The organism is Delftia sp. WSY_10, from assembly GCF_043104705.1.
Classification (GTDB): Bacteria; Pseudomonadota; Gammaproteobacteria; order Burkholderiales; family Burkholderiaceae_C; genus Comamonas; species Comamonas tsuruhatensis.
Genome location: NZ_JBICKY010000012.1, coordinates 507,772 through 619,950 on the forward strand (window position 1 = coordinate 507,772; position 112,179 = coordinate 619,950).

The window sequence follows — 112,179 nt, forward strand, 5'->3', positions numbered from 1 at the left end:
GGGTCAGGTCGGTGGTGCCGCCGCCCACATCCACCACCAGCACCAGGCGGCAGTGCGCCAGCTCGGCCGCCAGGCGTTCGCCCTGCAGCACCAGCCAGTCGTGGAAGGCGGCCTTGGGTTCCTCCAGCAATTGCACCGCAGGCAGACCGGCCAGCCGCGCGGCCTCCAGCGTCAGTGCGCGCGCGCCTTCGTCGAATGAGGCCGGCACGGTCAGCACGACCAGCTGGTCCCTCAGCGGCGCGCCGGGGTGCGTGCGGTCCCAGGCCTGCCGGACATGGTCCAGGTAACTGGCCGAGGCCTGCAGCGGCGACAGCCGGGCCACCTCTTCGGGCGCGCCCCAGGGCAGGATGGCCGCCGTGCGGTCCACGCCCGCGTGCGACAGCCAGCTCTTGGCACTGGCCACCAGGCGCGACGGCACGGCCGCGCCCAGATCACGCGCCCAGCGGCCATTGACGGCGGGCGCTTGCGCATCGGCGCCCAGTGCCGCCCAGGGCTGCTGCCAGGCATCGCCGAGCTCGCCGGGCGCCGCCTGGTAGCGCGCAGAAGGCAGCAGCACCTGGGCAGCGACCTCGCCAGCCGAGACACGCTGCGCCACGGGCAGCAAGGCGATGTCGGCCGCCGTGCCGCCCACGGGCACATGCGCCACCACGGTGTGGCTGGTGCCCAGGTCGATGCCCACGATGTGGGCGGCGTCGGGAGCGAAGGGGGTGGCGGAGGCGGGGGCGGCAGTATCAGGCATATCGGCAGTCATACAGGGCACGGTGCGCGGCCCGGACCGGGCCTGCCGCCGGGGCGGGCTACGCTACATCGGCCCGCACGTCGAACTCCACCTTCCAGCGTTCGTCACCACCCACGGGCACGGCGTTGAGTTCCAGCGTGCCGATGTCGGTCACGCGCGCATGCAGGGTGACGGGCACGATCTCGCCGGGCGCACGGCCTTCGGCGGGCAGGTGAGCCTCGATTTCCTGCAGCTCGACCAGTTCCTCGGGTCCCCAGAAGTCCAGCACGGTGCCGACCTGGTCGGCGCGGCGCACGGAGGAACCGAAGAAGCGCAGGCGCACGGGCTCGCCCACGACCAGGCCGAATTCCTGCGTGTCCAGCGCCACCTCGGTGCCCTCTTCCATACCGAAGGGCGCCAGGCACAGGGCCGAGATGGGCGGCTCCATGCCGGGGATGGCGGGCATGTTGCTTTCCACGCCCACGTAATAGCTCTGCGCCGTGCCGCCACGGATGCGCACGCCACGGCCCGCAGCCGCCACATGGCCGAAGTAGGCGGCGCCGCGCGCCACGGCCAGGTCGAGGTTGGCGCCGTCCAGCAGGCGCGCGGGTTGCGCGCCTTCGCCGGCCAGCCAGCCGTTGACGACTTCCAGGATGCGCTGCTCGATCTGCGGCGCCTTGAGCACGCCGCCGTTGAACAGGATGGCCGAGGGATGCAGGAAGGACGCGCCCTCGGGCTGCGTGCCCTGGAGGCCTTCGATCTGCTCGGTGGCGCCGGCCTGGCGCGAGAGGAAGGCCGCCAGGTGGCGCGTGACGGCCGCGTCCTGCGCATAGGGCAGGCCCAGCTGGGTCAGCGCGGCGCGCGCGCGGGTCTGGGGCTTGTCGGAGACGGCTGCGCGCGGGAAGAAGCCTTCCACCAGCATCTGCAGCACCTCGTCACGCGTGACCTCGGTGCGGATGCTGCCGCCGATGAGCTTGCTGCCCCGGCTGGGCACGACCACGGGCACGGACTGCAGCGTGGCATCGGCCAGCAGTTGCTCCTTGGCCTGGCGGCAGCCATGGGCCAGGGCACGGGTCTGCCAGGCGTCGAGCTGCTTGCCCTCCTGGGCCAGCTTGCGGGCCACGCCGTAGGCCAGGGCCAGGTCCATGTTGTCGCCGCCCAGCAGGATGTGCTCGCCCACGGCCACGCGCTGCAGCTCCAGGCCGCCGTCCTTTTCCAGCACGGCAATCAGCGACAGGTCGGTGGTGCCGCCGCCCACGTCCACGACGAGGATGATCTCGCCGCTTTGTACCTGCTTGCGCCACTGGCCGCCGCTGGCCTGGATCCAGCTGTACAGCGCAGCCTGGGGTTCCTCCAGCAGCGTGAGCTTCTGGAAGCCCGCCGCGCGGCAGGCCTCGGCCGTCAGCTCGCGCGCGGCCGGGTCGAACGAGGCGGGAATGGTCACCGTCACGTCCTGGGCATCGAACGGCGCCTCGGGATGGGCCTGTTCCCAGGCCCAGCGCAGGTGCGACAGGTAGCGGATGGAGGCGGTCAGCGGCGAGACGCGGTGCACCTCCTCGGGCGCATCGGCCGGCAGCAGGGGCGAGCGGCGGTCCACGCCCGGATGGCACAGCCAGCTCTTGGCGCTGGAGACCAGCCGTATCGGCGTGGCCGCGCCGCGCGATCGCGCGAACTCGCCCACCACGAAGTCCTGGCTGGCGCCCCAGGGCAGGGCCATGTCGGCCGCAGTCAGCTCGCTTTCATGCGGCAGGTAGAGGAAGGACGGCAGCAGCGGGCGTGCCTCCACGCTGGAGGGGCCGGTGAGCTGGGGAATGTCCAGCACGCCCTGCTCCACCTTCTCGCCATCGCTGGCCTGGCGGTCCACATAGGAGAGCGCGCAATGCGTGGTGCCCAGGTCGATGCCGATGCTGTAGCGCGCCTGGGAGGATTGACGGGACTGGTCCATGCTCACAGCTCCACCTCGGCCTGGGCCACGATGGCGGCAGCCTTGTGATCGGTGAGCTGGGGCAGGCGGACATCGTCCACGCGCCAGCCACGGTGGCCCAGCGTGCCCGTGAAGGGTGCCTGGCCGACCACGTTGCCCGTCAGGCGCACGGCGGCGGCATCAAAGCCTGCGGCCAGCGTGACGCGGCTGCCTTCGGCCTCCGTCCGCACGGGGGCGATGCTGAAATGCTCGCGCAGCACCTTGCGGCAGCCTTCGTGCACCACGCGGGCGGCGGCGCCGATCTCGGCGTCGGCGTAGCCGGCCACGTCTTCCTGCACGAAGTCCACGAAGCGCGCCTCGCGCTGCAGCAGGCCCAGCAGCTGCAGGGCGGCGGTGCCAGCGGGTGCGGCCGGCTCCACGACGGTCTTTTCGACGATCTTCTCGACCGGCACCTCGACACGCTTTTCAACCACTTTCTCGACCACCTTTTCGACAGGCACCTCGACGCGGACCTCGACGATCCGGTCCACGGGCACCTCCACGCGCACCTCCTTGGGTGCGGGCGGCGGCACGTCGGCGGCCAGCGGCTCGCCGTCGCGCAGCCGGGACACATCGGCGGCCAGGCGGCCGTTGCCGAGGATGGCGAAGAAACTGCCGATCGCGATGGCGATGCGGCTCAGGAACGAGGGGGGAGTCTTGGAATTCATGGGCTTCTCTTGGCGAGAGGACCCTGCCGGGCCGATCGCCGCGCAGCAGGGCAACCGGGCGCCGATGGTCCTCCACCGGGCGCCCGCAGGGTCCGTGATGTTACCCAAAGCAACGAAGCCCCGTCCTGTACACGCCCCCATGCCCCCGTGCGCAAATGGCCTGGCGGCATAATCGCGGCTGCTCATCCCCCTGTCCATGGCCCATACACGCCTTTTCCGCCACGCCCCGACCCGCTGCACCGCCTTGCGCGCGCAGCGGCCGCAGCGCGTGCACGGCGTGCCCACGGCCTTCATCAGCCTGTGCGGCTTCACGGCCCTGCTTTCCGCCGCCGTGCGGAAAGCCTGAGGTCCAACCCCAGCTTCCCGCACGGCCCCCGCAGCGAATCCGCATGCAAACGCATGCCAGGAGCTGCCGGCCCACGCCCGCATCGCCCTGGCCTGCACGCCTTTCAGGCTGCGCCGCCGCATGGCACAGCCGCTGTGACCCAGGAGCTGACGATGGACATGGAACTCTCCCAAAACTTTCTGCGCGCCAAAAGCCCTTGCGCGGCGGGCTTTCGCTGGTTCGTGCGCAACCGCCATGACGGCAACGACTACCAGCGCGTGCTCGACGCCCTGGTGGGCGATGGCCGCGTCGAGGACGCGCGCTGGCTCATGAACCAGTTCGGCCCCACCGATGCCGTGCTGGAGGTCGATCACCTGGAGGCCGATGCCCTGGTGTTCTCGGGCAGCGTCGTCGTGCATGGCGAGCTGCGCGTGCCCGGCCTGCTGGCCGTGGGCCGCACGCTGCAGGCCGGCGCCGGCATCCACGCGGGCCGCATCGAGGCCGGCCAGGACCTGCACAGCGGCGGCGCCATCTTCTGCAGCGGCCCGCTGCAGGCCGGCGGCCTGGTCAAGGCCGCCTGGAGCGTGGACGTGCACGAGGAACTGCGCGCCGAAGACGTGCGCGCCGGCTGGGAGCTGCGCTGCGGCGCCGACCTGCGCCTGGGCGGAGGGGCCCAGGCCGGCCAGGACATCGAGGTGCAGGGCGCCATCCGCTGCGGCAAGGGCCTGCGCGCGGGCGGCAGCATCCGCGCCAGCGGCCTGATCGAGCTGGGCCACGGCCTGTACGCTGGCGCCGACGTGGAAGGCGGCAGCCACATCGAGGTGGACTGGGGCATGCGCGCGCTGGGCGACATCCGTGCGGCCTGCAGCATCCGCGCGGGCGAGACCCTGCATGCCGAAGGCGAGATCGCGGCCGGCCCCGGCTACGGCATCTATGCGGGCATGAACGTGCAGCAGGATGCCTGGCCGTCCTGTGCCTGGGTGCATGCGGCGCAGCGGCCGCCCGCCCTCCTCAGCGGCTGGTGGGAAGAGGCCGCGGCACCGGCCTGATGCCCGCAGGGACACGCCGGCCTGCGCCCCCGCAGCGCAGCGCCGCGATGCAAAATACCCGCTTCGCCGCCGACCGGGCGGCTCCAAGGAATCCCACATCGTGTTCACCGGCATCATCCAGGCCGTGGCAAGCATTGCCGCGCTGCGCGACCAGAACGGCCTGCGCACCTTCACCCTCGACTTTCCCGAAGGCTTCTGCCAGGACCTGGCCATCGGCGCCAGCGTCTCCACCGACGGCGTGTGCCTGACGGTGACGGAGATCCTCTCGCCCACGCGCGCCACCTTCGACGTGATGCTGCAAAGCCTGAACATCACCACGCTGGGCGGCTATGCCGTGGGCGGGCGCATCAATGTGGAGCGCGCGGCAAAGGACGGCGCCGAGATCGGCGGCCATCCGCTGTCGGGCCACGTGGACTTCACCTCGCCCGTGCTGGAAGTGGCCTCCAGCGACACCAACCACCGCATCCGCTTCGGCATTCCCGAGGGCTTTCGCCACTACGTGTTCGCCAAGGGCTACATCGCCATCAACGGCGCCAGCCTCACGGTGTCCGAGGTGGACCGCCAGGCCGGCTGGTTCGAGGTCTGGCTGATCCCCGAGACGCGCCGCATGACCGTGTTCGAGTCCAAGGGCGTGGGCGACCTGCTCAATGTGGAGATCGACCGCAGCACCCAGGTCGTGGTGGACACGGTGCGCGAGACCGTGCAGCAAAGCCTGGGCCGCCTGCAGCCCGTGCTAGAAGCCCTGCTCAAGGAAAAAGGCCTGAGCCTGGACGATTTCATAGACGTCCCAAAACTAGGCACCCCCTGAGTCGCTACGCGCCTTCCCCCTCTCTCGCTTCGCGGGAGGGGGACGACACCCTCGGTGCGGGGCGGCCCTTCCTCGGTGTCCCTGAGTTGGGTCGTGCCAGTCTCACAAGCTACGGATCTTGCGCAGTGCAAAAAGGGACAAATACCGTCCAGTTGCTCAACGCCCTGCCGCCAGCGGCGGACTGAAACGCCGCAGGCGCAGCGCGTTGCTGAGCACGAAGACGCTGGACAGCGCCATGGCCCCGGCCGCGAACACGGGCGACAGCAGCGTGCCGTTGACGGGGTACAGCAGGCCAGCGGCCACGGGGATCAGGGCCACGTTGTAGGCAAAGGCCCAGAACAGGTTCTGGCGGATGTTGGCCATGGTGGCCTTGGACAGCGCAATCGCATTGGGCACGCTGCCCAGGTCGCCCAACATCAGCACCACGTCGGCCGCCTCGATGGCGATGTCCGTGCCCGTGCCGATGGCCAGGCCCACATCGGCCTCGGCCAGGGCCGGCGCGTCGTTGATGCCGTCGCCCACATAGGCCAGCGTGCCGTGCTCGGCCTTCAGGCGCTTGACGGCATCGACCTTGCCGCCGGGCAGCACCTCGGCCACCACCTCGTCGATGCCCAGCTGGCGCGCAATGGCCTCGGCCGTGCGGCGGTTGTCTCCGGTGATCATGGCCACCTTCAGGCCCAGGGCGTGCAGCGCGGCAATGGCGGCCGGCGTGCTGTCCTTGATGGGATCGGCCACGGCGATCATGGCTGCCAGGCGACCGTCCACCGCGGCATACAGCGGCGTCTTGCCTTCGTCGCCCAGGCGCGCGGCCCCGTCTGCCAGCGTGTCCACCTGCAGGCCCAATTCGCGCATGAAGCGGTCGGCACCGATCTCCACGCGCACGCCGTCCACCTGGGCGCGCACGCCAAAGCCTGTCACCGATTCAAAGCGATCAACAGCACCCAGCGGCAAATCCTCGGCCTTGGCAGCATCCACGATGGCGCGCGCAATCGGGTGCTCGGAGCGGTCCTCCACGGCCGCCACCAGCGCCAGCACGCGGCTGCGCTCGCCCTCGAAGCCCGGGGCCAGCACCAGGTCGGTCAGCTCGGGGCGGCCGCGCGTCAGCGTGCCGGTCTTGTCCACGGCCACCACGCGGGCGTCTTTCAAGGTCTGCAGCGCCTCGCCCTTGCGCAGCAGCACGCCCATCTGCGCGGCCCGGCCCGTGCCCACCATGATGGAAGTGGGCGTGGCCAGGCCCATGGCGCAGGGGCAGGCGATGATGAGCACGGCCACGGCATTGACCAGCGCAAAGCTCAGTGCGGGCGACGGCCCCCAGGCCAGCCAGGCGCCGAAGGTCAGCAGGGCCACGGCCATCACGGCCGGCACGAACCACATGGTGACCTGGTCCACCAGCGCCTGTATGGGCAGCTTGGAGCCCTGGGCCTGCTCGACCATGCGGATGATCTGCGCCAGCAGCGTGTCCGCGCCCACCTTGGTGGCGCGAAAGGCCAGCGCGCCGTTCTGGTTCACCGTGCCGCCGACCAGTTCGGCACCCGGGGTTTTCTCGACCGGCACGGGCTCGCCGCTGATCATGGATTCATCGACGAAGCTGCTGCCCTCGATGACCTCGCCATCGACGGGAATGCGCTCGCCGGGCCGCACCTCGATGGTGTCGCCCGCACGCACGGCGGCGATGTCCACCTCCTGCACGGCGCCATCCCGGCGCACGCGCGCCGTCTTGGCCTGCAGGCGCACCAGGCGGCGGATGGCTTCGGAGGTATTGCCCTTGGCGCGCGCCTCCATGAAGCGGCCCAGCAGGATCAGCGCCACGATCACGGCCGCCGCCTCGTAATACACATTCACCGTGCCGGCCGGCAGCCACTGCGGCACGAAGGTGGCCACCAGCGAATAGGCAAACGCCGCCGAAGTGCCCACGGCCACCAGCGAATTCATGTCGGGCGCGCCGCGCAGCAGCGCGGGAATGCCCTTCTGGAAAAAACGCAGGCCCGGCCCGAACAGCACGATGGCCGACAGCACGCACTGCAGATACCAGCTGTTCTGGGTGCCGATGGCCTGCCCCACCCAGTGGTGGAAGGCCGGCACCATGTGGCCGCCCATCTCCAGCACGAACACCGGCAGCGCAAACACCGTGGCCACGATCAGCGAGCGTTTGAGCGAGGCCCGCTCGCGCGCCTGGCGCTGCTCCGTGCCGTCTTCGGCCGGCGACTGCGCTGCGCCGCCTTCACTGGCCGGGTTCGCGCTGGCGCCCAGCGGACGCGCCTCGTACCCGGCCTTGTGCACAGCTGCCACAAGGGCCGCCACATCTGCGCTGCCAGCCAGCGTCACCACTGCACGTTCGGTGGCCAGGTTCACGCTGGCCGATTGCACGCCCTCCACCTTTTTCAGCGCCCGCTCCACGCGGCCCACGCAGGAGGCGCAGGTCATGCCCTCCACTTCCAGTTCCACGCTGGACTGGGGCACCTCGTAGCCGGCCTTCTCGATGGCTGCAATGGCGGCGGGCAGATCGGCCGCGCCCTCGAAGCGGATGCTGGCCTTTTCGGTGGCCAGGTTGACCACGGCTTCCTGCACGCCCGGCAGCTTCTTGAGCGCGCGTTCCACACGCCCCACGCAGGAGGCGCAGGTCATGCCCTGAACGGGCAGGTCTATGGCCATGCCGGCCTTGGTCGATGCATTCATTGCCTGACTCCTTTGTTCTCGCATGCGGGCACTTTAGAGATTGCCACCATGTCAAGGTCAAGCCCCCTGCAGGGCGCTTTCATCGCCATGTCATCTGCCTTGCCCAGCATCGGCGGCCGTGACAAACCGATACAGAGAGAACCCGTTCATGTCCTTGACCTCCCATCGCCCCGCCCTGCGCCCGCTGGCCGTGGCCCTGGCTGCCTCCGCCCTGATCGCCGGTTGCGGCGGCTCCGGCAACGACACGCCCGCAGGCCAGCCGCTGGAGCTGCGCATTCTGCACATCAACGACCACCACTCCACGCTGGAGTCCAAGAGCAAGACCCTGCAGCTGGACGCCGGCACGGGCAAGGCCGAAGCCGTGGCCGTGGACGCCGCAGGCTTTGCGCGCGTGACCCAGGCCATCGAGGAGCTGGCCACGCAGTCGCCCAACGTGCTCAAGCTGCATGCCGGCGACGCGCTCACCGGCACGCTGTACTTCAACCGCGCAGGCGCCGACGGCGAGGCCGATGCCGCACTCATGAACACCGTCTGCTTTGACGCCTTCACGCTGGGCAACCACGAGTTCGACAAGGGCGACAGCGGCCTCAAGTCCTTCCTGGACCGCCTGCGCGCCGGCACCTGCAAGACGCCCGTGCTCAGCGCCAACGTGCGCTTTGGCGCCAACTCGGCCCTGAACGCGGCCAAGGCTCCGGGCTATGTGAACCCCTCCACCGTGGTGGAGCGAGGCGGCCAGAAGATTGGCATCGTCGGCCTGACCATTGCGGGCAAGACCAAGGCATCGTCCAGCCCCGATACCGACACCACCTTCGAGGACGAGGCCACCGCAGCCCAGCGCGAAATCGACGCGCTGCGCGCCAAGGGCATCAACAAGATCATCGTCATGAGCCACGTGGGCTATGAGTACGACCGCCAGATCGTGCCCAAGCTCAGCGGCGTGGACGTGGTCGTGGGCGGCGACTCGCACACCCTGCTCGGCCCCGACGTGCTCAACACCACCGGCGTGGGCACACCGGGCGGCGCCTACCCCACGCGCCTGGCCGACAGGGACGGCAGCCCCGTCTGCGTGGTCCAGGCCTGGGAGTACGCCCAGGTCGTCGGCGACCTCAAGGTCCAGTTCGACGCCGACGGCCGCGTCACCCAGTGCACGGGCACGCCCCATGTGCTGATCGGCGACAGCTTCACCATCGCCGGCAAGGCCGCCACCGATGCGCAAAAGACGGCCCTCAAGGCCAGCGCCGCCGCTACCGGCGTGCTGCGCGTGACCACGCCCTCGGCCAAGGCCACCGCCGCGCTGCAGCCCTTCAAGGACAAGGTTGCCCAGTTCAACCTCAAGCAGGTCGCCACCGTGCCCCAGGAACTGTGCTCGCGCCGCGTGCCCGGCGGCGTCGGCACCATGAACTACAGCCAGTCCAGCGCCGCCTGCAATGCCGAAGGCAGCGTCAGCGTGCGCGGCGGCGACATCCAGCAGCTCGTGGCCCAGGCCTACCTGGAAGAAGCCAACCGCCACTACGGCGGCGCCGACATCACCCTGCAAAGCGGCGGCGGCGTGCGCATCCCGCTGCTGGGCCAGGTCACGGCCGCCCAGGTCATCCAGGTCCTGCCCTTCGGCAACAAGCTGTTCCGCCTGGACATCACCGGCACGGAAGTCAAGGGCATGCTCGAGGACGGCCTGCAGGCCGTGTACGGCCCCAGCGGCACGACCGGCCCCTACCCCTACACGGGCGGCCTGCGCTTTGACGTGAATGCGGCAGCGGCCGCCGGCCAGCGCGTGTCGGGCATCGAGGTGTATGACAACGCGAGCAAGACGTGGAAGCCGCTGGATACGGCACGCACGTACAAGCTGTTCGTGCTGAGCTTCAATGCCACGGGTGGCGACGGCTACAAGACGCTGGCGGCCGTGCCTGATGCGCGCCGTCTGGACATTGGCGTGCTCGATTCCGATGTGTTCTTCAACTACATCGAAAGGCAGCCTGTGGATGCGGTGTCTGGTCTGCCGCTGCTGTCGCGGCTGCCGGCGGATCTGTACAGCACGCGTAGTTTTCAGGGTGGGCGCTGATTAGTTCACGCTCTTTTTTGAGACCCTGCCGGGGGGTTGTTTTTCGAGGCCGGGTCTCGGCCCGGCGGCCGACCTACTTTCCTTTGTTTCGCCAAAGGAAAGTAGGCAAAGCAAAGGCGACCCTGATGTCCGCGACCCCTCCGCTTCGCTGCGGGGCAACCTGCGTCGTGGCGGTTGCGGGGTTCGCTGCGGAACTCGCTTTGCGCTTCGCGCGCCGCTCAGACAACCGCAGCGAGTCAGATCACGAAGCAGTCCTGTCCTTCGGCAGGACTGCAACCCCGCAACCACCACGCCGCAGGCGCTGACATACGGGGAGTTTGCCCGGGCCGTCGCTTCGCTCGGCCTCTATGAGAAAACAGCCGAGCGCAGCGGTGGCGCGTCGGCTGTTTGCATTTCTGGCCTTTGGCATTTTGCTGTTGGCTGTTGGCTGTTGGCTGTTGGCTACCCCAGCTTCCCCCCCTTCTGCCCAACGCAGGTCGCCCGCAGCGAAGCGAAGGGTCGTGGGCAGTTCGGGGCGCGCTTCTTTGCCTACTTTCTTATGGCCGGCACTCCGGTCGCGCGATAAGAAAGTGGGTCGCCTGCCGGGGCGAGACCCGGCCTCTGCCGCAAAAGGCACAACACAATCAAAAACAGGTCAAACAGAAATCAGCCAATCCGAGCAATCACAGCCCCCAGCACCTGCGCCTTCCCCGCCTCAGCCACCAAAGCCACCACCCCGCTGCGATGCGCAGTCACCTGCATCTCCATCTTCATGGCCTCCATGACGGCAATCACATCGCCTTCCTGGACGGTGTCGCCATCGGCCACCTTCCACGCATGCAGATTTCCTGCAATGGGTGAGGTGACGGCAGCGGGGTCCACGGCAGATTCGGCAGCCGGCGCGGCAGACACACCGCCGCCAGCCGATGCCAGCCCCTGCAGCAGCACCGCAGGCAGGCCCAGCGACACCCGTCGCCCGTCGATCTCGACCGCGCAGCGCACCAGGCTGGCGTCGGGCAGCGGCTCGGCGCGCACGGCGGCGGCCAGGGGTTCGGCGAAGTCGGATTCGATCCAGCGCGTGTGGACCTTGAAGCCGTCGCTGCCCACGAAGTCGGCATGGCCGATGACGGCGCGGTGGAAGGGCAGGACGGAGGACAGGCCTTCGATGCGGAACTCGGCCAGCGCGCGGCGGGCACGGGCCAGGGCCTGTTCGCGCGTGGCGCCGCTGACGATGAGCTTGGCCATCAGCGAGTCGAAGCTGCCGGGCACGACCGAGCCGGTCTGCACGCCCGTGTCCAGGCGCACGCCGGGGCCCGAGGGCGGGTCGAACCGCACCACGGGGCCGGGCGTGGGCAGGAAGCCCCGGCCCACGTCTTCGGCGTTGATGCGGAATTCGATGGAGTGGCCCAGCGGCGCCGGGGTTTCGGTGATGGACAGGGGCAGGCCGTCGGCCACGCGCAGCTGCTCGATCACCAGGTCCACGCCCGTGGTCTGCTCGGTCACGGGGTGCTCGACCTGCAGGCGCGTGTTGACTTCGAGGAAGGAGATGGCGCCGCTCTGGCTCAGCAGGAATTCCACCGTGCCCGCGCTGACGTAGCCGGCCGCCGCGCAGATGTCGCGTGCGGAGCTGTGGATGCGGGCGCGCTGATCGTCGCTGAGGAAGGGCGCCGGGGCCTCTTCCACCAGCTTCTGGTTGCGCCGCTGCAGCGAGCAGTCGCGCGTGCCCAGCACGACCACGTTGCCGTGGGTGTCGGCCAGCACCTGGGCCTCGATGTGGCGTGGGCGGTCCAGGAATTGCTCGACGAAGCATTCGCCGCGGCCGAAGGCGGTGACGGCCTCGCGCACGGCCGAGTGAAAGAGCTCCTCGACCTCGTCCATGCGCCACGCGATCTTCATGCCGCGCCCGCCGCCGCCGAAGGCGGCCTTGATGATGATGGGCAGGCCGTGCTGCTGGGCAAAGGCCAGCACTTCGCCGGCATCCTTGACGGGGTCGGGCGTGCCGGCCACCAGGGGAGCGCCGACCTGCAGGGCGATCTTGCGCGCCTCGACCTTGTCGCCCAGCTTGGCGATGGTCTCGGGCGTGGGGCCGATCCAGCGCAGGCCCGCATCCAGCACGGCGCGCGCGAAGGCTTCGCTTTCGGACAGGAAGCCGTAGCCGGGGTGCACGGCGTCGGCGCCGCTCTTGTGCGCGATGGCGATGAGCTTGGCGATGTTCAGGTAGGTGTCGGCCGGGCGCTCGCCGTCCAGGCCATAGGCCTCGTCGGCCATGCGCACGTGCAGGGCGTCGATGTCGGCATCGGCGTAGACGGCCACGGATTTCACGCCGTAGTCGGCGCAGGCGCGGGCGATGCGGACGGCGATCTCGCCACGGTTGGCAATCAGGACTTTTTTCATCGCAATACCTTCAATTGTTCTGCAGGCGCTGGGCGCCTTGCGCGCCGGGGGAATATTCCTCGAAGGCGCGGATGGGGTTGAAGCGGATCCAGGCGCCCACGGGAATCTGGCCGGCCAGATCGAGGTGGTGCGGCGCCACGCAGCCGATGACAGGGTAGCCGCCCGTCAGCGGATGGTCGGCCAGGAACAGCACGGGCTGGCCGCTGGGGGGTACCTGGATGGCGCCCAGCGGCGTGCCTTCGCTGGGCAGCTCGCCGGCCACGGCGCGCTCCAGGGGCTGCTCGCCCGCCACGCGCAGGCCCACGCGGTTGGACTGCGGCGTGACCTGCCAGCGCTGCGCGGCCAGCAGGGCCACGGCATCGGGCGTGAACCAGTCGGTGCGCGGGCCCAGTTCCACGTCCAGCACCACGTCCTGCCCGGCGGTGGGCAGGGACTCGGGCGGCAGCTCGGGTGCGGACACGGCCGTGCGGTCCGCAGCCCGCACGGGCAGGATCTGGCCCACGGCCAGGGCGGCTGGGCCGACATTCGCCAGGGTGTCGGTGCAGGCGCTGCCCAGCACGGGCGTGACGGCAAAGCCGCCGCGCACGGCCACATAGCAGCGCGCGCCGGCCACGGGCTGGGCAATGGTCAGCAGGTCGCCATCGGCCAGGGCCACGGCCTGGTAGCGCGGCACGCTCCAGCGCTGGCCGGATCCGGTGTTCACGGTCAGGGGCGCATCGGCGCCCGTGATGGCGACCACGGTCTCGCCCTGGCTTTGCAGCGACAGGCCACCGCCCACGGTCTCCAGCACGGCCAGGTCGCTGGCATTGCCGACCAGGCGGTTGGCGGCCTTGAAGGCTGCCTGGTCCATGGCGCCCGAGGCCGAGACGCCCTGCCCGGCCTGGCCCAGGCGGCCCCGGTCCTGGAACAGCGTCATCAGGCCCGTCGCCTTGACGCGCAGCGCGTTGCCTTCATGCGGCGCGGCCTGTGCCACGGCGGGCGCGGGCGCGTCATCCACCTGGGCCATGCCGGCCGCATCGACAAAGCGCACGCGGTAGCCGGGCTGCAGCAGCGCAGGCAGCTCGCGCGCCAGGTCCCACATGCGCGCCGAGGTCCGGCCTATCAGTTGCCAGCCGCCCGGGCTGGCCTGGGGATAGACGGCGCTGAACGTGCCGCCCAGCGCCACCGAGCCGGCCGGCACGCGCGTGCGCGGCGTGGTGCGGCGCGGCACGTTGAAGATCGGATCGCCCCCGCTGAGGTAGGCAAAGCCGGGCGCGAAGCCCGTGAAGGCCACGGCGTACTCGCTGCCCGTGTGGCGGCGCACGACTTCCTCGGGCGTGATGCCCAGCAGCTGCGCCACATCGGCCAGGTCCTCGCCGTCGTAGTGCACGGGGATTTCGACCAGCACATCGCTGCGCTCGGCGCGCTGGCTCAGGTCACGCGCGGCGATGCGGCGCACCAGCTCGGCCACGCCCACCTGGGCGGGGGTGAACTGCACAAGCACGGTGCGCGCGGCCGGCACCAGCTCCTGCACGCCGGCGATGGGCTCGCGCTGCAGCGAGCCCAGCAGGGCCAGGGTTTCATCCAGGTCGGCCAGCTCCACCAGCAGGGCCTGGCGGTTGACAGGTAGAAAGCGCATGGCCACTCCTCAACCCGCGAAGGAGGAAATGCGCACGCCCTCCTGCTCGAAACGCTCGCGCAGATGGCGTGCGATGGCCACGGCTCCCGGGCTGTCGCCATGCACGCAGATGGAGTCGGCGGCAATGCGCACGGAGCTGCCGTCCACGGCCGCGACCACCCCTTCGCGCACCAGCATGAGCATGCGCGCGGCGATCTGGTCCACGTCGTGCAGCACGGCGCCCGGATCGCGGCGCGAGACCAGGGTGCCCTCGGGCGTGTAGCCCCGGTCGGCAAAGGCCTCGGCCACCACGGTCAGGCCTGCGTCGCGCGCCCAGTCGATCAGGGGCGAGCCGGCCAGCGCCACCAGCACCAGGCTGGGGTCGATGGCGCGCATGGCCGTGATCACGTCGGTGGCCTGGCGCCTGTCGTGGGCGATGGTGTTGTAGAGCGCGCCGTGCGGCTTGACGTAGCGCACCTCGGTGCCGGCCACGCGGGCCAGGCCCTGCAGCGCGCCGATCTGGTAGATGACGCCGGCCACCAGGTCGGCGCTGGCCACGTCCATGTTGCGCCGGCCGAAGCCGACCAGGTCGGGATAGGACACATGGGCGCCGACGATGGCGCCTCGCGCGCGGGCGGCCTTGAGCGTCTCCAGGATGCCTGCCGGGTCGCCGGCATGGAATCCGCAGGCCACGTTGGCGCTGCTGACGATATCGAGCATGGCGGCATCGTCGCCCATGCGCCATCCGCCCAGGCTCTCGCCAAGATCACTGTTCAGGTCAATTTTCATCGTTCTCTCCTCACCGGACTCGGTGCACGGGGTTCAGTGCAGCTGGCCGGCGTTTTCCTTCAGATCCTGGGACACGGTCAGGGCCGTGCGGATGGTCTCGCGCACGGCAGCCACCTGGTCGGCCAGCGACATGCTGGGCATGCCCGGCTTGCGCGCTGCCTGCTCAGGCAGGGCCGGCACATGGATGAAGCCGCCCCGCGCACCCGGCGCAGCCTTGCCCTGGGCCAGCCAGTGCATGAGCGCGAAAAACACGTGGTTGCAGACAAAGGTGCCCGCCGTGTTGGACACGGAAGACGGAATGCCCCGCGCACGCAGGTTGTGCACCACGGCCTTGATGGGCAGCGTGGAAAAGTACGCGGCGGGCGCGCCCGGGATCACCACCTGGTCCACGGGCTGGCGCGCCGCATGGTCGGGAATGCGGGCGTCGTCGATATTGATGGCCACGCGCTCGGGCGTGAACTCGCTGCGGCCGCCGGCCAGGCCCAGGCTGATGACCAGCACCGGCTGCAGCTGCGCAAGCGCCTCCTGCAGCTGGCGCAGCGATTCGCCGAACACGCAGCGCAGCTGCAGGCCGTGGACGGTGGCGCCCTCCACGATCTCGCCATGCAGGGCACGCGCCACTTCCCACGAGGGATTGACAGGGTCCTGCTCGAACGGCTCGAAGCCGGTCACCAGGATGCGCGGGGAAGTGGAATCGGTCATGGCAACAGTCCGTCCTTTAACGGAACATCAGGAAATACATGAGGAAGACGTTGGCCGTCAGCAGGGCCAGGGCCGTGGGCACCTGGGCGCGGATCACGGCATTCTTGTCGATCTCCAGCAGCGCGGCGGGCACCAGGTTGAAGTTGGCCGCCATGGGCGTCAGCAGGGTGCCGCAGTAGCCCGAGAGCATGCCGATGGCCGCCATCACGGCCGGGTCGCCATGGTAGACGCCCACCAGAATGGGCACGCCCACGCCGCCCGTCATCACCGGGAAGGCCGCGAAGCCATTGCCCATCACCACCGTGAACAGCGCCATGCCGAGCACGTAGACGGCCACGGCCACGAAGCGGATGTCCATGTTGATATAGGTGGTGGTCACATAGGCCACGGCCTTGCCCACGCCGGCGTCCGAGAACACCAGGCCCAGCATGCCCAGCATCTGGGGCAGCACCAGGGCCCAGCCCAGCGCATCGGTCAGGCGGCGCGATTCGCGCATGCCCTGGGCCGGCGTCTCGCGGGTCAGCCAGCAGGCCAGGCCCAGCGCCAGCACGCAGCCCACGCCCAGGCTCACCAGCGTGGTGGCCTTGGGGTCCAGCAGGGGCGTTCCGCCGAAGACCAGGTGCGAGGCGCTCAGCGTGCCCACCATGGTGATCAGCGGAATCGCCAGTGCCGGCACGAACAGCTTGTTGCCCAGGCGCTTGGCGCTGGCCAGGTATTCGGCATCGCTGCGCGGCGCGTGGCGGCCGCTGCCCACGCCGCCGAAGCCGGCGATCAGCGCCATGGCAACGGCGATCACGCCCACCACCATGGGGGGCAGCTCATGACCCACCAGGAACACGGCCGCATACAGCGCCCAGAACAGGCCGCTGGACCAGCGCTTGGGATTGCTGGCATCGCGCAGCGTCATCACGGCCGTGACGGCCAGGACGAAGCCGACCAGGTAGTACAGGTGTTGGATGGTCAGCGTCATTTCAGGCTCCCTTGGCTTGGGTGGCGTTGGCATTGGCCGCGTCGGCTTCGACACCGGCCTTGTACTGGGCCAGTTCGCGCTCCAGCATGCGGTCCAGGCGGCGCAGGCGCCAGGCATGGATCACGAAGGCGCAGATGGCCGTGGGAATGCCCCACAGCGCGACGTGGATGGGCTCGACCTCGATGCCGGCTTCCTTCAGGAAGGTGGTCATCAGCACGATGGCGCCGAAGGCCACGAAGATGTCCTCGCCGAAGAACAGGCCCACGTTGTCCGTGGCGGCCGAGTAGGCGCGCAGCTTGTCGCGCACCTTGGCGGGCAGGATGCCGAAGCGCGACTGGGTCGCACCTTCGGCCATGGGCGCCAGCAGCGGGCGCACCATCTGCGGATGCCCGCCCAGGCTGGTCAGGCCCACGGCGGCCGTCAGCTGGCGCGCCGCCAGGTAGACGATGAGCAGGCGGCCAGCGGTGGCCGACTTGATGGAGCTGATCCAGTTCTGCGCATGCTGGCGCAGGCCATGGCGCTCCAGCAGGCCGATCACGGCCAGCGGCAGCAGGATGATCAGCGGCAGGTTGCGCGTCTTGATGAAGCCCGTGCCGATGGTGGCCAGCACCTTGTCGACGGGAAAGCCCGCCGCCAGTGCCGTGCCGATGGCCGTGACGATCACGACCAGCATGGGATTGAAGCGCAGCACGAAGCCCGCAACGATGATGGCCACCCCGATAAGCGGCCAGAGATTGACGTCAGTCAGCATGTTGATTCCCCCTTCACACCCCCGGTGCGCGACGGCCGTCGAGCCACCCCGCATGCCCAACCCGGTGGCAAGGAGTGCGCTGCCGACCTGGTTTTGTTCAACAAAACTAGTAATTTGTCTTACAGAAACGAATTGTGATTAAGACAATCAACGCATACTGATAGTACAAACCCGCATACACCTGCCTACGCAATGTGCACTGACAGGGTTCTTGCCAAATTCAAGAAAACTATCGATGATTGAATAACGATAGAAGACATGAATGCAACAATGCCCCTGCGCCGGTATCGCCTGCGGCAAGGCCGCCTCCTACAATGGGCCGCGCTACCAGCGCTGGGCGCATGCGCGGCAGGCGTCGTGAATGGCCCTTCCTGCTCCCAACCCACCTTGCCCGAGCCCTGAATCCATGCGACGCCGTCAGATTGTTTCCCTGGTTCCCCGCGCTGCGGCCATCGCAGCGGTCCCGGCCCTGGCGCCGGCCTTCGTGCGCAATGCCTTTGCCGACGAGGCCGGCCTGTCCGCCAAGGCCATCACCATCGGCTCCACGGTGTCCCTGAGCGGCCCGCTGGCCGCATACGGCACCGACATCAAGCTGGGCACGGAAGCGGCCATGGCGCAGATCAATGCCCGCGGCGGAATTCACGGCCGCACGCTGCAGCTGCAGATCGTGGACGATGGCTATGTGCCCCAGCGCTCGGCCGACAACGTGCGGCAGATGCTGTCCAAGGGCACGGCCTTCGCCCTGCTGTCGTGCAACGGCACGCCCAACAATGCGGCCATCATTCCGCTGATCGAAGAGGCTGGCGTTCCCTACGTGGCGCCGATCACGGGCGCCTCGTCGCTGCGCAAGGGCGCGCGCAACGTCTTCCATGTCCGGGCCAGCTACACCAATGAGGTCCACCGACTGATACAGCGGCTTGCAGGCATGGGCCTCAAGGGCATCGGCATCGTCTACCTGGACAACGCCTACGGCCGGGAAATACTGGAAGACGCCACACGCGCACTGGAAGCCGGGAAGATGGCCCCCTCCGTACAGGCGGCCATTGCCACCGATGGCAAGAACCTGGCCGAAGTGTTGAACAAAGTGCATGCGGCCCGTCCGTCCGCCGTGTTGCTGGCCACGGCCGGCACGGTGTCGGTCGCGCTGGTGCGCGGCCTGCGCAAAAGCGTGCCCGGCGTGCTGCTCACGGGCCTGAGCGTGACCTTGCCCAACGACAGCCTCAAGCCGCTGGGCGACGATGCCCGGGGCCTTGCCATGACCATGGTCGTCCCCGCGCCCCATCAGGCCCGGCTGCAACTGGTGCGCGACTACCAATCGGCCCTGCGCGCCCACGGCCAGCAGGAGTTCTCCATGGGCTCGCTGGAAGCCTATGTGAATGCACGCGTGCTGGCCGAGGGCCTGGAACGCGCCGGCCGCGACCCCACCCAGGCCAGGCTGCGCTCAGCGCTGGCCGGCATGCGCAACTGGGACATGGGCGGCTTTGTGATCGACTACAGCGGCCAGCCGCCGCATGTGGGCTCCAGCTTCATCGACCTGGGCGTGCTGGGCAACGCGGGGCGCTTCATCGGTTGATGCCGGTGGCGGCTTGCGGGCCGGGCCGCGATGGTCTCTTTCTCTCGCCGCACCAAGGAGTTCTCGCCATGCCTGCCGAACGCCACCGCCTTGTGCCCTGCGCTTCCCACCGCGGTGTGCCACGCCGCCTGCTCATCCTGGCCGCCGCTGCCCTGCCCGGCCTTGCGCCAGCGCAGAAATGGCCGGCGCAGCCCGTGCGCATCATCGTTCCCTACACGGCCGGTGGCGGCTCGGACAACATCGCCCGCGCGCTGGGCACGGAACTGTCGCGTGAACTGGGCCAGCCCGTGGTCGTGGACAACAGGCCCGGGGCCTCGGCCATGCTGGGCGCAGAAATGGTGGCGCGGGCCGCGCCTGACGGCTACACGCTGCTGATGGCCGACATGCCGCACACCATCACGCCCAGCCTGTACAAGACGCCCTACGACGCGCTCAAGGACTTCACGCCCGTGGCCCTGATCGGATCATCGCCGCTGGTGCTGGCCGTCAACCCGAATTTCAAGGCGCAGAGCGTGAAGCAATTCGTGGCCCTGGCCAAAGCGCAGCCGGGCCGGCTCAACCTTGCATCGGGCGGCACGGGCACGGCCACGCATCTGGCGGGTGAGCTGTTCAAGCAGCAGACCGGCACCTTCATCACCCACATCCCCTACAAGGGCTCGGGGCAGGCCATTGCCGATGTGGTTGCCGGGCATACCGAGAGCATGTTCGCCTCGGCACCCACCGTGATCCCGCATATCCGAAGCGGTGCGCTGCGCGCCCTGGCCACCACCAGCGCCCAACGCTCGCCGGCCCTCCCCCAGGTTCCCACGCTGGGCGAAAGCGGCGTGCGCGGCCTGACCGTGCTGCACTGGTTCGGCCTGCTGGGGCCTGCCGGTTTGCCCTCCGGCATCCAGACCACGCTGCACGATGCCGTGGCCCGCGCCATGGCCACGCCCACGCTGCAGGCCAAGCTGCAGTCCCTGGGGCTGGAGCTGACGCCCCGCACTGCGGCAGAGTTCGGCGCCCAGATGGAGACCGACGCGGCGCGTTGGGCGCGCGTCGTCAAGGAACGCAATATCAAGGCCGACTAATGTCCAGCCTGCACCCTCTTCCCGACGCCATCGACCTGCGCAGCGATACCGTCACGCGCCCCACGCCGCAGATGCTCGAAGCCATGGCCCGCGCCCCGCTGGGCGATGACGGCCTGGACGGCGACCCGACCGTGCGCGCGCTCGAGGAGACCGCAGCCCAGCGCTTCGGCAAGGCTGCGGGCCTGTTCGTGGTCAGCGGCACCATGGGCAATCTGGTGGCCGTGCTCGCCCATGGCCGCATGCCCGGCGAGGTGCTGGCCGAGGCCGGCAGCCATCTGCTGAACGCCGAGCGCGCCGCCGCGGGCCTGACCGGCATGCACTACCACAGCCTGGCCGGCGACGGCGGCCTGATCGCCCTGCCCGCGCTGGAGGCGGCGCTGGACACCGCCATCTCCGCACGCTGCCCCAGCGCAGTGGTGGCCGTGGAGAACACGCACAATGCGCGGGGCGGCACCGTCGCCGGGCCCCAGGCGCTGGCCGCCGTGCATGCGCTGGCCTGCCGCCATGGCGTGCCCGTGCACACCGATGGCGCGCGCCTGTTCAATGCCGCCGTGGCCCTGGGCCTGTCCTGCCGCGAGATGGCTGCGCACACGGACTCGGTCACCGTCTGCCTGTCCAAGGGGCTGTCCGCGCCCGTGGGCTCGGTGCTCATGGGGCCGGCCGACTTCATCGCGCGGGCGCGCACCATACGGCGCATGCTCGGCGGCACCCTGCGCCAGGCCGGCGTGATTGCGGCGGCAGGGCTGGTGGCGCTGGAGCACATGGTCGAGCGCCTGGCCGACGACCATGCGCGCGCCTGCCGCCTGCACCAGGGCCTGCGCGCCATCGACCCGGCTTGGTGCGCGGCCGAACTGCCGCAGACCAACATCGTCCAGGTTCGCGTTGACACCAGCGCGGCCGAAGCGCGCCTGTGGCAAGCACGCCTGGCCCAGGCCGGCGTGCTGGTGCGCACGGGCAGCGCCGGCCTGCTGCGCCTGGTCACGCACCGCCATATCGACGATGCCGCCGTGGACAGCACGCTGCAGGCCTTCGCCAGGCTGCAACACCCCACCTGAGCACTGCACGAAACCGGCGACCGGCCCGGCGCTGGCTACACTGCGCTCTGGCCCTTGCATCCCGACCACCATGACCCGCAGCACCGACATCCTCAACCTGACCGACCGCGTGACCGAGCAGCTGCGCAGCAAGCTCATCGATGGTGCCTGGGAGCCCGGGCAGAAGCTGTCGGAAGCCTCGCTCAGCGAAAGCCTGCAGATCTCGCGCAACACGCTGCGCGAGGCCTTCCGGCTGCTGACCAAGGAGGGGCTGCTGGTGCACGAGCCCAACAAGGGCGTGTCGGTGGCGGCGCCCAGCATCGCCTCCATCATCGACATCTACCGCGTGCGCCGCATGGTGGAGTGCCAGGCCCTGGCCCAGGCCTATCCCATGCACCCGGCGCGCAGCCTGATGCGCGAAGCCGTGGAAGCGGCCCAGCGCCACCGCGAGGCCCAGGACTGGTCCGGCGTGGGCACGGCCAACATGAGTTTCCACAAGGCCGTGGTGCAGCTGGCCGACAGCGAGCGCCTGGACACCATGTTCGAGCACCTGCTGGCCGAGCTGCGCCTGGCCTTCGGCCTGCTGCGCGATCCGCACTTCCTGCATGCGCCCTATGTGGACATGAATGCGCGCATCCTGCAGCAGTTCGAGGACGGCAAGCCGGCCGAGGCCGCTGCCGCGCTCAATGAATACCTGGTGCATTCGGAGCGGCTGATCCTGGCCGCCTATGCCCGACGCCTGGCTGAAAAAGGCATCAAGGTGTGAAAACAATAGACACCCCCTGAGGCGCTTACGCGCCTTCCCCCTCTCTACTCGCTTCGCGAGGGAGGGGGACGACACCCTCGGGGCGGGGCGGCCCTTCCTCGGTGTCCCCGGCTTTGGGCAGCGCCGGTTTCATAGGCAGTGTTCAGTGCACAACACTGGCTCGCATTCAACGCCGTGCGTCCAGGCTCCAGCGCGCCACGGGCGCCAGCATCAGTTGCACGAATCCGCCGGCAATCGCCAGGTTCTTCAGGAACTGCACCAGCTGGCCCTTGTCGCCGAACTGGTTGTGGAACATCAGCGCCGACATGACGCTGAACACGGCCATCACGGCCGCGGCCTCGCGGGTTCGCCAGCCCAGCAGCAGGGCCGTGGCCACGCCCAGCTCCACCACCAGCGCCATGGCATACGACAGCATGGGCAGCGGCAGGCCCGCCTTGGCGATATAGGCCATGGTGCCCTCCGGCCCCATCAGCTTGCCGATGCCGCTGTAGATGAACAGCAGGCTCAGCAGCACCCGGGCCAGCAGCGGCGCGAAGTCGGCCCAGGGCGATGCGGCGGCATGGGCAGTGGAATGCGTGGCGGCGCGCATCGTCGGCTCAGCCCGGGACACGGCCGGAACCCTGGCCTTCGGCCGCCTTCACCGAGCCGCCCAGGCGCTGCACTTCGGCCAGGTACTCGGGGCCGCTGCGCATGCGCTGGTACTGGGCCAGGCGCTGCTGGTAGTCGGCATCCCAGTGGTTCACATCGAACTCGCGGTAGACGTTGAGGCCGGCGCGGTTCCACAGGGCCAGGTCGGCCTGCACTTCGGCGCGCGACAGCGCGGGGCCGGAGCTGGCGGGCTCGGCGCCGAACCAGGTTTCTGCAGATACCGTGGCGGCCGAGGCCATGCCCGACCACAAGGCGGAGGAAAGGGCGGCAGAAAGGGCGGTGATGGCGAAGAGGGTCTTTGCGTGCTTCATGGCGAATCCTTTGTCAAATCCTGCAGCGCGTGATTGCGTTCTGCATGGCTGCAGTCTCGTCTTCGCCCGCCTGCACGTCAGTGCCTAAACGCACAGCTTTGCGCAAACTCTCCGGCTCCCGCGCTCACTGTCCACGCTCATCGTCCACGCCCACCATCCACCCTCAGGGCCACTGCAGGCCGGGCCGTGCCACATGCAGGGCCGGCAAGGGCTCGGAGCGCCCGCGCACCTGCACCTGCCGGACTTCACCCAGGCCATCGGCCGCGCCCGCGCGGCGCGCCACCTCCAGCGACAGCACCAGCCGCGCCTGGGCGCTCTTGGTGTACTCCTGCAGGCGGCTGGCCGTGTTGACCACCTCGCCCACAGCCGTGAAGGTGGTGGTGTGCTCGAAGCCCACGCGCCCCACGGCGGCGCGCCCCGCGTGCAGCCCCATGCCGAAATCCACCGGCTGGCCGAACTGCGCCTCGAAGCTCGCGCTCCACTCCTGCATGCGCCGGTCGATGAGGGCGCTGGCCTGCACGGCCTGGCGGCAGGCCGTGTCCAGGTCGGTATCCAGGCCGAAGATGGCCATCACGCTGTCGCCGATGAACTGGTTGGCCATGCCGCCGCTGTCGTGCACGGCCTGGCCCACGCGCTCGAAATACTGGTCCAGCACCCAGGACAGGTCCACGGGCCATTGCCGCTCGGCCAGGCCGGACCAGCGGCGCAGGTCCACGAACAGGATGGCCACCTCGCGCACTTCGCGGACCTCGCGCTGCTCATCGCCCCGCCCGGCCTGGGCGGCTGCCGGCGAGCGGAACAGCGGCGCCACCTGCACATCGCCCGTGGGCCGCAGCTGGCAGGCCAGCCGCACGTCCTGCGGCGCGCCCACGCGCTCCAGCGTGAGGCGCTCGTCCCGCCCCGGCGCAGGCAGGTGGGCCGCCGGGCCGGACACGCGCACGCGGCAGGTGGAGCAGCGCGCCCTGCCGCCGCACAGCGACAAATGGGCAATGCCATGCTCGCGGCTGGCTTCGAGCACGCTCATGCCCTGGGGCACCTGCACCGTGCGGCCCGGATAGTGCAGCAGCACCTGGCGGGCGCCGCGCAGGCGCATGCGCCGCCACAGCCAGGGGCCGGCCAGCAGCGCGGCCAGGCAGGCCAGCCAGCCCTGGCGCAGCCCGGTCGTCAGCGCGCGCAGCCACTGCGATGCCTCGGGCGAGGGGCCGGCCGGCGCTGGCACACCGGCCGCCGCGATCTCGCGCGCCATGGAGACGATGCCCAGCGCCGCCAGCACGGGCAGCAGCACGGCGGCCGTGAGCAGCAGCGGCTGCCAGCGCCGCCACCAGCCGCGTGCACGCAGGGCCATGTGCAGGCCCATGCAGCCATGGGTCCAGGCGGCCGCCATCAGCAGCAGCTGGATGGCCATGCTGGACGGATTCCAGGAAGAACGCACGATGCGCGCATACGAGGGGTCCACGCCCCAGGCCTCCTGCGCCAGCCGCGTGGCCGGCACGTGCAGGGCCAGCAGCAGCGGCAGGCCCAGGCCCAGCAGCAGCCGCACGGCCTCCAGCGCCGGCATGCGCAGGCTGCGCCGCCGCGCGAGCGCCTGCAGCGCCAGCCCCATGTGCACGGCCAGCGCGCCGTAGAGCAGCAGGCTGCCGGGCAGGGATCGCCACACGCCGTGGATCACCTCGCGCACGGCCTCGGCCGTGGCCAGCGAGACCAGGCCCAGGGCATGGTTGGACAGGTGCAGCGCCGCATAGGTCCACAGCACCAGGCCGGTGGACCAGTGGAGACTGCGCAGGGACGGAGGAAGGACACGGGCCATGGACACGGATGATGCGCCCGACGGCAGGACAAGACAGGAACAATGGCGGCTTGAAGGAACTTGGGACAGCGCAGCCCGATCCAGAATCTTTGTACATTCCGCCCGCTATTGGTTCCATGGCCCACCCTACCCCGCCTTCCAGCTTCGCCCTGCGCGGCATCACCCTGTTCGAGGGCCTGGGCACCGCCAGCCTGGACCGCATCGCCGCCGACTGCGAATGGCGCCCGCTGCAGGCCCGCCAGCCCGTGTTCAGCCGCTGCTCCACGGGCAGCGACGTGTTCTTCCTGGTCAGCGGGCGCGTGCGCATCACCACCTATTCGCCGAGCGGGCGCGAGGTCAGCTTCCGCGACTACGGGCCCGGCGAGCACTTCGGCGACCTGGCGGCCATTGACGGCCAGGCCCGCTCCACCGATGTGGTCACCCTGGAATCCTCGCTGCTGGCCAGCCTCTCGCGCCAGGACTTCCTGGCCCTGCTGGCGCGCGAGCCTGCCATCGCCTTGCGCATGATGGAGGGCCTGGCCGGCCTGGTGCGCCGGCTGACCGACCGCGTCATGGAGCTGAGCACCCTGGGCGTGCCCACGCGCCTGCACAGGGAGCTGCTGCGCCTGGCCCGGGAGGCGGGCGTCTCGCCCGAGCACACGGCCCTCATCAGCCCCGTGCCTTCGCACTCGGTGCTGGCCAGCAAGATCAGCACCAACCGCGAGCAGGTCACGCGCGAGCTGGGAGCCCTCACCCGGCGCGGCCTGCTGCGCAAGGAGGGGCGCCAGGCGCTGCTGGTGACCGACGTGAACGCACTGCAGGCGCTGATAGCGCAGGAAAGCTAGGCGGGCTCCATTCGCCAGCCCTGCGGCGACCACACCAGGCGGTCGGTCAGCCCGATGGCCTGCAGAAAATCCTCGTCATGCGAGACCACGACCAGCGTGCCGGCGTAGCCGCGCAGCATGGCCTCCAGCGCCTGCAGGGAAGGCAGGTCCAGGTGGTTGCAGGGCTCGTCCAGCAGGAGCAGGGGCGCGGGCGGCTCGGCATGCAGCGCGCAGGCCAGGGCGGCCTTGAGCTGCTCGCCGCCGCTGAGCCGCCCCGCGGGCTGCTCCACCTGTCGGGCCGCCAGTCCGAGCCAGGCCAGGCGCGTGCGCAGCACATCCACGGGGGTGCCGGGGCAGGCGTCCTGCAACTGCTCCATCACCGTGCGCCCGGGCTGCAACAGGGACAGGCGCTGGTCCAGGTAGGCACAGGCCTGCATGCGGCGCACCTCGCCCGCCTGGGGCGCAAGGCGGCCTGACAGCACATCGAGCAGGCGCGTCTTGCCGCAGCCGTTGGGACCGGTCACGGCCAGGCGCTGGCCGCCGTACAGAGACAGGTTCAGGCGCGGCCCCGTGGACAACGAAAACGGCAGCAGCACATCGTCCAGCAGCGCCACCACGTCGCAGGCAGCGCCTACCGGTGGCGGCGCCTGCATGCGGATGCCGGCCTGCAGATCGATCTGGCGCGCCGCCTCGCGCACGCGCTGGTCCAGCGCCTCGCGCGTGTCCGCCTGCTGGCGGCGCAGGCGGCCGGCCGACGCCTGGCTGCGCTCCTTTTGCCGGTCCAGCAGAATGCGCGCCTGGTTGGCCTCCTGGCCATGGCGGCGGCCGCGCGCCTCGCGGCGCTGCTGGCGCTCCTGCTGCTCGCGCAGCTGCTGCGTTTCGCGGCGCCGCTCCAGCTTGCGCTGCTCCAGCAGTTGCACCGCCGAGGCCATCTCGCGCGCCTTGGCTTCGGCATAGAAGGCGTAGCCGCCGCCGTAGCTGCGAAGCCCCTGCGGCGACAGCTCCACGATGCGTTCCATGCCCTGCAGCAGACTGCGGTCATGGCTGACCACGACCAGGCCACCGGGCCAGCGCTGCAGCTGCGCGGCCAGGGCCTGGCGGCTTTCGCGGTCCAGGTGGTTGCTGGGCTCGTCCAGCACCAGATGGTCGGCGCCCGACAGCAGCGCGCCCGCCAGGGCCGCGCGCATGGCCTCGCCGCCGCTGAGGGCGTGGCCCGGCGTATCGGCACGCAGATGGCCCAGGCCCGCCAGCTCCAGCTGGGCCTGCAGGCGCTGGCGCAGGTCCCAGCGGTCGGCCAGCAGCTCGAAGTCGCGGGGCTCGCAACTGCCGCCCTCGATGCGCGCCAGCGCCTCCAGCGCGGGCTGCAGCCCGGCCAGCGCCGCCACCGAAGGCTGGTCGTGCCAGTCCGTGCGCTGGGCCAGGTACAGCACCTGCCCCGAGCGCAGGCAGCGGCCCTGCGAGGGCGCATCCAGCCCGGCCAGGATGCGCGCCAGCCGCGACTTGCCCACGCCGTTGCGCCCCACCAGGCCGGTGCGGCGGTGGTCAAGGGTTTCGGAAAGATCGGAGAAAAGGGGGCTGCCATCGGGCAGCACGCAGGAAACGCCGTCGAGCGTGATCGTGGTATTCGTCATATCGCGGTTCATGGATGCCAACGCAGTTCCTTGCCGCTTTGCATGCATTGCGCGTGCGGTGGGCAGGGTCGGGAAAAGCGGGCCGCTGGGACAGCGGCAGCATCAATGGCGCATGGGACGAATACCTCCTGCAATGGCGAACGAAGCCGCCATTATAGAAATCATGGGACGGACGTGCTGGCCGTGCCGGAGGGGGCGCCATCGGCGCCGTCGGGGCCAAGGGGGCCGGCATGCGCACCGGCGTTTGCACGCGGCGGCTCGGTTCCGGTGGGCCCGGCCTGCCGCTTAGGGGCTGCAGGCGCCGATGGAGCGCAAGGGTTCGAAGACTGTGCCGGCGGGCAGCCCTGAAAGCACAGGGCGTTGAGCGCGATCCATAGGGGCATGGTTCAGGTTCCGGGGTCGGCAGCAGGCGGCGGCCGGCGCGCACTGCCGCGCGGCCCGGCGATGCGCCGCTGCCATTCAAGGACGAAGACGAAGAAGACGGGCACGAAGAACACCGCCAGCACCGTGCCGCTGACCATGCCGCCGAACACGCCCGTGCCGATGGCGTGCTGGGTCTCGGCGCTGGCGCCCGATGCCAGCATCAGCGGCACCACGCCCAGCGCAAAGGCCAGCGAGGTCATGAGGATGGGCCGCAGCCGCAGGCGCGCGGCCTTGATGGCGGCCTCGCGCAGATCCTGGCCTTCCTCGCGCAGTTGCTTGGCGAACTCCACGATCAGGATGGCGTTCTTGGCCGACAGGCCGATGATGGTGATCAGGCCCACCTTGAAGAACACATCGTTGGGCATGCCGCGCAGCAGCACGGCGGCCACCGCGCCCAGCAGGCCCAGGGGCACGACCAGCATCACCGACAGCGGGATGGACCAGCTCTCGTACAGCGCGGCCAGCACCAGGAAGACCACCAGCATGGACAGGGCCATGAGCAGGGGCGCCTGCGCGGCCGACTGGCGCTCCTGCAGCGACTGGCCGGTCCAGGCCACGGCAAAGCCGGGCGGCAGTTGGGCCACCAGCCGCTCCATCTCGGCCATGGCCGCGCCGCTGGATGTGCCGGGCGCAGGCGTGCCCGAGATGCGCGACGCCAGGAAGCCCTGGTAGCGCACCAGCTGCAGCGGCGTCTCGGACCACACGGGCGTGGCGAACTCGGCCAGCGGCACCATGCCGCCCGCAGCGTTGCGCACGTTCAGCCGGAGCACATCATCGATCTGCATGCGCGCGGGCGCGTCGGCCTGCACGATGACCTGCTGCATGCGTCCGGCGTTGGGGAAGTCGTTGACGTACAGCGAGCCCATGGCCGTGGACAGCGTCTCGCTGATGGCGGCAAAGCCCACGCCCAGCGCCTGGGCCTTCTGGCGGTCGATCTCCAGCCGCACGCTGGTGCCCGAAGGCAGGCTGTCCTGGTAGGCCGAGCCCAGCACGCTGCTGCTGCCGGCCAGCGCCAGCAACTGGTCGGTGGCCGACTTGAGCGCGGCATGGCCCTGGCCCGTGCGGTCCTGCAGGTACATGGTGAAGCCCGAGGAAGTGCCCAGCTCGTCGATGGCCGGGGGCTGCAGCACCATGATGGCGCCCTCGGGCGCGTGTTCCATGGCCTTTTGCGCGAGCGAGACTTCCTCGCCGGCCGTGGCGCCGTTGCGCTGGTCCCAGTCCTTGAGCGTGGTGAAGGCCATGGCCGCGTTCGGGCCCGAGCCCGCGAAGCTGAAGCCCAGCACCGAGATGCTGGAGGCGATGCCGGGGCGCTGCGCCACATGCTCCTCATAGCGCTTGACCACGTCCAGCGTGCGCTCGGCCGTGGCATCGGCCGGCAGCTGGATGGAGGTCATGAAGTAGCCCTGGTCCTCCTCGGGCAGGAAGGCCGAGGGCAGCTGGCGCAGCGCAAACACCAGGATGGCCACGATGGCCGCGAACAGCAGCATCATGCGGCCCGTGCGCCGCACCAGGCCCGTGACATGGGCCTCGTAGCGGTTCGTCAGCCGCTCGAAGCCGCGGTTGAACCAGCCGAAGAAGCCTTTCTTCTCGTGGTGGCCTGCCGCCACCGGCTTGAGCAAGGTGGCGCACAGCGCCGGCGTCAGGCTCAGGGCCAGGAAGGCCGAGAACAGGATGGACACGGCCATGGACAGCGTGAACTGCTGGTAGATCACGCCCACCGAGCCGCTGGCGAACGCCATGGGAACGAACACCGCCGTCAGCACCAGGGTGATGCCGATGATGGCGCCCGTGATCTCCTTCATGGCCTTGAGCGTGGCATCGCGCGGCGACAGGCCTTCCTCGGCCATCAGGCGCTCCACGTTCTCGACCACGACGATGGCGTCGTCCACGATGATGCCGATGGCCAGCACCATGCCGAACATGGTCAGCACGTTGATGGAAAAGCCCGCCACCAGCATCACGGCGAAGGTGCCCAGCAGCGCCACGGGCGCCACGATGGCCGGGATCAGCGTGTAGCGCAGGTTCTGCAGGAACAGGTACATCACCAGGAAGACCAGCACCATGGCCTCGACCAGGGTCTGCACCACCTTCTCGATGGAGATCTTGACGAAGGGCGCGGTGTTGAACGAGATGGTGTGCTGCATGCCCTGCGGCAGGATGGAGGCCAGCTCGGCCATGCGCTTTTGCACGGCAGCGGCCGTGCGCACGGCATTGGCACCGGGCGACAGCTGCACGGCGGCACTGGTGGCGGGCTTGCCGTCCTCGCGGTTGGAGAAGGCATAGGACTGCGCGCCCAGCTCCACGCGCGCCACGTCGCCCAGCACCAGGCGGGAGCCGTCGGCATGGGCGCGCAGCACGATGGCCGCGAACTGCGCGGGCGAGGTCAGCTGGCCCTGCACCGTCAGCGGCGTGGTCACGCGCTGGCCCGGCGCGGTCGGCGCATCGCCCACGCGGCCCGGGGCGATCTGCATGTTCTGCTGCTGTATGGCCTGGGTGAGGTCGCCCATGGACAGCCCGTAGGAAATCAGCTTGGCCGGATCGACCCAGACGCGCATGGCCTGCTCGGTACCGAACAGCTGCACGCGGCCCACGCCCTCGATGCGGCGCAGCTCCTCCACGATGTTGCGCGCCATGTAGTCATTGAGTGCCAGCTCGTCGAACTCGCCGCCCGGCGAGATCAGGCCCACCAGCAGCAGAAAGCTCGACGTGGCCGACTCCACCTGCAGCCCGTTCTGGCGCACGGCCTGCGGCAGGCGCGGCTCCACGGCCTTGATGCGGTTTTGCACATCCACCTGGGCCAGCTCCGGGTTGGTGCCGGGCTTGAAGGTGGCCTTGATCTCGGCCGAGCCCGAGGTGTCCACCGAGGACTCGAAGTACAGCAGGTGGCGGACGCTGGACAGCTCGCGCTCGATCAGCGAGACCACGGAATCATTGAGCGTCTTGGGCGTGGCGCCCGGATAGGTGGCATACAGGCTCACCGTGGGCGGCGCCACCGTGGGATAGCGCGATATCGGCAATTGCGGGATGGCGAGCACGCCCAGCAGCACGATGAACAGCGCGATGACCCAGGCAAAGACGGGCCGGTGAATGAAGAACTGTGGCATGGACGCGAGGTCTGGTTTTCAATGCGCGCCAGGGCGCGCTGCGGAAAAAATACGGCGCCTGGCGCCGAATCATCTGAGGGGCCATCCGGATGCAAATCCAGATTGCCAGGAGGCATGGGGATGAAGGAAACTCCTGCCGGTGCGGCTTCGGCCTGCGGCGTGTTGCCGCAAGGGCCATTCACTCAGGGAGCCGCTGCAAAAGCTGACCGCTCCACCCGCTCATACGGCACTGCCGCTGTGACTTCATATTCATCGCTTTGTTTCGCATGCCGGCCAATGGCGGCGGCACAGGGAAACAGCTTGCGTTCTTTCGATGGCATTTCGGCCCGGGAAATGTGGAAGAACGATGGAGATGAACACAGCCGCCGCCGCGACCCAAAATGGCTTCTATCATTGCCCAGCCCTTGCCTTTCCAGCCATCGACATCGCTCATCCTCGTTGCCGAGGACGAGCCCGAGATCGCAGACATCCTGTGCGCCTACCTGGCCCGCAGCGACCTGCGCACCGTCCATGCCGCCGATGGCCAGCAGGCCCTTGAACTGCACCACCACTTGAAACCCGATCTCGTTCTTCTCGACGTGCAGATGCCACGCCTCGACGGCTGGCAGGTGCTGTCCGAAATCCGCCGGCGCGGCGACACGCCCGTCATCATGCTCACCGCCCTCAACCAGGACGTGGACAAGCTCATCGGCCTGCGCATTGGCGCGGACGACTACGTGGGCAAGCCCTTCAATGCGGCCGAGGTCGTGGCGCGCGTGCAGGCCGTGCTGCGCCGCTGCGGCCAGGGCCGGCTCCGCGATACCAAGCTACTGCAGGCCGGCCCCTTTCGCGTGGACCTGGACAGCCGCGAGGTCAGCGTGCAGGTGCAGGGCGCCACGCATGTGCCCGAACTCACCGTGACCGAATTCAACCTGCTGGCCAGCCTGGTGCGTTCGCCCCGGCGCGTGTTCAGCCGCGCCGAGCTGCTGCTCAGTTGCCTGCCCGAAGGCCACACGCTGGAACGCACCGTGGACAGCCACATCAGCAAGCTGCGCAAGAAGCTCGAAGGCCTGGGCCTGCAGGGCATGCCCGACAGCGTGCGCAGCGTGGGCTACCGGCTGGGGATGGATCCATGAGCGCAGTGCCGGGCCTGCGCCGGCAGGTGGTGCTGACCATGTCGGCCGTCACGCTGGCCGTGGTCGTGCTGTGCGTGCTGGGTTCGTACGCCTTCTATGCACTGCTGCTGACCTTTCACCCGGCCAGCGTCTCCGACGGCTGGATGCCCTCCAGCGTGGAGCTGGCCTGGGTGCTGCTGACCCTGGTCATCGCCCTGCTGATCGCCATCTTCGTGGCCACGCGGCTGTCGCGGCGCATCCTGCCCTCGCTGGACTCGGTGGCCATCAGCCTGCGCCAGCTGGCCCAGGGCGACCTCTCGGCGCGCGCGCACACCGACGACAGCGCGCTGCACGAGGCCGCCCAGCTGGTGCACGACTTCAACAGCCTGGCCCAGCGCCTGGAAGGCATGGCGCAGGAGCGCGCCTTCTGGAGCGCGGCCATCGCCCATGAGCTGCGCACGCCCGTGACCATCCTCAGCGGACGGCTGCAAGGCCTGTCCGATGGCGTCTTCCTGCCCAGCAAGGACATGCTGGCCAGCCTGATGACCCAGGTCGAGGGGCTGACCCGCCTGATCGACGATCTGCGCCTGCTGGGCCTGCAGGACAACGGCCACCTGCATCTGGAGCTGCGCCAGACCTGCCTGGCCGGCGAGGTGCGATCGGTGACCCTGGCCGTGGGGCCGGCGCTGGAGCAGGCGGGCCTGCAACTGGCGCTGGAGCTGGACGAGCAGCCCGTGGTCTGCGACCCCGTGCGCATACGCCAGGCCCTGCTGGCACTGCTGGAAAACGCCATGCTGTATGCGCAACCCGGCCCCCTGCTGGTGGCCGCGCGCGTGCGCCAGGGCCTGTGCACCGTGCGCGTGGAAGACAGCGGCCCCGGCGTGGCGGCGGACCTTGCGCCGCGCATCTTCGACGCCTTCCAGCGCGGCGAAGGCGCCCGCAGCCGCAAAAACGCCGGCGTGGGGGCCAGCAAGGGCAGCGGACTGGGCCTGGCCGTGGTCCAGGCCATTGCCCAGGCCCATGGCGGGCGGGCGCAATGCCTGCCGGGCGAGCGCGGCGGCGCGCTGTTCGAGCTGAGCTGGCCGGCCTGACCTCGTCAGAGCCGCAGATCAGCCTGCGAAATCATCGGCCCGCACATGGCGTGCGTCCCAGGCGGCGGCCAGCGCAGCCGCCCGGCCCAGGCGCACGCGGCCTGATTCGAAGTCCACGATGCCCGCCTCCTGCGCCGCCGCAGGCCGCGCGGGCCGCTCGCGCGTGCGGCCGTCGGTGAGCAGCCACAGCCAGCCCTGGCAGGAGGCCTCTGCGCCGCAATGGCGCTGCAGCAACTGGCCCGCATGCTCCACGGCCGCCTGCAGCGGCGTGCCGCCGCCCCCGCCGATGGGCGCGATCCAGTCGTCATTCCAGGCCGCAGCCTTGCGCGGCGGCAGGCGCAATTCCACGCGCGTGCCCGCAAAGCAGATCAGCGCCACCTGCTCGCGGCGGCGGTAGGCCTCTTCCATCAGCGATAGCAGCACGCCCTTGGCCCGCGCCAGTGCGCCGCTGGCGGCCATGGAGGCCGAGCAATCGAGCACAAAGCAATGCAGCCGCGTGGCCTGCGGCGGCTCGCGGCGGCGCTGCAGATGTTCGGGCGCCAGCGCCTGGGCGCCGCGCGCGGCCAGCGTGCGCGGCCAGTCCCAGCTGCCGGTGGGCGGCCCGCCTTGCGCCTGGGCCAGCCGGGGCTGGCTGGCCGCCTGCTGGCCCGCCCTCGCATCCCTTGCCTGTGGCGCGGGGCCGCGAGGGCTCAGGCTTTTTTTGCGGCGGGCGCTCCGGGCTTTGCGGCCTCGCGGGCCAGCAACGAAGGCACGGCGACACGCAGCAGGCCCACGGGCTCGGGCGGCATGGCGCCCCAGTCGGACTCGGAGGGTTGGCTGCCGCTTTCGCCGTTGGCCGTGGCCTGGGCAGGCGGCCGGCTTTGTGCCGCCGACTGCGAAGGCGGATTCGGTGGCGCCTGCTGTGGGGATGGCTGCTGCTGCGGCTGCTGCTGCGGCGCCCCCGGCTTGCGGCGGTGCACCAGCACCAGCTCGGCCACGGCCTGCACATGGTCGGGCGTGACCTCGGCATCGCCCAGCCAGGCGGCCCAGGCGCGTGCGGCACGCAGCAGCACCAGGTCGGCCCGCAGGCCGTCCACCTGGGCGGCAATGCACAGCGCGCCTGCGGCCTGCAGCACCGCGTCGGACCAGGGCAGCGCGCCGGCCGGCTGCAGGCGCTCGCGTGCCGTGCGCAGCTGCGCGGCCAGCGCGGCCTGGGCGTCTGCATGGCGGGCGCGGAAGGCTGCCGGGTCGGCATCGAACACCAGGCGTGCACGCACGATGGCCTGGCGCTGGGCCGCATCCTGCACATTGGCCAGGCGCACGCACAGGCCCAGGCGGTCCAGCAGCTGCGGGCGCAGCTGGCCTTCCTCGGGGTTCATGGTGCCCACCAGCACGAAGCGCGCCGCATGGCGGTGGGAGATGCCGTCGCGCTCGACCACGTTGACGCCGCTGGCGGCGGCATCCAGCAGCACATCGACCAGGGCATCGGGCAGCAGGTTGATCTCGTCCACATAGAGCACGCCGCCATGGGCGCGCGCCAGCAGGCCGGGCGCGAATTTGAGCGCATGGCCGGCCATGGCCTGGCCCAGGTCCAGCGAGCCGGCCAGATGCTCCAGCGAGGCGCCCAGCGGCAGCGTGACGAAGGGCGCGGCATCGATGAGCTCGGCCAGCGCGCGCGCGGCCGTGGACTTGGCCGTGCCGCGCGGCCCCTCGATCAGCACGCCGCCCAGTTGCGGGTCGATGGCGGCCAGCAGCAGCGCCTGGCACAGCAGGGGCTGGCCGGCAATGGCGGCAAAGGGAAACAGCGGCGGCAGCGCGGGCTGGGCGCCGCTGCCCAGGTCAGGGGAGGCGGTCATCCGCGCAGTCCTTCGAGATGGTTTTCATGTTCCAGCAGCAGGTCTTCCAACTGCTGGCGATAGTCGCCGGGCTGCTCCCACAGGCCGCGCTGCATGGCTTCGAGCAGGCGCTCCAGCATGTCGCGCAGGGCCTGCGGATTGTGCTGCACGAGAAAGTCGCGCGTGGCCGCATCCAGCACATAGGCGTCGGCCACCAGGGCGTACTGGTGGTCGCCCACCTGCTGCGTGGTGGCGTCGAAGCCGAAGAGATAGTCCACCGTGGCCGCCATCTCGAAGGCGCCCTTGTAGCCGTGGCGCTTGGCGCCGTCCATCCACTTGGGATTGGTGACGCGCGAGCGCACCACGCGCGCAATCTCCTCCTTGAGCGAGCGCACGCGCGGCTGGGCCGGGTTGGCATGGTCGCCGTGGTAGAGCGCGGGCTGGCGGCCCGAGAGGTGGCGCACGGCCGAGGCCATGCCGCCCTGGAACTGGAAGTAGTCGCCCGAGTCGAGGATGTCGTGCTCGCGGCTGTCCTGGTTGTGAGCCACCACGTCGAGCTCGCCCAGGCGGCGGCGCAGCGCATCGCCTGCGGGCACGCCCTCGGCGTCCTGGCCGTAGGCATGCTGGCTCCAGCCCAGGTAGGCCTGGGCCAGGTCGGCATCGCCCTGCCAGTCGCCGCTCTGGAACAGTCCGCCCAGGCCCGAGCCGTAGTGGCCGGGCGGCGCACCGAACACGCGCCAGCCGGCCTGCAGGCGGGCCTGCACGGCGTCCATGCCCTGCGCCTGCAGCTGCTCGACCTCGGCCAGGATGCGCGCGCGTATGGGGTTGTCCTCGGCGTCTTCGTCCAGCGCGGCCACGGCCTGCACGGCCGCGTCGAACATCTGCACGGCGCCGGGGAAGGCATCGCGGAAAAAGCCCGAGATGCGCAGCGTCACATCCACGCGCGGCCGGCCCATGCCCACGCGCGGCACCACCTCGAAGTCCACCACGCGCTGGCTGCCGGGCGCCCATTTGGGGCGCACCCCGATCAGCGCAAAGGCCTGGGCGATGTCGTCGCCGCCCGTGCGCATGGTGGCCGTGCCCCAGACCGACAGGCCCAGGGTGCGCGGGTACTCGCCATGCTCCTGCAGATAGCGCTCCAGCAGCCTGAGCGTGGCCTGCTGGCCCAGCTCCCAGGCCGCCTGCGTGGGAATGGCGCGCGTGTCCAGCGTGTAGAAATTGCGCCCCGTGGGCAGCACGTCGGGCCGCCCGCGCGAGGGCGATCCGCTGGGCCCGGGCGGCACGAAGCGGCCCTGCAGCCCGCGCAGCAGCTGGCGCAGTTCCTCGCCGCCGCAGGCGTCCAGCGCGGGAGCCAGTACGGCATGCACCTGTTGCAGCGCAGCGCGCGTCTGCGGCCAGTCACCGGCCGGGGCCTCACCTTCCAGCAACTGCTGGGCCAGCAGCTCCAGGCGCTCGCGCGTGTCGCCTTCATGGCGCCAGGGCTCGTCGCTCACGGCCTGCAGTGCGGCGGGGCGCGCGCCGGTCCAGGGGCGCGCGGGCTCCATGCGCAGCGGGTCGAACCCGGGGCTGTCCAGCAGGTCGGCGGCCAGCGCCTGGATCAGGCCCTGGCCTTCGTCCGACGGGAAGCGCGCCAGCGCCAGCAGCGTGTCGCGGCGCTGGCGCCCTTGCGGCGACGCGCCGAAGACATGCAGGCCGTCGCGGATCTGGGTTTCCTTGAGCTCGCACAGGTAGGCGTCTATGCGTTCGAGCACGGCATCGTCGTCCTGCGCGGCACCGGGCGCCAGGTCCAGCTCCTGGTCAAGGTGCTGGCGGCGCACGATGTCCAGGATCTGGCGGCGCAGCAGCGCGCCGCGCCGCGCATCGACCAGCAGGGCATCGTAGTACTCGTCCACCAGGCGCTCCAGGTCCTGCAGCGGGCCGTGGTTTTCGGCGCGCGTCAGCGGCGGCATCAGGTGGTCGATGATCACGGCCTGGCTGCGGCGCTTGGCCTGGGCGCCTTCGCCGGGATCGTTGACGATGAAGGGGTACAGGTGCGGCAGCGGGCCGAGGATGGCATCGGGCCAGCACGCGCCCGACAGCGCCAGGCTCTTGCCCGGCAGCCATTCGAGGTTGCCATGCTTGCCCACGTGGACCATGGCGTCCACGGCAAAGCGGTCGCGCAGCCAGAAGTAGAAGGCCAGGTAGCTGTGGGGCGGCACCAGTTCGGCATCGTGGTAGCTCGCATAGTCCTGCGCGCCCATGCCTTTACCGACCAATGCACGCGCCGGCTGTATGCCGACAAAGACATGGCCCAGGCGCAGGCCCGCGATCATGAAGCGGCCCTGGCGCAGCAGCGGGTCGGCCTCGGGCGCGCCCCAGCGCGCCGTGATGGCGTCGGCCATGCCGTCCGGCAGCGCGGCCAGGCGCGCCAGGTACTCGTCCAGCGCATAGCTTTGCCAGGCCGGGCGCAGCGGCCACTGGGCCGGGTCGTTGGCAATGCCCTGCTGCAGGGTGTGCATCAGCGCCTCGCCATCGGCGGGCAGCTGCGCGGGGTCGCCCAGCTCGTGTCCTTCGGCAGCCAGGTGCTGCAGGATGGCGATCACCGAGGCTGGCGTATCCAGCCCCACGCCGCTGCCGATGCGGCCTTCGCTGCCCGGATAGTTGGCCAGCACCAGGGCCAGGCGCTTGTCGCGCGCGGGCAGGCTGCGCAGGCGGCACCAGCGCCAGGCCAGGTCGGCCACGAAGTCCACGCGGTCGGGCTCGGGCTGGTAGGCCACCACGTCGGCCTGGGTGAAGGCGCAGCGGTGGGACAGGCCCTTGAAGCTGATGGCGCGCGTGATGATGCGGCCATCCATCTCCGGCAGCACCACCTGCATGGCGATGTCGCGCGGGCGCAGGCCCTGGCTGTCGGCCCACCAGTCCTCGCGGTTGCCGCCGCTGGCGATCACCTGCAGCACGGGCGCATCGCCGGCCAGGGCCGTGCCCGTTTCCAGCGCCGAGAACGCCGTGGTGTTGAGCACCAGCTGCACGGCATGGTCTTCGCAGAGCTGGCGCAGCGTGGCCAGGCACAGCGGGTCCTTGAGCGAGTCCAGCGCCACGGGCAGCGGGTTCATGCCGCGCTGCTGCAGCGACAGGGCCATGGCGTCGAAGGCTGCCGTGTTGCCCGCCAGCAGGTGGGAGCGGTAGAACACCAGGGCCACCGTGGGCGCGCCCGGCGTCCAGGCGCGCTGCAGGTCGTCGATGCCGGCCACCTCATGGGCATGGACCTGGGCCTGGACCTGGGCATGGCTCCTGGCAGCGAAGAGCGCCGGGGGAACGTGGACAGCCGCCTGCGGCAGGGTGCGCGGCGGCAGCGGCGCATCGCCCCGGTCCAGCCCGTGGTAGACGGTGGCCTTGAGGAACTCGCGCGCATTGGCCGCGCCGCCCGAGCGCAGGTACTGCCACAGCTGGCGGCAGGCGGCGGCCGGCAGCGTGCTGCGCGCCAGCAGGTGCGGGTCTTCCTGCAGGTCACCCGAGAACATGGCCAGGCGCTGGCCCTTGCGGCGCGCCAGCGAGCCGATCTGCTCGATGCCGTAGGGCCAGGCCGATTCCGAGCCCAGGTGGTCCACGATGACCACGCGCGCATGGCGCAGCACCTCGTCCACATACAGGTCCAGCGAGGCCGGCTGGCGCAGGTACAGCAGATTGGCCAGCCGCACCGAGGGAAAGTCCGCTGACGCCCCGGCCAGCGCGGCCACGGCCGAGGACAGCAGGGCCAGCGTGGTGTCGGCCGAGCTCAGGATGACGATGTCGGCCGGCGTCTGGTCGAGGCGGGTGACGATGCTCTCGTCCTCGACGAAGCCGCCGGGGCGCGTGGACAGCAGGTGCATGGAACAGGTTTCAGTGCGGAATCGGAAGGTCAGGCGGCCACATTCTCCAGGCCCTTGCGCAGCGCTGCTTCGTCAAGGTCTTGCCCGATGAACACCAGGCGCGTGCCGCGTGCCTCGCCCTCGCGCCAGGCGCGGTCGAAATGGTGGTCGAAGCGGCGGCCCACGCCCTGCAGCAGCCAGCGCATGGGCTTGCCCGGGATCTCGGCAAAGCCCTTGACGCGCAGGATGCTGTGCTGCTCCACCAGCGTCTCCAGCGCGGCCAGCAGGCGGTCGCGGTCCACGGCGGGCAGGTCGATCACGTAGGAGTCGAAGTCGTCGTGGTCATGGTCTTCGTCGTGGTCATGGTGGCTCACGCGCTGGTCGATGGTGGTCTCGGCCGCCTTGGCCAGGCCCAGCACCACGTCCAGCGGCAGGCGGCCCTGGGACGATTGCACGATCTTGACCTCGGGCGGCAGCTCCTCGCGCACCAGGGCGGTCACGCGCGCCAGGGCCTCGGCATCGGCCAGGTCGGTCTTGTTGAGCACCACCAGGTCGGCCGCGCCCAGCTGGTCCTCGAACAGTTCGTGCAGCGGCGACTCGTGGTCCAGGTTGGGGTCGGCGCGGCGCAGCTCGTCCACGGCCTGGGGATTGGCGGCGAACTGGCCGCTGGCGGCCGCTGGCGTGTCCACCACGGTGACCACCGCGTCCACGGTGAACACGTTGGCGATCTCGGGCCACTGGAAGGCCTGGACCAGGGGCTTGGGCAGGGCCAGGCCCGAGGTCTCGATGATCACGGCGTCGATCTGGTCGCGGCGCTCGGCCAGCGCGCGCATCACGGGGAAGAACTCTTCCTGCACCGTGCAGCACATGCAGCCGTTGGCCAGCTCGTACAGCGCGCCTTCGCGCTCGTTGCCGTCGTCGTCGCAGCCGATGCCGCAGCCCTTGAGGATCTCGCCGTCGATGCCCAGCTCGCCGAACTCGTTGACGATCACAGCGATTCGCCGGCCGCCCGCGTTGTCCAGGATGTGGCGCAGCAGCGTGGTCTTGCCGCTGCCCAGGAAGCCGGTGACGATGGTGGCGGGAATCTTGGCGGTTTGCATGGAAGGTTCTCCAGAAAAAAGAGGAAGTCAGACGGTGGCGAAAGGCACGGCGCTGCGCAATGAAGGAAGAACCTCCTGCGCAAACAGCTCCATGCCGGCGAGGGCCTGGGCATCGCTCCACAGGCCGTTGGCGTTGAAGACGCAGCGCAGCTGGCCAATGCCCGTGCGCTCGCGCAAGGCGGTGATCTGCGCATGGCACTGTTCTGGCGTGCCATGGATGAATTGTTCGGCCAGCACGCGCGGCACATCGATGGGCAGCACCTGATCGGCCGGCACGCCGCGCTTGCCCGCAAAGTACACGCGCCGCTGGTACAGCTGCGGCCACAGCGTGGCCAGCTGAGCCTGCACGGCGGCCTCATCGGCACCGATGCAGACATAGCGCGCCAGCGATGAGCGCGCGCGCAGCGCGGCGGCATCGCGCCCGCGCTCCCGGGCAGCGGCCTCCAGGCGTTCCAGCTGCATGCCTTCGGGCGGCTCCAGGCTCAGCAGCAGGGGCAGATTCTGATCGACGGCAAAGCCCAGGGTCTCAGCCGTGGAGCCGGCCACATACAAGGGAGGGTGCGGGCGCTGCACGGTCGAAGGCAGGACGGGCCGGTCCTCGAAGCGCCACGGCCCCTGCCCCGCCGCGATGGGCCTGCCGGACAGCGCCTCCACCAGGATGCAGCAGGACTGCTCGAAGCGCTCGCGCGTGCTGTCCGCATCGATCTGCAGGGCGCGCAGCGCGGCCGGCTCCGTGCCCCGGCCCACACCCACGTCGATGCGGCCGGCGCTTTGCAGGTCCAGCTGGGCAATCTCCTCGGCCAGCATCAGCGGATGGTGCAGCGGCAGCACCAGCACCGAGGTGCCCACGCGCAGCCGCTCGGTGCGCGCCAGCACGGCGGCGGCCAGCAGCAGGGGCGAGGGATAGGGCCAGGCGGTATCGGGCACGCGGAATTCGTTGAACCACACGCCCTCGAAACCCAGGCGCTCGGCGCGCTCGAACAGCGCCAGAAATTCACGGTGGTCGCCGCGCGTGGCGTCGCGCGTCCAGCCGGCCAGATCGATGCGCATGGGGTCAGTTCTCCTGTTTCAGCCGCGCGCGCAGCAAGGTTTGCGGAGGTGCGTCGATGCGCTCGAAATCCACGCCGAACACGGCATCCAGCCCCGGCGCATGCAGCAGCTCGGCAGGGGCCCCATCGAGCGCAATGCGCCCCTGGTCCAGCACGATGACGCGCCCGAAGTGCGCCAGCGCCAGGTCCAGGTCATGCATGACCACCAGCACCAGCCGCTCGCGCCCACGCTGCGCCAGCGCCTGCACCAGGGCCAGGCGGTGGCGCACGTCCAGCGCGGCGCCGGGCTCGTCGGCCAGCAGCACGGGCGGGTCGGTGGCCAGCACGGTGGCCAGCAGGGCACGCGCCTGCTCGCCGCCCGACAGCGTGGACCAGCGCCTGCGCGCGAAATCCTGCAGCCCGGCGCCTGCAATGGCCGCCTCGACATCACCCCGGCCCGCCAGCCGCATGTGCGTGAGCTCGGCCAGCGTCAGGTCCCAGTGCGGCGCAAAGCGCTGGGGCATGTAGCCCACGCGGCGTGCGCGCTCGGCCACGGGCAGGGTTGCGATGTCTTGCCCGTCCAGCAGCACGCTGCCGGATGCAGGCGCCTGCAGCCCCGCCAGCAGGGACAGCAGGCTGGACTTGCCTGCGCCATTGGGTCCGACCAGGGCCACGGCGCCGCGCGGGGGCAGCTGCACAGAGACCGCATCGAGCACGCTGCGGCCACGATGGCGCAGCGTGAGGGACCGGGCCTGCAGGCGTGGCACGGCGTCGTCCATGGCTTGATCGTTCATGCGGACCTCAGCCTGCGCGCCAGCAGCACGATGAAGAAGGGCCCGCCGGCCACGGCCGTGACCAGGCCCAGCGGGATTTCGGCCGGCGGCAGCACGCTGCGCGCAATCGCATCGGCCAGCGTGACGATGATGGCGCCCGTGAGCGCCGACGCCGGCAGGGCCGCGCGGTGCAGCGGTCCCGCCATCCAGCGCGCGATGTGCGGCGCAGCCAGGCCCACGAAGGCCACCAGCCCGCCATAGGCCACGGCCACGGCCACTACCAGCGAGCCGGCCAGCACGGCCAGCGGCGTGAAGCGCGCCACGTCCAGGCCGAAGCCCTGGGCCGCATCCTGCCCCAGGCCCAGCAGGTCCAGCCCGCGCGCCAGCGCCATGGTCCCGGCCAGGCAGGCCAGGGAGGCGCCGGCCAGCAGGCCCAGCCCGCTCCAGGACGGCGTCTGTATTCCGCCCAGCACCCAGCTGAGCACCACCTGCAGGCTCACCGTCTCATCGGACAGCGCCAGCATCAGGAACGAGCGCAGCGCGCCCAGCACGGCCGCCAGCGCCACGCCGGCCAGCAGCATGCCGGCCGCATCGGTGGCACCGGCCACGCGCGAGACGGCCAGCACCAGCACGGTCGAACCCCAGGCGCCCGCAAAGGCCAGCACGGGCAGCGTCCATGCCTGGGGCAGGCCGAACAATAGATGCATGGGAACCAGCAGGGCGACAGTCGCCCCCAGTGCCGCGCCGCCCGAGGCGCCCAGCAGATAGGGCTCGGCCAGCGGATTGCGGAACACGCCCTGGAAGATGGCGCCCGACAGGCCCAGCAGCGCGCCCACCAGGGCGGCTGCCAGCACGCGCGGCACGCGCCACTGCAGCAGCAGCCGGCTGCGCAGGCTGTCTTCGCCGCCCAGCGCGGCCAGCAGGTCGGCCGGGCTGGCCCACTGGTGGCCCGCGCAGGCGGCAATCAGCAGGCTGGCCAGCAGCAGCAGGACCGCACCGGCCCAGGGGCGCCACGCAGGTGGATGTGAAAGGGAATTCATGCGGCCTCCCCGGCCCAGGCCGCAGGGTGCAGCCAGCGCGAGAGCTTTTCCACGCCGCCGAAGGTGCGCGGCCCGGGAATCAGGAACTCGGCACGCGCCACCGTGGTGGCCCGGCCGCCGCGCACGGCACGCAGGTCGCGCCAGCCGCGCTGGCCGATCAGGTCCTGCATGGCCTCCTGCGTGCCTGCGAACAGCAGCACATCGGGGTCGGCGGCCAGCACGGCCTCGGGCGAGACCTGGGGCACGGTGCCCAGGCCGTCCAGCGCGAACGAAGCGCCCGCGCGCACCATGGCCTCGCCGGTATAGGTGCCAGGGCGTGCCGCCAGCAGCATGCCGTTGCCCAGCCGGCCCGTGACCATGAGGGCGCGCGGCCGGGGCTGGCCGGCCACCTGCCGGTCCACGCGCAGCAGCCGCGCCTCCTGCGCCAGGGCCAGCGCCTGGCCGCGCGCCTGCACGCCCGTGGCGCGGGCCACCAGGCGCAGGTTGTCCATCACCTCGGCCAGCGAGCGGCTGAGCAGCACCATCACCGGCACGCCGATGCGCTCCATGGGATCGACCAGCTGGTGCGCTGCCTGGCGCGCGGGCGTGACGATGACCAGGTCCGGCTGGCGCGCCACCACGGCGTCCACCGAAAACCCCAGCCGCCCGCCCACCTTGGGAATGCGCTCCACGCCCGGTGGAAAGCGCGTGAAATCCTCCACGCCCACCACGCGGTCCAGCAGGCCCAGCGCGGCCACCAGCTCGGTGTTGGAGGCAAAGATGGAGACGATGCGCTGCGGCGGCGCGGCAATCTCCACGCGCCGGCCCAGCGCATCCTGCAGCACCACCGGACCGCCTGCAGCGACGGTGTCGGCCCAGGCCGCGGGCAGGCCGCAGCCCAGGGCCGCCGCCGCGCCCTGGCGCAGCAACTGGCGGCGTGGTGTGCAGACAGCCTTCATCTCAGTGTTCCATGACGCAAGGCGCCGTACATGACCTATGAAACCGGCGCAGTCCAAAGCGAGGGACACCGAGGAAGGGCCTATGCCGGCCGCGCCGCCCCGCCCCGAGGGTGTCGTCCCCCTCCCGCGTAGCGAGAGAGGGCGCCGTGCACACGGGGGAAGGCGCGAAGCGACTCAGGGGGTGCTTCATCAAAACTCTGCCTGCAGGCCGACCATGAGTTCGCGCCCGGCCATCGACGTTCCGCAGCCGCCGTTCTGGTACGCCGGGTTGGCGATGCAGGGCGCACGGTCCAGCGCGATGAAGATGGGGTGGCGGTTCAGGTCGAACAGGTTGTTCACGGCCGCGAACAGCTTGACGCCCGGCGACACGCGGTAGTCGGCACGCAGGTTCCAGATGGTGAAGGCGCCCTTGCGGTGGATGAAGGTGCTGCGGGGCTCGCCCTGCGGGATGAGCAGCGCCTCTTCCGTATCGTACCACATGGGACCGCGCAGCAGCGTGGACAGCTGCAGGCTCCAGTCGCCCTGCAGGCGCCCGCTGCCGCGCCCGTAGCGCACGCCGGCCGAGGCCTCGTAGCGGTACATGCGCTGCACCTTGTCGGTATTGGCCGACGCTGGCGATCCCTTGTCCCGCATGCTGAAGTGGTAGTAGCCGCCAGCCCAGGCCTTGAGCTGGTGGCCCGTCAGGTTCAGCGCCCGCGCCAGGTCCATGTCGGCCTGCATTTCCAGGCCGCGCGCCACGATGTCGGCCGCGTTGTTGGCGTAGTCCGAGGTATTGGTCGTGGCCCCGCGCGAGACGGTGATGATGCGGTCGCTGATGGTGTTCTGGAACAGGGCCGCATCCACGCGCCAGCCGGGCTGCTGCAGCGCGGCGCCGACCTCGATCTGGCGGCTGGTCTCGGGCTTGAGGTTGGGGTTGCCGAAGGTGCGGCCACCGCCGACGGCCGTGAAGTCCGAAGCCAGCTCCGTGGCCGTGGGCGCGCGAAAGCCCGTGGAGGCCGCAGCGCGCAGCGTGAGCCGGTCCGTGGCCTTCCAGGTGGCGCCGGCCGACCAGGTGTGGTTGTCGTAGTCGCGCGTGCTGGCCTGGGCCAGGGCCAGGTTGGGCGTCTCGTCGAAGCGTGTCGTGCCCCAGGTCTTGCGCAGGCCGGCGCGCAGGGTCAGGCGGTCGTCGAACAGGGTCTGCGCGTCCTCGACGTACAGCGCGTGCACCTGCTCGGTCTGGTTGTTGTCGTAGGGCGCAACCTGGCCCGCCGGGCCGCCCGGCATGGCCACGCGCAGGCGGTCGGAGCGCAGCTTGCTGCGCTCCCAGTCGAAGCCCATCAGCAGGTCATTGGTCTGGCTGACACGCAGGCGCGGCTGAAAGCGCAGGCCCGTGGCGTCCAGCTGGCGGTGGTTGTAGTCGCGCGCCGTGCCGGGCACGGCGCTGTTGCCCGAGCGGATCACGGGCGATGCCCAGTTGAACTCATCGGTATCGACCAGGCTGTAGAGGTGGGTCGTCCAGCTCAGGCGCTGGCCGGGCAGTGCGCCCTCGTAGGTCAGGTCCAGCGAGCGGTTGCTGCGGTTGTCGCGGCTGTAGATGTTGGCGCCCGATCCGCGAAAGCCCGCGTTGTAGATGCCGTCCGTGCGCAGCTGCAGCTCCACGCGGTGCAGCTCGTGCAGCTGCCAGCCCAGGGCGCCGCTGGCGCCGCGCCGCTTCCAGCCCGTGTTCTCCATGCGCATGCCGCCGTCGCCCGACTCGTAGTCGCCGCGCCCGCCTGCGCTCACGCCGAAGTACCAGTCGAAGCGGTCATTGGCGCCGGCCGTCTGCGCATCGGTGCGCCACAGGTCCCACGAGCCGGCCTGGACCTGGGCGCGCGTGCCGGGCGCTGTCGCTCCCGTCTTCATGATGATGTTGACCACCCCGCCCATGGCCTGGCTGCCGTAGATCACCGAGGACGGGCCGCGCACGATCTCGATGCGCTCCACATCCGAGGGGCTGAGCTTGGACAGGTTGGCCGTGCCCGCGCGCCGGCCGTTGACCAGCACCAGCACCTGGCTGCGGAAGTCGCGCCCCTGGCCGTCGGTGGAGGCGCCGCGCAGGTTCATCGAGGTCTGGGCCGCCGTCCATTCGCTGAGAAAGCCCACGGCGTTCTCGGCCAGCAGGTCGGTGACCGAGCGCGCGCTGGAGCGCTCTATGGCCTCGCGGTCGATGGTCTGCGTGGTGCCCGCGATGCGGCTGCGCGCCTCGGGCCGCGCCGTGGCGGTCACGAAGACGGCGTCCAGCGCATCGTCGGCGGAGTCCGTGGATCGCCCGGAAGCCGGCTCCTGCGCGGCGCCGGCCGCTGCAGCGCAGCTGGCCAGCAGGACGGCGGCCGCTACGGGCCGCAGGCTGGAGACAAGAGGGAGAACAGAGAGAAGGCCGGAGGAATCGGCGGCCGAGGAAGCGAAGCGCATGCGTTGAATCCAACTGCCCCAGTCACCCGTGGGGCCTATCGTCTGAACCACGCCGCACGGCGCGCACGCCGGAGCCGGCCACGCCAGCGCAGGCTGGGGCCGGACCGGACAGGCGCACTCCCGCGGCGTCCGAAAGCAATGCAGAAGGCCGGTATCCGGGCTTGCGGAACGCTGCGGCGCGCAGGGTGGGCGCGCTGCAGCAGGCATCCCCGCCTTCCCATGTCCGTCCAGACACAGTGGCTTGCGGCGCGCAACCGGTGGGTGGCGCGCCAGCGTGGGGAGTTGTATTCCGCTGACCGTTGCGGGGGCAGCGCAGGCATTGCGAGCGGCCACCTCGATGGCATCGCGCACCTGCTTCCCGTTGAACCCCTGGCCGGCAAGCGGCATGGGGCACCTTCAGCAACAGCGCACCGCCACGGCCCAGGGGCTGCGGCGGTGCGCCAGCGGCGGATTATCGCTGATGCGGTCTAGGCCCAGAAGCCCGGCACGCGGGCCAGCGCACGCAGCGCGCGGCGGCTGCTGCGCGCGCTGGTGGCCAGGCGGGCCTGCAGGTAGCCGGCGGCAAACCAGGCGCGCGGATCCGTGCCGGCCTGGTCACGAAAAAGCGCGGCCGCCACGGCCATGTCGTTGTGCAGGCCCAGCGCGTCCTGGGCGGGCACCAGCGCCTCGGCAAAGCGCCGGCCCTTTTTGCCGGGCCACATTCCGGGCGCGAATTCCCGCGCAAAGTCCGCCAGGTAGCGCAGGCGCTTGAGCCGCTTGCGCACGCGGTGCTGCTGCGCCAGCGGCAGGCGGTCGAACCGCCGGCCGTCGCGCAGCACCTGGCGGTGCAGGCGCGCCAGCCGCCGTGCCAGGTACTTGCGCGTGCCTGCGGCGGACAGGCTGACCAGGCCGGGCTGCCGCTTGCCTGCAGGCGCCTGCGCCAGCGCATGGATCTCGGCCAGCGTTTGCAGGAACTGCGGCTCGCGCACCGCAGCGGCCGCGTCCGCGTCGGCCTGCCCGGCATCCGGCACGGCCCAATCGCACAAGGGCGCATCGGCGTCCTGCAGCAGCGGCCGCACCACGTCGGCCAGGGTGCCGGCATCGCGCAGCGTGCCCAGGCGCGCAAAGGCCAGTGCCAGCGGGGCATCCCATTCGGCGCGCATGCCGGGCGCCAGCCCTGCGCATTCGCGCAGCAGGGTGCGCAGGCGCCGCAGGGCCACGCGCAGCTGGTGGATGCGTTCGGCCTCGCCGCTGCCGGCGTCCACGGCATCCATATGCGACTGCACCTGGGCCAGTGCGGCAGCCAGCGCCGCACGCACAAAGCCGGCCGCATCGGGCCGGTCGGGGAACTGCCTGGCAGGGGTGGTCATGGTCAGGAGAGGATGTGCGGGCGTTGCTGCGATTGTGGGCACCGCCCGGCCCCCGGGTCAATCGGCGCCATCCCCGCTCAGGCTGTGCAGCGCGGGCCGGGCAATGCGCACATAGTCGGCCGAGTCCAGCACGATGGAGCGGTCCAGCCGGCCCGCATTGAAGGCGATCTCGGCAAAGCGCTCCACCAGTGCCGGGTCCACCACCAGGCGCACCTGCGGGTTGAAGGAGAACGGCGGCACCGATCCCATCACGCAGCCGGTGGCGGCCTGGGCCTCCTCGGGCGAGGCCAGCGTGGCCTTGCGCACGCCCACGGCCTGGGCCAGGCGCTTGAAGTCCAGCTTGCGGTCGCCGGGCAGCACGGCCAGGAACAGCTGGGGATCGCCCGCACCGGACGCATCGCGGCTCTTGCAGAGCATGGCCTTGGCACCCTGGCCGGGTGCCGTGCCCCGGATTTCGGCGACGAGGTCGGAGCGGCCCTCGGCAGGGTGCTCGATCACGCGAAAGCGCGCGTCCTGGGATTGCAGCAGGTGAACAAGGGTGTCGAACATGGCAGGGAGCACAAGAAACGGACAAGAAGGCAGGTCGCCTGGGTTTTGACATTTTGTCCAATTCAAAACAAAATGTCCAATATGACACAACGCACTCCCGAGCAGCGCCAACTGCTGGAACAGGTGGCCAAGATCGCCGAAGGCCTGGGCCAGACCTTTGCCCCGTTCTGCGAGGTGGTGGTGCATGACCTGCTCGACCCGTCCCATGCGGTGCTGGCCATCCACAACAATCTCTCGGGCCGCGAGGTCGGCCAGGGCGCGACCGAGCTGGGCCTGGCCCGCATCCAGGACCCCGGCTACGAGCAGGTCATCGCCAACTACCCCAACCAGTTCGCCGATGGCCGCCAGGCCAAGAGCACGTCCATCGGCATCCGCGACTCCGAGGGCCGCTACATCGCCGCCCTGTGCATGAATGTGGACCTGACGATGTTCCAGGGCTTCCAAAGCATGCTCAACCGCTTTGCCGCCGTCAGCGGCGACACGCCGGCCCGCGAAATGCTGGCGCCCATGGGCGCCGGGGCCGGGGCCGGTGCCGACGCGGTGCGCGCCCGCATCGACCAGTTCGCGGCGCGCCTGGCGACCACGCCGCGCGCCCTCAAGCCCGAGGAGCGGCGCGCCCTGGTCCGTGAACTCAAGGGCGACGGCCTGCTGGACCTTCGCCGCTCCATGGAGACCATTGCCGCCCACCTGGGCGTGTCGCGCGCCACGGTCTACAGCTACGCCAAGTAGGTCCCGGCACCCCGCCGATCTGCAACCCCTTCTCTCCCGTGTACCGATGACAAGCCTTCCCACCTACGACGACGTGGCCGCAGCGGCCCAACGCATCCAGGGCCATGCCCACCGCACGCCCGTGCTCACCTCGCGTACGCTGGACGAGGCGCTGGGCGCCCGCGTCTTCCTGAAGTGCGAGAACCTGCAGCGCATGGGCGCCTTCAAGTTCCGCGGCGCCTTCAACGCCCTGTCTCGCTTCAGCGCCGCGCAGCGCAAGGCCGGCGTGGTGGCGTTTTCCTCGGGCAACCACGCCCAGGCCATTGCACTGGCTGCCAGGCTGCTGGAGATTCCCGCCACCATCGTCATGCCGCATGACGCGCCCGCCGCCAAGGTGGCGGCCACCAAGGGCTATGGCGGCCAGGTGGTGGTCTACGACCGCTATACCGAAGACCGCGAGCAGATCGGCCGCGACCTGGCCGAGCGCCATGGCCTGACCCTGATCCCGCCCTACGACCATGCCGACGTGCTGGCCGGCCAGGGCACGGCCGCCAAGGAACTGTTCGAGGAAACCGGCCCGCTGGACGCCCTCTTCGTGCCGCTGGGCGGCGGTGGCCTGCTGTCGGGCACCGCCCTGTCCACACGCGCGCTCAGCCCCGACTGCACGCTCTACGGCGTGGAGCCCGAGGCCGGCAACGACGGCCAGCAGTCGCTGCGCGCAGGCCGCATCGTCCACATAGACACCCCCAAGACCATTGCCGACGGCGCCCAGACCCAGCACCTGGGCGGCATCACCTTCCCCATCATCCAGCGCGACGTGACCGACATCCTCACCGCCAGCGATGCCGAGCTGGTCGACGCCATGGGCTTCCTGGCCACGCGCATGAAGCTCGTGGTCGAGCCCACCGGCTGCCTGGGCCTGGCCGCCGCGCGCCAGAAAAGCGAAGAGCTGCACGGACGGCGCGTGGGCATCATCCTCAGCGGCGGCAACGTGGACATGCAGCGCTTTTGCAGCCTGCTGGGCGCCTGATCCTGGTCCTGATCGAAGGCCGCCCTCACCCGCGCGGGCTGAAGGTGCGCGGAAACACCACGGGCGCGCTGCGGTCGGCCAGGCGGTAGCCCATGGCCGGGCGGCGTGACGTGCCCTCCACCTGGCCGGCCTCCACCAGAAAGCCGGCCGCCATCATGCGCGTGCGAAAACCGCTCTTGTCCACAGGGCGGCCCAGCACCACTTCGTAGGCCTGCTGCAGCTGCGGCAGCGTGAAGGGCTCGGGCAGCAGAAAGGCCGGCAGCGAGGTGTATTCCACCTTGCCCCGCAGCCGCTCCACCGCTGCGCGCAGGATCTCGCCGTGGTCGAAGGCCAGCGCAGGCGCGCGCAGCAGTTCATCGACGGCAAACCACGACACATCGGCCGCATTCGCGCCCTTGGCCAGGATCAGGTCGTGCCCCGGGATCAGCGCGAAATACACATGCGTGGCCGACCAGCCACGCGGGTCGCGCGCCGCGCCGCCCCAGCTTCCCAGCTGCTCCAGGTAGGGGCTGTCCACGCCCGTCTTGTCCAGCAGCTTGCGCCGCGCGCAGGCCAGCAGGTCTGCGTCCTGGCGCACATCCACAAAGCCGCCGGGCAGCGCCCACAGCCCCGGGAACGGCTCGCTGCCCGCCGTGGGGCGCTGCACCAGCAGCACCTGCAGGGCATCGTCTGCCACCGTGAAGATGACCACGTCCACCGTGGTGAACGGGCGCGGGAAGTCCAGCGCGCCCTGCGGGGATGGGGAATTTTTTTCAGCCATGGGATGGATTGTGCTTGACGTGCCTGATTTTAAGTTGCACTATGCAACCCATGCGAGTTGTACAGAACAACTTAAAAGGAGAAGCACCATGTTCGGCATCCGTTTCATCAAGTCCCAACCCACGGTCCACCTCATGCAGTTCCGCGCCGGCAAGGTGGTGCGCGAGGGTGCGGGCCAGTCCTTCTTCTACTACGCGCCCACCACCACCCTGGTCGCGGTGCCCGTGGGCAGCCAGGACTGCCACTTCATGCTGGAGCTGGTGACGGCCGACTTCCAGAGCGTCACCGTGCAGGGCCAGGTCACCTACCGCATCAGCACACCGCGCCAGACCGCCACGCTGATGGACTTCTCCCTGGCGCGCGACGGCCAGAAATACCTGTCCGAAGACCCGCAGCGCCTGGGCGACCGCGTGACCATGCAGGCCGAGGTCATCATCCAGCAGGCCGTGCAGGCGCTGGAGCTCAAGCAGGCGCTGCGCTCCTCGGCACTCATTGCGCGCACGGCCCAGCAGGAGCTGGCCGCCCAGCCCGAGATCGAGGCGCTGGGGCTGGAGATCCTGGGCGTCTCGGTCATGGCCGTCAAACCCACGCCCGACATCGCCCGCGCCCTGGAGGCCGAGGCGCGCGAGTCCAACCTCAAGGCTGCGGACGACGCCGTCTATGCCCGCCGCATGGCTGCCGTGGAAAACGAGCGCGCCATCCGCCAGAACGAGCTCGATACCGATGTGGCCGTGGAAAAGAAAAAGCGCCAGATCCGCGAGGCCCAGCTGGAAGCCAAGGCCGCCCAGATGCGCAAGGAAAACGAGCTGCGCGCCGAACAGATGTCCGCCGACGTGGCGCTGGAGACCAGCCGCCGCGACTTCGTCGAAGGCCAGGCCGCCAACAGCCGCACCCTGGCCGAGGCCGAGGCTTACCGCGTGGGCGCCGTCATGCAGGCCCTGGAAAAGGCCGACCCGCGCATCGTGCAATCGCTGGCCGCCGTGGGCATGCAGCCGGGCCAGCTCATCGCCCAGGCCTTTGGCGGCATTGCCGAGAAGGCCGAGCGCATCGGCCAGCTCAACGTCTCGCCCGAGCTGCTGCAGTCGCTCATGGGCGCCGGTGCAGGCCATGCAGCTGCCGTGGCCGATACCGAACCCGCAAGGAGCCGCCGTGAACGCCAATGAACGCAAGACCGTGCTGGTAGTGCGGCGCACGCGGCTCGATGAGCTGGTGGCCAGGTACCACACGCTGTCCCAGGCGCGCTTCTACATCGAGCACCTGGGCGCCGACTTCGGCGACTACCTGCGCGAAAGCGCCGCCTACGCCACCGCCCTGCAGGCCGTGGTGCAGGCGCTGGAGGCGCGCGGCCGCTACCAGATCGTGGACCGCGCCCTGGTGCCCAACTTCGTCTTCGGCGCCGACGACATCGTGGTGGCACTGGGCCAGGACGGCATGGTGGCCAACACCATGAAATACCTGGACGGCCAGCCGCTCATCGGCGTCAACCCCGAGCCCGCGCGCTGGGACGGCCTGCTGCTGCCCTTCGCCCCCGCCGACCTGGCCGCCCTGCTGGGCGACGTGGCCGCCAACCGCCGCCCCACGCGCGCCGTCACCCTGGCCGAAGCGCGCCTGAGCGACGGCCAGGTGCTGCGCGCCGCCAACGACCTGTTCATCGGCCCGCGCAGCCATACCTCGGCCCTGTACGACATCGCGCTGGGCGACCGGCGCGAATCCCAGTCGTCCTCCGGCCTCATCGTCGCCACGGGGCTGGGCTCGTCGGCCTGGATCAAGAGCATCGTCACGGGATCGATGGGCATTGCCCGCGCCGTGCGCGGCGCGTCCACCGACTTCGACTACCAGCCCTTCGCCTGGGATGCGCCACGCCTGGACTTCGCCGTGCGCGAGCCCTTTCCCAGCCGCTCCTCCACGGCCGAGCTGGTCTACGGCCAGGTCACGGCCGGCCAGCCGCTGACCCTGCGCTCGCGCATGCCCGACCATGGCGTCATCTTCTCGGACGGCATGGAGGCCGACTACCTGCAGTTCACGGCGGGCATGCAGGCCACCATCGGCCTGTCGGACCGGCAGGGCTGTCTGGTGGTGTGAAGCCCGCAGCACGGACAATCATCGACACAACAAGAAAATCCATGGAAATGGACCATATGAACAACAAGAACACACTGACATCGACCAGCAAATTCATGAGCCTGGTCCTGCGCCACAACCCCGGCCGCGCCGGACTCGCCCTCGACGCCCAGGGCTGGGTCTCCATAGACGCATTGCTGCGCGGCGCCCAGGCGGCCGGCCGCAACATCTCACCCGCACTGCTGATGCAGGTGGTGCAAAGCTGCCCCAAGCAGCGCTTTGCCATCAGCGCCGACGGCCTGCGCATCCGCGCCAGCCAAGGGCATTCCGTGCAGATTGACCTGGGCCTGCAGGCCAGCGTGCCGCCGCAGCACCTCTACCATGGCACGGCCACGCGCTTTCTGGACTCCATCCTGCGCACCGGCCTTGACCGGCGCAACCGCCACCACGTGCACCTGACCGACAACCTGGCCACGGCCCGCTCCGTGGGCCAGCGCTATGGCCGGGTGGTGCTGCTGGAGATCGATGCGGCGCGCATGCATGCCGATGCCTGCCTGTTCTACCGCTCGGACAACGGCGTCTGGCTCACGGACAGCGTGGCACCGCACTACCTGCGCGTGCTGGCCGAAGAGGAACACGATGAAACCCATCATTGCCCTTGACGCCGATGGCGTGCTGCTGGACTACAACCACGCCTATGCCGATGCCTGGGAGCGCGCGTTCGGCCAGCGCCCCGCCGAGGCCGACCCCCATGCCTACTGGGCCATGGACCGCTGGGCCGTGCAGGCGCTGGACGGCGAGCGCCTGCAACAGTTCAGGGCCTGCATGGACGAAGACTTCTGGCGCAGCATTCCCGCGCTGGGCAATGCCTTGCAGGCCTGCCACGACCTGCAGGGCGCCGGCTACGAACTGGTCTGCGTGACGGCCCTGGCGGCGCGCTTCGAGCAGGCCCGCCTGGGCAACCTGCGCGACCTCGGCTTTCCCATCGACCGCGTGATCGCCACGGGCCGGACCACCGGCCTGCGCAGCCCCAAGGCAGACGCCCTGCAGCAGCTCGGCCCGGTCGCCTTCGTGGACGACTATCTGCCCTACCTCCGGGACATTGGCCCGGGCATTCACGCGGCCCTGGTGTGCCGCGGCCCGAACGGCACGCCCAACACCGGGCCGGACCTGGTCCACGCCCACTCGCAGCACGCAGACCTGATGGCCTTCAGCCAGTGGTGGCTGCAGCAAGCTCCATCGCATTCCTGAAACGGCACACACGGCAACGAGACAGCCCATGACCACCACAGACCACATCGCCTCCCTGCAAGACCTCCAGCACGCCATGGCCCAGGGTCTCACCCCGCGCTTCCTGCCGTTCTGGGGCCACCAGCCTGCGGCCGATGGCTCCATCGGCAAGACCTGCATGAGCCAGTGGTTCGAGGCAGGCTTCGAGGTCGATGGCCAGCACTACCCCACGGCCGAGCATTTCATGATGGCGGGCAAGGCGCGGCTGTTTGGCGACGAGGCGGCGCACGCGGCCATCGTGCACTGCCGCACGCCGGGCGAGGCCAAGAAGCTGGGGCGTGGCATCCAGGGCTTCGATGAAGCGGCCTGGGTGGCCGCGCGCATGGGCATCGTGGTGCGAGCCAACCAGGCCAAGTTCTCCCAGAACCCGGCCCTGGCCGGCTATCTGCTGAACACGGGCGACCGCGTGCTGGTGGAGGCCAGCCCCGTGGACGCCATCTGGGGCATTGGCCTGGCCGCCGACGATGTGCGCGCCACCGACCCCGCGCGCTGGCAGGGCCTGAACCTGCTGGGCTTTGCCCTCATGCAGGTGCGCGCGCGGCTGCGCAGCACCGCTCCTGACCGACCATGAGCGCGAGCACAGGCATGGCCATGGACACGCTGGACCGATACCGTGGTGCCCTGCTGGGCCTGGCCTGTGGCGACGCCGTGGGAACGACGCTGGAATTCCAGCCGCGCGGCAGCTTTGCGCCGCTGACCGACATGGTGGGCGGCGGCCCCTTCTCGCTGCCCGCAGGCAAGTGGACCGACGACACCTCCATGGCCCTGTGCCTGGCCGAAAGCCTGCTCCAGCGCGGCGGCTGCGACCCACACGACCAGATGACGCGCTATGCCAACTGGTACGAATGGGGGTACTGGAGTTCCACCGGCAACTGCTTTGACATCGGCATGGCCACCAGGGCGGCCATCCAGCGCTTCCTGGCCACCGGCGATCCGCTGGCCGGATCGCCCGACCCGGACCAGGCCGGCAACGGCTCCCTGATGCGGCTGGCGCCCGTGCCCATGTTCTTCGGCCCCGACGAGGACCTGGTGCAGCGCATGGCTGAACTCAGCTCACGCACCACCCACGCCGCACCTGAATGCCTGCAGGCCTGCCGCCTGTTCGCCGTGGCGCTGTGCCGGGCGCTGCAGGGACTGCCCCGGTCGCAGGTTCTGGACCTGGGCGGCGTTCTGCAAGACGGCGCCAACCCGCGCCTGCGGGAGATTGCCCGTGGCGACTATCGCGACAAGCCGGCCGCACAGATTCGCGGCAGCGGCTACGTGGTGGACAGCCTGGAGGCGGCCCTGTGGTGCTTTGCGAGGCATGACAGCTTTGCAGGCGCAGTGCTGCAGGCCGCCAACCTGGGCGATGACGCCGACACCACGGCAGCCATCACGGGCCAGTTGGCCGGAGCCTTCCACGGCGCCAGCGGCATTGCGGGCCGCTGGCTGGAACGCCTGCACCTGGCCCCTGAGATCACAGCCCTGGCCGATGCGCTCTGGCAAGCCGCCAGAGGTGCCAGGGACGCTTCTCCGACCGCACCTCTCAGCACCTGAGCGGCCTGGTGCGCTCACGACAGTCGCCGGGGCCGCGAGCGGACTGAACCAGGCTTGTCTGCGCGACAACCCACACGCCCGAGCTGCGTGACACGCGGGCCTTGCTCTTTACGAATGGCGTGCATGGGCGGCTTTTGACTGAGCCACGCTCCATTTTCAGAACAATCTGATTGCATCAACTCATATCTTCGGCGTAGAGTGTGAAATACCTAAGAGGCCACACATCGAATGATTCGATGCTTTCATTTCCACCCCCTCCTTAGTCACTCAAAAGTTCGATAAAACTATTGCGTGATATTTTCGAGAATCATACTTCAGCAATGGACCGAATCAGTATCATGCATTTTTCTTTCATTCCCTCATTTCCTTCGCAAGTACGCCGCCTTGCATTGATCGCCCTTCCATTTCTCATCGCCTTTTCAGCGGCAACGATGAACACCAATGCCTTTGCCGGTGGCGTATTCTCCCCCACCAGCTCCAGCATTTCACTGCCCGAGGAAATAACAGTACCCGGAAATTACGCCAACGGATCGACGCTATGGAAGTCTACGGTAACCGTATTTAATCTGCGAGCAGTGCTGAACACGGCATTCGAGTACGATGTTGAAAAAGCCGTTGTAGCTGCCAATGTTCAATCCGGAAGCAAGACGCCCGGATACAATAATGTCTACAGCACCAATATTCCCGGCATTGGAATCCGCTGGTGGGCCACATGGCGCGGCCCCGGCGCTCCCAGTGGCAGAACCATGCCCATTACCACCGAATCAGAAAATAATTCGGGCGCGCTGGGTTATTTCTGGAATGCTTCATCCCGCCAGGATGTCTGGATCGAGCTGGTGAAAACCGGCAACGTTTCCGCTGGCACGCTAACGGGCTCCGGGATGAACGTCGAGATGCGATTCCAGTGCCCCGGCTGCACCGCAGGATACGCCAACCTGTCCGGCCGTACCAGGGTGGTGGTCGGTCCCTCCTGCTCGGTGGCCGCCTCGGCCATCTCCGTACCCATGGGCGCTGTGCCCATCCTGCGATTCACGGGCCTCCAATCCACCTCCATCCCCCAGCACTTCGACATCACGCTGGAATGCAAGGGCGGCGCGCCCGCAAGCGTTCTGCACCCCCACGTCACGCTCACCGATGCCAACGACACCAGCAATCGGAGCACCGTCCTGACCTTGAGCCAGGCCACGTCAGGCGGCAAACCGGTTGCCACCGGAATAGGCATACAGATACTGAAGGATGGCACCGCACTCGCATACGGCCCCGACTCCAACGTGCCTGGCAACACCAACCAATGGAGTGCGGGAACCATCGTTCAGGGCGTTGCCCAGTTCAAGATCCCGCTGACTGCCAAATACGTGCAGACCGCTGCGGCAGTCACGACGGGGCAGGCCAACGGCAGGGCCACCTTCACGCTGAACTACCAGTGAGCAGCGTCCCCGCCCTCAGGGCTTCTTGTCCAGCTGCATTTCCCAGGACTTGAGCTGCTTGGCGCGGGCGCGGGCGAAGTCGCTCCAGCAGTTGGTGCGCGCATCGTCCTTGGCAAAGCTGGCCGAGTTGAATTCAGAGAGGAACTCGCAGGCACTGCGCGCGTACTGCACCCAGTTTCTCTGCGCCACTTCCAGCTCTTCCGAAGCCTGGGGCATGCGCGCCTTGAGCTTGAGCGACAGCGAGACGTAGGCGGCATTGACCAGGGCCACGTTCTGCTCCTGCAGGCAGGCACGCACCTCGGACATGTTGGTGGAGCTTTCCTCGCAATTGCCAGAACTCGTGGGGTTGGCGGCCCGGGCCACGGGGCTGGCACACAACAGGGCAGCGCAGGCGAGAGGGGCGAGTAGGGACGCTAGGGCTTGGTGCATGGAAGAGGGCTCGCTGGGAGGTGCCGGTGGGCGCAGCACCCCGGCCGTCGCGATTACACCATCGACCCGCCCTGCCTCGGGCCCACATTTCCCTGGTGATCACCCTGATGCAGCGACGCAAAGCGCATAAACATGCTCCCAAAGCTTTGTTGCCGTGGGTCAAGGGCGGCCAGAAGATGCAGGCGTACGCATCTTTCGTTCGTCCCGACCGCCCCGCTCCCGCCATGCACACAAGCCCCACCCTGCGCCGCCAGCCCCGCGCCACCCTTTCCGCATCCCTGACCTTCATCGCCGCCGCGCTGGCCCTGGCCTGCACCCAGGCCCGGGCCGATGCCACGCTGGACAAGATCAAGCAGCGCGGCAAGGTCACCATTGGCGTGCTGGTCAATGGCGGGCCCTTCGGCTCCATCGACCCGTCCACCCAGCAGCTGGTGGGCTGGAACCCCGAGCTGGCACGCGCCCTGGCCAAGGGCCTGGGCGTGGAGGCCGAGCTGGTCCAGGTGCAGACCGCCACGCGCGTGCAGTTTCTGCAGGCCAGCAAGGTGGATCTGCTGATCGCCTCCATGGAGCTGAACCCCGACCGTGCCGAGACCCTGGGCTACGCGCCCACGCCCTTCTACCGCGTGGGCGGCATTGCCGCCGTGCGCAAGGGCAGCGGCATCGCCAAGTGGGAAGACCTGCGCGGCAAGCCCGTGTGCGTGTCCCAGGGCAGCAGCTTTGCCAAGCCGCTGGCCAGCGAGTACGGCGCCCAGGTGCATGGCTACAAGAGCTCGTCGGACTCGCTGCTGGCGCTCAAGGGCGGCAACTGCGTGGCCGCCGTGCATGACAGCACGCTGATCTACCCGCTGCTGCGCAGCAACCCCGAATGGGCGCAGTACTCGGCCCCCATCGCCGGCGAGGTGCTGCCCGCGCCTTCCGTGGTCTGGACCCGCAAGGGCGAGGCCGACACCATCGCCGCCGTGGACAAGGTGGTGCAGGACTGGCACCGCACGGGCTGGCTGATCGCCGCCGAAAAGCGCGTGGGCATCGAGCCGGCCAACCCGCTGCTGCCCGAGCTGCAGGCCAAGTTCAAGTCCGCCAGCTGACCGCCGACCGCCACGGCGGTCCACCCCTGCTTTTTTTCGACCACCCAGGCCCCGCAAGACGGGGCCGGGCCTTCCGTTCCCTGATGGATTCACGCATGCCCCGCCTTCTTCCCCCCCTTGCCGCCGCCCTGGCCCTGCTGCTGGGCGCCGGTGCCGCCCACGCCGATGCCACGCTGGACAAGATCAAGCAACGCGGCAAGCTGTCCGTGGGCATTGATGGCGCCAGCCCGCCGTTCGGCATGCTGGACCCCGCCACCGGCAAGACCGGCGGCTACCAGACCGAGCTGGCCGCCGACATCGCGCGCCGCCTGGGCGTGCCGCTGGAGACGGTTCCCGTGACGGCCTCCACGCGCGTGCAGTTCCTGCAAAGCGGCAAGGTGGACCTGTTGATCGCCAACATCCAGTGGACGCAGGAGCGCAGCGAGATCCTCTCGTTCGCGCCCACGCCCTATGACCTGATCGGCGGCGGCGCCCTGGTGGCCAAGGCCAGCGGCATCAAGCGCTGGGAAGACCTGCGCGGCAAGGTGGCCTGCGTGTCGCAGGGCAGCAACTTCGCCAAGCCCCTGGCCGAGAGCTATGGCGCCGTGGTCAAGGGCCTGCGCGGCATTCCCGAGTCGCTGCTCGCGCTCAAGGGCGGCACCTGCGCGGCTTCGGTCCATATCCAGCCCGCCCTTTATGAAAAGCTCACCGGCCCGAATGCGGCAGAGTGGAAGGACTTCGAGCTGGGCACGCAGGACCAGTTGATTCCCTCGCCCACCGTGGTGTGGACGCGCCGTGGAGAGGCCGACACCCAGGCCTTCGTGGACAAGGCCATACAGGACTGGCACCGCACGGGCTTTCTGCTCAAGGTGGCCCGCGCCAGCGGCGTGCCCGACACCTGGATCGCCGAGCGCCACGAACGCGCGCTGAAGGGCCAGTTCGACCGCGCGCCCTACGACTTCGCGGTGTATGCGGCAGCACAAGCCGATGCGCAGGCAACCCAGGCCGCCGCCAAAGAAGCCAAGCCATGAAGCCGACTCGCACCGCACTGGCGGCCCTGCTCGCCCTCACGGCCCTGGCAGCCCATGCCGACGCCACGCTGGACCGCATCAAGCAGCGCGGCAAGATCGTGGTGGGCGTGATGCTTTCGGGGCCGCCGTTCGGCACCATCGACCCCGTCACGCAAAGGCACGTGGGCTACAACGTGCAGCTGTCCGAAGGCGTGGCCAAGGGCCTGGGCGTGGGGGTGGAGACCGTGCAGGTCCAGCCGTCCAACCGCGTGCAGTTCCTGCAGCAGGGCAAGGTGGACATCCTGATCGCCAACATGCAGTGGACGCAGGAGCGCAGCGAGATCCTGTCCTTCGTGCCCACGCCGTTCGAGGAAGTCGGCGGCGCCGCCATCGCCAAGAAGGGCAGCGGCGTGCGCCAGTGGGACGACCTGCGCGGCAAGCCCGTGTGCGTGTCGCAGGGCAGCAATTTCACCAAGCCGCTGGCCGATCAATACGGTGCCCAGATCAAGGCCTTCCGGGGCCAGCCCGAGTCGCTGCTGGCCCTCAAGGGCGGCAACTGCGCAGCCGCCGTGCATGTCAGCCCCACGCTGCGCGAACTCGTGGCCAGCAATGCGGACTGGAAGGACTACGAGATCGTCTCGCCCGCCGACATCATTCCCTCGCCCTCGGTGATCTGGCTGCGCAAGGGCGAGTCCGACACGCAGGCGGCCATCGACCGCATCGTGCAGGACTGGCACCGCACGGGCTGGCTGATCGAGGTGGAGCAGCGCAACGGCATGACGCCCACGCCGCTGCTGCACCAGCTGCACGACAAGTTCAGGAAGGCGCCCGCATGAGCACCAACACCCACACCCGCACCAACACCAGCACCAGCGGCCACATCACCGGCCCCGCCGACCTCATCACCGCGCTGCGCCACGCCCTGGGCGATGCCCATGTGCTCACGGGTGCCGATGCGGCCGGCTACCTGACCGACCAGCATGGCCGCCTCACGGGCCAGGCCCTGGCCGTGGCACGGCCTGCCGACACGGCCCAGGTGGCGCAGCTGGTGCGCCTGTGCCGCGCCCACCGCACGCCCATCGTGGCCCAGGGCGGCAACACCGGGCTGATGGGCGGCGCCACGCCCGACGCCTCGGGCCACGCCGTGCTGCTGTCGCTGGCGCGCCTGAACCGCGTGCGCGCCATCGACACCGACAACGACACCCTGACCGTGGAAGCCGGCGCCGTGCTGGCCCATGTGCAGCAGGCAGCGCGCGATGCGGACCGGCTGTTTCCCCTCAGCCTGGGCTCCGAGGGCAGCTGCACCATTGGCGGCAACCTGTCCACCAACGCGGGCGGCACCCAGGTGCTGCGCTACGGCAACGCGCGCGAGCTGGTGCTGGGCCTGGAAGTGGTGACGGCCGAGGGCGACATCTGGAACGGCCTGCGCGGGCTGCGCAAGGACAACACCGGCTATGCGCTGCGCGACCTGTACGTGGGCAGCGAAGGCACGCTGGGCATCATCACGGCGGCCACGCTGCGCCTGCATCCGCTGCCCCGCGCCCAGCACACGGCCCTGCTGGCCTTTGGCTGCATACGCGATGCGGTGGCCTTCCTCAGCCAGGCGCGGGCGGGCTTCGGCGCCAGCCTGACGGCGTTCGAGCTGATGTCGGACACGGCACTGGGCCTGATAGCCCGCCATGTGCCCGAGCAGCCGATACCGCTGGCGCTCAACGCGCCCTGGTTTGCGCTGATCGAGCTGTCCGACAGCGAGGGCGAGGACCATGCGCGCCAGCGCTTCGAGTGCGTGGTGGGCCAGGCCTTCGAGGACGGCCTGGTCACCGATGCCGCCATTGCCGAGAGCCTGCAGCAAAGCCAGGCCCTGTGGCGGCTGCGCGACCAGGCCCTGGGCGAGGCCCAGCGGCGCGACGGCCGCAACATCAAGCACGACGTGTCGGTGCCCATCTCGCGCATCCCCGACTTTCTTGCGGCCACGGCCGCGCTGCTGCAGGCGCGCTTTGGCGCGGTGCGGCCCGTGGCCTTCGGGCACCTGGGCGACGGCAACCTGCACTACAACGTCTCGCACGCGCCGGACAGCACGCCCGCGCAGCTGTTTGCCCAGGAAGACGCCATCCACGAGGTGGTGCACGACAGCGTGCACGCCCACGGCGGCTCCATCAGCGCCGAGCACGGCGTGGGCCAGACCAAGCGCGACCTGCTGCCCCGCTACAAGAGCGCCGTGGAGCTGCAGCTCATGCGGCGTCTCAAGCAGGCCTTCGACCCGCTGGGCCTGCTCAATCCCGGCAAGGTGCTGCAAGCCCTGCCGGACGATTTGCCGCATGACTTGCCGCACGACTTGCCGCAGGTTTCTCCAACGCCAGCCGCCGCATTCCAGGAAGGCACCACGCCATGACCACGCCCTTTCCCCTTTCGCAGCGCGTGCAGCGCGTCAGGCTCTCGCCCAATGCCGCGGCCAGCGCGCGGGCCACGGCCCTGGCCCGCCAGGGCCGCGACATCATTGCGCTGACCACGGGCGAGCCCGATTTCGACACGCCCGAGCCCATCAAGCAGGCCGCCATCGCGGCCCTGGCCCGTGGCGAAACCAAGTACACGCCCACGCCCGGCACGGCCGCGCTGCGCCAGGCCATCAGCGCCAAGTACCGGCGCGAGAACGGTCTGGACTTCGACGCCGGGCAGATCATCGTCAGCAACGGCGGCAAGCAGGTGATCTACAACGCGCTGGCGGCCACGCTGGACGCGGGCGACGAGGTCATCGTGCCCGCGCCGTACTGGCCTTCGTTTCCCGACATCGTGCGCGTGAACGACGGCACGCCGGTCATCGTGGACTGCGGCATTGAGCAGGGCTTCAAGCTCACGCCGGCCGCGCTGCAGGCCGCCATCACGCAGCGCACGCGCTGGCTGGTGCTGAACACGCCGGGCAACCCCTCGGGCGCCGTCTACAGCCGCGAGGAACTGGCCGCCCTGGCCCAGGTGCTGCGCCTTCATCCGCAGGTGCTGGTGCTGCTCGACGAGCTGTACGAGCACATCTGGTTCACGCCCCAGGCCCCCGCGCACTGGCTGGCCGTGGCCCCCGACCTGCGCGAGCGCACGCTGCTGGTCAACGGCGTCTCCAAGACCTATGCCATGACCGGCTGGCGCATCGGCTGGGGCGCAGGCCCGGCCGCGCTGGTGCAGGCCATGGTGGTGATCCAGTCGCAGGCCTCGTCAGGCCCCAATTCCGTGGCCCAGGCCGCAGCCGCGGCGGCGCTGCAGTCGCCCGACCAGAGCTTTGTGCAGCAGGCCCGCAACGCCTATGCGCGGCGCGCGCAACGGGTCACCCAGGCGCTGGCCCAGGTGCCGGGCCTGGCCCTGCTGCCGCCGGGCGGATCGTTCTTTGCCTTTGTGCACTGCGGCGCGCTGATAGGCCATCTGCGCCCCGACGGCCAGCCCATCTCCAGCGACACCGACCTGACCGAATGGCTGCTGGAGTCCGAAGGCGTGGCTGCCGTGGATGGCGGGGCCTACGGCCTGTCGCCCTACTTCCGCATCTCCACCGCCGCCAGCGACGAGGTGCTGGTCGAGGCCACGGCCCGCATCGCACGCGCCGTGGCCGCGCTGAAAGACCCCGCTGCGCAAGCGCAAGCGCATGCACAGCCGGCCGCCCTGGAGGCCGTGCCATGAACGACAGCCTGCTTGCCCAGGGCGTGCAAGCGCTCAAGGGCCTGGGCCTGAACTACGCCTTCGTGCTGGACGTGGCCGAGCGCCAGGCCTTTGTGCGCGGCATGTTCGTGACCGTGCAGCTGGCCCTGCTGACCATTGCCGGCAGCCTGGCGGCCGGCGTGGCGCTGGCGGCGGCCCTGACCTCGGGCCGCGCCTGGCTGGCGCGGCCTGCGCGCGCCTTTGTGGAGGTCACGCGCAACACGCCCACGCTGGTGCAGCTGTACTGCGCCTTCCTGGTGCTCAACATGCTGATCACCCAGCAGCTGCGCGACTGGGGCGCGGGCAACAACCCGCTCACGCCCTTTGTCTGGGTGGTGATCGTGGTCTCGCTGCACAAGGGCGTGTTCCATGCCGAGGCGCTGCGCGCCGGCATCGAGGCCGTGCCCGCCACCACGCTGGAGGCCGCGCGCTCGCTGGGCTTTTCGCAGCGCCAGCTGCTGGTGCGCGTGCAGCTGCCGCTGGCCGTGCGCTTTGCCCTGCCCTCGCTGACCAACAACCTGGTGGACCTGGTGAAGATGACGGCCGTGGCCTCGGCCATTGCCGTGGGCGACGTGACCTACGAGTCCATCATGATCTGGTCCCAGCGCGACAACGTGCTGGAGCTGCTGCTGCTCATCCTGCTGTGGTTCGGCCTGCTGACCTGGCTGGTCAGCCTGGCGGGCCGCTGGCTGGAACAACACCTGAGGATGCCCGGCTATGGCCAATGAAGCCACCCTGAACCCCGGCGCCGGGCCCCGTCCGCTGCCCGCCGCCCTGCTGCGCGCGGCGCGCAGCCCCTGGCTGATCGCAGGCGCCGCACTGCTGGCCCTGTGCGCCTGCTGGGCCGCCACGGACAGCGCCCCGCCCGCCTTCGTGCACCTGTGGAAATGGCTGCCTGCGCTGCTGCGCGGCCTCCTGGTCAACATCGAGATCAGCGTGCTGGCCGTGGCCATCGGCACCGTGGCCGGCCTGGTGCTGGGCGCCCTGTCGCTGTCGCCCACGCCGGCCGTGCGCACCGGCGTGCGCTGGTACGTGCAGCTGTTTCGCAATGCGCCCATCCTGGTGCTCATCTACTTCACCACCTATGTGTTCCCGTTCGAGCTGAAGCTGGTGGGCTGGACCTTTCCGTTCCCCGACTGGGTCAAGGTGGTGCTGGGCCTGGCCCTGCCCACCAGCGCCAACGTGGCCGAGATCTTCCGGGGCGCCATCCAGTCCATTCCCAGCGCGCAGTGGGAGGCAGCCCAGTCGCTGGCCTTTCGCCGCAGCGAGATCTTCCGCCTCATCGTGCTGCCGCAGTGCGTGCGCCGCATGCTGCCGCCGTGGATGAACCTCTACGCCAGCATCACCATGAGCACCTCGCTGGCCTCGCTGGTGGGCGTGCACGACGTGGTGGACACCGCCCAGATCGCCAGCAACACCGTGGCACGCACGGACTTCACCATCCTTGTGTACTTCACGCTGCTCGCGCTTTTCTTTGCCTATTGCTATCCCATTGCGCGCGCCACCCGCGCCCTGGAGCGACGCCATGAAAATCACTGAAACGCTCCCCCTGAGCGGCTTCGCCGCTTCCCCCTCTCTCGCTTCGCGGGAGGGGGACGACACCTTCGCTGCGGGGCGGCCCTTGCTTGGCGTCCCTGAGTCGGGCAGCGCTGGCACACACCACGTCACCCAAGCGGTGCATAGTGCCGCCTCGGCAGATTCCGGCACGGCGCCCGCACTGGTCCACCTGCAGGATGTGCACCTGTCCTTTGGCGACAACCAGGTGCTCCAAGGCATCGACGTGCAGGTGCGGCGCGGCGAGGCGGTGACCATCATCGGGCCCTCGGGCTCGGGCAAGTCCACCATCCTGCGCTGCATCACCGGCCTGCTGCGGCCCCAGCGCGGCGCCATCTCGGTGGCGGGCACGCGCGTGGACCAGCTGCGCACCGAGGCCGAGCTGATCGCCCTGCGCAAGCGCGTGGGCTTCGTCTTCCAGCAGTACAACCTGTTCCCCCATCTGTCGGTGCTGGAGAACCTGGTCATCGCCCCCACGCGCGTGGTCGGCCGCGACCGCGCCACGGCCGAGCGCGAGGCCCGCGCCCTGCTGCAGAAGGTGCGCCTGGACCACAAGGAATCCGCCTACCCCGGCGAGCTGTCCGGCGGCCAGCAGCAGCGCGTGGCCATTGCGCGCGCCCTGGCCATGCGGCCCGAGCTGATCCTGTTCGACGAAGTGACCTCGGCCCTGGACCCCGAGACCGTGGGCGAGGTGCTGACCGTGATCCGCGACCTGGTCAGGGACGGCATGACCTGCGTGCTGGTCACGCACGAAATGCGCTTTGCCGAAGAGGTCAGCGACCAGGTCTATTTCACCGAGGCCGGCCGCATCGTCGAGCACGGCCCGGCCGCCCAGATCTTCGGCAGCCCGCGCAGCGAGCGCACGCGCGAATTCCTGCAGCGCGCCCTGGGCGATGGTGCCCGGCCCAGGCCTGCGCCAGCCGCCCCGGTAACAACGCCGCTGCCCTTCAACAGCCTGCGCTTTGCCCTTTGATCCCCCACCTCCAGGAGCACATCCCATGACCGCAGAAACAACGACTGAAACCCCGGCCGGCACAGGCGCAGATACAGGCACCCATACAGACGCCGCCGCCCTGCGCCGCCAGGCCGTGGACGCCGCCCTGGCCGACGTGCGCCAGCTGCTGCAGGCCAGCTCGCCCGACCGCAGCACCCTGTCGGCCATCACCGCACGCCTGGAGCAGCTGGCCGCGCACAAGGCCTTGTTCAGCCGCGCGGACTTTCCCCCGCCCGCGCAGACCGAAGGCGTGGGCGCCTCCACGCGCTACCGCCTCAACCCGGCCGATGGCGATGCGGGCCTGGCCCTTTACCTGAACTCCATCAACCCCGGCAAGACCACGGCGCCGCACAACCACACGACCTGGGCCGTGATCGTTGCCGTCGAAGGCCAGGAGCTCAACCGCCTCTACGAGCGCACGGACGACCGCAGCGACCCCGCACGCGCCAGCATCCACCTGGCGCGCGAATTCACCGTGCAGCCGGGCGCCTCCATCGCCTTCCTGCCCGATGACATCCACAGCATTGCCGTCGTGGGCGAGCAGCCCACGCTGCACTTCCATCTCTACGGCCAGCCGCTGGAAACCCTGAGCGGCCGCGTGGCCATCGACCCCGACACCGGCGAAGTCAAGAACTACAACGCCGCCTACTTCCGTCCCAGCGAGGCCGTGGCATGAGCATCCCCCAAGACAAGCAACGGCCCCTGGGCCCGTCGACCCGCCTGCTGCACGCAGGCACGCCGCCGCTGCAGGGCGGCTCCGGCCCCGTCAACGTGCCCGTGGTGCGCACCAGCACCGTGCGCTTTGCCGACAGCGCCGCCTACGCCGACCTGCACCACCGCCGCGAGGCCGGCGAGCGCGTGGCCTCCTACGGCCGCCACGGCCTGGACACGCACCGCGCGCTGGAAGACGCCGTGGTCGCGCTGGAGGGCGGGCACCGCGCATTTCTCACGCCCTCGGGCCTGTCCGCCATCACCCTGGTGCTCATCGCCCTGCTCTCGCCCGGCAACCATGCCCTGGTGGCCGACAGCGTCTACTCTCCCGTGCGCCGCGTGGACGCCACCTTGCTGCAGCGCCTGGGCATCACGCTGGAGTACTTCTCGCCCTCGCGCGACGATCTGGCCGGCAAGATCCGCCCCAACACCCGCCTGGTCTACCTGGAATCGCCCAGCTCCCTGCTCTACGAGGTGCTGGACCTGCCCGCCCTGGCCGCCGTGGCACGCCAGCACGGCATTGCCGTGGCCACCGACAACACCTGGAGCGGCGGCTGGTTCTACCAGCCCCTGGAGCACGGCGCCAACCTCTCCATACAGGCCGCGACCAAGTACATCGCCGGCCACTCCGACGTGATGCAGGGCATCGTCATCACCGACGGCCCCGCGCTGTCGAAGAAGATATCCACCGCCTACGAGGCCCTGGGCCTGACCATAGGCGCCGACGACGCCTACCTCGCCCTGCGCGGCCTTCGCACCCTGCCCGTGCGCCTGGCCCAGCACCAGCGCCACGCCACCGAAATCGCCCAGTGGCTGGAGCAGCAGCCCCAGGTCGGCCGCGTCTTCTACCCGGCCCTGCCCTCCGATCCCGGCCATGCGCTGTGGAAGCGGGACTTCAGCGGGGCGAGCGGGCTGGTGTCATTCGCGTTTGCCGAAGGGGTGGACGCCGGTGCCGGCGCCGTGTTCGTTGACTCGTTGCGGCAGTTTGCACAGGGGGCTTCCTGGGGTGGGTACGAGAGCCTGGCCCTGGTGGCGCAGCCTGAGCGGTTGCGGGAGCACAGTGTGTGGACGGGGACTGCGCCTGTGGTGCGGTTGCATGTGGGGCTGGAGGATCCTTTGGATCTGATTGCGGATCTGGAGAGGGGGTTTGGGGGAGTGGTTGAGCGGTTCAGGCTGGCTGCCTGAGCTCCCTTTTTGACTCTGTCGCGCCTCTGGCGACAGAGGCCGGGTCTCGGCCCGGCAGCCGACTGCCCTTTCTTGATTCGCCAAGAAAGGTCAGATCAAAGAAGGCGACCCGGATGTCCGCGACCCCTTCGCTTCGCTGCGGGGCAACCTGCGTCGTGGCGATTGCGGGGTTCGCCGTGAAACTCTCTTCGCGCTACGCGCTACGTTCAAACATCACGGCGAGTCAGATGACGAAGCAGTCCTGTCCTTCGGCAGGACTGCAACCCCGCAACCACCACGCCGCAGGCGCTGACATACGGGGAGTTTGCCCGGGCCGTCGCTGCGCTCGGCCTTTTTTTGAGCGCGCTTGTCGTCCAAAGCCTCTATCATTTCGACCGGCCCCCTGTTCAGGGGCTGGTGCGTAAGAACACCGATCGCAGCTGGTGCTGGCCTCCCCATCAGAGAGGCCTTGTCGCGTCTGAATACTTCGGATCGTGGGGCATTCCCACGTCCATCAGTTTTGGACGGGATGGGGCTACCCGCAAGGATGTCCGCACGGCGTTGCACGTGTTCTTAACATCCCGTCCACCTGCTCATGCGTAAGAACATGCGTTGGTGACTGAAGACTCGCAACGGAGCACGCAACCATGCATACAGCGTCCATAAGCCTCGCAACCCTCACCATCACACGGAGGGTCAGGCCATGAAGCAGGAAACACGATCCACCAGCGCCAGAGCTACGCAGCTGAACTTCTCCATCACCGAGGTGAACCGAATGGTCCAGATGAGCTGCAACGAGGTCTCTTCCATCTCCCAGCTTGCCCAGGCGTGGCTGCTATCGCCCGACGGCATGCGCGATACCGACGTGGTGACCAACGCCTTGCGCACCATCCAGCACAGCGCCGAACGGCTTGCCACCTACGTGGAAGACGAGATCTATCTTCTGCGCAACACCGCCAAACCCGAAGTCTGAAGCAGCATGCAAAACAGCCGAGCGCAACAATGGCGCATCGGCTGTTTTGCATTTCCGGCTGTTGGCTATTGGCTGTTCCCCAGCCTCCCCCCTTCTGCCCACGCCTGCGTTGGGCGGGATGCGGGGTGGCAGCCCTGCCGAAGGACAGGGCTGCTTCGTCATCTGACTTGCCGCAGTTGTTTGAGCGGCGCGCGAAGCGCAAAGCGAGTTCTGCGGCACACCCCGCATCCCGCCCAACGCAGGTCGCCCGCAGCGAAGCGAAGGGTCGTGGGCAGTTTGGGGCGCGCTTCTTTGCCTACTTTCTTATCGCGCGATAAGAAAGTAGGTCGGCCGCCGGGCCGAAACCCGGCCTCGAAAAACAACCACCCGGCAGGGACAAAAAGCAGACCCAGAGCCAGACTCAAACAGCAGGCACCAGCCGAATCTCAGAAGCCCACCCATCCCGCTCCAACTGCTCAACCAACCCCAACTCCCAATCCAGATAAGCCCGAAACCCCGCATCCCTCAACCCCAGATCCCGATGCGCATAAGGGCTGTACCACTGGTCATCATCCCCCGTCAGCACATCCGCATCCCCCTGCCCCAGCGGCAGCCCGGCAGCAGCCCAGGCAGAAGTGCCGCCGACGACGGAGCGCACATCGCGCCCCGTACGCGCCGCCAGTTCGGCCGCCACGCTGCGCGCCAGCACGCCGTCCGGCGAGGTGAGCACCACCACTTGGGCTGGCGGCAGGGCCTGCACGAAGGAGGGCAGACGATCAGGCACGGCAAAGCGCGCACCGGCGATGTGCTGCTTCTCGAAAGCGGGCCGGCTGTCCACGTCGAAGACGATGGCCCGGCCTTCGCCCAGCAGCTCCTGCGCCTGCTGCACGGACAGCTGCGGCGCAGGCGCGTGGGAGGCGAGCACGCGCACGGGTTCGGCGCCGACCTCCAGGGTGGCCAGCGTGGGCGGAACGTAGGTGAAGACTTCCCAGCCCAGCTGGGCCAGCCAGGCGCCGGTGGTGAGGGCGCGCACGCCGTCCCAGTCGGCCAGCACGATGCGTGCGCCGCGCGTGGCCGCGTATTCGTCGGTGGCCTGCACGAGCTGGCCGCCCGGCGCCCAGCGCCAGCCGGGCAGGTGGCCGGCCTGGTATTCCTCGCGGGTGCGCACGTCGAAGCGGTAGAGCGTGCGTTCGGTGGCTTCGGACTCGAAGCGGGCCAGTTCGGCCGCATCAATGGATTGCACGCCCGCGCGCTGCGCCACGCTGGCTGCGCGCTCGCGGGCGGTGGCCAGGGCGACGGCGCCGGGCTCGGGCAGCGGGGTGCGGCGGCCATGGGCGAGCCTGCGGCCGGTGAGCAGCCAGTCCATGGTGCCGTTGCGCAGCGAGACGACAGGGTTGGGGATGCCGGCGTCGATCAGGGTCTGCGCGCCCACGATGGAGCGCGTGCGGCCCGCGCAGTTGACGACGACCAGGGTTTGCGGGTCCGGGGCGATTTCGCCGATGCGGTAGACCAGTTCGGCCCCCGGCACGCTGAGCGCAAAGGGCAGGCTGAAGGCCGCGAATTCCTCGGGGGTGCGGCTGTCGACGACGACGATGTTGTCGCCGCGCTGCACGCGCGCGCCCAGCTCGTCCGAGGTGATCCAGGGCGTGTGCTTTTCATGCTCGATGACTTCGCCGAAGGCCTTGCTGGGCACGTTGGTGCCGCTGAAGATTTCCAGCCCCTCGGCCGCCCAGCCTTCGGTGCCGCCTTCGAGCACGGAGACATTGGGCCAGCCCAGGCGCACGAGCTTGGCCGCAGCCTCATGGGCCAGGGAGCCGTCTGCGTCCACCAGCACGATGCGCGTGCCCCGACGCGGCACCAGGCGGTCGATGAGCTGCTCCAGCCGCCAGGCCGGGGCGGGCGCCGCGAACAGGAGGTGGCGGTGCGCGAAGACACCGGCCTCGCGCACGTCGAGCACGGCGATTTCCTCGCCATCGGCCAGGGCCTGCCGGAGCGCGGCGGGCGTGACCAGCGCATGGCGAATGGACTTGGGCGGGCCGAAGGTGCGGAAGCTGCCACCCTCCAGGCTCTCGAAGACCACCCGCTCGGGCATGCGCTCCAGGCCGCGCCCGTAGAAGTGCAGGTGCAGGCCGGGCTCCTCGCCGATCAGCTCGATGGTGTGCACGTCGGTGGGCGTGAGCACCACCGAGGTTCCGCTGCCCACATCGACGCTGCGCCCCACCGCCAGGGTGTCGCGCAGCGGGTCGTCGGTCTTGCTGCGCGTGAAGAACACGTTGCGCTCCACGCCTTCGACGCCCGCGATGATGGCCCAGGTGGTGTGGTCATGCGGCGGCTGGGACTTGCCCGGCAGGCCGGTGGACAGGTACAGCGCATAGCGCCCGCCCAGGTCTTCGCTGAGGCGGTAGACCTGGGCCGGGTTGCTGGCCGAGACGGGGAAGTGCGCGTGCGGGAACAGTTCGCGCTGCAGGCCCAGCGCCTCCAGCTCGCGGGCCACGGCCTGCAGTTGCTCGGGCGTGGCCCGCTCGGGATCGGGGAGCAGGCGCCGGGCCGTGGCGATGAAGCCGGTGATGGCGGCTGCGCGGCGGCTGGCCACGTCGCTGCCGCTGAAGTCGATGGAGAGATGGGTCTGTGTCATGGGAGTGCCTGGGAGGAAGTTCGCGGGAGGACACGAAGTTAGGCCTCTCCCGCCCCGGCGCCAACGACGCATTGCAGATATGGATATGAGCTTTGGGCACTGCGCGCGCATGCGTGGCGCAAGCGTGACGCACGTTGTGCGGCAGCCGCATATGCATAGCCGCAATGCTTAGTTCACGCCGCGCCAGGAGCCTCCCAGACTGCGGGCATCGACTCTCTGCACTCCGGCATTCCCATGATCCGCACCCCGTCTGCGCTGCGCGCACTGCTGCTTCCCCTGTTCTCCGCCCTGGCCCTGCACGCGCCTGCGGCCCTGGCCTCGGCCGACAGCTTTCCGAACAAGCCGGTGCGCATCATCGTGCCCGTGGCGCCCGGGGGCAGCGCCGACAAGCTCACGCGCACGCTGGCCGACAAGCTGGCCGCGCTGTGGGGCCAGTCGGTGGTGGTGGAGAACGTGGCCGGGGCCAGCGGCACCATCGGCGCGGCCAAGGTGGCCAAGGCCGCGCCCGATGGCTACACCCTGCTGCAGCAGGGCGAGGGCCTCACGCTCAACGGCCTGCTGTTCGCCCAGTTGCCCTACGACACGCAAAAGGCCTTCACGCCCATCATCAAGGCCGTGGTCAATCCGCAGGTGCTGGTGGTCAACCCCGGCACGGGCCTGAACACGCTGGGCGACTACCTGGCCCGCGCCAAGGCCAAGCCGCAAAGCATCAGCCTGGGCCTGCCCGGCAATGGCGGCATTGCCCATGTGGCGCATGAAATCCTCACGCAGGAGACGGGCGCCAAGGTCAACTACATCCCCTACCCGGGCGGTGGCCCCGCCGCGCTGGACGTGCTGGGCGGCCACACCGACGCCACGCTGATCACGCTGGCCGCCGTGACCGAGTACGTGCGCGCCGGCAAGCTGCGCGCCCTGGCCGTGACCACGCCCTACCGCTCCGACGCCCTGCCCCAGGTACCCACCATGGCCGAGGCCGGCGTGCCCGGCTTCTCGGTGGAGAGCTGGCAGGGCTACTTCGCGCCGGCCGGCACGCCCGCGCCCATCGTCGCCAAGATCAACCGCGACCTGCAGACCGTGCTACAGGCCCCCGATGTGCGCGCGCAGCTGGAGCACATGGGCTTCAAGGTGGCGGGCGGCTCCCCGGCCGACCTGGGCCAGAGCCTGCAAAGCGAGCGCCCGCGCTACGCCCGCGCGATCCAGTCGGCGGGGCTGTCGCTGCGCTGAGGTGCAGGCAGGTCCTCAGAGGGGAGAGGGCCGATTGTCCAGGCGCCACTTCTCCCCCTCGGGCGTGCCCGGCACGGGCGGGCGCAGGCCCTGGATGCTCCACAGGCTGAAGGGTGTCTCGTCCACATGCATCTCCCAGCGCAGGCCACGGTCGGCAATGAAGGGGGACAGCTGCCGCCGCACGCCTTCGAGGAACCGTGTCTTGGTCTCCTCGTCGCGGATCTGCCGCGCGATATGGTCCACGGAGATGCGCACGAAATCATCCGCAGGCTCGCCGCCGATGAAGAACGAAGTGCGCGCCACGGCCTCGAACACCACGCCCACGTAAAAGCGCGGCAGGTCGCCGTAGACGGCCGTGATGCGCTGGGCGATGGCCTGTTTGTCTTCATCGCTGAAGGCGTTTTCGGGGTGGTAGATCTTCCACAGGGGCATGGCTTTCTCCGGGGGCAAAAAGAGGAGTATGGGAATCCGGGGTGGCGACGCAGCGCGGCCGTCAGGCCGGCTGGCCTGCATCCGCAGCCTGGTAGCGCGCCGCCGGCACGCCGCTGAGCGTCAACGCCTTGACGAGATTGGCGCGCGATTGGTCAAAGTCCAGCCAGGCGGTCGTGCTGCCCAGCGTGGGAAAGCAGATGGCCTCGCCCTGGTCCAGCGCCGCCAGGGCCGTGTCCACCAGGGTCTCGGGCGACATGAACAGGTGCTCGGGAAAAGGAGAAGGCTTGCCCCCGAAGAACTCCGAGCGCACCAGGCTGGGCATCACGGCCTGCACGGTGACGCCGCTGGGTGCCAGCTCGGCCTGCAGCGAGCGCGTGAAGCTCAGCACATAGGCCTTGGAGGCGCTGTAGCTGGAGGCGCCCGGCAAGGGCATCAGGGCCAGGATGGAGCCGATGTTGATCAGCGTGCCCCGGCCGCGCGTGGCGAACAGCCGCGCTGCCGCCAGCGACAGCCGCGTCAGCGCATGGATGTTGACCATGACCAGGCGGTCGACTTCGCGCGCATCCACCTGGGCCGCCGGACCCAGGGCGCCCAGGCCGGCGCAGTTGACCAGCATGGCTATGTCGCGCTGCCCATCGAACAGGGCCTCCACGCGCTGCAGGCCGGCGGCGTCGGCCAGGTCGGCCGCCACCACCTCGACCTGGCGGCCATGGTCGTCGCGCAGGCGCTGTGCCAGCGCCTGCAGCCGGTCCAGGCGGCGCGCGACCAGGATCAGGTCATGGCCGCGTGCGGCCAGGCGATCGGCATAGACGGCGCCGATGCCGGAGGAGGCGCCAGTGACGACGGCGGTGCCTTGATGCGTGCTCATGGGAGAAGTCCTTGCTTGGATCAAGCGGTGGTTGAAAGTGGCTTCAACTATAAACTTCAATCATTAGAGCTACAAGCACGCAATCCACCTTTGCGGGCCGGGCTTGCGTTTTGCTGAGACACTCCAGGCCTGCGACAACGCGAACAGACAACGAGGAATTCCATGCGATCCAAGAGCTTCGAGGGCATGGCCTGCTCGATCGCCACCACGCTGGAGGCCGTAGGCGACCGCTGGGCCATGCTGGTGCTGCGCGACCTGATGCTGGGCCTGAGCCGCTATGACGACCTGAGAAAGTCCACGGACATCACCAACGCCACGCTGACCGACCGCCTGCGCCAGCTGGAGCAGTCCGGCCTGGTCGAGCGCCGCCTCTACCAAAGCGGCCCGGACCGCTACGAGTACCTGCTCACGCCCAAGGGCCGCGACCTGTCCCTGGTGATCCAGGCGCTGGCCCAGGTCGGCGACCGGTGGCGCCTGCAGCAGCAGGCCCAGCCGCCCATGCGCTTTGTGCGTGCGCAATCGGGCACGCCCCTGCGGCTGGCGCTGGTGGAGGAGGAGTCGGGCCAGAGCGTGCCTTTTTCCGAGCTGCGCGTGGAGGCCGGCCCCGGCGCGGACGACCTGACGCGCTGGCGGCTGTCCAAGCTGGCCGCGCAGGCCAGGACGCCGGCAGCGGCCCCCGGCGCGGATTGAGACCGGCCATGGCCGCGCCCATACCCGGCAAGCGCCCCCAACGCGCCCTGACCTACCGCCGCCACTGCGCGCTGGGCGGCGTGGAAATCCTCAGCGGCCATGCCGTGCAGCACCGCTATCCGCGCCACTTCCACGACACCATGGGCATTGCCGTCATCCACGGCGGGCGCGAGCTGTGCTGGAGCCGGGGCGCCGAGCGCGAGTTCACGGGTGGCGATATCGCGCTGTTCAACGCCGGCGAGATCCACGACGGGCGCCCGGGCGGCGAGCAGGGTTGGACCTACGACATGCTGCATGTCGAGCCCGCCCGCATGCACGCGCTGCTGGGCGTGCGCGATGGCTGGTTCGACGCCGTCAGCCTGCGCGACCCGCAGACCCGGGCCTGCGCCCGGCAGTTGCTGCAAGGCCCGCAGGACGGCCTGGCCGCCGACGAGGCCCTGCTGGCGCTGCTGCGCCGCGTGGTGCACAGCCCCGGCCGGCCGCATGCGCCCGATGGCGCCAGCGCGGCGCTGCTGCGCGAGTTCATCGATGCCCATGCGGACCAGGAGCTGGGCGCCGCGCGGCTGGCCGCCGTCTGCGGGCTCAGTCCCGAGCACGCCATCCGCAGCTTCAGCCGCCGCTACGGCATCACCCCCCATGCCTACCACCAGGCCCGCCGCGCCGAAAGCGCCCGCGGCCTGCTGCGCGGCACGCTGGCGCTGAGCGAGGTGGCACTGTCGCTGGGCTTCTACGACCAGAGCCATTTCTCCAACTGGTTCCGCCGCGCGCACGGCGTGGCGCCTTCGCAGTACCGCCAGGCCATGCGGCCTTGAGCGGCCTTGAGCGGCCCGGCCTGATCAATTCCGTCCAAGACCGCGCGCTGCGGCCTGCCTAAGCTGCCACTCCTCGACAGACAGGAGTGGTGGATGAAGACCCGGACCGTTGGATTTTTCGTCTTTGATGGCGTGGTGCTGCTGGAGTTTGCAGGGCCTTTGCAGGTGTTCGACGTGGCCGCGCGCGTGGCGGTGCGGCGCGGGCTGGCGGCCTCGCCCCCGTTTCAGCCCGTGGTGATCAGCCGCAGCGGCGCCGCCGTGCGCACGCGCGAAGGCGTGGGCATACAGGCACAGGCCAGCCTGCAGGACCATCCCCCGCTGGACCTGCTGATCGTGGCCGGCGGCGCCCTGCAGGCCGAACTGGCCGCGCCCGAGGTTGCTGCCTGGCTGCGGCAGGTGGCCGGCAGCAGCGAGGTGACGGGCTCCGTCTGCGTGGGCTCCTTCCTGCTGGGGCGGGCGGGGCTCCTGGACCAGCGCGAGGCCACCACGCACTTCGAGGACACGGAAGACCTGCGCGCCATTGCGCCGGCTGCCCGCGTGAGCGCCGACAGGCTGTGGATCGATGAGGGCGCCATCGTCACCTCGGGCGGGTTTGCGGCGGGCATCGACATGGCCCTGCACCTGGTGGAGCGCCTGCTGGGCGCGGAGATCGCGGCCGAGACGGCACGCCAGCTCGAATACCGGCGGCGCAATGCCGCCGACCGGCAAGCGTGACGGGGCCATGCGCATGAACGGAAAGACAAGCTACTTGGCGCTGCTGGCCGTGGGCGGGCTGATCCTGAGCCTGTCCGGCGTGGCCGTGGCTTTCAGCAGCATGGGCACCAGCGCCATGGGCTTTTACCGCATGCTGCTGGGCGGCCTGGGGCTGGCCGGCTATGCCCTGTGGCGGGGCCTGCGCTGGCGCATGACGCGCCAGGCCCTGCTGTACGCCTGCCTGGCCGGCGCCGCGCTGGCGCTGGACCTGTACTGGTGGCACAAGAGCATACGCATGGTGGGGCCGGGCCTGGGCGCCATCCTGACCAACTGCCAGTCGTTCTTTCTGGCGGGGCTGGCCTGGGCGGTGTTCCGCGAGCGGATCACGGTCGTCTACTTCGTGGCGCTGGTGCTGGCGGCCACCGGCATCCTCATGGTGTCGGGCGCGGGGCTGCCCGTGGCCTCAGGCCCGGATTCGGCGTCCGAGCACTGGCTGGGCGTGGCCCTGGGCCTGGCCTCGGCGGCGGCCTATGCGCTGTGCGTGGTCTTCATCAAGAAGGGGCAGACCCCGCCGCACGCCACGCATCCGGCCGTCAACATGGCCGTGCTGTGCGCCGCCGCCGCGCCCTGCCTGCTGGCCGCCGCATGGCTGCAGGGCGAATCGCTGGCCATTGCCGGCGCAGCCGATTTCGGCACGCTGCTGCTGTACGGCCTGCTGGTGCAGGGCGTGGCCTGGCTCATGGTGAGCACGGCCGTGCCGCATGTGAAGGCCTCGCTGGCCGGCCTCATCCTGCTGGCCGAGCCCATAGGCACCTATGCCATCGACGTGCTGTTCTTCACCGCCCGGCCCACGCCGATGGCGCTGGCCGGCATGGCGCTGACGCTGGCGACCATCTATGCGGGATCGACCTATGGCGGAGCGCCCGCAAGGCGCATGGCGAAGGCGCAAGGCTCCGGCCACTGACCACGGCGGTCAGTGGCCGGCCCGCTCGCTGCCTGTGCCGCTCACTTGGGCAGCAGCACCTTGTCGATCACGTGGATCACGCCGTTGGACTGGTAGACGTCGGGGATGGTCACCGTGGCCATGCCGCCCTTTTCATCGGTCAGCATGATCTTGGAGCCGCTGGACTTGGCCACCAGCGTGCCGCCGCTGACGGTCTTGATGTTGGCCATGCCCTTGCCGTCCTTGATCATCTTGGACAGCGCCGCTGCATCCCACTTGCCGGCCACCACGTGGTAGGTCAGCACGGTGGTCAGCGTGCCCTTGTTCTCGGGCTTGAGCAGGGTGTCCACCGTGCCTGCGGGCAGGGCCTCGAAGGCGGCATTGGTGGGCGCGAACACGGTGAACGGACCCGGGCCCTTGAGCGTATCGACCAGGCCCGCCGCCTTGACGGCTGCGACCAGGGTGGTGTGGTCCTTGGAGTTGACGGCGTTGTCGATGATGTCCTTGGACGGCAGCATGGGTGCGCCGCCCACCATCACATCGGCCATGGCGGCCACGGAGGCAGCCGACATCACGATGGCCAGGCCGAACGAGGCCAGCTTGCGGGTGTTTTGAATCGAGACCATGGAATGCTCCTAGCGGGTTGATGACAAGCCGAACGATTCCGGCTGATCTGGATACGCAGCGCAGCGGGGTCTGGATTCAAAAAAGAAAAAGAAACGGCTGCATCCGCAAACCGTTACCTGCGCTTTCAATTGCGGCACATCCAGACCTGCGCGGCCTGCGTACTGCCGGATAGCGGGGACGCATCCCATTCCCCTGGAGCAGGTGGCCACCTCTTCAGTGGAACGCGCTTTCGCCACACCCGTGTGCTTTCGGCCGGAGGCACATTCTTCACGTTGACCGTTCGCGCCTGCCGCGAACCGAGAGGAACCATCATGTCCGACGAATCAGTGTTGATCGGGGTTTTGCAAAAACGTGCCAAGAAGCTGGAGGACAGGCGCCAGTTCTTCCGCAAGACCAGCGGCGTGGCCGTGGGCATGGCGGGCGGGGTGATCCTGTCCGCCTGCGGCGGCGGCGGGGGCGATGCGAATGCGCAGGCCAACGGGCCCACGGATGCGGAGATCCTGAACTTCGCCCTCAACCTGGAGTATCTGGAGTCGCAGTTCTATCACTACGCGGTGTTCGGCACCGGCCTGCCCGCCAACCTGCAGTCGGGCGTGGGCACGCAGGGGGCCATCACGGGCGGCCGTGCCGTGGCCTTCAAGGACCCCGTGGTGGCGCAGTACGCCAAGGAGATCGCCCAGGACGAGATCGCCCACGTGGCCTTCCTGCGCGCGGCGCTGGGCTCGGCCGCGGTGGCGCAGCCGCAGATCGACATCGGCGGAACCGACCCGAACGGCGCCTTCTCGGTGGCCGCGCGAGCGGCCGGGCTGGTGGGCGCGGGCACGGCCTTCGATCCCTATGCGAGTGACGAGAACTTCCTGCTGGGGGCCTTCATCTTCGAGGACGTGGGCGTCACCGCCTACAAGGGCGCATCGCCGCTGATCACCAACAAGACCTATCTGGAGGCAGCCGCCGGCATCCTGGCCGCCGAGGCCTACCACGCAGGCCTGGTGCGCACGGTGCTGTACGCCAAGGGACTGGCCACGCCCGCGCTGCGCACGGCGGCCGGCGCCATCTCGGATGCGCGCGACAGCCTGGACGGCTCCACCGACGTGGACCAGGGCATCACGGGGGATGCCACCACGTCCAACATCGTGCCGCTGGATGCCAACGGCATCGCCTACAGCCGCTCGCCGGGCGACGTGCTGAACATCGTGTACCTGACCAAGGACACGGCGACCAAGGGCGGGTTCTTCCCGTCCGGCGTGAACGGCTCGCTGGTGATGAGCAGCACCTACGCCTGACGCGGACCGCCCGCCTGCCCCGCACCGGCCGGGGCACGCGGGCTTCCCCGGGGCTGGCCCGAGACAAGCGTTCCCCTGCCAAGGAGTTGCCATGATGTCCCTTCTGCCTTCCTCATCCGCCCCCCGCACGCCGGCTCACACGCCGGGCCGCACGCCGCGGCGCCTGAAACCTTCCACCGTGGCGCGCCGCTGCGTGGGCAGCCTGATTCTGCTGGCCGGCGCGGTCATCGTGACCGCAGATCTCGTGGCGCTGTGGCGCGGCGCAGGCACTGATGCCGCACCCGCCGCCTCAGCCATGGCACCCGCCAGCGGCCTGGTGCCGACGGCCCGATAGGCATCCCACCCTGCAACCGCGTGCCCCCGCCGGCGGAAAGGCCCCCATGAACGACACCGTGCTTGCGGCCGAACAGGGCCGCTTAGGCGCCATCGAGCCGGACCACGGCCACGCGGGCACGCCCAGCCTGCCGCAGGTGCATCGCAGCATTGCCGTGCCGCGCGGCGACAGCCGCTCGGACAGCGCGCGCCGCGTGCTGGCGTTTGCCGGGCCCGGCTACATGGTGGCCGTGGGCTACATGGACCCGGGCAACTGGGCCACCTCCATCGCGGGCGGCTCGCAGTTCGGCTACTCGCTGCTGGCGGTGATCTTTGCCTCCAACCTGATGGCCATGCTGTTCCAGGCGGCGGCCGTGCGCCTGGGCCTGGCCAGCGGGCGGGACCTGGCCCAGGCCTGCCGCGCGCAGTTTTCCCCGCGCATCAACCTGGTGCTGTGGTTCTTCTGCGAGATCGCCATCGTGGCCTGCAATCTGGCCGAGGTGCTGGGCATGGCCATCGGCCTGAACCTGCTGTTCGGCCTGCCGCTGGTGGCCGGGGTATGCATCACGGTGGTGGATGTGATGCTGATCCTGGCGCTGCAAAGCCGGGGCTTTCGCTGCCTGGAGTCGGTGGTGATCGCCCTGGTGGCAGTGATCGGCCTGTGCTTTGCCGCCCAGCTGGTGTGGCTGCAGCCGCCCGTGGCGGCCGTGCTGCGCGGCCTGCTGCCGGGCATGGAGATCGTGGCCAATCCGCAGATGCTGTACCTGGCCGTGGGCATCGTGGGGGCCACGGTGATGCCGCACAACCTCTACCTGCATTCGTCCATCGTGCAGACACGCCGGCATGACACCACGCCCCAGGGCACGCGCCAGGCCATCCGCCTGGCCACGCTGGACTCCACGGTGGCGCTGGGTCTGGCGCTGTTCGTGAACGCCGCCATCTTGGTGGTGGCGGCCGGCGCGTTCAACCGGCCCGGCCAGGCGCCGGTGACCGAGCTGTCGGACGCCTACCACCTGCTGTCCCCGTTGCTGGGCGTGGGCATCGCCAGCGCGGTGTTCGGCGTGGCGCTGCTGGCCTCGGGGCTGAGTTCTTCGGTCACGGGCACGCTGGCCGGGCAGATCGTGATGGAAGGCTTCTTGCAGATCCGCCTGTCGCCCGCGCTGCGCGCCCTGCTGACGCGCTGCATCGCCATCGTGCCCGCCGTGGTGGCTACCGCCTGGTACGGCAGCACCGGCGCCAGCGCCCTGCTGGTGTTCAGCCAGGTGGTGCTGAGCCTGCAATTGCCGTTTGCCATCGTGCCGCTGCTGCTGTTCACCACGCGGCGCAAGACGCTGGGCGAGCTGGCCTTTGGCCCAAGGATGTCGGCGGTGCTGTGGGGCTGCGCGGCCCTGGTGGTGTCGCTGAACCTGTGGATGCTGCAGCGGCTGCTGACGGCCTGATCGCCCGAACCGGGCATGGCGCCGCGCGGCGCCTTCATAGACGTTTTGCTTCTATCAAACGCCGCTCTTGTTCGTTGGTGGCTTGCCGCGAAGTTCTTAGATTGGTGCCCATAGCCACCAACCCGCGAACTCTCCGCAAGGACGACGACATGACAGCCCTCACTTTGGAAACCGCCCTGTCCCGGGCGCTGCAGGAGGCACAGGACCACGCCCGCGCACAGGGGCTGGGCCACGCAGGCGGCGTGCGCCCGCCCGTGGCCTGGGCGCTGGTGCAGGCCGGCCAGGCCGTGCTGGTCGATGTGCGCACGGCCGAGGAACGCAAGTTCGTCGGCAAGGTGCCCGGCACCCTGCACGTGCCCTGGGCCACGCGCACGGCCCTGACGCGCAACCCGCGCTTTGCCCGCGAGCTGGAAGCGCGCCTGGCCCCGCACGGCGGCAAGGAGGCCGTGGCCCTGCTGCTGTGCCGCAGCGGCAAGCGCTCGGTGCTGGCGGCCCAGGCGGCCGCGCAGGCCGGGTTCGCCCATGTGTTCAACGTGCTCGAAGGCTTCGAGGGCGAGATCGACGCGCGCCAGCAGCGCGGCAAAAGCGACGGCTGGCGCTTCCACGGCCTGCCCTGGATTCAAGACTGAAGGAGCCCGCAGATGGCCAGTTTCGACATTGCCGGACTCACCCAGAACCTGCATGCGGCGCGCCGCGAATGGCGCGAGGCGCACGGCCGCACCCAGGAGCCCGGGGCGCGCGAATTTCCCTCGCGCGACGCGCTTTCCACCCTCATCGACCAGCTCAAGGCAGCCCTGTTTCCCATGCGCCTGGGCCCGCACGACCTGCGCCAGGAAAGCGAGGACATCTTCGTGGCGCACCAGCTGGACTCGGCCCTGCATGCGCTGCTGGGCCAGATACGGCTGGAGCTGCGGCTGTCCGCGCCCCACACGGCAGCGGGCGCCGATGCCATGGCGCTGGACATCGCCCGCGCCTTTGCCGAGTCCCTGCCCCAGATCCGCCGCCTGCTCGACAGCGACGTGCTGGCCGCCTTCCAGGGCGATCCCGCCGCGCGCAGCGTGGACGAGGTGCTGCTGTGCTATCCGGGCGTGCTGGCCATGATCCACCACCGCCTGGCCCACCAGCTGTACCTGCTGGAGCAGCCGCTGCTGGCGCGCATCGTGGCCGAGCTGTCGCATGCGCAGACGGGCATCGACATCCACCCGGGCGCGAAGATCGGGCGGGGCTTTTTCATGGACCACGGCACGGGCGTGGTGATCGGCGAGACCGCCGTGATCGGCGAGCGCGTGCGGCTGTACCAGGCCGTCACCCTGGGCGCCAAGCGCTTTCCCACCGACGAGCACGGCCACCTGCGCAAGGGCCTGGCGCGCCATCCGGTGGTGGAGGACGACGTGGTCATCTACGCGGGCGCCACCATCCTGGGCCGCGTCACGCTGGGGCGCGGCGCCGTCATCGGCGGCAATGTCTGGGTGACCGAGGACGTGCCGCCCGGCGCCCATGTCACCCAGGCCCATGCGCGCGAGCACGCGCAGCAGCCCAGGGAGGTGGCCCTATGAGCACCCGTCTTGTCACCAGCTTCAGCATTGCCGTGCGCCAGGCGCGCGAGGCGCATGGCTGGTCGCAGGAGCGGCTGGCCGAGCACTCGGACCTGAACCGCTCCTACGTGGGAGAGATAGAGCGCGGCCGCGTCATCGCCTCGCTGCTGACCGTGGAGAAGCTGGCCGTCTCGCTGGGCGTTCAGCCCTCGGCCCTGGTCATGCGCGGCGAAACCGTGGCCCACGACCAGCTGGTGCGCGGCCTGCGCTTGGCGGCTATAGCATGTTGAAGACATGTGCGCGGGCCGGGACACTGGCCCTGTTTCCCTCCTTCCCCTTCCCTTTTTCCTGAACTGATCACGGAGTCTGCACATGTCGGCAACAGTGGGCGGCACGACCGCGCTAGGCGACAACGCCGCGCGGCAACTGGCCAACGCAACCAAAACCGTTCCCCAGCTTTCGACCATCAGCCCGCGCTGGCTGACGCACCTGCTGCAATGGTCGCCGGTGGAGGCGGGCATCTACCGCCTCAACCGCGTCAAGAACCCGGAGGCCATCAAGGTCACCTGCACGGCCAAGCAGGAAGACAACCAGCTGCCGCGCACCTATGTGGACTACGAGGAGCAGCCGCGCGAGTACTTCCTCAACGCCGTCTCCACCATCCTGGATGTGCACACGCGCATCTCCGACCTCTACAGCAGCCCGCATGACCAGATCAAGGAACAGCTGCGCCTGACCATCGAGACCATCAAGGAGAACCAGGAAAGCGAGCTGATCAACAACCCCGACTACGGCCTGCTGGCCCAGGTCACGGACGAGCAGCGCATCTTCCCGCTGACCGGCGCGCCCACGCCCGACGACCTGGACGAGCTGCTGACCAAGGTCTGGAAGGAGCCCGCCTTCTTCCTGACCCATCCGCTGGCCATTGCCGCCTTCGGCCGCGAGGCCACGCGCCGCGGCACGCCGCCGCCCACGGTCAGCCTGTTCGGCTCGCAGTTCATCACCTGGCGCGGCATTCCGCTGATCCCCTCGGACAAGGTGCCCGTGGCCGATGGCAAGAGCAAGATCCTGCTGCTGCGCGTGGGCGACAAGCGCCAGGGCGTGGTCGGCCTGTACCAGCCCGGCCTGCCGGGCGAGCAAAGCCCGGGCCTGTCGGTGCGCTTCATGGGCATCAACAACCATGCCATCGCGTCCTACCTGATCTCGCTGTACTGCTCGCTGGCCGTGCTCACGCCCGACGCGCTGGCCGTGCTCGACGATGTCGAGATCGGCAAGTACCACGACTATCCCGACACCTACAAGTAAAGAGGCCGGGCGTTGACCGTGTCTGCAATCACCTCCGTGGCGCCCCAGGCGCCCTTCGACCCCGAGGCGCTGGCGCGCATGGCCAACGCCCTGTTCTCCGCCGCACCGGGATCGGCTCCTGCCCTGCCCGGCCTGCCTGCTGGCGTGCAGGCGCCCGTGAACGTGGCGCCCCCGGGCTCGCCGCTGGCCAGCCCCGCAGGCCTGGGCCCCGGCGTGCCGGGCACGCCCATCCCGCAGGGCCTGGCGCCGGGCAGCAACCTGCTGCCGGCCTCGCCCGCGCCGCTGGCCTCGCTGGCCCACCGCGCGCCCGCGCTGCTGCCCCATGCCCAGGCCGGCAACGGCGTGCCCGACCATGTCGTGAGCGCCCTGCCCGCCTACGAGCCGCGCCTGGGATCGCAGGTGCTGGGCGTGCCCCAGCGCCGGGGCGATCCGCTGGATGCGCTGGCCGCGCTCCCGTTCACGGCACCTGCTGCACCTGCGGCACCCGCCGTGCCGCGCATCGGCGTGCCCACAGAAGGGCCCGGCATTGCGTCCACCGTGCCTTCGGCCGAGCCGCGCTTTTACTTTGTCGATCCCGTGGTACTGCCCGCCGGCTACACCACGCCGGCCCATCCGCTGCAGCACCAGCAGGCTTCGCACGGGGCAAGGCATGGAGCGGCCGGCGTGCAGGCGCCCTTCGACGTGCATGCCGTGCGCCGGGACTTTCCCATCCTGTCCGAGCACGTCAACGGCCGGCCCCTGGCCTGGCTGGACAACGCGGCCACCACGCACAAGCCGCGCGCGGTGATAGAGCGCATCCGCCATTTCTACGAGCACGAGAACTCCAACATCCACCGCGCGGCGCATGAACTGGCCGCACGCGCCACCGACGCCTACGAGGGCGCGCGCGAGCGCGTGCGCCGCTTCATCAACGCGCCCGACGTGAACGAGGTCATCTTCGTGCGCGGCACCACCGAGGCCATCAACCTGGTGGCCAAGAGCTGGGGCTGGCAGCATGTGGGCGAGGGCGACGAGATCATCGTCTCCCACCTGGAGCACCACGCCAACATCGTGCCCTGGCAGCAGCTGGCGGCCGCCAAGGGCGCGAAGATCCGCGTGATCCCGGTGGACGACTCGGGCCAGGTGCTCATCGATGAATACCGCAGGCTGCTGAACCCGCGCACCAAGATCGTCTCCGTCACCCAGGTCTCCAACGCGCTGGGCACGGTCGTGCCCGTGCAGCAGATCGTGGAGCTGGCCCACCAGGCGGGCGCCCGGGCCCTGGTCGATGGCGCGCAGTCGGTCTCGCACATGGCCGTGGACGTGCAGGCCATCGGCGCGGACTTCTTCGTGTTCTCGGGCCACAAGGTCTTCGGGCCCACGGGCATCGGCGTGGTCTGGGGACGGCGCGAGGTGCTGGAGGACATGCCGCCCTGGCAGGGCGGCGGCAACATGATCGCCGACGTGACCTTCGAGAAAACCGTCTACCAGCCCCTGCCCAACACCTTCGAGGCCGGCACCGGCAACATTGCCGACGCCGTGGGCCTGGGCGCCGCCATCGACTACGTGCAGGCCCTGGGCATGGAGCGCATCGCGCGCTACGAGCACGACCTGCTGCAGTACGGCACGCAGGCGCTGGCGCCCATCCCCGGCCTGCGCCTGATCGGCACGGCGGCCGACAAGGCCAGCGTACTGTCCTTCGTGCTCAAGGGCTGGACCACGGCCGAGGTGGGCGAGGCGCTCAACGCCGAAGGCATCGCCGTGCGCACCGGCCACCACTGCGCCCAGCCCATCCTGCGGCGCTTCGGCGTGGAGACCACGGTGCGGCCCTCGCTGGCCTTCTACAACACCACCGAGGAAATCGACCGGCTGGCGGCCGTGGTGCAGGGGCTGGCGGCGCGCAGGCGGGGTTGAGCCACGGGCTCAGCCCAGGCGTCTTGCAAAGGCGTCGCCCGTGGCGGCCATGCCCAGGCGGCCGTGCCCAGGCGGCCGCCCACGTCGTTGGCGCCGCTTGCGCCCGGTGTGCCGCAGGCCGGACCCGGTGGCCATGCCGCGCCACGGCAGCGGACGGAACACGGCATTGGAGTCATGAAAAAGCATTGCCAATATCAGAATGATCCTATGGATTTCCATCAATCATAGGAATAGACTTTGGAGCGCGCCCATCAAACTCTCCTGCATCGTTTCCGGTTTCATTCATATGAAAAAAATCAGATATTTTCTCATTACGGCAACGCTTTGCTTTTCTGTAAGCTCCATTTATGGAGGCATATTTACCCCGGTGTCGTCCACCATCCAATTACCGGAAATCATCAACGTTCCCGCAGGAAATATCATGAATGGATCAGTGCTATGGGAATCGCCCATGGTCAAATCCACCCTCGACACAATTTCCTACAGTGTGCTTTCGGGGCCATCTTCAGAAATATGGCCCAAAATCATGAACCCCACTACGCTGGACGGCGATATCTACTCCACATCTTTGCGCGGAATAGGAGTCCGTTGGCGTGCCACATGGAAAGCCAGGAATTTCCCCAATGGCAAAACCATGTCCATCACCACTACGTCCAACAATGCAGGAGCCACGGGATGGCAAAAGGATGATGTACATGAGCAAACCATATGGATGCAACTCATCAAGACAGGCGCCGTTCAATCGGGCACTTTCAGCGTCAGCAGCTATTCATCCGCCCAGTTTGACTGCAATAGCCTTTGCAATAACTGGCTCGTGAAGGCGACCGGCAGCACCGTGGTGCGCACAGGCGCCAGTTGCCGGGTGAAGACGAGCAACATCGCCGTGAACCTGCAGCGAATCAACAGGTCACTGTTCAACGGGATAGGCGCTACCTCCGCGCCCCAGCCATTCGATCTGGAATTGATCTGCACCGGGGGCGAAGCCAATTCCACCCTGCGCCCGTTCGTCACGCTCACGGATGCCAACGATGCCGCCAACCGCTCCGATGTGCTGACGGTGACCGGAGGGGCTGCCGGCATCGGCATCCAGATCCGCAGCAGCGACAAGGTCATCAGCTACGGCGAGGACTCCGCCAACTTCGGCAATCCCAACCAGTGGCAGGCGGGCACCATCACCCCAGACACCAGAAACCACGTGATTCCATTGACGGCGCGCTATGTCCAGACCCAGCCCTCCGTCACCACAGGCCTGGCCAACGGACGGGCCACCTTCACGCTCAATTACCAGTGACCTGCCAGTGACCTGCCAGTGACCTGCCAGTGACACGCTGGCTGCATTGCGGCTGTGCAGGCGCTCGTGCCGATCCTGCGCTGCCGCACCCGGCTGCGCTCACTCGGCCCTGGCCCCCGACACACGCACCTGCTCGGCCGCCACGGGCATCTGCTCGCGCACGAAGCGCCAGAACGCGTCCACGCCCATGGGCTTGACGGGCAGCGAGCCTTGGTCGATGAACTGCTTTTGCACCTCGGGATTGCGCAGCGCCGTGGCCAGTGCGCCGTTCAGGCGCTCCAGCGCCGCGCGCGGCGTGCCGGCCGGGGCAACCAGGCCGTACCAGGAGTCGGTGTAGAAGCCCTTGACGCCTGCTTCCTCGAAGGTGGGCACATCGGGCAGGGCCGGCAGGCGCTGGCGTGAGGCCACGGCCAGGGCGCGCAGCTTGCCCGAGCGGATGAAGGGGATGGCGCCCGTGGTGAGCACGAAGTCCACGCGGCCCGCCATCAGGTCGGTCATGGCCGGGGCCGTGCCCTTGTAGGGGATGTGGGTGACATCCACGCCCGTGAGCTGCTTGAAGCTGGCGCCGGCCAGATGCTGGCTGGAGCCCACGCCGCCCGAGCCGTAGTTGAGCTGGCCCGGCCTGGCGCGCGCCGCCTCCAGCAGATCGTTGACCGAGCGCAGCGGCGAGGCCACGGGCACCAGCAGCACGCTGGGCGAGGTGGTGATCATGCCGATGGGCGCGAAGTCCTTGAGCGGGTCGTGGTTGAGCTTGGCGTAGAGCGCGGAGTTCAGGCCGTGCGAGGCCACGGTGGCCAGCATGATGGTGTTGCCATCGGGCCTTGCGCGGGCCGCCGCGTCGCTGCCCAGGTTGCCGCCTGCACCGGCCCGGTTGTCGATGGTGATGGGCTGGCCCAGGGCCTCGCTCATGCGCGTGGCCGCCAGCCGCGCCACGTTGTCGGAGGGGCCGCCCGCAGGCCAGCCCACGATGAGGGTGATGGGGCCTTGCGCCAGGGCCGGCAGGGCCAGGGCGCACAGGGCCAGCGCAGCCAGGCTGCGGCGCGGCAGACAGTGCATGGCGGTCGTCCTTGTGAATTCAAAGGTTGGCATGGGCATGGCCTTCAGGGCTTGCCGTCCTGCCAGGGCATTTCGGTCCAGAGCTTGCGAAAGCCGGCCTCGGTGCGCTCCAGCTCGGCCGCGTAGGCGGGCGGCGCCAGGTAGCGCAGCGGCGCGTACATGGCCTCGGCCTGCTGCCTGAACTGCGGGTCGGCCGCGATGGCGGCCACGGCATCGACCAGCTTTTTGCGCACGCCTTCGGGCAAGCCCTTGGGCGCGGCCAGGCCGCGCAGGGAGGCCAGCTCGATATCGATGCCCTGCTCCTTGAACGTAGGCACCTGGGGCGCCAGCGAGCTGCGCGCGGCCGACATCTGGCCCAGCAGGCGGATGGGAGTGCCGCCCTTCTGGTAGGCCAGCACCTCGCCCACGTTGATGGCGCCGATGGTGATCTGCTGGCCCGTGGCGGCGGCGCGCACCTCGCCCGCGCCCTTGTAGGGCACATGGGTGAGCTGCGTGCCCGTGGCCTTGGCGAACAGCAGCATGGCCAGGTGGTCGTCCGAGCCCGTGCCCGTGGTGCCCACGGTCACGGCGCCGGGGTTGGCCCGGGCGTAGGCGGCCAGGCCGGCCAGCGTGGTGATGGCGTTGCTGTTGTGGATGGCAAAGCCGCCCGGGTCGTCCACCAGGTTGCCCAGCAGGTCGTACTGGCTCCAGTGGAAGCTGCTCTTGCGCTCGATGGGGATGGTCAGCACGTTGGGCGTGTTGATGAAACCGATGGTGTAGCCGTCCGGCTTGGCCCGCGCCAGTTCGCCAAAGCCGATGCCGCCGCCCGCGCCGGGGCGGTTGAGCACGACCACGCTGCCGCCCAGCTTCTTTTCCAGATGGCGGGCCAGCAGCCGCGCCACCAGGTCGGTGCCGCCGCCGGGCCCGTAGGCCACGATCATCTCGATGTTGCGCGAGGGATAGGGGGCCTCGCCCTGAGTCTGGGTCTGAGCCTGGGCCAGGGCCGGCAGCGCCATGCAGGCGGCGGCCAGGCCTGCGCACAATGCGCGCCTTGCTTGCTGTGTCATCTTTGTCTCCTGGGTCGCCTCTTGCAGTGGTCTGAGAGGCTTTGTAGTCATGGTGAAGGAAGCGGCTAACGGGACGGGGAACGGGACGGGTCCAAGGCCCGGGCGATGCGCTCGCGCGCATGCGGCCAGACCTCGGGATTGACCAGGCGCGCGGGCCGCTGGCCGTCGGCCAGCAACTGCACGATCTGGGTGGCAGCCAGCTCGGCGTTGTTGCGCCGGGCCTCGTGCGTGACACCGGCGGTGTGGAAGGTGGCCACCACCTGGGGCAGGGCCAGCAGCGGATGGGAGGCGGGCGGCGGCTCCTGGTCCCAGACATCGAGCCCGGCGCCGGCCAGGTGGCCGCTGGCCAGGGCGGCGTGCAGGGCGGCCTCGTCATGGATACCGCCGCGCGCCGTGCTCACGAAAACGGCGCCCGGCCGCATGGCCGCAAAGGCAGCGGCGTTCATGAGCCCCAGCGTGGAGGCATCGCGCGGGCAGTGCAGGGAGACGATGTCCGCGCGCTGCAGCAGTTCGTCGAAGCCGACGGCCTCGGCCCCGCGCGCCGCCAGGCCGGCTGCGTCGTAGGCCGGGTCGCAGCCGATCACCTGCATGCCGAAGGCCCGGCCCAGGGCCGCGACGCGGCTGCCGGCCTCTCCCACGCCCACCAGGCCCAGGGTGCGGCCGCGCAGCTCGTGGCCCATGACGTCTTCCCGGCTGAAGCCCCGGGCAGGGGCCCGCAGCAGGCGGTCGGATTCGTTGATGCGGCGCAGCACGGACAGCATCAGCCCGATGGCCATCTCGGCCACCGAATCCGCGTTGCCGCCCGACTGGTTCATCACGGCCACGCCGGCCCGCGTGCAGGCCTCGATATCGATGGTGTCGCAGCCCGAGCCGCTGGAGGACACGGCCAGCAGATCGGGGCAGCGCGCCAGCAGGTCCGCCGTGGCGAACCAGTGGCGCGGCAGCTCGTCCTTGGCGGCCGTGATCTGGTAGACCCGGGCGCCGGCCAGGGCCTGCCAGGCGGCGGCATCGTCGCCCTCGCGCCGGCAGGTGATCAGCTGCACGCCAGGCGCGGCCGAGACGATGCGGTCGAAGGCCGCATCCAGCCAGTAGTCGAAGCGGACAACGCGGCGGTCCATCACAGCACCCCCTTGGCGGCCAGCGTGCGCACCACCCAGGAACGGTCGGCACGGCCTGCGGCAATGGCGGCGAGCACGTCGGCCTCGTCGCGCTGTATGGCCTCCACGCGGTCGGCAATGGCTCCGGCCTCGGCGGCGGGCACGGCCAGCAGGCCGTCGCCGTCGCCCAGCACCAGGTCGCCCGGGTGGACGACCATGCCGTCGATGCTCACGGGCACATGCAGCTCGCCGGGGCCGTCCTTGTAGGGACCACGGTGCGAGACGCCGCGCGCATACACGGGCAGGCCGTGCTGGCCGATGGTGTCGCTGTCGCGGATCAGCCCGTCGATGACGATGCCGGCCGCGCCGCGCGCCATCATCAGCGCCAGCATGATCTCGCCAATGATGGCGTTGGGCCCGGCGCCGCCCGCGTCCACCACGATCACGTCGCCGGGGCCGCAGATGTCGATGGCCTGGTGCACCATGAGGTTGTCGCCGGGCCGCGTGCGCACGGTCAGCGCACGGCCCACCAGCGGCCCCTGGCGGCGATGGAAGGGCCGCAGCGCCGAGGTGCCCGTGGTGCGGCTCATGGCGTCGCTGACATTGGCGACCGGAAAGCCGCGGTAGCGCTGCAGCAGCGCATCACCAAGGGCGGCCTCGGGCCGGGCGTGGATATGGAATCCGGGAATCTTGCTCACTGCTGTGTCTCCGTCTGTGTCTGTGTCTGTGTCTGTGTCTGTGTCGATACCGTTGTCTTGCCGCTCAGAACGCATCCCAGGCCTGCGCATGGCGCACGCAGGCCGGCGTGATCTGGTCCAGGCGCGTGGCGCCCAGCATGGCCATGTCGCGCAGCACCTCCTCGCGCAGCAGGGCCATGGCGTGGGCCACGCCCGCCGGCCCGGCCACCGAGGCCGCGTAGTTGAAGGGCCGGCCCACGAACACGCAGCGCGCGCCCAGGGCCAGGGCCTTGAGCACATCGGTGCCCCGGCGCACGCCGCTGTCCAGCATCACGGGCAGGCCGGGCACGGCGCGCACGATGCCGGGCAGCACGCGCAGCGGTGCCACGGAGCCGTCGAGCTGGCGCCCGCCGTGGTTGGAGACGATGAGGCCGTTGGCGCCGTGATCGCGCGCCAGCACGGCGTCTGCGGCCGAAAGAATGCCCTTGACCACCAGTTGCCCCTGCCAGCGCTGGCGGATGGCAGCCAGATGCGGCCAGGCCAGGTGGGAACGGTCCGAGAAATCGCGCATCACGCTGGCCGACAGGATGGGCGCGCCCCGGTGCGCATAGTTGTTCTCGAAATGCGGCATGCCGTGGCGCCACAGGGTCTTGAGAAAGCTGCCGAACAGCCAGCGCGGATGGCTGATGCCCTGCCAGGCCAGGCCCGGCCCGGGCCGCAGCGGCGTGGAGAAACCGGCGCGCACATTGTTCTCGCGGTTGGCGGCCACGGGCGTGTCCACCGTGATCACCAGGGTCTGCACGCCGGCGGCGGCCACGCGGTCCAGCAGCGCATCGATCTGGCCCTGGTCACCCGGCAGGTAGGCCTGGAACCAAGTGTGGGGCGCGGCCGCCATCACCTCCTCCAGCCGGATCAGCGAGGAGCCGCTCATGATGGCCGGCACGCCCGCCTGCTGTGCGGCCTGGGCCAGCACCAGGTCGCCCCGGTAGGCCGACAGCGCGGCAATGCCCATGGGCGCCACGCCGAAGGGCGCTCCGTAGCGGCGCCCGAACAGCTCGAAGGAGGGGTCGCGCTGCGCCACGCCCACCAGCGCGCGCGGCACGAAGGCCAGCTCGGCAAAGGCGCGGCGGTTGTCCGCCAGCGAGGCGTTGTCCTCCACCGCCCCGCTGATGTAGGCATGGATGGGGCGCGGCAGGTGCCGCCGCGCCAGCCGCTCGAAATCATCGAGAGACAGCACCTGGCGCAGGCGGCGCGGCGGCCGGGCAGGGGCTGGTGCAGCGGCTGCGGAAGCGGTGGTGGTGGCGGTGGTGGAGGGGACGGAGTTGGCAGGCATTGCCGGCCAATGTAGAAGGGCCAACCTGCAAAGAAAAGCGAAATAAATAGGAATCGATATTTCGATTTTGGAAGAATGTCGCCATGACCCTCAAACAGCTCGAAGCCTTCTACTGGGCCGCCACCTGCCTGAACTTCAGCGTGGCCGCCGACCGCGTGCACCTGTCGGTCTCATCGCTGTCCAAGCGCATTGCGGAGCTGGAGGCCTCGCTGGGCGTGCAGCTGTTCGACCGCAGCGGCCGCGCCGCCGAACTCACGCCCCAGGGCGAGCAGTTGCTGCCGCGCATCCGCGAGCTGCTGCACGGCGCCGCCCAGCTGCGCGAGGCGGCGGGCCGCAGCGTGGGCCTGCAGGGCCGCTGCCGCATCGGCTTTGGCGAGCTCAGCGGCCTGACCTGGCTGCCCCGGCTGGTGCAGAAGGTGGCCGAGCTGCACCCCGACCTGCAGCTGGAGCCCCACACCGACATCGGCCAGGTGCTGGAGCAGCGCATCGTCGATGGCGAGCTGGACTGCGTGGTCATTGCCGGGCCATCGTCGCGCAGCAGCCTGGCCTTCGAGCAGGTCGCCCAGGTGCGCTTCGTCTGGGCCGCCAGCGACGACTTCATCGCCCGCGCCGGCACCGGCCTGCCCCGGCGCCTGGTGCGCGAGCAACTGCTGATCGCCCTGCCCACCGGCTCGGGCGCCACGCGCACGCTGGACGACTGGCTGGGCCGCCACGGCCTGGCCGTGGAGCGGCGCCTTTCCTGCAACAGCTGGGGCGCCGTGGTGGGCATGGTGGTGGACGGGCTGGGCTTCACCTACATGCCCGAGCAATGGGCCCTGGCCCTGCAGCAACGCGGCCGCCTGCGCGTGCTGGACGGCAGCGCCGAGGCCGCAAAGCACAGCGCGCTGGCCCCGCTGACCTACACCGTGCAATGGCGCCGCGACGATGCCCGGCCGCTGATCACGGAAATGCGCGAGATCATCCGCAGCGTGATCGATTTCCCGGCGCCGCGCTGTTTGAGTTGAATATCACTGATTTCAGGGATATTCAAAATGGCAATCCTGTAGTATTTGAATGAACAATCAATATCAACAATAAACAACCATCAATGCATTGATAGGGCATTGTCAATTTCAAATATCAATCGATTCAGTTCCTTCCCTATGGGAACACTCATCTTTCGCATGGATTTCTTGGCATACTGAAAATCCTTTCTCAAAGAAATTTGACAATCCTTTGCAAAAACTGCCTATGATTTAACAACTCTTTTCAATTATTCGCGACTGGAACTCCTGCGTTTCCAGTCGATTTCCATTCATGAGCACTGCGCCTGCCCATACCAGTCTCCGCAGCCCTCACGCCGAATCCTGCGGTGCGCTGGCGCTTCAACCCATTGGTTCCGGCGACGAAGCCGCTCTCCTGGCCATCTTCGCCTCCACACGCGAGCAGGAGCGCGAACAATTCGGCTGGCCCGAGGAGCAATGGAATGCCTTCATTCGCCAGCAGTTCATGGCGCAGCACACCCAGTATTCGACGGCCTACGCCAACCCCAGTTTCGATCTGGTGCTGCGCGATGGCGAGATAGCGGGCCGGCTGTATGTGGACCGCAGCCCGCAGGAAATCCGCGTGGTGGATATCGCCCTGCTTCCCAGGCACCGTCGCCAGGGCGTGGGGCGGCAGTTGCTGCAGGCTTTGACGGATGAGTCGGATGCCCTGGGCATTGACCTGGGCCTGCATGTGGAGAAGAACAACCCCATCCTCGGTCACTACCAGCGCCTGGGCTTTGCCACCGAGGCCGATCGCGGCGTGTACTGGTATATGCGCCGCGCGCCGCAGCCTGCGCGCATGCCCGGCCTTGAGGATTTCACCGGCCTGGTCGGCACCGATTTCGCGTTGCATCTCCCCGGTGCCGCGCCCGTGGCGCTGCGCCTGGAAACGGCCACGGTCACGCAGGGATTGCTGGCCTCGCGCTGCTCGCTGCGCTTCAAGGGGCCTGACATCGGCCGCCCGACCCACGACACCTACCTGCTTTCCCACGAACGCCTGGGACGCTTTGCTCTGTTCCTGGGGCCCGTCGTGGATGCGGAGCCGGGGCAAACCAGCTACCAGGCACTCATCACACGCATGAACACGTCAATCAAGGAGGAGGAGACGCCATGAGCGAGGCATACATTGGAGAAATCCGTCTTTTTGCGGGCAACTTTGCCCCCCAGAACTGGGCATTGTGCGACGGCAGGCTGGTTGCCATCAGCGAGAACGAAGCACTCTTCGTGCTGCTGGGTACCACCTATGGCGGCGATGGCGTCACCAACTTCGCACTGCCCAACCTGCAGGGCCGGCTTCCTATTGGCCAAGGCCAGTTGCCGGGCGGGAGCAACCGCATTCTGGGCCAGCAGATGGGTGTGGAAGACGTAACGCTGAACATCAACCAGTTGCCCGGGCACACCCACCAGTTCTCGGCGGCCGGCGCCGCCAGCACCAGCAAGCCACAACAGCAGGTACCGGCAGCCGTCACGGGGTTCAACCTCTACGCCCCCTCACCCGCAACGACTGCCGCCACCCTGGGACCCAGCTCGGTGCAGATCGTCGGCGGCGGGCAGCCGCACAACAACGTCATGCCCAGCCTGGTGCTGAGCTACATCATCTGCCTCTTCGGCATCTTCCCCAGCTTCGCATAGCACGGACAGGAGCACTTCATGGAACCCTTTCTCGGAGAGATCCGCGCATTCGCCTTTGGCCAGGTCCCAAGGGGCTGGCTGCTGTGCAACGGAGCGATTCTGCCGATCAGTACGAACCAGGCCTTGTTTGCGCTGCTGGGCACCAAATACGGCGGCAATGGCTCGACGAACTTCGGCCTGCCCGATCTGCGTGGTCGCACGCCCATTGGATACGGTGGCGGCGTTGTGCTCGGCTGGATCGACGGTACGGAAAACGTCACGCTGACCCCCAGCCAGATGCCCCAGCACACCCACCAGCTGCTGTCCAGCGCCGCGGTGGCCACCACCAATGTCCCCGGCGGCAATGTGATGGCAGAGGCCGCCAATGGCCTGTCTGCCTATGGCGCGCCCACCGATTCCTTCATGGCTGCCGCCGCCGTGGACATCAGCGGCGGCAGCCAGCCTCACCAGAACATGCAGCCCTCGCTGGTCATCAACTGGTGCATCGCCAGCTCCGGTATCTTCCCGCCCCGCAACTGAACAAGCCTCCCCCCAAGGAAACATCCATATGGCAGATCCCTTCTACGGCGAGGTCCGCGCATTCGGCTTCTCCTTCGCTCCTGTCAACTGGGCCTTTTGCGCAGGCCAGACCATACAGGTACAGCAGAATACAGCGCTTTTTGCGGTCATCGGAAGCCGGTTCGGCGGTAACGGAACCACCAATTTCATGCTGCCCAATCTGCAGGGCAAGGCCGCCATGGGCGCCGGCACGGGACCTGGACTGAGCTTCCGCGACATCGGTGAAACCATGGGCACAGCCACCGAAACGCTGACCCTTGCGCAGATACCGGCGCACAGCCACGGCATCAGCGCCCAGGGCGCCGGCGCCACGGCGGCCATCCCCAGCGGCAACTTGCTGGCGCAGGGCATGCAAGGCGTACCGCCCCGGGGCAGCGCCAGGCCCACCTATGCAGCGGGAGCTGCCACTTCGGCCATGGCGCCGACAGCGCTGCTGCCCGTCGGCGGCAACCAGGCCCACAGCAATATGCAACCCGTTCTGGCGCTGAATTTCTGCATCTGCCTGTCCGGCGAATTCCCCGTCAGGCCCTGACGTTCTTCCACCTCCAGCCATTGCCCGCCATGCCCACCAACCACACCCCCAGGCCCAAGTCCGCTTCACGCATGCTGTCCATGTGGTTTGCGTGGTTCATAGGGTTGGTGATGGCACTGGCGGCTCCGGCCCATGCCGCAGTGGACCCGGGCATCATCGGCTTCGGGACCGGCGCCACGCCTGGCGTCTTCTCGGATGTTGCCCCGGACTACAACGGGCTTCGCTTCACCGGCCAGTGGTCCTATTTCGCTGCAGCGGACCTGCAGACGGGCAGCCCGGGAATCATCACGTCCGGCGACGCCATCACCTCCGCCACCCTTGACGGCAACGCCATCATCAAGGCGGCCAATGGCACGGACCGCTTCAGCCTCGCACAGGTGCGCATCCATGCCTACGGCTCCATGACCCAGTTCACACTCACGGGCTATCGCGGCGGCAGCCCCGTGTCCGGTGCCAGCGTGATCGTCACCAAGACGACGGCCATGACCCAGCAATTCGTCCCTATCGATCTGAGCGCGCTGGCGGATGTGGACGAAGTACGGGTATCCAACAATGCCACGGTTGGCGAAGGCGGCAACTTCGCCTTCGACGATCTGGCCGTCGACCCCTTCCCCCCTGCCACACCCACGGCGACGGCGCTGTCGCCCACGAGCGGCCTGGCCGCTGGCGGATATCTGGTCACCATCATCGGAGCCAACTTCACCAACGTGATCGACAGCCCCATCGTGACCGCCGTGAGCTTCGGCGGCACGCCGGCGACCAGCTTCACGGTCGACAGCGCCACCCAGATCACGGCCACGGCACCGGCAGGATCGGGCACGGTGAACGTGACCGTCACGACGGCAGGCGGCACCAGCGTCACTACCGCAGCCAATCAGTTCACCTATCTGCCCGCGCCCACGGTGACATCCGTCTCGCCCAACTTTGGCCCGCAGGCTGGCGGCACCAGCGTGGTCATCACCGGCGCCAACCTGTCCGGCGCCACCGCCGTGCTATTCGGCGCGACAACCGCCAGCTATGTCGTCAACAGCGCCACCCAGATCACCGCCACCTCGCCTGCGGGTACAGGCACGGTCGATGTGCGCGTCACAACGACGGGCGGCACCAGCGCCATCAGCGGGGCCGATCAATTCAGCTACCTGGCAACGCCCACGATCACCAGCATCACGCCCACGGCAGGCCCGCAGGCGGGTGGAACGATGGTCACCATCACGGGCACGAACTTCATCGGCACCACGGGCGTGAACTTCGGCGCCTCGGCAGCGACCAGCTTCACGGTCAACAGCGCCACCAGCATCACGGCCACGGCGCCGCCCGGAACGGGCACGGTGGACATCCGCGTCAGCAACTCCGTCGGCACCAGTCCCGCCGTTGCCGCTGACCAGTTCACTTATGTGGCGGCACCGTCGGTCACCTCCATCTCGCCCACGGCAGGTCCCACCGGCGGCGGCACCACGGTCATCATCACGGGCACCGGCTTCGCCGCAGCTCCTGGCACCGGCGCCGTGCGCTTTGGCGCCACGACCGCCACCTACACCGTCAACAGCAACACCCAGATCACCGCCACCGCGCCCGCAGGCAGCGCCGGCACGGTCGATGTGACGGTGACCACGGTGGGCGGCACCAGTGCCACCAGCGCAGCCGACCAGTTCACCTATGTGCCCGCGCCCACGGTGACCTCCATCTCGCCCACCAGCGGCCCGACCAGTGGGGGCACCACGGTGACCATCACCGGCACCAACTTCTCCGGCGCCACGGCCGTGACCTTCGGCGGCACGGCCGCCAGCGGCTTTACGGTCAACAGCAACACCCAGATCACTGCCACCGCGCCTGCCCAGGCCGCGGGCACGATCGATGTGCGCGTCACCACCGTGGGCGGCACCAGCGCCACCAGTGCGGCCGACCAGTTCACCTACGTGGCCGCACCCACGGTGACTTCCGTCTCGCCCACGGCAGGGCCCGCCGCAGGAGGAACCTCGGTGGTCATCACCGGTACCAACCTCTCCGGCGCCACGGCCGTGACCTTCGGCGCCACGGCCGCCACGGGCTTCACGGTCAACAGCGCCACGCAGATCACGGCCACAGCGCCTGCAGGGTCGCCGGGCACGGTCGATGTGCGCGTCACCACGACTGGCGGCACCAGCGCCACCGGCGCGGCAGACCAGTTCACCTACGTGGCCACGCCCACGGTGACGTCCATCTCGCCCACCAGCGGCCCGCAGGCAGGCGGCACCACAGTGACCCTGACCGGCACCAACCTGGGCGGCGCCACGGCCGTGACCTTCGGCGCCACGGCCGCCACGGGCTTCACGGTCAACAGCGCCACGCAGATCACGGCCACATCGCCTGCCGGCACGGGCACGGTCGATGTGCGCATCACCACCGCGGGCGGTACAAGCGCCACCAGCGCGGCCGACCAGTTCACCTATGTGCCTGCGCCCACGGTGACGTCCATCTCGCCCACCAGCGGCCCACAAGCGGGCGGCACCACGGTGACCCTGACCGGCACCAACCTGGGCGGCGCCACGGCCGTGACCTTCGGCGCCACGGCCGCCACGGGCTTCACGGTCAACAGCGCCACGCAGATCACGGCCACCGCGCCTGCCGGCACGGGCACGGTCGATGTGCGCATCACCACCGCAGGCGGTACCAGCGCCACCAGCGCAGCCGACCAGTTCACCTATGTGCCCGCACCCACGGTGACTTCCGTCTCGCCAGCAAGCGGTTCTTCGATTGGTGGCACCACGGTCACCCTGACCGGCACGAACTTCACCGGCGCCACGGCCGTGACCTTCGGCGGCACGGCCGCCACGGGCTTCACGGTCAACAGCGCCACGCAGATCACGGCCACAGCGCCTGCAGGATCGGCGGGCACGGTCGATGTGCGCGTCACAACGACCGGCGGCACCAGCGCCACCGGCGCGGCCGACCAGTTCACCTATGTGGCCATCACGGTGACGCCCGCGACGCTGGCCGGCACGCCCAAGGTAGGCGTCTCGTTCAGCGAGACCCTGACCGCCAGCGGCGGCGCAACGCCCTACACCTTTGCAATGGCCGGCGGCAGCACGCTGCCCACAGGCCTGTCGCTGTCGCCCGCCGGGGTGATCAGCGGCACGCCCACGGCGGCCGGGGCCTTCAGCTTCACGGTGCAGGCGACCGACAGCAGCAGCATCAGCGGCCAGCGCACCTACAGTGGCAGCGTGGCTGCAGCCACAGTCGTGCTGACGCCCGCAGCTTCCACGCTGCCGGCTGCCAGGCTTAACACGGCCTATGCAGGGCAGACCTTCACTGCCAGCGGAGGCACGGCGCCCTACACCTACGCCAGCAGCGGCACGCTGCCGACCGGAATGACGTTCAACGCCAGCACCGGTGTTCTGGGCGGCACGCCCACCGCGGCGGGAAGTTTCACCTTCACCATCACGGCCACGGACTCCTCCACGGGCACGGGTGCTCCGTTCACCTCGGGCAGCACCAGCTACACCCTGGTGGTGAACTCCACCAACGCCGACCTCAGCGCCCTGGCACTGAGCAGCGGCACGCTCGCACCGGGCTTTGGCGCAGGCACCCTGGCCTACACGGCCACCGTGCCCAACACCAGCAGCACCGTCACGGTGACAGCCACCGCAGCCGATGCGGGCGCCACGATCCTGGTCAACGGCGCAGCGGCCTCCACCCCGGTGGCGCTGAATGTGGGCAGCAATACCGTGTCCATCGAAGTCACGGCGCAGGACGGCACGACCAAGAAAACCTATGTGGTGACAGTGACGCGCGAGGCCAGGCAAAGCGCCTCGGGCTCGGGTGTGGATCTGGGCATTGCCAACAGCAGCCCCACCTGCACGCTGACTGCGGCCAACTTCACCTCGCCTTCTGCCGTGGCCGGCTCGCTGGGCCCGCTGCCGGCGGCCTTCACCTACCCGCAGGCCGCCGTGGACTTCACGGCCAAGCAGTGCGCCCCCAGCAGCACGCTGACCGTGACCCTCACCTTCACGTCCCCCGTGCCCGCCAACGCGCAGCTGATGAAGTACGACGCCACCGCAACGCCCAAGTGGCAGCCCTTCACGCCCACCATCAGTGGCAATCAGGTCAGCTACACCATCGTGGACGGCGGCCTGCGCGATGACGACAAGACGGTCAATGGCGAGTTCGTCGATCCCGTCATCCTGGCCCTGCCTGGAGCCCCCGCAGGAGCGCAGAGCATCCCCACGCTGGACCGCTGGGGCCTGCTGCTGCTGTCGCTGATGGCGGGAGCCGCCGGCTTCGTGAGCATGGCGCGCAGGCAGCGTACCGGACGTTAAGACGCGTCAACAAGCAAACCCGCGCTGCTGCATGTCGGCAGCGCGGGTTTGCTTTTGGCGCTCTACAGAAAGCCCCTTGGCGCGAGACAATCGTCCCCATGACCACCGCGCCGACTCCCGTTTCCGCAGATCCCGCCGCCTCCGCCGACCCCATGCCCCAGCCGCCCGAGCAGCCCGACCTGGACGCCTGCTGCGGCAATGGCTGCGACCCCTGCATCTTCGACAGCTATGACCTGGCCATGGACGAGTACCGCCAGGCGCTGCGGGCCTGGAAGGCGCGCAACGAAACGCCGGCGGGCCAGGGATAGGAATAGGGATAGGGGTAGCGCGATCAGTCCACGCGGGCGATCAGGTCCAGCTCCACGGCCGCACCCTTGGGCAGCTGCAGCACGCCCACCGAAGTGCGCGTGTGGGCACCCACGGGGCCCAGCACCCGGGCGATGAGGTCGGAGGCGCCATCGGCCACCTCGCTTTGCTGGGTGAAATCGGGCGCCGAGCGCACATAGACGGTGATGCGTGCAACGGCGCGCACGGCATCGAGCGAGCCGGCCGCGCGCTGCACGAAGGCCAGGGCCCGCATGGCACAGATGGCGGCGGCCGTTCTGGCCGATGCCAGGTCGATCCCGGCGCCGACCGTCCCCACGTAGAGCACTTCATCGCCCACGCGGGGAATCTGCCCGCTGACGAACAGCTGCTGGCCGTCGCGCACGACGGGGCTGTAGTTGCCGCCTATCTTGATCTCGCCATCGAAGCGGTGGCCGAGCTCAAGGGCGGCCTGGGCGAAGCGTTCATCTGCTGTCATGGTCTGGTGTCCGGAGTAGGGCAAGCGCGCAGTCTAGAGCGTGTTATGCACCGGCGCCTGCAGCGGCTTCAACTGCCCGTGGACGCGTAATGCCTCACCCCCATGCGCCAGGCGCCCGAGGCCAGCCAGAGGAAGGCAAAGCCGGCCAGCGGCGAGACCCAGCCCAGCCAGGCTGGTGCGCCCAGCGGGTCGGGCTTGCCCAGCACAGCCAGCGCCGGGTAGTAGGCCACGCAGGCCAGCGGCACGGCGAAGGTCAGCAGGCGGCGAAACCACTGCGCGTACAGGGCCAGCGGGTACTGGGCGGCCTCGACGCTGCCGTAGCTCAGCACATTGGCGGCTTCCAGGCTTTCCACGGTCCAGAACGAGAGCGCACCCTGCAACACGAGGATGCCCAGGAACAGCGCCACGCCGCCCGCCACCGCGAACAGCGCCACGGCGACGGCCTGGGGCGTCCACACCACGGCGCCCTGGGCCGTGGCAAAGCCCAGCACCAGCAGGCCCTGCAGCAGGCGGCCCAGGCGGCTGATGCGCACGTCATGGCCCATGAGCTGCAGCCACACGGGGCGCGGGCGCAGCAGCAGGCGGTCGAAGGCGCCGGTGCGCAGGAACTGCGTGCCCAGCACGTCGAAGCCCCGGCCCAGCGCATCGGCCAGGGCGAACATGCAGTTCACCAGGCCATAGAACACGGCCACTTCGCCGATGCGCCAGCCCTGCACCTCGCCAAACCGGTGGAACAGCGCCCAGACGGCGATGACCTCGATGCCCGTGACCAGGAACTGGCCCAGGGTCAGCATCAGCGCCGAGGCCGGGTAGCGCGCCTGCCCGCCCAGCGAGGCCAGCGCCAGGCGCAGGAACATGGACAGCGATCCTTTGTGCTTGGCCATGGTCTTCACCCTCCCTGCACTTCGAGCCGGCGCATGGTGCGCGCCATGGCCGCGCGGCCCAGGGCCGCGATCACGGCAATCCACAACACCTGCAGCGCCAGGCAGGCCAGCATCTGCGCGCCGGCCATCTGGCCGAAATAGATGCGCGCAGGGATGTCCATCACGCCGGCCAGCGGCTGCAGCAGCAGCGCGGCCTGCCAGGCGTCGGGCATCAGCGCCAGCGGCAGCAGGTTGCCCGACAGCACGATGACCACGGGCGCGGCCAGCGTGTTGATGCCTTTTTCATTGAGCGCGGCGGCGGCGGCAACGTTCAGCAGCATGACCAGTGCCGTGGACAGCAGCAGCGCCAGCAGCATGGAGGCGGCAAAGCCCAGGCCTGCGGCCCAGCCGGCCGGCGGCTGCCAGCCCCAGGCGCCCAGCCCCATCAGCGGCAGGGCCAGCCCTGCAAACGCCACCATCAGCGCCACGCGCGGCAGCACGCGCGCGGCGATCCAGCCAGCCGAGCGCACGAACCACAGCGCATAGGCATCCACGGGCCGCAGCCGGTCATAGGCAACGGCGCCCGTGCGCACGGCCAGGGCCACGTCGGGGTCGCCGCTCCAGGGCAGCAGCGCGAACAGGCCCTGCGCCAGCCAGGTGTAGGTGATGGCGTGCTCCAGCGAAATCGGCGAGCGGGCCGATGCCGAGGCACTGCCGTAGAACGCCGCCAGCACCATGGTCTTGATGGCGCCCCACCAGCACTGCGTGGCAAAGCCCGCGTAGGCGGCCGTGCGGTACTGCAGCATCACCAGGAACCGCGATGCAAAGGCCGCCACATAGGGGCGCAGGAGTTCACGCAGCGTCATGCCGGCTCAGCCTTCGGCCGCTCCGTGCATGGCGTAGAAGCGGGCGATCACGGCCTCGATGGCCATGTCTTCTCCATTGCCTTCGCCATCACCACCTCCACGATCCTCGCCCTGCGCTGCCACCACCTGGGCGCGCAGCGCATCGACCGCGCAGTCGGCCAGCACGCGGCCATGGCCGATGACGATCACGCGCCGCGCCAGCGCCTCGATGTCGTGCATGTCATGCGTGGTCAGCAGCACCGTGGTGCCGCGCTCGCGGTTGGCGCGCAGCACGAACTCGCGCACGGCCAGCTTGGAGGGTGCGTCCAGGCCGATTGTGGGCTCGTCCAGGAACAGGATCTCGGGCTCGTGCAGCAGGGCCGCGGCGATCTCGGCGCGCATGCGCTGGCCCAGGGACAGCTGGCGCACGGGCTGGTCCAGCACGCGCTCCAGGTTCAGCAGCGCCACCAGCTCGTCGCGCGTGCGCCCGTAGCGTGCGGGATCGACGCGGTACAGGTCGCGCAGCAGGTTGAAGCCATCGCCCACGGGCAGGTCCCACCACAGCTGCGAGCGCTGCCCGAAGACCACGCCGATCCGGCCCACATGGCGCTGGCGGTCGGCGAAGGGGTCGCGCCCGTGCACCTCCACGCGCCCGCCATCGGGCCGCAGGATGCCCGACAGGATCTTGATGGTGGTGGACTTTCCCGCGCCGTTGGGGCCGATGAAGCCCAGCAGCTCACCACGCTCCAGTGCGAACGACACGCCATCCAGCGCCTGCACCGTGCGATGGCGCGGATGCACCAGCGCGCGCAGCGCGCCCATCACGCCGGGGTCGCGCTCATGGATGCGGTAGGTCTTGCGGAGGTCGTGGACGAGGATCTGGGGCATGGCGCTGGGCGGTGAGGTAAGCGCAGAGAGGGACACAGAGGGGGGCACAGAGGGGGCGCGATTCTACACAGGCCCGGGCTTTGCTATCCTGCGCGCAAATTCGCGGATGGAAATCCGCCTTGCCGCACGCACGCACGCACGCACGCACAAAGGAAACACAACATGGCCGCTGAAGGCAATGCAAGCCAGCTCGTAGGAATCGTCACGCTGCTGGGGGCCGCCGTGGTGGCCGTGCCGCTGTTCAAGCGGCTGGGCCTGGGCGCCGTGCTCGGCTACCTGGCCGCCGGGCTGGCCATAGGCCCCTACGGGCTGGGCCTGGTGACGGACGCGCAGACCATCCTGCACGTGGCCGAGCTGGGCGTGGTGATGTTTCTCTTCGTCATCGGGCTGGAGATGAAGCCTTCGCACCTGTGGGACCTGCGCGGCCAGATCTTCGGGCTGGGCAGCCTGCAGGTGGTGGTGTGCGCGCTGCTGCTCACGGGCGTGGGCATGGCCTTCGGCTTTCCGTGGCAGGTGGCCTTCGTGAGCGGGGCGGGCTTCGTGCTGACCTCCACGGCCATCGTCATGCAGGTGCTGGCCGAGCGTGGCGACATCCTGGCGCCGCGCGGCCAGCGCATCGTCTCCATCCTGCTGTTCGAGGACCTGCTCATCGTGCCGCTGCTGGCCGCCGTGGCCTTTCTGGCGCCGGCCGATGCGGCGCCCGTGGCCACCTCGCCCCTGTGGCAACGCGCGGGCGTGGCCCTGCTGTCGCTGGGCGCGCTGGTGGGCGCGGGCCTGTGGCTGCTGAACCCGCTGTTCCGCATCCTGGCCAAGGCCAAGGCGCGCGAGGTGATGACGGCCGCCGCGCTGCTGGTGGTGCTGGGCGCCGCCCTGCTGATGGAGATGGGCGGCCTGTCCATGGCCATGGGCGCCTTCGTGGCGGGCGTGCTGCTGTCCGAATCCTCGTTCCGCCACCAGCTGGAGGCCGATGTGGAGCCCTTCCGCGGCCTGCTGCTGGGCCTGTTCTTCCTGGGCGTGGGCATGGCGCTGAACCTGGAGGTGGTGGCGCTGAACTGGCGCATCGTGGGCATGGGCGTGGTGGCGCTGATGCTGGGCAAGGCGCTGTGCATCTACGCCGTGGCCCGCGTGGCACGCAGCAGCCATGCCGATGCGCTGGACCGCGCCATCCTCATGGCCCAGGGCGGGGAGTTCGCCTTCGTGCTGTTTGCCGAGGCGCTCAAGCTCAAGGTGCTCAGCCCCGAGGTGCATGCCAACATGACGGCCATCGTCGTGCTGTCCATGGCCATCACGCCGCTGGTGGTGGTGCTGCACAAGCGCCTGGCCGGCGCCCAGGCCGTGTCGCTGGACGGCGTGGAGGCGCCGCAGGACCTGCGCGGCAACGTGCTGGTCATCGGCTTCGGCCGCGTGGGCCAGATCGCCAGCCAGGGGCCGCTGGCGCATGGGGCCAGACTGTCCATCATCGACAACGACCCCGACGTGATCCGCAACGCCGAGCCCTACGGCTTCAAGGTCTACTTCGGCGACGGCGCGCGCGCCGACATCCTGCATGCGGCCGGCGCCAGCCATGCCAGCGCCATCCTGGTCTGCGTGGACAGCAAGGCCGCCGCCACGCGCATCGTGGAGAACGTGCGCCACGAATGCCCGCACGCCCGCCTCATCGTGCGCGCCTATGACCGCGAGCACGCGCTGGAGCTCATCCAGAAGGACGCCGACCATGTCGTGCGCGAGAGCTTCGAGTCCGCCCTGCTCATGGGCCGCCACGCCGTGCTGGCCCTGGGCGCCACCGAGGACGAGGCCCGGACGCTGGAGTCCGAAGTGCGCGGCCGCGACACCGAGCGCTTTGCGCTGGAGACCGCCGGCGGCAACTTTGCGGGGCGCGCACTGCTGCTGGGCAACATCGAGCGCATCGATCCGCCCCGGCACGACAAGCCCACCGCCAGGGACTGAGCGCGAACGGGCCGCAGGGGCCGCAGGCCCCGCTCAATGCCGCTGGTTGATCTGTATGAGATTGCCGCAGGTGTCGTCGAACACCGCAATCGTGACCGGCCCCAGATGCGTCGGCGGCCTGGTGAAGCGCACGCCGGCCGCGCTCAGGCGCTCGTACTCGGCCTGCACGTCGTCCACGCCGAAGAAGGTGGCCGGCACGCCGTCGGCATGCAGGGCGGTCTTGAACGGCCTGGCGGCCGGGTGCATGTCGGGTTCGAGCAGCAGCTCCACGCCATCGGCGTCGCCGGGCGAGGTCAGGGTGAGCCAGCGCGCATCACCGCCCATGGGAATGTCGTGCTTGAGGACGAAGCCGAGCACGTCGCGGTAGAAGGCCAGGGCCTTGTCCTGGTCGTCGACGAGCACGCTGGTGATGACGATCTTCATGGAATGCTCCTTGTGTCGCTGCGCAGGGCACGCACCGGGTACAAACCTGCCACCACCGGCATGCCGCTATTTCAGCATGAAGGTGACGGGCACGCGCGTCCACATGCTGTCCGGCACGCCGTCGCGCGTGCCGGGGACAAAGCGCCACGTCCGCACGGCGTCCAGCGCCTCCTGGTCGAGCAGAGGATAGCCGCTGCTGTCTGCCACATCCACGGCCAGTGCCTTTCCGCTGGCGCCCACCAGAACCCGCAGCACCACCTTGCCTTCCTGCTCCAGCCGCCTGGCTTCCTTGGGATAGGCCGGCATCTTGTTCTCGCTGGCCTGCCTGTCAGGCACAGGCTGCACCACGCCTGCCGCAGCCGGGCCGCCGGCCAGCAGGCCCAGGGTCAATGCAAGGATGGCGCAGCGCATGCGGGGCATTCGGAAGGCTCCTGGATGAGGGCGGGATGGGGGACTGGATGGGGATGGGATGGCAGTCGCGGACTGGTGCGGCCCCGGATCATCGCATGCCCTCCACCCGCCACCAGCGCGGCAGCAGCGCCTGCACCTCGCCGCGCCGATAGCGGTCGTCGATGAGAAAGACCACGCCGCGGTCGCGCTCGCTGCGGATGACGCGGCCTGCGGCCTGGACCACCTTGCGCAGGCCTGGGTAGAGGTAGCTGTAGTCATAGCCCTTGTCCGCGCCGAACTGGCGGTCCATGGCGCGCTTCATCTCTTCGTTCACGGGATTGACCTGGGGCAGGCCCAGCGTGGCCACGAAGGCGCCGATGAGGCGCTCGCCGGGCAGATCCACGCCCTCGGAGAACGCCCCGCCCAACACGGCAAAGCCCACGCCCTGACCGGCTTCGGTGAAGCGGGCCAGGAAGGCCGCGCGGCCCTCTTCGTCCATGGACGGGGTCTGCAGCCAGACCGGCAGATCGGGATGGGCGCGCTGCAGGCATTCGGCCACGCGCTGCAGGTAGTCGAAGCTGCTGAAAAAGCACAGGTAATTGCCGGGCCGGCGCGCGTACTGCGCGGCCACGAGGTCGGCGATGGGCCGCAGCGAACGGTCGCGGTCCCGGTAGCGCGTGGAGATGTGGCCGGCCACCTGCACATCGAGCTGTTCGGCCTGGAAGGGCGAGTCGGCCTCCAGCCAGTGCGTGCCTTCGGGCAGGCCCAGGATGTCGCGGTAGAAGTGCGGCGGGCTCAGCGTGCCCGAGAACAGCACCGAGGCATGGGCCGCCGCATGGCGTGCCGCCAGGTGGGGCGCGGGCACCACGCAGCGTATGCACAGCGTGGAGGCCGGCGTGCGACGGGGACGTGAGCGCCCGGGCAGCAGGTGGACATCGAACAGCGCATGGCCGCCGAACTGCTCGGCCAGCGCCATGAACTGCAGCGCCTCCCAGTAAAAATCCAGCACGGGGTCGCCAGGCAGCATGGGGCTGTCGGCATTGGCGTCGGCGATGGCGGCCACGGCGCGCTGCACGGCGCCCAGCAGGCCTGCGGGCACTTCCTCATGGGCCTGGTAGCTGGCGGTCTGCTCCCTGTTCAGCGCGCTCCAGCTGCGGCTGAGCCGGTCCAGCGCCTTGCGCACGGCACCGGTGGCCGACTTGCGGGCGGCGGCCAGTGCGAACTGCGACAGCTCGGCCGTGTACATGCGGCGCGCGCGCTCGAGCAGGTTGTGGGCTTCGTCCACCAGCACGCCCACCTTCCATTGCTGGGCCTGGGTGAGCGCGTACAGCATGGCGGCGCTGTCGTAGAAGTAGTGGTAGTCGGCCACGACCACATCGCTCCAGCGCACCAGTTCCTGGGCCAGGTAGTAGGGGCAGATGTCATGCGCCAGGGCGACGGCACGCACGGCAGGCGGGTCCCAGGGCGCCTGCTGCAGCGCGGCGGCGCGCGCGGCGGGCAGCCGGTCGAAGAAGCCGCGCGCCAGCGGGCAGGAGTCGCCGTGGCAGGCCTTGTCGGGGTGCTCGCAGGCCTTGTCGCGCGCCAGGATGGCGAGCACGCGCAACCTTGCGGGTGGTGCGGGTGGTGCGGGTGGCGAGGGCAGCGGTTGCGGCGCAGCCGGTTCCTGCGGCGGTGGCTGGTGCTGCTCGGCGATCTGCCGGTTCACGCTGGCCAGCGCCTGCAGCGCCAGGCCATGGCCCGTGCCCTTGGCCGTGAGGAAGAACAGCCGGTCCAGGCCCTGGTCCGGCATAGCCTTGAGCATGGGGAAGATGGTGCCCAGCGTCTTGCCGATGCCCGTGGGCGCCTGCGCCATCAGGCACTGGCCACCCTGCTGCGCGCGCGCCACGCGGTAGACGGCCACGGCCAGCTCGCGCTGGCCCGCGCGAAAGCCCTGCATGGGAAAGCGCAGCGCGGCCAGCGCCGCCTCGCGCGCCGTGCGGTGGGCGGCCTCGCTGCGCGCCCAGTCCAGGAACAGCGCGCATTGCTGCTCGAAGAAGGCGCGCAGCGTGGCCGCGTCTTCCTCCTGCACCAGCACGGTTTCCTCCGAGTTGCCCACGTTGAAATACACCAGGGCCACGCGCAGCCGCTGCAGGCCGCGCGCCTGGCACAGCAGATGGGCATAGATGCGCGCCTGGGCCCAGTGCAGGGCGCGGTGATGGGCGCGCACGCCCTCGATCTGGCCGCGGTAGGTCTTGATTTCCTCCAGCTGGCCGGCCTGGGCATCGAAGCCGTCGGCACGGCCGCGCACGCGCAGGTCGCCGTACTCACCGGCCAGGCTGATCTCGGTCTCGTAGTCCTTGCCCCTGCGCGACTGCACCAGGCTGTGGCCGGCCATGCCCTCCAGTGCGCTGGGCGCGGGCGTGAAGCGCAGGTCCAGGTCGCCCGCGCGCGCCGTGAACTCGCACAGCGCGCGCACGGCCACGGTGTAGCTCACGCGGCCTCTCCCAGCGGCTGGCCGCGCCACTGGACATGGCACACGCGCACGGGAATGCCGTGCTCGGCACAGTACTGCAGCCAGCGGATCTGGTTGTCCTGCAGCTTGTCGCCGGGGGCCTTGGCCTCGACCAGTTCGTAGCGGCGCTCGGCCGGCCAGAAACGCACCAGATCGGGAAAGCCCGTGCGGTTGGCCTGCACGTCGCGCAGCAGCCGCGCAAAGAACAGCTTGAGGTGGGCGGCCGGAATGCAGTCCAGCGCCAGCGCCAGCAGCGGCGCGCTCAGCGTGCCCCAGAACACGAAGGGCGACTGCAGGCCCTGCTTGTCGGCATGGCGCTGCACGATGACCTCGCGCCAGCTGCCATCGTCCAGATGCGCCAGGCATTCCTCGAACAAGGCTGCGCGGCGCTGCACGAAGTCGGGCGCGGACAGGTCGGCCGGGCCGCTCTGGAACGGGTGGAAGAAAGCGCCCGGCAGCGGCGCGAAGATGGCCGGCCAGCACAGCAGGCCGAACAGCGAGTTGATGAGCGCGTTCTCCACGTAGAACACGGGCGCGGCGTCACTGTGCCAGTGGTCACGCAGCACGTACTCGACGGAGCTGGGCCGCGCCGGCAGGTCCAGCTCCACGTCCATGCGCATCTGCGCCACCACGGGCGCCAGCGCCGCCGCACGCCCGCGTGCGCCCTGCCCCAGGCTGCGGCGCAGGCGCGGCAGCATGCGCGCCACGCGCTGCAGCTCCTCGTCGCTCTCGGGCTGGGCCTGGGCGGCCTGGGCCAGCGCCATGGCATCGGCAAAGCGCTCCATGCGCTCGTACACACGCATGCGCCGGTGGCGGGCGCCGGGGTAGCGGCTTTGCGCATAGGCCTGCTCGGCACGCTCCCAGTCCTGCATGCGCTCGCAGGCCTGGCCTATGCGCAGCAGCACCTTGGCGCGGCGCTGCTCCAGCCAGGCATTGCCGCTGGCGCAGCCGGCCACCTGCTGCAGCAGCGCATCGATCTCCACGCCCTCATCCAGCGCCGCGCGGCAGGCCTGCAGGGCCAGGTAGCCATCGACATCGGCACGCGACTGGAAGGCCCGCGACGCCGCATCGAAGGCCACGGCCTCGTAGCGGAACACGCCCAGGTCGGCCAGCACGAATTCCGACCAGTCCTGGTAGAGATTGCCGAAGAACATCAGCCGAAAGCGCTCGCACAGCGCACCCACCATCACGCGCCAGGCGGCTTCGCCGGCTCCGACGCCCTGGGGCTGCCACTGCGCATAGGGCCTGGGCGCCTCGTGCAGGGGCTGCAGGGCCTGCAAAAGCTCGGCCTTGCGCAGGCCTGAGTGAACGGGTGAGCCTGCGAACAGCTGCAGCAGCTCGGGCTTGGTGTGCAGCGCAAACAGCTCCTCCAGCGCCATGGGGTGGTCCGCGTCCAGCCAGCCCAGCTCCAGCAGGGGCGCGGCCGCGTCGGCAATGGCGGGAATCTCTTCGTACACCAGCTTGCCGGCCCGAAACCAGGGCCCGCGCCGCATCAGCAAACGCACCATCAGCGCCTGCGAGGGCTGGGGCAGCTGCGTGAAACGGGTGAGGAATGCCTGCTCGGGCGCGTCCAGCAGATCGCCGTAACGCTGGCCAATCCAGTCCAGCGCGCGCTGGAAGTTGTGCAGGTAGTAGAAGCGGTGGGGAGGGAGCATGGGCCTGGCAGATCGGGCAGCCAGGCCGCTCGAAAACTGTATCTTTATACAGTCATCATAGCAAAACAGGAGTGACCACTTCGGAGGGAAGCGCGCTTGTCTGCAGGCTGGCGCAAGCCCAGAATTGCATCTGTTTTGATGACACAGGGCCCGCCATGCGGATCACCGTGACGATCGACGATGCCTTGTACGAAGAAGCCCTGAAGATGTTGGAGCCAGGCATGGACGAGGCAGATCTGTTCCAACAGGTCCTCAGAACTTTCGTGAGGGTGCAGGCAGCCAAACGCCTCGCAGCACTTGGCGGCAGGGCAACCGATATGCCGGACTCCCAGGAGATTGCGTGTCGCTGGCCCTCGCCTACAGACTAGCTTTCCACCAAAGGCAGCACGATGCGCAACGCATGGCAGCATGCGTATTGACCACTCCCTGCCAGAAGGACCAGGGCATGGCGGCGATACGGCCACACGCTGCCCTGGAACCCGCTCTCAGATCACTTACGGATTGGCTATCACCTCGTCAGCATCCGACCAATAGCTGATCAGGCGTGTATAGACAAAGCCGGCGGCAGGCTTGTTGGGATCACTGATGCTGAACAACACCACCTTGCCTGCGTCACGGGAGTCATAGTTGGCCGAGTAATCCGACCAGAAGGTTGGCAGGCTGAATACGGTCTGGCCCGTACTCTTGTCCGTTGCCCGGACTGCGTGGCCGATGCTGCCGTTCTTGGAAATGCTTTCGATCACCAGTCGATACCAGCGCAGTTCCTCGAGCTTGGCCTCGCCGATGGCACCACGCGGATATTGAGCGGACGGACGATGGTGCGAGTCACCGTTGTCCTTGGTGTTGGTGATCTCAATTTCCTCAAGCGCCACGCTGCCTGGCGAATAGCCCCAATTGCCCGCAATGACAGCACCGCCACGGTTGTCACCCGCCACACTGTATGAGCCTTTGTGCCTGGCAATGATGCCCATGTGGCAAGCGGCCAGATAGCCATCGCTGAAGCGCACATCCATCACGATGGTGTGGCGGTTGTTGGCAGGGTTGTAGTTGGCAGGACGCCCCGTGTTGTCGAACACGAGCGCATGCGGATTGATATGCCGCGAATCGTAAACAAGAGGGAAACCCGTCGTGCTTTTGTACTGCTGGATGTTGTCCGGCGGCATGTACTGATCCGAGACGAGAACCTTGGAAACTTGAGCCATGGAGGCCTCCTATTCAATGGATGGAGTCGAAGGCGCTCGGCGGCACTCGGGTGGGGGGTTCGCTTGGACCCTCAGGGAATTCAACGTGCCGCAACGCGGGCACTTGATGTTCAGTAGCTGAAAGACGCCCATGGCGAGCTTTCGATTGCAGTTCGCGCATCTCACTTCCTGCTCCATGCGCTGCCTCACTGCAATGGTTGAAACAACATGCCGTCGGACACCAGAAATGGCAACGTACCGCCGCTGAGAAGGACGGCGTTGAAGCCGACAGGAGAGCAACTGGCAAAACAAAACATGAGGCCTCGACACAGTGGATTTCAGGAAGTCCGCCGTATGGCTTGGGCGGACTTTTATTGTGCTGGCGCGAAACCTGTAGGTAAAACTGTGCCGGACGTGGCTGCACCGCTTACGTCGAGCAAGCCTGTGGTCGCGAGACAGGCGCCTGCACGCGCTGGCCCAGCGGTTTGGCATTGCCTGCCGGAGCGTCCTGCCGTAGGGCCGGTTTCCCTGCTTCTCGAAGGGCTGGCCCGGCGCACGGCGCTCGCGCGGGTTCGAACAAGCGCGCGACACGCGCTAGAAATCCGGCCTGCGCATCCTCGACAAGGCGTCCTGCCGATTGGCGGCTCCCAGCTTGCGGTAGATGTTTTCCAGGTGCCGCTTCACCGTACCTGCACGCAGCTCCAGCATGGTGGCGATTTCTGCGTTGGTGTTGCCGTTGGCGACCCATTGCAGCACTTCACGTTCGCGCGGGCTCAGCACGTCGGCAGCCGGCGAGCCCGGTGAGAGCGCCTGCCATGCCGCCTGGCTGATTCGCTGCTGCTGGCTCAGGCGCCGCCACTGCGCCTGCGCATGCGGCCCCAGCAAGGTCAGCGCCATGCGCTCCGCCGCGGTGTAGCCGCGCGAGGCGCGTGTGACATTGAGGGTCAGCATCGCTCCGTGGCCCAGTTCCACGTCCAGCGCGAGTCCGTCCTGCTGGCCCACCTGGGAGTAGGCCTGGGCATAGAGCGCCGTCCTCTGCCATTGCCCGCGAGTCAGCAGGTCGGAAATGCTGGCGGCCTGCGTCTGGCGCTGCCGATACAAGGGATTGTCGGCCAGATGCCGGTGCACCGCAGCGTTGACTTCGGAGGAAATGGCCCGCACCGGATCGTAGGCCGTGCAGCCACGGACTTCCGCAATGCCGGAGAAATCCACCACCCGAATGTCACCCGGCACCACCAGGCGCAGCGCGTGCAGCAAATGCGTGGCCAGCGCGTGCAGATCGGGCGCGCCGTGCACCGCGAGGATGGCCTGATTGAGTTGCCCCAGTTGCTGCGTTGACAGGGTCATGTCGCGAAATCCAATGGCGTGCTCGAGGTGCTGGCGATAGGTGGGCCGGCTGAGGCCGCATTTTCAGGCCTGCGATGTGCCGCCGGCACATTTTCA

At 69.3% G+C, this 112,179-nt stretch carries 102 protein-coding genes and 1 riboswitch (1 of these 103 only partly in view); of the genes, 54 read left to right on the forward strand and 48 right to left on the reverse strand.

Going from position 1 to position 112,179, the window contains the following annotated elements:
• The 3 genes in view from ACF8ML_RS04420 to ACF8ML_RS04430 are tightly spaced (at most 58 nt apart) and all read right to left on the reverse strand, a layout consistent with a single transcriptional unit that may run on beyond the window.
• Positions 1–739 carry the start of an Hsp70 family protein gene (locus ACF8ML_RS04420; RefSeq protein WP_392406409.1) on the reverse strand. The gene continues 2,114 nt to the left of window position 1, outside the view, so only the first 739 of its 2,853 coding nucleotides appear in the window; it begins with the start codon at positions 737–739; its stop codon lies beyond the left edge, outside the window.
• A gap of 58 nt (positions 740–797) precedes the next feature.
• Entirely contained in the window at positions 798–2,663 is a 1,866-nt protein-coding gene (locus ACF8ML_RS04425; protein WP_047326412.1) for an Hsp70 family protein, read from the reverse strand.
• A gap of 2 nt (positions 2,664–2,665) precedes the next feature.
• The gene (locus ACF8ML_RS04430; protein WP_047326411.1) at positions 2,666–3,349 is read right to left on the reverse strand and encodes a DUF2760 domain-containing protein; all 684 of its coding nucleotides are present in this window, start codon (positions 3,347–3,349) and stop codon (positions 2,666–2,668) included.
• Between the two features lie 196 nt (positions 3,350–3,545).
• Here ACF8ML_RS04430 and ACF8ML_RS04435 point away from each other — a divergent pair, with 196 nt between their 5' ends.
• The 3 genes from ACF8ML_RS04435 to ACF8ML_RS04445 all read left to right on the forward strand — a co-directional run bounded on the left by ACF8ML_RS04435 (position 3,546) and on the right by ACF8ML_RS04445 (position 5,531).
• A complete protein-coding gene (locus tag ACF8ML_RS04435) occupies positions 3,546–3,695 on the forward strand; it encodes a hypothetical protein (RefSeq protein WP_013800628.1) in 150 nt (49 codons plus the stop codon).
• A gap of 152 nt (positions 3,696–3,847) precedes the next feature.
• A complete protein-coding gene (locus ACF8ML_RS04440) occupies positions 3,848–4,723 on the forward strand; it encodes a hypothetical protein (RefSeq protein WP_026062924.1) in 876 nt (291 codons plus the stop codon).
• Positions 4,724–4,823: 100 nt separating this feature from the next.
• Positions 4,824–5,531, forward strand: coding sequence for a riboflavin synthase subunit alpha (locus ACF8ML_RS04445; RefSeq protein ID WP_392406412.1), 708 nt, complete (start codon positions 4,824–4,826; stop codon positions 5,529–5,531).
• Positions 5,532–5,687: 156 nt separating this feature from the next.
• Here the strand turns inward: ACF8ML_RS04445 and ACF8ML_RS04450 are convergent, their stop codons facing one another.
• On the reverse strand, positions 5,688–8,207 hold the full coding sequence (locus ACF8ML_RS04450) for a heavy metal translocating P-type ATPase (RefSeq protein ID WP_392406414.1): 2,520 nt from the start codon (positions 8,205–8,207) through the stop codon (positions 5,688–5,690).
• A 148-nt stretch (positions 8,208–8,355) separates the two neighbouring features.
• Here ACF8ML_RS04450 and ACF8ML_RS04455 point away from each other — a divergent pair, with 148 nt between their 5' ends.
• The gene (locus ACF8ML_RS04455) at positions 8,356–10,266 is read left to right on the forward strand and encodes a bifunctional metallophosphatase/5'-nucleotidase (RefSeq protein WP_392406416.1); all 1,911 of its coding nucleotides are present in this window, start codon (positions 8,356–8,358) and stop codon (positions 10,264–10,266) included.
• 645 nt (positions 10,267–10,911) lie between these two features.
• On the opposite strand, the gene ACF8ML_RS04460 is transcribed toward ACF8ML_RS04455, so the two are convergent.
• From ACF8ML_RS04460 to ACF8ML_RS04485, 6 genes are read right to left on the reverse strand one after another with little or no spacing between them, the layout of a single operon-like run.
• A complete protein-coding gene (locus ACF8ML_RS04460; protein ID WP_392406418.1) occupies positions 10,912–12,639 on the reverse strand; it encodes an acetyl/propionyl/methylcrotonyl-CoA carboxylase subunit alpha in 1,728 nt (575 codons plus the stop codon).
• 10 nt (positions 12,640–12,649) lie between these two features.
• A complete protein-coding gene (locus ACF8ML_RS04465) occupies positions 12,650–14,257 on the reverse strand; it encodes a carboxyltransferase domain-containing protein (protein WP_392406420.1) in 1,608 nt (535 codons plus the stop codon).
• Between the two features lie 9 nt (positions 14,258–14,266).
• Positions 14,267–15,025: a LamB/YcsF family protein gene (locus ACF8ML_RS04470; protein ID WP_392406422.1), complete on the reverse strand. Its 759-nt coding sequence runs from the start codon at positions 15,023–15,025 to the stop codon at positions 14,267–14,269.
• A gap of 33 nt (positions 15,026–15,058) precedes the next feature.
• Entirely contained in the window at positions 15,059–15,727 is a 669-nt protein-coding gene (gene pcp, locus ACF8ML_RS04475; RefSeq protein ID WP_016454391.1) for a pyroglutamyl-peptidase I, read from the reverse strand.
• 16 nt (positions 15,728–15,743) lie between these two features.
• Positions 15,744–16,697, reverse strand: coding sequence for a DUF979 domain-containing protein (locus tag ACF8ML_RS04480; protein ID WP_016454392.1), 954 nt, complete (start codon positions 16,695–16,697; stop codon positions 15,744–15,746).
• Between the two features lies 1 nt (position 16,698).
• A complete protein-coding gene (locus ACF8ML_RS04485) occupies positions 16,699–17,448 on the reverse strand; it encodes a DUF969 domain-containing protein (RefSeq protein ID WP_012207528.1) in 750 nt (249 codons plus the stop codon).
• Positions 17,449–17,854: 406 nt separating this feature from the next.
• On the opposite strand from ACF8ML_RS04485, the gene ACF8ML_RS04490 reads away from it, so the two are divergent.
• The 4 genes from ACF8ML_RS04490 to ACF8ML_RS04505 all read left to right on the forward strand — a co-directional run bounded on the left by ACF8ML_RS04490 (position 17,855) and on the right by ACF8ML_RS04505 (position 21,891).
• Positions 17,855–19,021: an ABC transporter substrate-binding protein gene (locus tag ACF8ML_RS04490; RefSeq protein WP_016448770.1), complete on the forward strand. Its 1,167-nt coding sequence runs from the start codon at positions 17,855–17,857 to the stop codon at positions 19,019–19,021.
• Positions 19,022–19,089: 68 nt separating this feature from the next.
• Complete coding sequence (locus ACF8ML_RS04495; protein ID WP_047218890.1) at positions 19,090–20,091, forward strand: tripartite tricarboxylate transporter substrate binding protein; 1,002 nt, start codon at positions 19,090–19,092, stop codon at positions 20,089–20,091.
• A complete protein-coding gene (locus ACF8ML_RS04500) occupies positions 20,091–21,146 on the forward strand; it encodes a low specificity L-threonine aldolase (protein ID WP_016448772.1) in 1,056 nt (351 codons plus the stop codon). Before ACF8ML_RS04495 ends, ACF8ML_RS04500 begins: the two co-directional genes overlap by 1 nt.
• A 70-nt stretch (positions 21,147–21,216) precedes the next feature.
• Positions 21,217–21,891: a GntR family transcriptional regulator gene (locus ACF8ML_RS04505; RefSeq protein WP_016448773.1), complete on the forward strand. Its 675-nt coding sequence runs from the start codon at positions 21,217–21,219 to the stop codon at positions 21,889–21,891.
• Between the two features lie 166 nt (positions 21,892–22,057).
• On the opposite strand, the gene ACF8ML_RS04510 is transcribed toward ACF8ML_RS04505, so the two are convergent.
• The 3 genes from ACF8ML_RS04510 to ACF8ML_RS04520 form a co-directional block, all read right to left on the reverse strand.
• Positions 22,058–22,480 carry a DoxX family protein gene (locus tag ACF8ML_RS04510; RefSeq protein ID WP_047218891.1) on the reverse strand — a complete coding sequence of 141 codons (423 nt, stop codon included), beginning with the start codon at positions 22,478–22,480 and terminating at the stop codon, positions 22,058–22,060.
• 7 nt (positions 22,481–22,487) lie between these two features.
• Positions 22,488–22,850, reverse strand: coding sequence for a DUF4148 domain-containing protein (locus ACF8ML_RS04515; protein ID WP_392406427.1), 363 nt, complete (start codon positions 22,848–22,850; stop codon positions 22,488–22,490).
• 163 nt (positions 22,851–23,013) lie between these two features.
• Positions 23,014–24,657, reverse strand: coding sequence for an adenylate/guanylate cyclase domain-containing protein (locus ACF8ML_RS04520; RefSeq protein ID WP_392406428.1), 1,644 nt, complete (start codon positions 24,655–24,657; stop codon positions 23,014–23,016).
• A 116-nt stretch (positions 24,658–24,773) separates the two neighbouring features.
• On the opposite strand from ACF8ML_RS04520, the gene ACF8ML_RS04525 reads away from it, so the two are divergent.
• Positions 24,774–25,481 carry a Crp/Fnr family transcriptional regulator gene (locus tag ACF8ML_RS04525; protein ID WP_209671153.1) on the forward strand — a complete coding sequence of 236 codons (708 nt, stop codon included), beginning with the start codon at positions 24,774–24,776 and terminating at the stop codon, positions 25,479–25,481.
• On the opposite strand, the gene ACF8ML_RS04530 is transcribed toward ACF8ML_RS04525, so the two are convergent.
• Positions 25,478–27,103 (reverse strand): ABC-F family ATP-binding cassette domain-containing protein, encoded by a 1,626-nt coding sequence (locus ACF8ML_RS04530; RefSeq protein WP_392406431.1) that lies wholly within the window; start codon positions 27,101–27,103, stop codon positions 25,478–25,480. The genes ACF8ML_RS04525 and ACF8ML_RS04530 overlap by 4 nt on opposite strands.
• A gap of 374 nt (positions 27,104–27,477) precedes the next feature.
• A complete protein-coding gene (locus tag ACF8ML_RS04535) occupies positions 27,478–30,618 on the reverse strand; it encodes a multidrug efflux RND transporter permease subunit (protein WP_392406433.1) in 3,141 nt (1,046 codons plus the stop codon).
• Positions 30,619–30,998: 380 nt separating this feature from the next.
• Here ACF8ML_RS04535 and ACF8ML_RS04540 point away from each other — a divergent pair, with 380 nt between their 5' ends.
• Both ACF8ML_RS04540 and ACF8ML_RS04545 read left to right on the forward strand, forming a co-directional pair.
• Positions 30,999–31,733, forward strand: a complete 735-nt coding sequence (locus tag ACF8ML_RS04540; protein ID WP_016448779.1) for a response regulator — start codon at positions 30,999–31,001, stop codon at positions 31,731–31,733.
• Positions 31,730–32,803 carry an ATP-binding protein gene (locus tag ACF8ML_RS04545; protein ID WP_016448780.1) on the forward strand — a complete coding sequence of 358 codons (1,074 nt, stop codon included), beginning with the start codon at positions 31,730–31,732 and terminating at the stop codon, positions 32,801–32,803. Before ACF8ML_RS04540 ends, ACF8ML_RS04545 begins: the two co-directional genes overlap by 4 nt.
• Positions 32,804–32,821: 18 nt before the next feature.
• Here ACF8ML_RS04545 and ACF8ML_RS04550 read toward each other — a convergent pair whose 3' ends face one another.
• The 11 genes from ACF8ML_RS04550 to ACF8ML_RS04600 form a co-directional block, all read right to left on the reverse strand.
• Positions 32,822–33,283 (reverse strand): VWA domain-containing protein, encoded by a 462-nt coding sequence (locus ACF8ML_RS04550; RefSeq protein WP_235434683.1) that lies wholly within the window; start codon positions 33,281–33,283, stop codon positions 32,822–32,824.
• 209 nt (positions 33,284–33,492) lie between these two features.
• Positions 33,493–34,638: an ATP-binding protein gene (locus ACF8ML_RS04555; RefSeq protein ID WP_047327816.1), complete on the reverse strand. Its 1,146-nt coding sequence runs from the start codon at positions 34,636–34,638 to the stop codon at positions 33,493–33,495.
• A complete protein-coding gene (cobN, locus tag ACF8ML_RS04560; RefSeq protein WP_392406437.1) occupies positions 34,635–38,465 on the reverse strand; it encodes a cobaltochelatase subunit CobN in 3,831 nt (1,276 codons plus the stop codon). The genes ACF8ML_RS04555 and cobN overlap by 4 nt, the downstream gene beginning before the upstream one ends.
• A gap of 29 nt (positions 38,466–38,494) precedes the next feature.
• Positions 38,495–39,544 carry a cobalamin biosynthesis protein CobW gene (gene cobW, locus ACF8ML_RS04565; protein WP_047327818.1) on the reverse strand — a complete coding sequence of 350 codons (1,050 nt, stop codon included), beginning with the start codon at positions 39,542–39,544 and terminating at the stop codon, positions 38,495–38,497.
• Positions 39,545–39,571: 27 nt separating this feature from the next.
• Positions 39,572–40,594 (reverse strand): LLM class flavin-dependent oxidoreductase, encoded by a 1,023-nt coding sequence (locus tag ACF8ML_RS04570; protein WP_047327819.1) that lies wholly within the window; start codon positions 40,592–40,594, stop codon positions 39,572–39,574.
• Between the two features lie 4 nt (positions 40,595–40,598).
• Positions 40,599–41,366 (reverse strand): ABC transporter ATP-binding protein, encoded by a 768-nt coding sequence (locus tag ACF8ML_RS04575; protein ID WP_392406440.1) that lies wholly within the window; start codon positions 41,364–41,366, stop codon positions 40,599–40,601.
• Positions 41,363–42,385, reverse strand: coding sequence for a FecCD family ABC transporter permease (locus ACF8ML_RS04580; protein WP_392406442.1), 1,023 nt, complete (start codon positions 42,383–42,385; stop codon positions 41,363–41,365). Before ACF8ML_RS04580 ends, ACF8ML_RS04575 begins: the two co-directional genes overlap by 4 nt.
• Positions 42,382–43,323 carry an ABC transporter substrate-binding protein gene (locus ACF8ML_RS04585; protein ID WP_047327822.1) on the reverse strand — a complete coding sequence of 314 codons (942 nt, stop codon included), beginning with the start codon at positions 43,321–43,323 and terminating at the stop codon, positions 42,382–42,384. Before ACF8ML_RS04585 ends, ACF8ML_RS04580 begins: the two co-directional genes overlap by 4 nt.
• A gap of 189 nt (positions 43,324–43,512) precedes the next feature.
• Positions 43,513–45,753: a TonB-dependent receptor gene (locus ACF8ML_RS04590; protein WP_047327823.1), complete on the reverse strand. Its 2,241-nt coding sequence runs from the start codon at positions 45,751–45,753 to the stop codon at positions 43,513–43,515.
• 128 nt (positions 45,754–45,881) lie between these two features.
• Positions 45,882–46,166, reverse strand: a riboswitch (cobalamin riboswitch).
• Between the two features lie 54 nt (positions 46,167–46,220).
• Positions 46,221–47,102, reverse strand: coding sequence for a CHAD domain-containing protein (locus ACF8ML_RS04595; protein ID WP_392406445.1), 882 nt, complete (start codon positions 47,100–47,102; stop codon positions 46,221–46,223).
• A gap of 57 nt (positions 47,103–47,159) precedes the next feature.
• Positions 47,160–47,651, reverse strand: a complete 492-nt coding sequence (locus ACF8ML_RS04600; RefSeq protein ID WP_016454410.1) for a YbaK/prolyl-tRNA synthetase associated domain-containing protein — start codon at positions 47,649–47,651, stop codon at positions 47,160–47,162.
• 81 nt (positions 47,652–47,732) lie between these two features.
• Here ACF8ML_RS04600 and ACF8ML_RS04605 point away from each other — a divergent pair, with 81 nt between their 5' ends.
• Both ACF8ML_RS04605 and ACF8ML_RS04610 read left to right on the forward strand, forming a co-directional pair.
• Positions 47,733–48,380, forward strand: coding sequence for a transcriptional regulator (locus ACF8ML_RS04605; protein ID WP_392406447.1), 648 nt, complete (start codon positions 47,733–47,735; stop codon positions 48,378–48,380).
• A 46-nt stretch (positions 48,381–48,426) separates the two neighbouring features.
• Positions 48,427–49,389: a threo-3-hydroxy-L-aspartate ammonia-lyase gene (locus ACF8ML_RS04610; protein WP_392406450.1), complete on the forward strand. Its 963-nt coding sequence runs from the start codon at positions 48,427–48,429 to the stop codon at positions 49,387–49,389.
• 25 nt (positions 49,390–49,414) lie between these two features.
• Here the strand turns inward: ACF8ML_RS04610 and ACF8ML_RS04615 are convergent, their stop codons facing one another.
• Positions 49,415–50,149, reverse strand: coding sequence for an NUDIX domain-containing protein (locus tag ACF8ML_RS04615; RefSeq protein ID WP_016448794.1), 735 nt, complete (start codon positions 50,147–50,149; stop codon positions 49,415–49,417).
• Positions 50,150–50,237: 88 nt separating this feature from the next.
• Between ACF8ML_RS04615 and ACF8ML_RS04620 the strand changes: the two genes are divergently transcribed.
• The 7 genes from ACF8ML_RS04620 to ACF8ML_RS04650 all read left to right on the forward strand — a co-directional run bounded on the left by ACF8ML_RS04620 (position 50,238) and on the right by ACF8ML_RS04650 (position 56,462).
• Entirely contained in the window at positions 50,238–51,311 is a 1,074-nt protein-coding gene (locus tag ACF8ML_RS04620) for an SPFH domain-containing protein (protein WP_046240865.1), read from the forward strand.
• A complete protein-coding gene (locus ACF8ML_RS04625; protein ID WP_315530838.1) occupies positions 51,298–52,230 on the forward strand; it encodes a sugar kinase in 933 nt (310 codons plus the stop codon). Before ACF8ML_RS04620 ends, ACF8ML_RS04625 begins: the two co-directional genes overlap by 14 nt.
• 56 nt (positions 52,231–52,286) lie before the next feature.
• Positions 52,287–52,871 (forward strand): RNA 2'-phosphotransferase, encoded by a 585-nt coding sequence (locus ACF8ML_RS04630; RefSeq protein WP_392406453.1) that lies wholly within the window; start codon positions 52,287–52,289, stop codon positions 52,869–52,871.
• On the forward strand, positions 52,849–53,460 hold the full coding sequence (locus ACF8ML_RS04635; protein WP_392406455.1) for an HAD family hydrolase: 612 nt from the start codon (positions 52,849–52,851) through the stop codon (positions 53,458–53,460). Before ACF8ML_RS04630 ends, ACF8ML_RS04635 begins: the two co-directional genes overlap by 23 nt.
• A gap of 28 nt (positions 53,461–53,488) precedes the next feature.
• Positions 53,489–54,070 (forward strand): NADAR family protein, encoded by a 582-nt coding sequence (locus ACF8ML_RS04640; protein WP_392406457.1) that lies wholly within the window; start codon positions 53,489–53,491, stop codon positions 54,068–54,070.
• The gene (locus ACF8ML_RS04645) at positions 54,067–55,035 is read left to right on the forward strand and encodes an ADP-ribosylglycohydrolase family protein (RefSeq protein ID WP_277848989.1); all 969 of its coding nucleotides are present in this window, start codon (positions 54,067–54,069) and stop codon (positions 55,033–55,035) included. The genes ACF8ML_RS04640 and ACF8ML_RS04645 overlap by 4 nt, the downstream gene beginning before the upstream one ends.
• Positions 55,036–55,355: 320 nt before the next feature.
• Complete coding sequence (locus ACF8ML_RS04650) at positions 55,356–56,462, forward strand: fimbrial protein (protein ID WP_392406459.1); 1,107 nt, start codon at positions 55,356–55,358, stop codon at positions 56,460–56,462.
• 15 nt (positions 56,463–56,477) lie between these two features.
• On the opposite strand, the gene ACF8ML_RS04655 is transcribed toward ACF8ML_RS04650, so the two are convergent.
• Positions 56,478–56,891, reverse strand: a complete 414-nt coding sequence (locus ACF8ML_RS04655) for a lysozyme inhibitor LprI family protein (RefSeq protein ID WP_016448801.1) — start codon at positions 56,889–56,891, stop codon at positions 56,478–56,480.
• Between the two features lie 224 nt (positions 56,892–57,115).
• Between ACF8ML_RS04655 and ACF8ML_RS04660 the strand changes: the two genes are divergently transcribed.
• From ACF8ML_RS04660 to ACF8ML_RS04710, 11 genes are all read left to right on the forward strand, one after another.
• Positions 57,116–57,976, forward strand: coding sequence for a transporter substrate-binding domain-containing protein (locus ACF8ML_RS04660; RefSeq protein ID WP_392406461.1), 861 nt, complete (start codon positions 57,116–57,118; stop codon positions 57,974–57,976).
• Positions 57,977–58,071: 95 nt separating this feature from the next.
• Positions 58,072–58,986, forward strand: a complete 915-nt coding sequence (locus ACF8ML_RS04665) for a transporter substrate-binding domain-containing protein (RefSeq protein WP_047327839.1) — start codon at positions 58,072–58,074, stop codon at positions 58,984–58,986.
• Positions 58,983–59,801: a transporter substrate-binding domain-containing protein gene (locus ACF8ML_RS04670; protein WP_016448804.1), complete on the forward strand. Its 819-nt coding sequence runs from the start codon at positions 58,983–58,985 to the stop codon at positions 59,799–59,801. Before ACF8ML_RS04665 ends, ACF8ML_RS04670 begins: the two co-directional genes overlap by 4 nt.
• A complete protein-coding gene (locus tag ACF8ML_RS04675; RefSeq protein ID WP_047327828.1) occupies positions 59,798–61,357 on the forward strand; it encodes an FAD-binding oxidoreductase in 1,560 nt (519 codons plus the stop codon). The genes ACF8ML_RS04670 and ACF8ML_RS04675 overlap by 4 nt, the downstream gene beginning before the upstream one ends.
• Positions 61,354–62,625 carry an aminotransferase class I/II-fold pyridoxal phosphate-dependent enzyme gene (locus ACF8ML_RS04680; protein WP_047327829.1) on the forward strand — a complete coding sequence of 424 codons (1,272 nt, stop codon included), beginning with the start codon at positions 61,354–61,356 and terminating at the stop codon, positions 62,623–62,625. The genes ACF8ML_RS04675 and ACF8ML_RS04680 overlap by 4 nt, the downstream gene beginning before the upstream one ends.
• Positions 62,622–63,371 carry an amino acid ABC transporter permease gene (locus ACF8ML_RS04685; RefSeq protein WP_013800583.1) on the forward strand — a complete coding sequence of 250 codons (750 nt, stop codon included), beginning with the start codon at positions 62,622–62,624 and terminating at the stop codon, positions 63,369–63,371. Before ACF8ML_RS04680 ends, ACF8ML_RS04685 begins: the two co-directional genes overlap by 4 nt.
• Positions 63,361–64,182 (forward strand): amino acid ABC transporter permease, encoded by an 822-nt coding sequence (locus ACF8ML_RS04690; protein WP_047327830.1) that lies wholly within the window; start codon positions 63,361–63,363, stop codon positions 64,180–64,182. Before ACF8ML_RS04685 ends, ACF8ML_RS04690 begins: the two co-directional genes overlap by 11 nt.
• Complete coding sequence (locus tag ACF8ML_RS04695; protein WP_284702778.1) at positions 64,169–65,170, forward strand: amino acid ABC transporter ATP-binding protein; 1,002 nt, start codon at positions 64,169–64,171, stop codon at positions 65,168–65,170. The genes ACF8ML_RS04690 and ACF8ML_RS04695 overlap by 14 nt, the downstream gene beginning before the upstream one ends.
• Positions 65,171–65,195: 25 nt before the next feature.
• Positions 65,196–65,867 carry a cysteine dioxygenase family protein gene (locus ACF8ML_RS04700; protein ID WP_047327832.1) on the forward strand — a complete coding sequence of 224 codons (672 nt, stop codon included), beginning with the start codon at positions 65,196–65,198 and terminating at the stop codon, positions 65,865–65,867.
• On the forward strand, positions 65,864–67,087 hold the full coding sequence (gene metC, locus ACF8ML_RS04705) for a cystathionine beta-lyase (RefSeq protein WP_047327833.1): 1,224 nt from the start codon (positions 65,864–65,866) through the stop codon (positions 67,085–67,087). The genes ACF8ML_RS04700 and metC overlap by 4 nt, the downstream gene beginning before the upstream one ends.
• 682 nt (positions 67,088–67,769) lie before the next feature.
• On the forward strand, positions 67,770–68,039 hold the full coding sequence (locus tag ACF8ML_RS04710; RefSeq protein ID WP_047327834.1) for a hypothetical protein: 270 nt from the start codon (positions 67,770–67,772) through the stop codon (positions 68,037–68,039).
• Between the two features lie 400 nt (positions 68,040–68,439).
• Here the strand turns inward: ACF8ML_RS04710 and ACF8ML_RS04715 are convergent, their stop codons facing one another.
• Entirely contained in the window at positions 68,440–70,653 is a 2,214-nt protein-coding gene (locus ACF8ML_RS04715; protein ID WP_392406465.1) for a rhodanese-like domain-containing protein, read from the reverse strand.
• A gap of 234 nt (positions 70,654–70,887) precedes the next feature.
• Between ACF8ML_RS04715 and ACF8ML_RS04720 the strand changes: the two genes are divergently transcribed.
• Positions 70,888–71,877, forward strand: a complete 990-nt coding sequence (locus ACF8ML_RS04720; protein ID WP_016450776.1) for a tripartite tricarboxylate transporter substrate binding protein — start codon at positions 70,888–70,890, stop codon at positions 71,875–71,877.
• Between the two features lie 15 nt (positions 71,878–71,892).
• Here ACF8ML_RS04720 and ACF8ML_RS04725 read toward each other — a convergent pair whose 3' ends face one another.
• Together ACF8ML_RS04725 and ACF8ML_RS04730 are read right to left on the reverse strand one after the other, a co-directional pair.
• Positions 71,893–72,309, reverse strand: a complete 417-nt coding sequence (locus ACF8ML_RS04725; RefSeq protein ID WP_013800576.1) for a tautomerase family protein — start codon at positions 72,307–72,309, stop codon at positions 71,893–71,895.
• Positions 72,310–72,370: 61 nt separating this feature from the next.
• Entirely contained in the window at positions 72,371–73,177 is an 807-nt protein-coding gene (locus tag ACF8ML_RS04730; protein ID WP_046241455.1) for an SDR family oxidoreductase, read from the reverse strand.
• A 162-nt stretch (positions 73,178–73,339) separates the two neighbouring features.
• Between ACF8ML_RS04730 and ACF8ML_RS04735 the strand changes: the two genes are divergently transcribed.
• The 4 genes from ACF8ML_RS04735 (at position 73,340) to ACF8ML_RS04750 (ending at position 76,336) form a co-directional block, all read left to right on the forward strand.
• The gene (locus ACF8ML_RS04735) at positions 73,340–73,867 is read left to right on the forward strand and encodes a helix-turn-helix domain-containing protein (RefSeq protein ID WP_047327842.1); all 528 of its coding nucleotides are present in this window, start codon (positions 73,340–73,342) and stop codon (positions 73,865–73,867) included.
• A gap of 8 nt (positions 73,868–73,875) precedes the next feature.
• Complete coding sequence (locus ACF8ML_RS04740) at positions 73,876–74,679, forward strand: AraC family transcriptional regulator (RefSeq protein ID WP_034397167.1); 804 nt, start codon at positions 73,876–73,878, stop codon at positions 74,677–74,679.
• 93 nt (positions 74,680–74,772) lie between these two features.
• Complete coding sequence (locus ACF8ML_RS04745) at positions 74,773–75,393, forward strand: GlxA family transcriptional regulator (protein ID WP_034397168.1); 621 nt, start codon at positions 74,773–74,775, stop codon at positions 75,391–75,393.
• A 13-nt stretch (positions 75,394–75,406) separates the two neighbouring features.
• Positions 75,407–76,336 carry a DMT family transporter gene (locus ACF8ML_RS04750; protein WP_392406466.1) on the forward strand — a complete coding sequence of 310 codons (930 nt, stop codon included), beginning with the start codon at positions 75,407–75,409 and terminating at the stop codon, positions 76,334–76,336.
• Between the two features lie 41 nt (positions 76,337–76,377).
• Here the strand turns inward: ACF8ML_RS04750 and ACF8ML_RS04755 are convergent, their stop codons facing one another.
• Positions 76,378–76,941, reverse strand: coding sequence for a fasciclin domain-containing protein (locus ACF8ML_RS04755; RefSeq protein WP_047327844.1), 564 nt, complete (start codon positions 76,939–76,941; stop codon positions 76,378–76,380).
• A gap of 312 nt (positions 76,942–77,253) precedes the next feature.
• Between ACF8ML_RS04755 and ACF8ML_RS04760 the strand changes: the two genes are divergently transcribed.
• The 9 genes from ACF8ML_RS04760 to ACF8ML_RS04800 all read left to right on the forward strand — a co-directional run bounded on the left by ACF8ML_RS04760 (position 77,254) and on the right by ACF8ML_RS04800 (position 86,000).
• Positions 77,254–78,225 carry a ferritin-like domain-containing protein gene (locus ACF8ML_RS04760; protein ID WP_392406467.1) on the forward strand — a complete coding sequence of 324 codons (972 nt, stop codon included), beginning with the start codon at positions 77,254–77,256 and terminating at the stop codon, positions 78,223–78,225.
• Positions 78,226–78,316: 91 nt separating this feature from the next.
• Positions 78,317–78,559 (forward strand): hypothetical protein, encoded by a 243-nt coding sequence (locus ACF8ML_RS04765; protein ID WP_047327846.1) that lies wholly within the window; start codon positions 78,317–78,319, stop codon positions 78,557–78,559.
• Positions 78,560–78,605: 46 nt separating this feature from the next.
• Positions 78,606–79,976 (forward strand): Nramp family divalent metal transporter, encoded by a 1,371-nt coding sequence (locus tag ACF8ML_RS04770; protein WP_392406468.1) that lies wholly within the window; start codon positions 78,606–78,608, stop codon positions 79,974–79,976.
• Positions 79,977–80,125: 149 nt separating this feature from the next.
• Positions 80,126–80,605 carry a rhodanese-like domain-containing protein gene (locus ACF8ML_RS04775; RefSeq protein ID WP_392406470.1) on the forward strand — a complete coding sequence of 160 codons (480 nt, stop codon included), beginning with the start codon at positions 80,126–80,128 and terminating at the stop codon, positions 80,603–80,605.
• A gap of 12 nt (positions 80,606–80,617) precedes the next feature.
• Positions 80,618–81,532 (forward strand): serine O-acetyltransferase EpsC, encoded by a 915-nt coding sequence (gene epsC / locus ACF8ML_RS04780; RefSeq protein WP_013800567.1) that lies wholly within the window; start codon positions 80,618–80,620, stop codon positions 81,530–81,532.
• On the forward strand, positions 81,529–81,801 hold the full coding sequence (locus ACF8ML_RS04785) for a multiprotein-bridging factor 1 family protein (RefSeq protein ID WP_392406472.1): 273 nt from the start codon (positions 81,529–81,531) through the stop codon (positions 81,799–81,801). Before epsC ends, ACF8ML_RS04785 begins: the two co-directional genes overlap by 4 nt.
• A gap of 82 nt (positions 81,802–81,883) precedes the next feature.
• Positions 81,884–82,816 carry a family 2A encapsulin nanocompartment shell protein gene (locus tag ACF8ML_RS04790; protein WP_013800566.1) on the forward strand — a complete coding sequence of 311 codons (933 nt, stop codon included), beginning with the start codon at positions 81,884–81,886 and terminating at the stop codon, positions 82,814–82,816.
• A gap of 12 nt (positions 82,817–82,828) precedes the next feature.
• Complete coding sequence (locus ACF8ML_RS04795) at positions 82,829–84,709, forward strand: family 2A encapsulin nanocompartment cargo protein cysteine desulfurase (protein WP_392406474.1); 1,881 nt, start codon at positions 82,829–82,831, stop codon at positions 84,707–84,709.
• A 286-nt stretch (positions 84,710–84,995) separates the two neighbouring features.
• Entirely contained in the window at positions 84,996–86,000 is a 1,005-nt protein-coding gene (locus ACF8ML_RS04800) for a fimbrial protein (RefSeq protein WP_235434685.1), read from the forward strand.
• Between the two features lie 99 nt (positions 86,001–86,099).
• Here ACF8ML_RS04800 and ACF8ML_RS04805 read toward each other — a convergent pair whose 3' ends face one another.
• The 5 genes from ACF8ML_RS04805 to ACF8ML_RS04825 all read right to left on the reverse strand — a co-directional run bounded on the left by ACF8ML_RS04805 (position 86,100) and on the right by ACF8ML_RS04825 (position 91,209).
• A complete protein-coding gene (locus ACF8ML_RS04805; RefSeq protein WP_034363353.1) occupies positions 86,100–87,056 on the reverse strand; it encodes a tripartite tricarboxylate transporter substrate binding protein in 957 nt (318 codons plus the stop codon).
• A 44-nt stretch (positions 87,057–87,100) separates the two neighbouring features.
• Positions 87,101–88,102: a tripartite tricarboxylate transporter substrate binding protein gene (locus ACF8ML_RS04810; RefSeq protein WP_016450801.1), complete on the reverse strand. Its 1,002-nt coding sequence runs from the start codon at positions 88,100–88,102 to the stop codon at positions 87,101–87,103.
• 65 nt (positions 88,103–88,167) lie between these two features.
• Positions 88,168–89,220 (reverse strand): hydroxyacid dehydrogenase, encoded by a 1,053-nt coding sequence (locus tag ACF8ML_RS04815; protein WP_392406477.1) that lies wholly within the window; start codon positions 89,218–89,220, stop codon positions 88,168–88,170.
• Positions 89,220–89,897: an RraA family protein gene (locus tag ACF8ML_RS04820; RefSeq protein ID WP_392406478.1), complete on the reverse strand. Its 678-nt coding sequence runs from the start codon at positions 89,895–89,897 to the stop codon at positions 89,220–89,222. Before ACF8ML_RS04820 ends, ACF8ML_RS04815 begins: the two co-directional genes overlap by 1 nt.
• A gap of 64 nt (positions 89,898–89,961) precedes the next feature.
• Complete coding sequence (locus ACF8ML_RS04825) at positions 89,962–91,209, reverse strand: alpha-hydroxy acid oxidase (RefSeq protein ID WP_392406480.1); 1,248 nt, start codon at positions 91,207–91,209, stop codon at positions 89,962–89,964.
• Between the two features lie 83 nt (positions 91,210–91,292).
• On the opposite strand from ACF8ML_RS04825, the gene ACF8ML_RS04830 reads away from it, so the two are divergent.
• The 7 genes from ACF8ML_RS04830 (at position 91,293) to ACF8ML_RS04860 (ending at position 99,559) form a co-directional block, all read left to right on the forward strand.
• Entirely contained in the window at positions 91,293–92,213 is a 921-nt protein-coding gene (locus tag ACF8ML_RS04830) for a LysR family transcriptional regulator (protein ID WP_016452669.1), read from the forward strand.
• 292 nt (positions 92,214–92,505) lie between these two features.
• Positions 92,506–93,348: an N-acetyltransferase gene (locus ACF8ML_RS04835; protein ID WP_047327859.1), complete on the forward strand. Its 843-nt coding sequence runs from the start codon at positions 92,506–92,508 to the stop codon at positions 93,346–93,348.
• Positions 93,345–93,866, forward strand: coding sequence for a phage tail protein (locus ACF8ML_RS04840; protein ID WP_392406482.1), 522 nt, complete (start codon positions 93,345–93,347; stop codon positions 93,864–93,866). Before ACF8ML_RS04835 ends, ACF8ML_RS04840 begins: the two co-directional genes overlap by 4 nt.
• Positions 93,867–93,884: 18 nt before the next feature.
• Positions 93,885–94,385, forward strand: coding sequence for a phage tail protein (locus tag ACF8ML_RS04845; protein WP_017406228.1), 501 nt, complete (start codon positions 93,885–93,887; stop codon positions 94,383–94,385).
• 28 nt (positions 94,386–94,413) lie between these two features.
• Positions 94,414–94,956, forward strand: a complete 543-nt coding sequence (locus ACF8ML_RS04850) for a phage tail protein (RefSeq protein WP_017406227.1) — start codon at positions 94,414–94,416, stop codon at positions 94,954–94,956.
• A gap of 29 nt (positions 94,957–94,985) precedes the next feature.
• Entirely contained in the window at positions 94,986–99,251 is a 4,266-nt protein-coding gene (locus ACF8ML_RS04855) for an IPTL-CTERM sorting domain-containing protein (protein WP_047327861.1), read from the forward strand.
• A 98-nt stretch (positions 99,252–99,349) separates the two neighbouring features.
• Positions 99,350–99,559, forward strand: coding sequence for an oxidoreductase-like domain-containing protein (locus tag ACF8ML_RS04860; RefSeq protein WP_017405213.1), 210 nt, complete (start codon positions 99,350–99,352; stop codon positions 99,557–99,559).
• Between the two features lie 23 nt (positions 99,560–99,582).
• Here the strand turns inward: ACF8ML_RS04860 and ACF8ML_RS04865 are convergent, their stop codons facing one another.
• The 4 genes from ACF8ML_RS04865 to ACF8ML_RS04880 all read right to left on the reverse strand — a co-directional run bounded on the left by ACF8ML_RS04865 (position 99,583) and on the right by ACF8ML_RS04880 (position 102,649).
• On the reverse strand, positions 99,583–100,053 hold the full coding sequence (locus tag ACF8ML_RS04865) for a RidA family protein (RefSeq protein WP_012207603.1): 471 nt from the start codon (positions 100,051–100,053) through the stop codon (positions 99,583–99,585).
• 68 nt (positions 100,054–100,121) lie between these two features.
• Positions 100,122–100,937, reverse strand: coding sequence for an ABC transporter permease (locus ACF8ML_RS04870; RefSeq protein WP_046986570.1), 816 nt, complete (start codon positions 100,935–100,937; stop codon positions 100,122–100,124).
• A 5-nt stretch (positions 100,938–100,942) separates the two neighbouring features.
• Entirely contained in the window at positions 100,943–101,782 is an 840-nt protein-coding gene (locus ACF8ML_RS04875) for an ABC transporter permease (protein WP_047327862.1), read from the reverse strand.
• Between the two features lie 6 nt (positions 101,783–101,788).
• On the reverse strand, positions 101,789–102,649 hold the full coding sequence (locus ACF8ML_RS04880; protein WP_392406486.1) for an ATP-binding cassette domain-containing protein: 861 nt from the start codon (positions 102,647–102,649) through the stop codon (positions 101,789–101,791).
• Positions 102,650–102,811: 162 nt separating this feature from the next.
• Between ACF8ML_RS04880 and ACF8ML_RS04885 the strand changes: the two genes are divergently transcribed.
• On the forward strand, positions 102,812–104,596 hold the full coding sequence (locus tag ACF8ML_RS04885) for a monovalent cation:proton antiporter-2 (CPA2) family protein (RefSeq protein ID WP_392406487.1): 1,785 nt from the start codon (positions 102,812–102,814) through the stop codon (positions 104,594–104,596).
• A gap of 33 nt (positions 104,597–104,629) precedes the next feature.
• Here the strand turns inward: ACF8ML_RS04885 and ACF8ML_RS04890 are convergent, their stop codons facing one another.
• From ACF8ML_RS04890 to ACF8ML_RS04905, 4 genes are all read right to left on the reverse strand, one after another.
• Positions 104,630–105,019 (reverse strand): VOC family protein, encoded by a 390-nt coding sequence (locus tag ACF8ML_RS04890; protein WP_012207608.1) that lies wholly within the window; start codon positions 105,017–105,019, stop codon positions 104,630–104,632.
• A 66-nt stretch (positions 105,020–105,085) separates the two neighbouring features.
• Positions 105,086–105,439 carry an energy transducer TonB gene (locus ACF8ML_RS04895; protein ID WP_392406488.1) on the reverse strand — a complete coding sequence of 118 codons (354 nt, stop codon included), beginning with the start codon at positions 105,437–105,439 and terminating at the stop codon, positions 105,086–105,088.
• A gap of 79 nt (positions 105,440–105,518) precedes the next feature.
• Entirely contained in the window at positions 105,519–107,882 is a 2,364-nt protein-coding gene (locus tag ACF8ML_RS04900; protein ID WP_392406489.1) for a helicase C-terminal domain-containing protein, read from the reverse strand.
• Positions 107,879–109,555 (reverse strand): VRR-NUC domain-containing protein, encoded by a 1,677-nt coding sequence (locus ACF8ML_RS04905; RefSeq protein WP_392406490.1) that lies wholly within the window; start codon positions 109,553–109,555, stop codon positions 107,879–107,881. Before ACF8ML_RS04905 ends, ACF8ML_RS04900 begins: the two co-directional genes overlap by 4 nt.
• A gap of 155 nt (positions 109,556–109,710) precedes the next feature.
• On the opposite strand from ACF8ML_RS04905, the gene ACF8ML_RS04910 reads away from it, so the two are divergent.
• Positions 109,711–109,923: a DUF2191 domain-containing protein gene (locus tag ACF8ML_RS04910; protein WP_043821701.1), complete on the forward strand. Its 213-nt coding sequence runs from the start codon at positions 109,711–109,713 to the stop codon at positions 109,921–109,923.
• A gap of 126 nt (positions 109,924–110,049) precedes the next feature.
• Here ACF8ML_RS04910 and ACF8ML_RS04915 read toward each other — a convergent pair whose 3' ends face one another.
• The 3 genes from ACF8ML_RS04915 to ACF8ML_RS04925 all read right to left on the reverse strand — a co-directional run bounded on the left by ACF8ML_RS04915 (position 110,050) and on the right by ACF8ML_RS04925 (position 112,083).
• Entirely contained in the window at positions 110,050–110,757 is a 708-nt protein-coding gene (locus ACF8ML_RS04915; RefSeq protein WP_016452681.1) for a hypothetical protein, read from the reverse strand.
• Positions 110,758–110,766: 9 nt separating this feature from the next.
• Complete coding sequence (locus ACF8ML_RS04920; protein ID WP_392406492.1) at positions 110,767–111,228, reverse strand: Com family DNA-binding transcriptional regulator; 462 nt, start codon at positions 111,226–111,228, stop codon at positions 110,767–110,769.
• 102 nt (positions 111,229–111,330) lie between these two features.
• Positions 111,331–112,083, reverse strand: coding sequence for a helix-turn-helix transcriptional regulator (locus ACF8ML_RS04925; protein ID WP_313284096.1), 753 nt, complete (start codon positions 112,081–112,083; stop codon positions 111,331–111,333).
• Positions 112,084–112,179: the final 96 nt, after the last annotated feature.

Coding starts and splice junctions, on each gene's coding strand:
- ACF8ML_RS04425 (WP_047326412.1), bottom strand. CDS start 2,663: ATGGACCAGTCCCGTCAATCCTCCCAGGCGCGCTACAGCATCGGCATC.
- ACF8ML_RS04430 (WP_047326411.1), bottom strand. CDS start 3,349: ATGAATTCCAAGACTCCCCCCTCGTTCCTGAGCCGCATCGCCATCGCG.
- ACF8ML_RS04435 (WP_013800628.1), top strand. CDS start 3,546: ATGGCCCATACACGCCTTTTCCGCCACGCCCCGACCCGCTGCACCGCC.
- ACF8ML_RS04440 (WP_026062924.1), top strand. CDS start 3,848: ATGGACATGGAACTCTCCCAAAACTTTCTGCGCGCCAAAAGCCCTTGC.
- ACF8ML_RS04450 (WP_392406414.1), bottom strand. CDS start 8,207: ATGAATGCATCGACCAAGGCCGGCATGGCCATAGACCTGCCCGTTCAG.
- ACF8ML_RS04455 (WP_392406416.1), top strand. CDS start 8,356: ATGTCCTTGACCTCCCATCGCCCCGCCCTGCGCCCGCTGGCCGTGGCC.
- ACF8ML_RS04460 (WP_392406418.1), bottom strand. CDS start 12,639: ATGAAAAAAGTCCTGATTGCCAACCGTGGCGAGATCGCCGTCCGCATC.
- ACF8ML_RS04465 (WP_392406420.1), bottom strand. CDS start 14,257: ATGCGCTTTCTACCTGTCAACCGCCAGGCCCTGCTGGTGGAGCTGGCC.
- ACF8ML_RS04470 (WP_392406422.1), bottom strand. CDS start 15,025: ATGAAAATTGACCTGAACAGTGATCTTGGCGAGAGCCTGGGCGGATGG.
- pcp (WP_016454391.1), bottom strand. CDS start 15,727: ATGACCGATTCCACTTCCCCGCGCATCCTGGTGACCGGCTTCGAGCCG.
- ACF8ML_RS04480 (WP_016454392.1), bottom strand. CDS start 16,697: ATGACGCTGACCATCCAACACCTGTACTACCTGGTCGGCTTCGTCCTG.
- ACF8ML_RS04485 (WP_012207528.1), bottom strand. CDS start 17,448: ATGCTGACTGACGTCAATCTCTGGCCGCTTATCGGGGTGGCCATCATC.
- ACF8ML_RS04490 (WP_016448770.1), top strand. CDS start 17,855: ATGCGACGCCGTCAGATTGTTTCCCTGGTTCCCCGCGCTGCGGCCATC.
- ACF8ML_RS04495 (WP_047218890.1), top strand. CDS start 19,090: ATGCCTGCCGAACGCCACCGCCTTGTGCCCTGCGCTTCCCACCGCGGT.
- ACF8ML_RS04500 (WP_016448772.1), top strand. CDS start 20,091: ATGTCCAGCCTGCACCCTCTTCCCGACGCCATCGACCTGCGCAGCGAT.
- ACF8ML_RS04505 (WP_016448773.1), top strand. CDS start 21,217: ATGACCCGCAGCACCGACATCCTCAACCTGACCGACCGCGTGACCGAG.
- ACF8ML_RS04510 (WP_047218891.1), bottom strand. CDS start 22,480: ATGCGCGCCGCCACGCATTCCACTGCCCATGCCGCCGCATCGCCCTGG.
- ACF8ML_RS04515 (WP_392406427.1), bottom strand. CDS start 22,850: ATGAAGCACGCAAAGACCCTCTTCGCCATCACCGCCCTTTCTGCCGCC.
- ACF8ML_RS04520 (WP_392406428.1), bottom strand. CDS start 24,657: ATGGCCCGTGTCCTTCCTCCGTCCCTGCGCAGTCTCCACTGGTCCACC.
- ACF8ML_RS04525 (WP_209671153.1), top strand. CDS start 24,774: ATGGCCCACCCTACCCCGCCTTCCAGCTTCGCCCTGCGCGGCATCACC.
- ACF8ML_RS04530 (WP_392406431.1), bottom strand. CDS start 27,103: ATGAACCGCGATATGACGAATACCACGATCACGCTCGACGGCGTTTCC.
- ACF8ML_RS04535 (WP_392406433.1), bottom strand. CDS start 30,618: ATGCCACAGTTCTTCATTCACCGGCCCGTCTTTGCCTGGGTCATCGCG.
- ACF8ML_RS04540 (WP_016448779.1), top strand. CDS start 30,999: ATGGCTTCTATCATTGCCCAGCCCTTGCCTTTCCAGCCATCGACATCG.
- ACF8ML_RS04545 (WP_016448780.1), top strand. CDS start 31,730: ATGAGCGCAGTGCCGGGCCTGCGCCGGCAGGTGGTGCTGACCATGTCG.
- ACF8ML_RS04555 (WP_047327816.1), bottom strand. CDS start 34,638: ATGACCGCCTCCCCTGACCTGGGCAGCGGCGCCCAGCCCGCGCTGCCG.
- cobN (WP_392406437.1), bottom strand. CDS start 38,465: ATGCACCTGCTGTCCACGCGCCCCGGCGGCTTCGTCGAGGACGAGAGC.
- cobW (WP_047327818.1), bottom strand. CDS start 39,544: ATGCAAACCGCCAAGATTCCCGCCACCATCGTCACCGGCTTCCTGGGC.
- ACF8ML_RS04570 (WP_047327819.1), bottom strand. CDS start 40,594: ATGCGCATCGATCTGGCCGGCTGGACGCGCGACGCCACGCGCGGCGAC.
- ACF8ML_RS04575 (WP_392406440.1), bottom strand. CDS start 41,366: ATGAACGATCAAGCCATGGACGACGCCGTGCCACGCCTGCAGGCCCGG.
- ACF8ML_RS04580 (WP_392406442.1), bottom strand. CDS start 42,385: ATGAATTCCCTTTCACATCCACCTGCGTGGCGCCCCTGGGCCGGTGCG.
- ACF8ML_RS04585 (WP_047327822.1), bottom strand. CDS start 43,323: ATGAAGGCTGTCTGCACACCACGCCGCCAGTTGCTGCGCCAGGGCGCG.
- ACF8ML_RS04590 (WP_047327823.1), bottom strand. CDS start 45,753: ATGCGCTTCGCTTCCTCGGCCGCCGATTCCTCCGGCCTTCTCTCTGTT.
- ACF8ML_RS04595 (WP_392406445.1), bottom strand. CDS start 47,102: ATGACCACCCCTGCCAGGCAGTTCCCCGACCGGCCCGATGCGGCCGGC.
- ACF8ML_RS04600 (WP_016454410.1), bottom strand. CDS start 47,651: ATGTTCGACACCCTTGTTCACCTGCTGCAATCCCAGGACGCGCGCTTT.
- ACF8ML_RS04605 (WP_392406447.1), top strand. CDS start 47,733: ATGACACAACGCACTCCCGAGCAGCGCCAACTGCTGGAACAGGTGGCC.
- ACF8ML_RS04610 (WP_392406450.1), top strand. CDS start 48,427: ATGACAAGCCTTCCCACCTACGACGACGTGGCCGCAGCGGCCCAACGC.
- ACF8ML_RS04615 (WP_016448794.1), bottom strand. CDS start 50,149: ATGGCTGAAAAAAATTCCCCATCCCCGCAGGGCGCGCTGGACTTCCCG.
- ACF8ML_RS04620 (WP_046240865.1), top strand. CDS start 50,238: ATGTTCGGCATCCGTTTCATCAAGTCCCAACCCACGGTCCACCTCATG.
- ACF8ML_RS04630 (WP_392406453.1), top strand. CDS start 52,287: ATGAACAACAAGAACACACTGACATCGACCAGCAAATTCATGAGCCTG.
- ACF8ML_RS04635 (WP_392406455.1), top strand. CDS start 52,849: ATGAAACCCATCATTGCCCTTGACGCCGATGGCGTGCTGCTGGACTAC.
- ACF8ML_RS04640 (WP_392406457.1), top strand. CDS start 53,489: ATGACCACCACAGACCACATCGCCTCCCTGCAAGACCTCCAGCACGCC.
- ACF8ML_RS04645 (WP_277848989.1), top strand. CDS start 54,067: ATGAGCGCGAGCACAGGCATGGCCATGGACACGCTGGACCGATACCGT.
- ACF8ML_RS04650 (WP_392406459.1), top strand. CDS start 55,356: ATGGACCGAATCAGTATCATGCATTTTTCTTTCATTCCCTCATTTCCT.
- ACF8ML_RS04655 (WP_016448801.1), bottom strand. CDS start 56,891: ATGCACCAAGCCCTAGCGTCCCTACTCGCCCCTCTCGCCTGCGCTGCC.
- ACF8ML_RS04660 (WP_392406461.1), top strand. CDS start 57,116: ATGCACACAAGCCCCACCCTGCGCCGCCAGCCCCGCGCCACCCTTTCC.
- ACF8ML_RS04665 (WP_047327839.1), top strand. CDS start 58,072: ATGCCCCGCCTTCTTCCCCCCCTTGCCGCCGCCCTGGCCCTGCTGCTG.
- ACF8ML_RS04670 (WP_016448804.1), top strand. CDS start 58,983: ATGAAGCCGACTCGCACCGCACTGGCGGCCCTGCTCGCCCTCACGGCC.
- ACF8ML_RS04675 (WP_047327828.1), top strand. CDS start 59,798: ATGAGCACCAACACCCACACCCGCACCAACACCAGCACCAGCGGCCAC.
- ACF8ML_RS04680 (WP_047327829.1), top strand. CDS start 61,354: ATGACCACGCCCTTTCCCCTTTCGCAGCGCGTGCAGCGCGTCAGGCTC.
- ACF8ML_RS04685 (WP_013800583.1), top strand. CDS start 62,622: ATGAACGACAGCCTGCTTGCCCAGGGCGTGCAAGCGCTCAAGGGCCTG.
- ACF8ML_RS04690 (WP_047327830.1), top strand. CDS start 63,361: ATGGCCAATGAAGCCACCCTGAACCCCGGCGCCGGGCCCCGTCCGCTG.
- ACF8ML_RS04695 (WP_284702778.1), top strand. CDS start 64,169: ATGAAAATCACTGAAACGCTCCCCCTGAGCGGCTTCGCCGCTTCCCCC.
- ACF8ML_RS04700 (WP_047327832.1), top strand. CDS start 65,196: ATGACCGCAGAAACAACGACTGAAACCCCGGCCGGCACAGGCGCAGAT.
- metC (WP_047327833.1), top strand. CDS start 65,864: ATGAGCATCCCCCAAGACAAGCAACGGCCCCTGGGCCCGTCGACCCGC.
- ACF8ML_RS04710 (WP_047327834.1), top strand. CDS start 67,770: ATGAAGCAGGAAACACGATCCACCAGCGCCAGAGCTACGCAGCTGAAC.
- ACF8ML_RS04715 (WP_392406465.1), bottom strand. CDS start 70,653: ATGACACAGACCCATCTCTCCATCGACTTCAGCGGCAGCGACGTGGCC.
- ACF8ML_RS04720 (WP_016450776.1), top strand. CDS start 70,888: ATGATCCGCACCCCGTCTGCGCTGCGCGCACTGCTGCTTCCCCTGTTC.
- ACF8ML_RS04725 (WP_013800576.1), bottom strand. CDS start 72,309: ATGCCCCTGTGGAAGATCTACCACCCCGAAAACGCCTTCAGCGATGAA.
- ACF8ML_RS04730 (WP_046241455.1), bottom strand. CDS start 73,177: ATGAGCACGCATCAAGGCACCGCCGTCGTCACTGGCGCCTCCTCCGGC.
- ACF8ML_RS04735 (WP_047327842.1), top strand. CDS start 73,340: ATGCGATCCAAGAGCTTCGAGGGCATGGCCTGCTCGATCGCCACCACG.
- ACF8ML_RS04740 (WP_034397167.1), top strand. CDS start 73,876: ATGGCCGCGCCCATACCCGGCAAGCGCCCCCAACGCGCCCTGACCTAC.
- ACF8ML_RS04745 (WP_034397168.1), top strand. CDS start 74,773: ATGAAGACCCGGACCGTTGGATTTTTCGTCTTTGATGGCGTGGTGCTG.
- ACF8ML_RS04750 (WP_392406466.1), top strand. CDS start 75,407: ATGAACGGAAAGACAAGCTACTTGGCGCTGCTGGCCGTGGGCGGGCTG.
- ACF8ML_RS04755 (WP_047327844.1), bottom strand. CDS start 76,941: ATGGTCTCGATTCAAAACACCCGCAAGCTGGCCTCGTTCGGCCTGGCC.
- ACF8ML_RS04760 (WP_392406467.1), top strand. CDS start 77,254: ATGTCCGACGAATCAGTGTTGATCGGGGTTTTGCAAAAACGTGCCAAG.
- ACF8ML_RS04765 (WP_047327846.1), top strand. CDS start 78,317: ATGATGTCCCTTCTGCCTTCCTCATCCGCCCCCCGCACGCCGGCTCAC.
- ACF8ML_RS04770 (WP_392406468.1), top strand. CDS start 78,606: ATGAACGACACCGTGCTTGCGGCCGAACAGGGCCGCTTAGGCGCCATC.
- ACF8ML_RS04775 (WP_392406470.1), top strand. CDS start 80,126: ATGACAGCCCTCACTTTGGAAACCGCCCTGTCCCGGGCGCTGCAGGAG.
- epsC (WP_013800567.1), top strand. CDS start 80,618: ATGGCCAGTTTCGACATTGCCGGACTCACCCAGAACCTGCATGCGGCG.
- ACF8ML_RS04785 (WP_392406472.1), top strand. CDS start 81,529: ATGAGCACCCGTCTTGTCACCAGCTTCAGCATTGCCGTGCGCCAGGCG.
- ACF8ML_RS04790 (WP_013800566.1), top strand. CDS start 81,884: ATGTCGGCAACAGTGGGCGGCACGACCGCGCTAGGCGACAACGCCGCG.
- ACF8ML_RS04800 (WP_235434685.1), top strand. CDS start 84,996: ATGAAAAAAATCAGATATTTTCTCATTACGGCAACGCTTTGCTTTTCT.
- ACF8ML_RS04805 (WP_034363353.1), bottom strand. CDS start 87,056: ATGCACTGTCTGCCGCGCCGCAGCCTGGCTGCGCTGGCCCTGTGCGCC.
- ACF8ML_RS04810 (WP_016450801.1), bottom strand. CDS start 88,102: ATGACACAGCAAGCAAGGCGCGCATTGTGCGCAGGCCTGGCCGCCGCC.
- ACF8ML_RS04815 (WP_392406477.1), bottom strand. CDS start 89,220: ATGGACCGCCGCGTTGTCCGCTTCGACTACTGGCTGGATGCGGCCTTC.
- ACF8ML_RS04825 (WP_392406480.1), bottom strand. CDS start 91,209: ATGCCTGCCAACTCCGTCCCCTCCACCACCGCCACCACCACCGCTTCC.
- ACF8ML_RS04830 (WP_016452669.1), top strand. CDS start 91,293: ATGACCCTCAAACAGCTCGAAGCCTTCTACTGGGCCGCCACCTGCCTG.
- ACF8ML_RS04835 (WP_047327859.1), top strand. CDS start 92,506: ATGAGCACTGCGCCTGCCCATACCAGTCTCCGCAGCCCTCACGCCGAA.
- ACF8ML_RS04840 (WP_392406482.1), top strand. CDS start 93,345: ATGAGCGAGGCATACATTGGAGAAATCCGTCTTTTTGCGGGCAACTTT.
- ACF8ML_RS04845 (WP_017406228.1), top strand. CDS start 93,885: ATGGAACCCTTTCTCGGAGAGATCCGCGCATTCGCCTTTGGCCAGGTC.
- ACF8ML_RS04850 (WP_017406227.1), top strand. CDS start 94,414: ATGGCAGATCCCTTCTACGGCGAGGTCCGCGCATTCGGCTTCTCCTTC.
- ACF8ML_RS04855 (WP_047327861.1), top strand. CDS start 94,986: ATGCCCACCAACCACACCCCCAGGCCCAAGTCCGCTTCACGCATGCTG.
- ACF8ML_RS04860 (WP_017405213.1), top strand. CDS start 99,350: ATGACCACCGCGCCGACTCCCGTTTCCGCAGATCCCGCCGCCTCCGCC.
- ACF8ML_RS04865 (WP_012207603.1), bottom strand. CDS start 100,053: ATGACAGCAGATGAACGCTTCGCCCAGGCCGCCCTTGAGCTCGGCCAC.
- ACF8ML_RS04870 (WP_046986570.1), bottom strand. CDS start 100,937: ATGGCCAAGCACAAAGGATCGCTGTCCATGTTCCTGCGCCTGGCGCTG.
- ACF8ML_RS04875 (WP_047327862.1), bottom strand. CDS start 101,782: ATGACGCTGCGTGAACTCCTGCGCCCCTATGTGGCGGCCTTTGCATCG.
- ACF8ML_RS04880 (WP_392406486.1), bottom strand. CDS start 102,649: ATGCCCCAGATCCTCGTCCACGACCTCCGCAAGACCTACCGCATCCAT.
- ACF8ML_RS04885 (WP_392406487.1), top strand. CDS start 102,812: ATGGCCGCTGAAGGCAATGCAAGCCAGCTCGTAGGAATCGTCACGCTG.
- ACF8ML_RS04890 (WP_012207608.1), bottom strand. CDS start 105,019: ATGAAGATCGTCATCACCAGCGTGCTCGTCGACGACCAGGACAAGGCC.
- ACF8ML_RS04895 (WP_392406488.1), bottom strand. CDS start 105,439: ATGCCCCGCATGCGCTGCGCCATCCTTGCATTGACCCTGGGCCTGCTG.
- ACF8ML_RS04905 (WP_392406490.1), bottom strand. CDS start 109,555: ATGCTCCCTCCCCACCGCTTCTACTACCTGCACAACTTCCAGCGCGCG.
- ACF8ML_RS04910 (WP_043821701.1), top strand. CDS start 109,711: ATGCGGATCACCGTGACGATCGACGATGCCTTGTACGAAGAAGCCCTG.
- ACF8ML_RS04915 (WP_016452681.1), bottom strand. CDS start 110,757: ATGGCTCAAGTTTCCAAGGTTCTCGTCTCGGATCAGTACATGCCGCCG.
- ACF8ML_RS04920 (WP_392406492.1), bottom strand. CDS start 111,228: ATGCCAAACCGCTGGGCCAGCGCGTGCAGGCGCCTGTCTCGCGACCAC.
- ACF8ML_RS04925 (WP_313284096.1), bottom strand. CDS start 112,083: ATGACCCTGTCAACGCAGCAACTGGGGCAACTCAATCAGGCCATCCTC.